At 66.6% G+C, this 111,160-nt stretch carries 107 protein-coding genes and 1 tRNA gene (1 of these 108 cut by a window edge); 50 read left to right on the forward strand and 58 right to left on the reverse strand.

All coding sequences use genetic code 11. The features are described from left to right. Nucleotides 1-42 precede the first annotated feature (42 nt). Both SSKA14_RS10350 and SSKA14_RS10355 read left to right on the forward strand, forming a co-directional pair. Entirely contained in the window at nucleotides 43-816 is a 774-nt protein-coding gene (locus SSKA14_RS10350) for an NAD kinase (protein ID WP_008268011.1), read from the forward strand. 47 nt (nucleotides 817-863) lie between these two features. Further along, nucleotides 864-1,808 (forward strand): 5'-nucleotidase, encoded by a 945-nt coding sequence (locus SSKA14_RS10355; RefSeq protein ID WP_005410242.1) that lies wholly within the window; start codon nucleotides 864-866, stop codon nucleotides 1,806-1,808. Between the two features lie 92 nt (nucleotides 1,809-1,900). Here SSKA14_RS10355 and SSKA14_RS10360 read toward each other — a convergent pair whose 3' ends face one another. The 12 genes from SSKA14_RS10360 to asnS form a co-directional block, all read right to left on the reverse strand. Then, the gene (locus tag SSKA14_RS10360; RefSeq protein WP_008265269.1) at nucleotides 1,901-2,452 is read right to left on the reverse strand and encodes a DUF2939 domain-containing protein; all 552 of its coding nucleotides are present in this window, start codon (nucleotides 2,450-2,452) and stop codon (nucleotides 1,901-1,903) included. Nucleotides 2,453-2,494: 42 nt separating this feature from the next. Beyond that, nucleotides 2,495-3,487, reverse strand: a complete 993-nt coding sequence (locus tag SSKA14_RS10365; protein ID WP_008267128.1) for an aldo/keto reductase — start codon at nucleotides 3,485-3,487, stop codon at nucleotides 2,495-2,497. Continuing rightward, nucleotides 3,487-4,173 carry a DUF2461 domain-containing protein gene (locus SSKA14_RS10370; protein WP_008265662.1) on the reverse strand — a complete coding sequence of 229 codons (687 nt, stop codon included), beginning with the start codon at nucleotides 4,171-4,173 and terminating at the stop codon, nucleotides 3,487-3,489. Before SSKA14_RS10370 ends, SSKA14_RS10365 begins: the two co-directional genes overlap by 1 nt. Next, entirely contained in the window at nucleotides 4,170-5,609 is a 1,440-nt protein-coding gene (gene sbcB / locus SSKA14_RS10375) for an exodeoxyribonuclease I (RefSeq protein WP_008268144.1), read from the reverse strand. The genes SSKA14_RS10370 and sbcB overlap by 4 nt, the downstream gene beginning before the upstream one ends. Then, entirely contained in the window at nucleotides 5,609-6,976 is a 1,368-nt protein-coding gene (locus SSKA14_RS10380) for an NAD(P)/FAD-dependent oxidoreductase (RefSeq protein WP_040007419.1), read from the reverse strand. The genes sbcB and SSKA14_RS10380 overlap by 1 nt, the downstream gene beginning before the upstream one ends. Before the next feature lie 31 nt (nucleotides 6,977-7,007). Beyond that, on the reverse strand, nucleotides 7,008-8,282 hold the full coding sequence (gene kynU / locus SSKA14_RS10385; protein ID WP_008267092.1) for a kynureninase: 1,275 nt from the start codon (nucleotides 8,280-8,282) through the stop codon (nucleotides 7,008-7,010). 204 nt (nucleotides 8,283-8,486) lie between these two features. Continuing rightward, entirely contained in the window at nucleotides 8,487-9,008 is a 522-nt protein-coding gene (locus tag SSKA14_RS10390) for a 3-hydroxyanthranilate 3,4-dioxygenase (RefSeq protein ID WP_008265749.1), read from the reverse strand. 19 nt (nucleotides 9,009-9,027) lie between these two features. Further along, on the reverse strand, nucleotides 9,028-9,690 hold the full coding sequence (gene can / locus SSKA14_RS10395) for a carbonate dehydratase (protein WP_008265410.1): 663 nt from the start codon (nucleotides 9,688-9,690) through the stop codon (nucleotides 9,028-9,030). A gap of 72 nt (nucleotides 9,691-9,762) precedes the next feature. Then, the gene (locus SSKA14_RS10400; protein WP_008268484.1) at nucleotides 9,763-10,401 is read right to left on the reverse strand and encodes an FMN-binding negative transcriptional regulator; all 639 of its coding nucleotides are present in this window, start codon (nucleotides 10,399-10,401) and stop codon (nucleotides 9,763-9,765) included. 7 nt (nucleotides 10,402-10,408) lie between these two features. Continuing rightward, complete coding sequence (locus SSKA14_RS10405) at nucleotides 10,409-10,723, reverse strand: hypothetical protein (protein WP_006453002.1); 315 nt, start codon at nucleotides 10,721-10,723, stop codon at nucleotides 10,409-10,411. Between the two features lie 5 nt (nucleotides 10,724-10,728). Next, nucleotides 10,729-11,028, reverse strand: coding sequence for a hypothetical protein (locus tag SSKA14_RS10410; protein WP_005417403.1), 300 nt, complete (start codon nucleotides 11,026-11,028; stop codon nucleotides 10,729-10,731). 30 nt (nucleotides 11,029-11,058) lie between these two features. Next, nucleotides 11,059-12,453, reverse strand: a complete 1,395-nt coding sequence (asnS, locus tag SSKA14_RS10415) for an asparagine--tRNA ligase (protein ID WP_008268210.1) — start codon at nucleotides 12,451-12,453, stop codon at nucleotides 11,059-11,061. Between the two features lie 128 nt (nucleotides 12,454-12,581). Between asnS and SSKA14_RS10420 the strand changes: the two genes are divergently transcribed. From SSKA14_RS10420 to zipA, 6 genes are all read left to right on the forward strand, one after another. Further along, entirely contained in the window at nucleotides 12,582-12,920 is a 339-nt protein-coding gene (locus tag SSKA14_RS10420) for an iron-sulfur cluster assembly accessory protein (RefSeq protein ID WP_006452998.1), read from the forward strand. A gap of 221 nt (nucleotides 12,921-13,141) precedes the next feature. Beyond that, nucleotides 13,142-13,579, forward strand: a complete 438-nt coding sequence (rpsF, locus tag SSKA14_RS10425; protein WP_006452997.1) for a 30S ribosomal protein S6 — start codon at nucleotides 13,142-13,144, stop codon at nucleotides 13,577-13,579. Nucleotides 13,580-13,590: 11 nt separating this feature from the next. Continuing rightward, nucleotides 13,591-13,821: a 30S ribosomal protein S18 gene (rpsR, locus tag SSKA14_RS10430; RefSeq protein WP_002804494.1), complete on the forward strand. Its 231-nt coding sequence runs from the start codon at nucleotides 13,591-13,593 to the stop codon at nucleotides 13,819-13,821. Nucleotides 13,822-13,926: 105 nt separating this feature from the next. Next, nucleotides 13,927-14,376, forward strand: a complete 450-nt coding sequence (gene rplI, locus SSKA14_RS10435; protein ID WP_006452981.1) for a 50S ribosomal protein L9 — start codon at nucleotides 13,927-13,929, stop codon at nucleotides 14,374-14,376. A gap of 259 nt (nucleotides 14,377-14,635) precedes the next feature. Beyond that, complete coding sequence (smc, locus tag SSKA14_RS10440; protein WP_008266717.1) at nucleotides 14,636-18,139, forward strand: chromosome segregation protein SMC; 3,504 nt, start codon at nucleotides 14,636-14,638, stop codon at nucleotides 18,137-18,139. A gap of 46 nt (nucleotides 18,140-18,185) precedes the next feature. Beyond that, nucleotides 18,186-18,923 (forward strand): cell division protein ZipA, encoded by a 738-nt coding sequence (zipA, locus tag SSKA14_RS10445; RefSeq protein ID WP_008266521.1) that lies wholly within the window; start codon nucleotides 18,186-18,188, stop codon nucleotides 18,921-18,923. A gap of 52 nt (nucleotides 18,924-18,975) precedes the next feature. Here zipA and SSKA14_RS10450 read toward each other — a convergent pair whose 3' ends face one another. Then, complete coding sequence (locus SSKA14_RS10450) at nucleotides 18,976-20,100, reverse strand: pyridoxal phosphate-dependent aminotransferase (RefSeq protein ID WP_008268191.1); 1,125 nt, start codon at nucleotides 20,098-20,100, stop codon at nucleotides 18,976-18,978. 251 nt (nucleotides 20,101-20,351) lie between these two features. On the opposite strand from SSKA14_RS10450, the gene ligA reads away from it, so the two are divergent. The 7 genes from ligA (at nucleotide 20,352) to SSKA14_RS10485 (ending at nucleotide 31,909) form a co-directional block, all read left to right on the forward strand. Next, nucleotides 20,352-22,823, forward strand: a complete 2,472-nt coding sequence (gene ligA, locus SSKA14_RS10455) for an NAD-dependent DNA ligase LigA (RefSeq protein ID WP_198283625.1) — start codon at nucleotides 20,352-20,354, stop codon at nucleotides 22,821-22,823. 49 nt (nucleotides 22,824-22,872) lie between these two features. Further along, complete coding sequence (locus tag SSKA14_RS10460; protein ID WP_040007425.1) at nucleotides 22,873-23,358, forward strand: GNAT family N-acetyltransferase; 486 nt, start codon at nucleotides 22,873-22,875, stop codon at nucleotides 23,356-23,358. Then, on the forward strand, nucleotides 23,355-24,311 hold the full coding sequence (gene epmA / locus SSKA14_RS10465; RefSeq protein ID WP_008267417.1) for an EF-P lysine aminoacylase EpmA: 957 nt from the start codon (nucleotides 23,355-23,357) through the stop codon (nucleotides 24,309-24,311). Before SSKA14_RS10460 ends, epmA begins: the two co-directional genes overlap by 4 nt. A 139-nt stretch (nucleotides 24,312-24,450) precedes the next feature. After that, complete coding sequence (locus SSKA14_RS10470) at nucleotides 24,451-25,179, forward strand: DUF3011 domain-containing protein (protein WP_040007427.1); 729 nt, start codon at nucleotides 24,451-24,453, stop codon at nucleotides 25,177-25,179. A gap of 47 nt (nucleotides 25,180-25,226) precedes the next feature. Further along, nucleotides 25,227-26,291 (forward strand): S-methyl-5-thioribose-1-phosphate isomerase, encoded by a 1,065-nt coding sequence (gene mtnA, locus SSKA14_RS10475; RefSeq protein ID WP_008265587.1) that lies wholly within the window; start codon nucleotides 25,227-25,229, stop codon nucleotides 26,289-26,291. A gap of 220 nt (nucleotides 26,292-26,511) precedes the next feature. Next, entirely contained in the window at nucleotides 26,512-29,226 is a 2,715-nt protein-coding gene (gene gyrA, locus SSKA14_RS10480) for a DNA gyrase subunit A (protein WP_008265025.1), read from the forward strand. Nucleotides 29,227-29,356: 130 nt separating this feature from the next. Beyond that, a complete protein-coding gene (locus SSKA14_RS10485; RefSeq protein WP_040007429.1) occupies nucleotides 29,357-31,909 on the forward strand; it encodes a membrane-bound PQQ-dependent dehydrogenase, glucose/quinate/shikimate family in 2,553 nt (850 codons plus the stop codon). Between the two features lie 7 nt (nucleotides 31,910-31,916). Here SSKA14_RS10485 and SSKA14_RS10490 read toward each other — a convergent pair whose 3' ends face one another. Beyond that, nucleotides 31,917-32,906 (reverse strand): zinc-dependent alcohol dehydrogenase family protein, encoded by a 990-nt coding sequence (locus tag SSKA14_RS10490; RefSeq protein WP_008266708.1) that lies wholly within the window; start codon nucleotides 32,904-32,906, stop codon nucleotides 31,917-31,919. A 118-nt stretch (nucleotides 32,907-33,024) separates the two neighbouring features. On the opposite strand from SSKA14_RS10490, the gene SSKA14_RS10495 reads away from it, so the two are divergent. From SSKA14_RS10495 to SSKA14_RS10505, 3 genes are all read left to right on the forward strand, one after another. Beyond that, a complete protein-coding gene (locus tag SSKA14_RS10495; protein WP_008268098.1) occupies nucleotides 33,025-33,930 on the forward strand; it encodes a LysR family transcriptional regulator in 906 nt (301 codons plus the stop codon). Between the two features lie 48 nt (nucleotides 33,931-33,978). Next, the gene (locus tag SSKA14_RS10500) at nucleotides 33,979-34,464 is read left to right on the forward strand and encodes a DUF4952 domain-containing protein (RefSeq protein ID WP_008267536.1); all 486 of its coding nucleotides are present in this window, start codon (nucleotides 33,979-33,981) and stop codon (nucleotides 34,462-34,464) included. A 63-nt stretch (nucleotides 34,465-34,527) separates the two neighbouring features. Then, nucleotides 34,528-35,958, forward strand: a complete 1,431-nt coding sequence (locus tag SSKA14_RS10505) for a serine hydrolase domain-containing protein (protein ID WP_008265805.1) — start codon at nucleotides 34,528-34,530, stop codon at nucleotides 35,956-35,958. Between the two features lie 9 nt (nucleotides 35,959-35,967). Here SSKA14_RS10505 and SSKA14_RS10510 read toward each other — a convergent pair whose 3' ends face one another. Next, complete coding sequence (locus tag SSKA14_RS10510) at nucleotides 35,968-36,360, reverse strand: DUF3037 domain-containing protein (RefSeq protein WP_008266292.1); 393 nt, start codon at nucleotides 36,358-36,360, stop codon at nucleotides 35,968-35,970. Continuing rightward, nucleotides 36,338-37,114, reverse strand: coding sequence for a HipA family kinase (locus SSKA14_RS10515; RefSeq protein ID WP_008266310.1), 777 nt, complete (start codon nucleotides 37,112-37,114; stop codon nucleotides 36,338-36,340). The genes SSKA14_RS10510 and SSKA14_RS10515 overlap by 23 nt, the downstream gene beginning before the upstream one ends. A 459-nt stretch (nucleotides 37,115-37,573) precedes the next feature. On the opposite strand from SSKA14_RS10515, the gene SSKA14_RS10520 reads away from it, so the two are divergent. The 4 genes from SSKA14_RS10520 to SSKA14_RS10535 all read left to right on the forward strand — a co-directional run bounded on the left by SSKA14_RS10520 (nucleotide 37,574) and on the right by SSKA14_RS10535 (nucleotide 41,852). Next, the gene (locus tag SSKA14_RS10520; RefSeq protein ID WP_008264504.1) at nucleotides 37,574-37,903 is read left to right on the forward strand and encodes a hypothetical protein; all 330 of its coding nucleotides are present in this window, start codon (nucleotides 37,574-37,576) and stop codon (nucleotides 37,901-37,903) included. 169 nt (nucleotides 37,904-38,072) lie between these two features. Then, nucleotides 38,073-40,535: a prolyl oligopeptidase family serine peptidase gene (locus SSKA14_RS10525; RefSeq protein WP_008268578.1), complete on the forward strand. Its 2,463-nt coding sequence runs from the start codon at nucleotides 38,073-38,075 to the stop codon at nucleotides 40,533-40,535. 122 nt (nucleotides 40,536-40,657) lie between these two features. Next, the gene (locus tag SSKA14_RS10530; protein ID WP_232281376.1) at nucleotides 40,658-41,413 is read left to right on the forward strand and encodes a hypothetical protein; all 756 of its coding nucleotides are present in this window, start codon (nucleotides 40,658-40,660) and stop codon (nucleotides 41,411-41,413) included. Between the two features lie 118 nt (nucleotides 41,414-41,531). Beyond that, nucleotides 41,532-41,852: a hypothetical protein gene (locus SSKA14_RS10535; RefSeq protein ID WP_040007432.1), complete on the forward strand. Its 321-nt coding sequence runs from the start codon at nucleotides 41,532-41,534 to the stop codon at nucleotides 41,850-41,852. A 13-nt stretch (nucleotides 41,853-41,865) separates the two neighbouring features. Here SSKA14_RS10535 and SSKA14_RS10540 read toward each other — a convergent pair whose 3' ends face one another. Beyond that, nucleotides 41,866-42,849 carry a hypothetical protein gene (locus tag SSKA14_RS10540; protein WP_008267053.1) on the reverse strand — a complete coding sequence of 328 codons (984 nt, stop codon included), beginning with the start codon at nucleotides 42,847-42,849 and terminating at the stop codon, nucleotides 41,866-41,868. Nucleotides 42,850-42,986: 137 nt separating this feature from the next. Between SSKA14_RS10540 and SSKA14_RS10545 the strand changes: the two genes are divergently transcribed. Next, nucleotides 42,987-43,952 (forward strand): DUF2268 domain-containing putative Zn-dependent protease, encoded by a 966-nt coding sequence (locus tag SSKA14_RS10545; RefSeq protein ID WP_040007434.1) that lies wholly within the window; start codon nucleotides 42,987-42,989, stop codon nucleotides 43,950-43,952. Between the two features lie 49 nt (nucleotides 43,953-44,001). After that, entirely contained in the window at nucleotides 44,002-44,811 is an 810-nt protein-coding gene (locus SSKA14_RS10550) for an SGNH/GDSL hydrolase family protein (protein ID WP_040007436.1), read from the forward strand. Here SSKA14_RS10550 and SSKA14_RS10555 read toward each other — a convergent pair. After that, the gene (locus SSKA14_RS10555) at nucleotides 44,759-45,628 is read right to left on the reverse strand and encodes a LysR family transcriptional regulator (RefSeq protein WP_008266248.1); all 870 of its coding nucleotides are present in this window, start codon (nucleotides 45,626-45,628) and stop codon (nucleotides 44,759-44,761) included. The genes SSKA14_RS10550 and SSKA14_RS10555 overlap by 53 nt on opposite strands. A 105-nt stretch (nucleotides 45,629-45,733) precedes the next feature. Here SSKA14_RS10555 and SSKA14_RS10560 point away from each other — a divergent pair, with 105 nt between their 5' ends. After that, a complete protein-coding gene (locus tag SSKA14_RS10560) occupies nucleotides 45,734-46,867 on the forward strand; it encodes an agmatine deiminase family protein (RefSeq protein ID WP_008264527.1) in 1,134 nt (377 codons plus the stop codon). Nucleotides 46,868-46,873: 6 nt separating this feature from the next. Here SSKA14_RS10560 and SSKA14_RS10565 read toward each other — a convergent pair whose 3' ends face one another. Beyond that, nucleotides 46,874-47,419: a thioesterase family protein gene (locus SSKA14_RS10565; RefSeq protein WP_008265616.1), complete on the reverse strand. Its 546-nt coding sequence runs from the start codon at nucleotides 47,417-47,419 to the stop codon at nucleotides 46,874-46,876. Nucleotides 47,420-47,488: 69 nt separating this feature from the next. Here SSKA14_RS10565 and SSKA14_RS10570 point away from each other — a divergent pair, with 69 nt between their 5' ends. Both SSKA14_RS10570 and SSKA14_RS10575 read left to right on the forward strand, forming a co-directional pair. Continuing rightward, on the forward strand, nucleotides 47,489-48,064 hold the full coding sequence (locus SSKA14_RS10570; protein ID WP_040007438.1) for a TetR/AcrR family transcriptional regulator: 576 nt from the start codon (nucleotides 47,489-47,491) through the stop codon (nucleotides 48,062-48,064). 52 nt (nucleotides 48,065-48,116) lie between these two features. Further along, on the forward strand, nucleotides 48,117-48,500 hold the full coding sequence (locus SSKA14_RS10575) for a nuclear transport factor 2 family protein (RefSeq protein ID WP_040007440.1): 384 nt from the start codon (nucleotides 48,117-48,119) through the stop codon (nucleotides 48,498-48,500). A 181-nt stretch (nucleotides 48,501-48,681) separates the two neighbouring features. On the opposite strand, the gene SSKA14_RS10580 is transcribed toward SSKA14_RS10575, so the two are convergent. The 6 genes from SSKA14_RS10580 to hutI form a co-directional block, all read right to left on the reverse strand. Next, entirely contained in the window at nucleotides 48,682-50,790 is a 2,109-nt protein-coding gene (locus SSKA14_RS10580) for a TonB-dependent receptor (RefSeq protein WP_008264533.1), read from the reverse strand. A gap of 196 nt (nucleotides 50,791-50,986) precedes the next feature. Beyond that, entirely contained in the window at nucleotides 50,987-52,423 is a 1,437-nt protein-coding gene (locus SSKA14_RS10585; RefSeq protein WP_008267590.1) for a serine hydrolase domain-containing protein, read from the reverse strand. A gap of 164 nt (nucleotides 52,424-52,587) precedes the next feature. Beyond that, complete coding sequence (hutU, locus tag SSKA14_RS10590) at nucleotides 52,588-54,255, reverse strand: urocanate hydratase (RefSeq protein WP_008267143.1); 1,668 nt, start codon at nucleotides 54,253-54,255, stop codon at nucleotides 52,588-52,590. Next, nucleotides 54,252-55,106: an N-formylglutamate deformylase gene (gene hutG / locus SSKA14_RS10595; RefSeq protein ID WP_008266698.1), complete on the reverse strand. Its 855-nt coding sequence runs from the start codon at nucleotides 55,104-55,106 to the stop codon at nucleotides 54,252-54,254. The genes hutU and hutG overlap by 4 nt, the downstream gene beginning before the upstream one ends. Next, nucleotides 55,103-56,644 carry a histidine ammonia-lyase gene (hutH, locus tag SSKA14_RS10600; protein WP_008265523.1) on the reverse strand — a complete coding sequence of 514 codons (1,542 nt, stop codon included), beginning with the start codon at nucleotides 56,642-56,644 and terminating at the stop codon, nucleotides 55,103-55,105. Before hutH ends, hutG begins: the two co-directional genes overlap by 4 nt. Next, the gene (hutI, locus tag SSKA14_RS10605) at nucleotides 56,641-57,864 is read right to left on the reverse strand and encodes an imidazolonepropionase (RefSeq protein ID WP_008265144.1); all 1,224 of its coding nucleotides are present in this window, start codon (nucleotides 57,862-57,864) and stop codon (nucleotides 56,641-56,643) included. Before hutI ends, hutH begins: the two co-directional genes overlap by 4 nt. A gap of 67 nt (nucleotides 57,865-57,931) precedes the next feature. Here hutI and SSKA14_RS10610 point away from each other — a divergent pair, with 67 nt between their 5' ends. Beyond that, the gene (locus SSKA14_RS10610; RefSeq protein ID WP_008268712.1) at nucleotides 57,932-59,302 is read left to right on the forward strand and encodes a formimidoylglutamate deiminase; all 1,371 of its coding nucleotides are present in this window, start codon (nucleotides 57,932-57,934) and stop codon (nucleotides 59,300-59,302) included. A 27-nt stretch (nucleotides 59,303-59,329) separates the two neighbouring features. Then, the gene (gene hutC / locus SSKA14_RS10615) at nucleotides 59,330-60,058 is read left to right on the forward strand and encodes a histidine utilization repressor (RefSeq protein WP_008266425.1); all 729 of its coding nucleotides are present in this window, start codon (nucleotides 59,330-59,332) and stop codon (nucleotides 60,056-60,058) included. Between the two features lie 101 nt (nucleotides 60,059-60,159). Here hutC and SSKA14_RS10620 read toward each other — a convergent pair whose 3' ends face one another. The 3 genes from SSKA14_RS10620 to SSKA14_RS10630 form a co-directional block, all read right to left on the reverse strand. Next, nucleotides 60,160-61,149 (reverse strand): restriction endonuclease, encoded by a 990-nt coding sequence (locus tag SSKA14_RS10620; RefSeq protein WP_008264540.1) that lies wholly within the window; start codon nucleotides 61,147-61,149, stop codon nucleotides 60,160-60,162. Nucleotides 61,150-61,387: 238 nt separating this feature from the next. After that, nucleotides 61,388-61,879: a phasin family protein gene (locus SSKA14_RS10625; RefSeq protein ID WP_008265365.1), complete on the reverse strand. Its 492-nt coding sequence runs from the start codon at nucleotides 61,877-61,879 to the stop codon at nucleotides 61,388-61,390. Nucleotides 61,880-61,959: 80 nt separating this feature from the next. Then, a complete protein-coding gene (locus SSKA14_RS10630; protein ID WP_005417302.1) occupies nucleotides 61,960-62,235 on the reverse strand; it encodes a polyhydroxyalkanoic acid system family protein in 276 nt (91 codons plus the stop codon). 125 nt (nucleotides 62,236-62,360) lie between these two features. Here SSKA14_RS10630 and SSKA14_RS10635 point away from each other — a divergent pair, with 125 nt between their 5' ends. From SSKA14_RS10635 to aroA, 4 genes are all read left to right on the forward strand, one after another. Next, nucleotides 62,361-63,167 carry an FHA domain-containing protein gene (locus SSKA14_RS10635; RefSeq protein ID WP_008266877.1) on the forward strand — a complete coding sequence of 269 codons (807 nt, stop codon included), beginning with the start codon at nucleotides 62,361-62,363 and terminating at the stop codon, nucleotides 63,165-63,167. A 252-nt stretch (nucleotides 63,168-63,419) separates the two neighbouring features. Further along, nucleotides 63,420-64,505, forward strand: coding sequence for a 3-phosphoserine/phosphohydroxythreonine transaminase (serC, locus tag SSKA14_RS10640; RefSeq protein WP_008266461.1), 1,086 nt, complete (start codon nucleotides 63,420-63,422; stop codon nucleotides 64,503-64,505). Between the two features lie 51 nt (nucleotides 64,506-64,556). Next, nucleotides 64,557-65,756, forward strand: coding sequence for a prephenate dehydratase (gene pheA, locus SSKA14_RS10645; RefSeq protein ID WP_008265157.1), 1,200 nt, complete (start codon nucleotides 64,557-64,559; stop codon nucleotides 65,754-65,756). 76 nt (nucleotides 65,757-65,832) lie between these two features. Further along, nucleotides 65,833-67,140, forward strand: coding sequence for a 3-phosphoshikimate 1-carboxyvinyltransferase (gene aroA / locus SSKA14_RS10650; RefSeq protein ID WP_008264583.1), 1,308 nt, complete (start codon nucleotides 65,833-65,835; stop codon nucleotides 67,138-67,140). A 158-nt stretch (nucleotides 67,141-67,298) separates the two neighbouring features. Here aroA and SSKA14_RS10655 read toward each other — a convergent pair whose 3' ends face one another. Both SSKA14_RS10655 and SSKA14_RS10660 read right to left on the reverse strand, forming a co-directional pair. Further along, complete coding sequence (locus SSKA14_RS10655; RefSeq protein ID WP_008264705.1) at nucleotides 67,299-67,871, reverse strand: energy transducer TonB; 573 nt, start codon at nucleotides 67,869-67,871, stop codon at nucleotides 67,299-67,301. Nucleotides 67,872-67,990: 119 nt separating this feature from the next. Then, the gene (locus tag SSKA14_RS10660; RefSeq protein ID WP_040009559.1) at nucleotides 67,991-68,629 is read right to left on the reverse strand and encodes an energy transducer TonB; all 639 of its coding nucleotides are present in this window, start codon (nucleotides 68,627-68,629) and stop codon (nucleotides 67,991-67,993) included. A 113-nt stretch (nucleotides 68,630-68,742) separates the two neighbouring features. Here SSKA14_RS10660 and serS point away from each other — a divergent pair, with 113 nt between their 5' ends. Continuing rightward, the gene (gene serS, locus SSKA14_RS10665) at nucleotides 68,743-70,023 is read left to right on the forward strand and encodes a serine--tRNA ligase (protein WP_008267501.1); all 1,281 of its coding nucleotides are present in this window, start codon (nucleotides 68,743-68,745) and stop codon (nucleotides 70,021-70,023) included. A 180-nt stretch (nucleotides 70,024-70,203) separates the two neighbouring features. On the opposite strand, the gene SSKA14_RS10670 is transcribed toward serS, so the two are convergent. Together SSKA14_RS10670 and SSKA14_RS10675 are read right to left on the reverse strand one after the other, a co-directional pair. Further along, complete coding sequence (locus SSKA14_RS10670; RefSeq protein ID WP_008268071.1) at nucleotides 70,204-70,554, reverse strand: hypothetical protein; 351 nt, start codon at nucleotides 70,552-70,554, stop codon at nucleotides 70,204-70,206. A gap of 137 nt (nucleotides 70,555-70,691) precedes the next feature. After that, nucleotides 70,692-71,279 carry an NAD(P)H-dependent oxidoreductase gene (locus SSKA14_RS10675; protein ID WP_008265811.1) on the reverse strand — a complete coding sequence of 196 codons (588 nt, stop codon included), beginning with the start codon at nucleotides 71,277-71,279 and terminating at the stop codon, nucleotides 70,692-70,694. A 127-nt stretch (nucleotides 71,280-71,406) separates the two neighbouring features. Between SSKA14_RS10675 and SSKA14_RS10680 the strand changes: the two genes are divergently transcribed. Together SSKA14_RS10680 and SSKA14_RS10685 are read left to right on the forward strand one after the other, a co-directional pair. Then, complete coding sequence (locus SSKA14_RS10680; protein WP_005410175.1) at nucleotides 71,407-72,399, forward strand: LysR family transcriptional regulator; 993 nt, start codon at nucleotides 71,407-71,409, stop codon at nucleotides 72,397-72,399. 101 nt (nucleotides 72,400-72,500) lie between these two features. Next, nucleotides 72,501-72,590 (forward strand) — tRNA-Ser (locus SSKA14_RS10685). Between the two features lie 167 nt (nucleotides 72,591-72,757). Here SSKA14_RS10685 and SSKA14_RS23800 read toward each other — a convergent pair. From SSKA14_RS23800 to SSKA14_RS10700, 3 genes are all read right to left on the reverse strand, one after another. Continuing rightward, complete coding sequence (locus tag SSKA14_RS23800; RefSeq protein WP_157635935.1) at nucleotides 72,758-73,507, reverse strand: hypothetical protein; 750 nt, start codon at nucleotides 73,505-73,507, stop codon at nucleotides 72,758-72,760. Between the two features lie 487 nt (nucleotides 73,508-73,994). Next, nucleotides 73,995-76,745 (reverse strand): UvrD-helicase domain-containing protein, encoded by a 2,751-nt coding sequence (locus SSKA14_RS10695; protein WP_040007445.1) that lies wholly within the window; start codon nucleotides 76,743-76,745, stop codon nucleotides 73,995-73,997. A gap of 120 nt (nucleotides 76,746-76,865) precedes the next feature. Next, nucleotides 76,866-77,855 carry an MDR family oxidoreductase gene (locus tag SSKA14_RS10700; protein ID WP_008265890.1) on the reverse strand — a complete coding sequence of 330 codons (990 nt, stop codon included), beginning with the start codon at nucleotides 77,853-77,855 and terminating at the stop codon, nucleotides 76,866-76,868. Between the two features lie 102 nt (nucleotides 77,856-77,957). Here SSKA14_RS10700 and SSKA14_RS10705 point away from each other — a divergent pair, with 102 nt between their 5' ends. Continuing rightward, entirely contained in the window at nucleotides 77,958-78,305 is a 348-nt protein-coding gene (locus tag SSKA14_RS10705) for a helix-turn-helix domain-containing protein (RefSeq protein WP_040007447.1), read from the forward strand. A 590-nt stretch (nucleotides 78,306-78,895) separates the two neighbouring features. Here SSKA14_RS10705 and SSKA14_RS23035 read toward each other — a convergent pair. Continuing rightward, a complete protein-coding gene (locus SSKA14_RS23035) occupies nucleotides 78,896-80,092 on the reverse strand; it encodes a PAAR domain-containing protein (protein WP_050413365.1) in 1,197 nt (398 codons plus the stop codon). 630 nt (nucleotides 80,093-80,722) lie between these two features. Between SSKA14_RS23035 and SSKA14_RS10715 the strand changes: the two genes are divergently transcribed. Both SSKA14_RS10715 and SSKA14_RS10720 read left to right on the forward strand, forming a co-directional pair. Then, nucleotides 80,723-81,130: a hypothetical protein gene (locus tag SSKA14_RS10715; RefSeq protein WP_008264932.1), complete on the forward strand. Its 408-nt coding sequence runs from the start codon at nucleotides 80,723-80,725 to the stop codon at nucleotides 81,128-81,130. Nucleotides 81,131-81,232: 102 nt separating this feature from the next. Further along, complete coding sequence (locus SSKA14_RS10720) at nucleotides 81,233-81,688, forward strand: hypothetical protein (RefSeq protein ID WP_050413366.1); 456 nt, start codon at nucleotides 81,233-81,235, stop codon at nucleotides 81,686-81,688. Between the two features lie 157 nt (nucleotides 81,689-81,845). Here the strand turns inward: SSKA14_RS10720 and SSKA14_RS10725 are convergent, their stop codons facing one another. The 7 genes from SSKA14_RS10725 to SSKA14_RS10755 form a co-directional block, all read right to left on the reverse strand. Then, nucleotides 81,846-82,223, reverse strand: a complete 378-nt coding sequence (locus SSKA14_RS10725; RefSeq protein WP_008264805.1) for an EF-hand domain-containing protein — start codon at nucleotides 82,221-82,223, stop codon at nucleotides 81,846-81,848. Between the two features lie 30 nt (nucleotides 82,224-82,253). Next, a complete protein-coding gene (locus SSKA14_RS10730; protein WP_040007450.1) occupies nucleotides 82,254-82,640 on the reverse strand; it encodes a hypothetical protein in 387 nt (128 codons plus the stop codon). A 91-nt stretch (nucleotides 82,641-82,731) separates the two neighbouring features. Further along, a complete protein-coding gene (locus tag SSKA14_RS10735) occupies nucleotides 82,732-84,702 on the reverse strand; it encodes a MacB family efflux pump subunit (protein ID WP_008266417.1) in 1,971 nt (656 codons plus the stop codon). Further along, entirely contained in the window at nucleotides 84,699-85,889 is a 1,191-nt protein-coding gene (locus SSKA14_RS10740) for an efflux RND transporter periplasmic adaptor subunit (protein ID WP_008266257.1), read from the reverse strand. Before SSKA14_RS10740 ends, SSKA14_RS10735 begins: the two co-directional genes overlap by 4 nt. A 126-nt stretch (nucleotides 85,890-86,015) precedes the next feature. Continuing rightward, complete coding sequence (locus SSKA14_RS10745) at nucleotides 86,016-86,444, reverse strand: hypothetical protein (RefSeq protein ID WP_008265932.1); 429 nt, start codon at nucleotides 86,442-86,444, stop codon at nucleotides 86,016-86,018. A 313-nt stretch (nucleotides 86,445-86,757) separates the two neighbouring features. After that, complete coding sequence (locus SSKA14_RS10750) at nucleotides 86,758-88,107, reverse strand: HAMP domain-containing sensor histidine kinase (protein WP_008265868.1); 1,350 nt, start codon at nucleotides 88,105-88,107, stop codon at nucleotides 86,758-86,760. Then, nucleotides 88,107-88,781, reverse strand: a complete 675-nt coding sequence (locus tag SSKA14_RS10755) for a response regulator transcription factor (RefSeq protein WP_008265878.1) — start codon at nucleotides 88,779-88,781, stop codon at nucleotides 88,107-88,109. Before SSKA14_RS10755 ends, SSKA14_RS10750 begins: the two co-directional genes overlap by 1 nt. Nucleotides 88,782-88,975: 194 nt before the next feature. Between SSKA14_RS10755 and SSKA14_RS10760 the strand changes: the two genes are divergently transcribed. Further along, nucleotides 88,976-89,257 carry a hypothetical protein gene (locus tag SSKA14_RS10760; RefSeq protein ID WP_008266215.1) on the forward strand — a complete coding sequence of 94 codons (282 nt, stop codon included), beginning with the start codon at nucleotides 88,976-88,978 and terminating at the stop codon, nucleotides 89,255-89,257. Between the two features lie 77 nt (nucleotides 89,258-89,334). Here SSKA14_RS10760 and SSKA14_RS10765 read toward each other — a convergent pair whose 3' ends face one another. The 4 genes from SSKA14_RS10765 to SSKA14_RS10780 all read right to left on the reverse strand — a co-directional run bounded on the left by SSKA14_RS10765 (nucleotide 89,335) and on the right by SSKA14_RS10780 (nucleotide 93,421). After that, on the reverse strand, nucleotides 89,335-89,805 hold the full coding sequence (locus SSKA14_RS10765; protein WP_008267438.1) for a membrane protein: 471 nt from the start codon (nucleotides 89,803-89,805) through the stop codon (nucleotides 89,335-89,337). Beyond that, nucleotides 89,802-90,368: a hypothetical protein gene (locus tag SSKA14_RS10770; RefSeq protein ID WP_040007452.1), complete on the reverse strand. Its 567-nt coding sequence runs from the start codon at nucleotides 90,366-90,368 to the stop codon at nucleotides 89,802-89,804. The genes SSKA14_RS10765 and SSKA14_RS10770 overlap by 4 nt, the downstream gene beginning before the upstream one ends. Before the next feature lie 192 nt (nucleotides 90,369-90,560). After that, on the reverse strand, nucleotides 90,561-92,702 hold the full coding sequence (locus SSKA14_RS10775; protein WP_008268288.1) for a TonB-dependent receptor: 2,142 nt from the start codon (nucleotides 92,700-92,702) through the stop codon (nucleotides 90,561-90,563). A 74-nt stretch (nucleotides 92,703-92,776) separates the two neighbouring features. After that, nucleotides 92,777-93,421, reverse strand: a complete 645-nt coding sequence (locus SSKA14_RS10780; RefSeq protein ID WP_008267419.1) for a TetR/AcrR family transcriptional regulator — start codon at nucleotides 93,419-93,421, stop codon at nucleotides 92,777-92,779. A gap of 83 nt (nucleotides 93,422-93,504) precedes the next feature. On the opposite strand from SSKA14_RS10780, the gene SSKA14_RS10785 reads away from it, so the two are divergent. Then, entirely contained in the window at nucleotides 93,505-95,037 is a 1,533-nt protein-coding gene (locus tag SSKA14_RS10785; protein ID WP_008266030.1) for an FAD-dependent monooxygenase, read from the forward strand. Between the two features lie 43 nt (nucleotides 95,038-95,080). On the opposite strand, the gene SSKA14_RS10790 is transcribed toward SSKA14_RS10785, so the two are convergent. The 5 genes from SSKA14_RS10790 to SSKA14_RS10810 form a co-directional block, all read right to left on the reverse strand. Further along, a complete protein-coding gene (locus SSKA14_RS10790) occupies nucleotides 95,081-95,326 on the reverse strand; it encodes a hypothetical protein (protein ID WP_008265544.1) in 246 nt (81 codons plus the stop codon). Between the two features lie 126 nt (nucleotides 95,327-95,452). Continuing rightward, nucleotides 95,453-95,722 (reverse strand): hypothetical protein, encoded by a 270-nt coding sequence (locus SSKA14_RS10795; protein ID WP_008268235.1) that lies wholly within the window; start codon nucleotides 95,720-95,722, stop codon nucleotides 95,453-95,455. A 95-nt stretch (nucleotides 95,723-95,817) separates the two neighbouring features. After that, nucleotides 95,818-96,459: a hypothetical protein gene (locus tag SSKA14_RS10800; RefSeq protein WP_040007454.1), complete on the reverse strand. Its 642-nt coding sequence runs from the start codon at nucleotides 96,457-96,459 to the stop codon at nucleotides 95,818-95,820. Between the two features lie 123 nt (nucleotides 96,460-96,582). Next, complete coding sequence (locus SSKA14_RS10805) at nucleotides 96,583-97,059, reverse strand: membrane protein (RefSeq protein ID WP_008267031.1); 477 nt, start codon at nucleotides 97,057-97,059, stop codon at nucleotides 96,583-96,585. A 92-nt stretch (nucleotides 97,060-97,151) separates the two neighbouring features. Further along, the gene (locus SSKA14_RS10810) at nucleotides 97,152-98,390 is read right to left on the reverse strand and encodes an NADH:flavin oxidoreductase/NADH oxidase family protein (protein WP_008267256.1); all 1,239 of its coding nucleotides are present in this window, start codon (nucleotides 98,388-98,390) and stop codon (nucleotides 97,152-97,154) included. An 89-nt stretch (nucleotides 98,391-98,479) separates the two neighbouring features. Here SSKA14_RS10810 and SSKA14_RS10815 point away from each other — a divergent pair, with 89 nt between their 5' ends. After that, nucleotides 98,480-98,962, forward strand: a complete 483-nt coding sequence (locus SSKA14_RS10815; RefSeq protein WP_008264635.1) for a MerR family transcriptional regulator — start codon at nucleotides 98,480-98,482, stop codon at nucleotides 98,960-98,962. 16 nt (nucleotides 98,963-98,978) lie between these two features. Here SSKA14_RS10815 and SSKA14_RS10820 read toward each other — a convergent pair whose 3' ends face one another. Continuing rightward, the gene (locus tag SSKA14_RS10820; protein ID WP_008266719.1) at nucleotides 98,979-100,190 is read right to left on the reverse strand and encodes an MFS transporter; all 1,212 of its coding nucleotides are present in this window, start codon (nucleotides 100,188-100,190) and stop codon (nucleotides 98,979-98,981) included. A gap of 549 nt (nucleotides 100,191-100,739) precedes the next feature. Here SSKA14_RS10820 and SSKA14_RS10830 point away from each other — a divergent pair. Next, nucleotides 100,740-100,997: a YjhX family toxin gene (locus SSKA14_RS10830; protein ID WP_040007459.1), complete on the forward strand. Its 258-nt coding sequence runs from the start codon at nucleotides 100,740-100,742 to the stop codon at nucleotides 100,995-100,997. A gap of 73 nt (nucleotides 100,998-101,070) precedes the next feature. Further along, nucleotides 101,071-101,577, forward strand: a complete 507-nt coding sequence (locus tag SSKA14_RS10835) for an N-acetyltransferase (protein ID WP_008268708.1) — start codon at nucleotides 101,071-101,073, stop codon at nucleotides 101,575-101,577. Between the two features lie 22 nt (nucleotides 101,578-101,599). Here the strand turns inward: SSKA14_RS10835 and SSKA14_RS10840 are convergent, their stop codons facing one another. The 3 genes from SSKA14_RS10840 to SSKA14_RS10850 form a co-directional block, all read right to left on the reverse strand. Then, nucleotides 101,600-101,806 carry a hypothetical protein gene (locus tag SSKA14_RS10840; protein WP_006452125.1) on the reverse strand — a complete coding sequence of 69 codons (207 nt, stop codon included), beginning with the start codon at nucleotides 101,804-101,806 and terminating at the stop codon, nucleotides 101,600-101,602. Nucleotides 101,807-101,864: 58 nt separating this feature from the next. Then, a complete protein-coding gene (locus SSKA14_RS10845) occupies nucleotides 101,865-102,302 on the reverse strand; it encodes an acetyltransferase (protein ID WP_008266268.1) in 438 nt (145 codons plus the stop codon). Between the two features lie 67 nt (nucleotides 102,303-102,369). Continuing rightward, complete coding sequence (locus SSKA14_RS10850) at nucleotides 102,370-103,137, reverse strand: NAD(P)H-dependent oxidoreductase (RefSeq protein ID WP_008266154.1); 768 nt, start codon at nucleotides 103,135-103,137, stop codon at nucleotides 102,370-102,372. A 78-nt stretch (nucleotides 103,138-103,215) separates the two neighbouring features. On the opposite strand from SSKA14_RS10850, the gene SSKA14_RS10855 reads away from it, so the two are divergent. The 5 genes from SSKA14_RS10855 (at nucleotide 103,216) to SSKA14_RS10875 (ending at nucleotide 107,113) form a co-directional block, all read left to right on the forward strand. Further along, a complete protein-coding gene (locus tag SSKA14_RS10855; RefSeq protein ID WP_008265377.1) occupies nucleotides 103,216-103,575 on the forward strand; it encodes a helix-turn-helix domain-containing protein in 360 nt (119 codons plus the stop codon). A gap of 75 nt (nucleotides 103,576-103,650) precedes the next feature. Beyond that, a complete protein-coding gene (gene tadA, locus SSKA14_RS10860) occupies nucleotides 103,651-104,175 on the forward strand; it encodes a tRNA adenosine(34) deaminase TadA (RefSeq protein ID WP_008264975.1) in 525 nt (174 codons plus the stop codon). Between the two features lie 75 nt (nucleotides 104,176-104,250). Next, nucleotides 104,251-104,823 carry an oligoribonuclease gene (orn, locus tag SSKA14_RS10865; RefSeq protein WP_008268480.1) on the forward strand — a complete coding sequence of 191 codons (573 nt, stop codon included), beginning with the start codon at nucleotides 104,251-104,253 and terminating at the stop codon, nucleotides 104,821-104,823. A 159-nt stretch (nucleotides 104,824-104,982) separates the two neighbouring features. Continuing rightward, nucleotides 104,983-105,858 carry an EcsC family protein gene (locus tag SSKA14_RS10870; RefSeq protein ID WP_008266681.1) on the forward strand — a complete coding sequence of 292 codons (876 nt, stop codon included), beginning with the start codon at nucleotides 104,983-104,985 and terminating at the stop codon, nucleotides 105,856-105,858. Between the two features lie 139 nt (nucleotides 105,859-105,997). Then, nucleotides 105,998-107,113 carry an alkene reductase gene (locus SSKA14_RS10875; RefSeq protein WP_008265723.1) on the forward strand — a complete coding sequence of 372 codons (1,116 nt, stop codon included), beginning with the start codon at nucleotides 105,998-106,000 and terminating at the stop codon, nucleotides 107,111-107,113. A 106-nt stretch (nucleotides 107,114-107,219) separates the two neighbouring features. Here SSKA14_RS10875 and SSKA14_RS10880 read toward each other — a convergent pair whose 3' ends face one another. Then, the gene (locus SSKA14_RS10880) at nucleotides 107,220-108,113 is read right to left on the reverse strand and encodes a mechanosensitive ion channel domain-containing protein (RefSeq protein ID WP_008267805.1); all 894 of its coding nucleotides are present in this window, start codon (nucleotides 108,111-108,113) and stop codon (nucleotides 107,220-107,222) included. Nucleotides 108,114-108,250: 137 nt separating this feature from the next. Then, nucleotides 108,251-110,629 carry a phosphoenolpyruvate synthase gene (gene ppsA, locus SSKA14_RS10885; RefSeq protein ID WP_008267432.1) on the reverse strand — a complete coding sequence of 793 codons (2,379 nt, stop codon included), beginning with the start codon at nucleotides 110,627-110,629 and terminating at the stop codon, nucleotides 108,251-108,253. A gap of 145 nt (nucleotides 110,630-110,774) precedes the next feature. On the opposite strand from ppsA, the gene SSKA14_RS10890 reads away from it, so the two are divergent. Continuing rightward, a protein-coding gene (locus tag SSKA14_RS10890) for a pyruvate, water dikinase regulatory protein (RefSeq protein WP_008267950.1) crosses the window boundary here: on the forward strand, nucleotides 110,775-111,160 show its 5' end (the start). 436 nt of this gene lie beyond the right edge of the window; the window shows 386 of its 822 coding nt (coding positions 1-386); it begins with the start codon at nucleotides 110,775-110,777; its stop codon lies beyond the right edge, outside the window.

Below are 111,160 nucleotides of genomic sequence, written 5' to 3' on the forward strand. Positions count from 1 at the left end.
GACCGGGTATGCTCTTGTTGGCACACCCACCCGGATCCACCGATGAGCGACTCCCCCCGCATCGCTTTCCTGGCCAGCACCACCGAACCGGCGCAGATGGCCCGCGCGGCGATGGTCTCGCGCTATGGCGACTACGCGCCCGAGCAGGCCGACGTGCTGTGCCCGCTGGGCGGTGATGGCTTCATGCTGCAGACCCTGCACCGGCACGGGCACCTGGGCAAGCCGGTGTTCGGCATGAAGCTCGGCACCGTTGGCTTCCTGATGAACCAGTATCGCGGCGACGATGACGTGCATGCCCGCATTGCCCGCGCCGAGCCGGCCCACCTGCGCCCGCTGGAAATGGTGGCGTTGACCGAGTCGGGCACCAGTACCGGTTCGCTGGCCTACAACGACGTGTCGCTGCTGCGCCAGACCCGCCAGGCTGCGCACATCGGCATCGACCTGAACGGGCAGGAACGCGTGGGGGAGTTGATCGGCGACGGCGTGCTGGTGGCCACCCCGGCCGGCAGCACCGCCTACAACTATTCCGCGCACGGCCCGGTGCTGCCGCTGGGCTCGCACACCATCGCCCTGACGCCGCTGGCCCCGTACCGGCCGCGACGCTGGCGCGGGGCGATCCTCAAGGCCGATACCGAAGTGCGCTTCCGTGTGCTCGATCCCTACAAGCGCCCGGTCAGCGTGACTGCTGATTCGCACGAGACCCGCGACGTGGTCGAAGTGACCATCCGCGAGTCGAAGGATCGCCGCGTGACCCTGCTGTTCGACCCGGAGCACAACCTGGAAGACCGGATCCTGAGCGAACAGTTCGTTTTTTGAGGACAATGGGCGGCCGGCCGTGCCGATCGCTTGAAGGACCCCCACCGATGGGCGACAACTCCCCCCGTTTGCTGACCGTCGCGGTGACCTCGCGCGCGCTGTTCGACCTCGAGGAAAGCCATGCGCTGTTCGAAAGCGATGGTGTGGCGGCCTACGCCGAATTCCAGCGCCAGCATGAGGACGACATCCTCGGGCCCGGCGTGGCCTTCCCCGTGGTGCGCAAGCTGCTGGCGCTGAACCAGGGCGCCAGCCCGGAGAATCCGCGGGTCGAGGTGATCCTGCTGTCGCGCAATTCGGCCGATACCGGCCTGCGCATCTTCAATTCGATCCAGCATTACGGTCTGGGCATCATCCGCGCGACGTTCACCGCCGGTGAGCCGACCTGGCCTTACGTGAAGCCGTTCGGGACCGACCTGTTCCTGTCGGCCAACCCGGAATCGGTGCGCAGCGCGCTGCGCCACGGCATCGCCGCAGCGACCATCCTGCCCAAGCCGCCCGGCGAGACTGCCGCTGCGGCAGCCGACCAGATCGATACCGGTCGACCGGCCGGGCAGCTGCGCATCGCCTTCGACGGCGACGCGGTGATCTTCGGCGACGAGAGTGAGCGCATCTCGCGCGAACAGGGCGTGGAAGCGTTTGGCCGGCACGAACGCGAACGCGCCCGCGAACCGCTCAGTGGCGGTCCGTTCCGCGGCTTCCTGTCGGCCCTGCATACGCTGCAGGAAGTATTCCCGGCCGGCGAAAGCGCACCAATCCGCACCGCACTGGTCACCGCGCGATCGGCACCGGCGCATGAGCGGGTGATCCGCACCCTGCGGGAGTGGGGCGTGCGCCTGGATGAGGCGCTGTTCCTCGGTGGCCGCCACAAGGGCCCGTTCCTGCAGGCGTTCGGTGCCGACATCTTCTTCGATGATTCGCAGCACAACATCGACAGTGCGCGCGAACATGTGGCTGCCGGCCACGTGCCCCACGGTGTCGCCAACGAGGGGTAGGGCCTGGTGGTTGCCGACCCTGGTTGGCGTGCATCCGTGCCCACCAAGGTGGGCACCTACCGAAAGCAGCGCTATCGAAGGGGCATGACCCGTCACGGACTGCCCGACATCCCCAGCTGCAGGTCCACCACCTTCCAGCGCAGGCCCTGCGGCTCCAGCACCACTTTCAGCGGCGGCTGGCCGGGGCCACGATCGACGTCGACCACGAAGCGGTCCAGTGCTTCGAAGCGATGCGCGGCATTTTTCAGCGGCCGCGCCGGCTCGGTCGGGCCGAAGGCATCGCCGCCCTGCAGCTCATTGCGGCCGCGTTTCCACAGCACGTGGCCCTGCAGCATCGCGCCAATCCCGGACGGGGTCACCATGGTGTCCACCGCGGCGCCGCCGAGCTGGTCGCCCAGACCGTAGAGCAGGGCGCCGAACGGGCTGGCCGCCACGTCAGGGCCGGCCTGGCGCACCAGGTAGTCGTTGAGCTGCGCGCGCAGGCTGCTGCGCACGCGCGGGAAATCGACGTAGCGTTGCAGTCGCGCGGTGTCGCGCTGCTCGATCGCCTTGGACAGCCCGTGCACGGTCAGGTAAGGGCCACTGAACCACCAGGCGGCGACGGCCAGGACGAGGGCAACCAGGGTGCCGATGAGTTTCCTCATGCCTCCCAGACTGCCGCAAAGGCGGCAAACGCGGGTTAAGCGTCAGTGACTGGGTGAGCCACGGCCATCGCCGAAGGCGGCCACCAGCCGCTGCCGCTCGGCCGGGGTCAGTGCTTCCAGCCGCGTCCCCAGCACGTCGTCCAGGCTGCGGGTACGGGTGGTGCCGAGGATGCCGCTGGCCACGCCGGGATGGCCCAGCGCATAGGCGAAGGCGGTCCGGGCCGGGGGCTGGCTGTGGATCGCCGCCACGGCGCGCCGCATCTGGCGGGCACTGCGCATCAGCTGGCGGCTGCTGGGTTTCAGCCAGGCGCGCGCCAGATACCAGGCATCGGCCAGCCGTGGCAGGCGCGGACGCGCGGGCAGCAGGTGGCCCTGCGCGAGCACGGTACCGGCCAGCACGCCAATGCCCGCTGCCTGCAGCTGGTCGATCAGCGGTTCGCGGTCCTGCTGCAGGGCGTTGTAGTCCAGCAGCACCACATCGAACGCGTCGGGATGGGCGATCATCCAGCGCAGCGTCGAAGCCGAGTGGGTGTTGATGCCGGTGTGGCGGATCAAACCGCGTTCCCGCAGGCGTTGCAGGGCCAGCAGCAGGTCATCGTTGATGTCGTGTTCGCTGGCGCCGTGCAGCTGGTAGATGTCCAGATGGTCCAAGCCAAGGTTGCGCAGCGAGGCCTCACAGCTGGCGGTGATGGCCGCGGGCGAGAAGTTGCGTTGCTCCGCGCCGCTGATGCCGGCCTGGCCGGTCAACGTGCCGCCTTTGCTGGAGATCACCAGCGCGTCGCGCGGGTACTGCTGCAGCAACGGGCGCAGGATACGGCCCAGGCGCGGCTCGGCATGGAAACCGGAATAGTTGTGGCCGGTATCGAGCAGGTTCACTCCCTGGGCGAGCGCATGTTCGACCACGGCAGCCGCCTCATGCTCCGGGAAGCGACGATGACCCCAGAAGCCGGAGCAGCCCAGGCCGATCGGTGAAACGGCCAGGCCGGTGCGGCCGAGCACGCGCCGCTGACGGGGCAGCGGAAGATCCTGCGACATCAGAACTCCAGGTCCAGCGCGGCGCACAGGTAGTCGACGAACGGGCCGAGTGCAGCCAGATCCTTGCCCAGCGTGGACAGCAGACGCGGGCCAGTCATGGTGGCGTCGTCCAGCGAGCGCCACATCACCCAGTTGCGGTGCTTGAGGTCGTCGATGAACTCGAAATCAGCCGGGAAACCGCGCGGCGGCCGCACCAGCTTCTCGCTTTCCTCGAAGTCGAAGCGCTTGCGCAGCGCGGGCGCATGTGCGGCGGCCTTCCAGCTGCCCGGGTTGTCGAGGATGAAGTGGCGCACGCGACGCTGGGTTTCAGGCTCCGGATGCCACAGGCCGGCGCCGACGAAGCTTTCGCCCGGCTGCAGGTGCACGTAGAACGAGGGCGCGGCGACTTCGCGGCGACGCTCATGGAACAGGCGCGCACCCTGCCAGGTCTTGTAGGGCGATTTGTCGTTGGAAAAACGCGCGTCGCGATGGATGCGGAACAGCGAGCCACCGACGCCGCGGGTATCGGCGCGGAAATGGTCGCTGACCTCAGCCAACGCCGGCTGCAGGTCGCCGAGCAGGCGCAGGAACGGTTGCCGCACATGGTCTTCGTACTGCTGGCGGTGGTCGTTGAACCACGCCTTTTCGTTATGCCGCGCCAGGCTGCGCAGGAACTTGAAGCTGGCGTCCGAGAAATAGGTACTCACAACGTCTCCTGCAGGTGCTGGCCCCAGTCGCGCAGCGACTGCAGCAGGGCCTGGCGCCGCGCATCGTCGGGTGCATCGGCGGCCAGTGCATCAAGCTGCTGCTGGTACTGGGGCAGGTTGAGTTCACCCAGGCCGCCGTCTCCGAGCAGGCGCTGGCGGCGGTAATCCTGCCAGCGCTGGCGTTCAGCCGGTGCGAGGCTGCCGGGATGGTTGCGCGCACGGTAGCGGAACAGCAGCTCGGGCAGGCGCGGGTCGCGGAAGCGGCCTTCCAGCGCGGCCAACTGCTCCGGCGCGGTGGTGCGGGCCAGGGCAAGCAGGGGCTTGTCGCCGTTGCCGAGGAAGCCGTCGTACAGCGAGGCGTCGACGTCGGCCGCGGTGGCGGTGCGGGGCTGGTTGTAGACCTGGCGCGCCTTCTCGGCCAGCTGCGCAGCGAACGGGCGCAGCCGCTCGACCTTGGCCTCGATGGCTGCCACGTCAAGGCCCAGGCGCTCATGGTCGTCGGCACGCAGGTGGTTCCAGGCGATCAGTGCCGGCACCTTGTTCATATGCACCTCTTTCAGCGGCACCCGTGCCACGCCTTCGGGAAGCTCGCTGGCGCGCATGTACAGGCGCTGTGCGATCACCTCGGCCGGCAGTTCCAGCAGGTCGTCGATGTCGCCATCGAGGTCGAACACGATCACCCGGTTGTTGATGGTCGGATGCACCGCCAGCGGCAGCACCGGTGCCGCACACAGGCGGCTGGCCGGGTAGCGCATCGAGACGTGCAGCACCGGCTTCAACGCGGCGATGTCCAGCAGGCCACCGACGAAACGCTTGTCGCGAAGCTTCAGCGCGTACTCCCACAGGCGCGGCTGCGACTGCTTGAACAGGCGTGCCATGCCGATGGTGGCACGCACGTCGGACAGTGCTTCGTGCGCATCGCCTTCGCGCACGTTGTTGGCTTCGGCCAGGTGTTCAAGCTTGAACGAGGTGGCGCCGTCTTCGCGCAGCGGCCACTGGATGCCATCCGGGCGCATCGCGCGCATCAGCCGCAGCATGTCCAGCAGGTCCCAGCGCGAATTGCCGTTGCGCCACTCGCGTTCGTACGGGTCATGGAAATTGCGGAACAGGCCATAGCGGATGAATTCGTCGTCGAAGCGCAGCGTGTTGTAGCCCAGTGCGCAGGTGCCGGGGCGTGACAGCTGTTCGTTGATGCGGTCGAAGGCCTCGGCTTCGCTGATGCCTTCGGCCATGGCCTGCTGCGGCGTGATGCCGGTGACCAGGGTCGCCATCGGTGACGGCAACAGGTCGTCGGCCGGGCGCACGAAGAAGCTGACCGGCGTTTCAATCTCGTTGAGGTCAGCGTCGGTGCGGATCGCCGCGTACTGCGAGATGCGCGTGCGTCGCGGATCCTGGCCGAAGGTTTCCAGGTCGTAGAACAGGAAGCTGTCGGCCATCAGTGCGCGCCCTCCAGGACCGGCAACTGCGCGTGGATCTGTGTTTCCAGCGCGGTCCAGTCGATGTTGTCCAATGAATTGTGGCCGGCGGTGGCGGCCACCAGCATGTCGCGCTGCAGCTCGGTGCGGCGCAGCGCTTCGGCGTAGGGCGTGTGCAGGAAGGTGACCATCGTGTAATGCGGCACGAAGCGGGTCGGCCAGCGCCGCTGCAGTTCCTGTTCCAGCTCACGCTGCAGCAGGAACGCGGGATCGGCCACGCGGTCACGCATTTCCAGGTAGTTTTCCAGCGCCATCTGCTGGATCGCGCATGCATTCGGCTTGCGCTCGGCTTCGAACGCGGCGAACGCGCCTTCCAGATCATCCGCTTCCATCAGGTGGCGGGCCAGCGCCACGCAGTCTTCGAACGCACAGTTCATGCCCTGGCCGTGGAACGGCACCATCGCATGCGCGGCATCGCCGATCAGCACGGCGCGGCCGGCCTGGTGCCAGCGCTCCAGGGTGAGCGTGCCCAGCAGGCCTGGCGGATGCTGTTCCCAGTCTGCGCGCAGGTTCGGAATGAGTGGCAGGGTATCGGCAAACTCACGCGCGAACAGCGCTTCGGCCTGCGCGCCGGTGTTGACGGTGGCGAAACTCGGATCGCCCTGGTTCGGCAGGAACAGGGTGACGGTGAAGGTGCCTTCGTGGTTGGGAAGGGCGATGCACATGTAGTGGCCGCGCGGCCAGATGTGCAGCGCGTTGCGCTCGATGCGGAAGCTGCCGTCGGCGGCCGGCGGGATCTCCAGCTCCTTGTAGGAATGGTCGAGGAAGGCGATGTCCTCGCCCAGCGGCGCTCGCCGGTTCATCGCCGCGCGCAGTGCCGAACCGGCGCCGTCGGCACCGATCAGGGTGTCGAAGCGGATGTCGTGCGGGCTGTCGTCGCGGTCATCGATGAAGCGCGCGTAGCCCGCATCGAAGTCGACGGTGTGCAGGCGGCGATGGAAGTGCACGATGGCGCCGGCCTGTTCGGCCAGTTCCAGCAGCGTGGTGTTCAGGTCGCTGCGATGGATCGACCAGATCACTTCGCTGTCGTCGCGGCCATAGCGCTGCAGCTGCGGTTCGCCGTCGCGCGGATGCACCATGCGCCCGCGCATCATCACCGCGCGCGCCATCACTTCGTCCTCCACGCCGGCCTGGCGCAGCGCATTGCGCCCGCGCTCGGCCAGCGCCAGGTTGATCGAGCGGCCGCTCTCGTAGTCGGCCACGCGCGGATCGCCGCGGCGCTCGTACAGGGTAATGCGCCAGCCCTGCCGTGACAGCAGGATGGCCAGCAGGGACCCGGCGAGGCCGGCACCGATAATGCTCAACGAGCGGGAGGCGTGTGCGATCAACGAACTGTCCAGCAGTAGGGAAGGGGCAGGCTCAGAGGCCGGCCCAGGCTTCCACTTCCTCGACGAAGTGGTGCACGTCCAGGTAGCGGTTGTAGAGCGGGGTGGGCGAAATCCGGATCACATCCGGCTCGCGCCAGTCGCCGAGCACGCCGATGCCGCGCAGGTGCTCGAACAGCGCACGACCGCGCTCGCGGCCACCGATCACGCGCAGCGACAACTGGCAGCCACGGCGCTGCGGATCGGCCGGGGTGATGATGTCCAGCGCCTGCGGCAGGCGCGCGCGCACCAGTGCTTCGAGCATGCCGGTCAGTGCCAGCGATTTGCTGCGCAGCGCCTCCATGCCAGCACGCTCGAACAGGTCCAGCGAGGCGCGCAGCGGTGCCAGGCCGAGGATCGGCGGATTGCTCAACTGCCAACCTTCGGCGCCGATGGCGGGTGTGAACTGCGGCGCCATCTGGAAACGAGTGGCTTCCTCATGGCCCCACCAGCCGGCGAAGCGCGGCAGGGTGGTGTCGCGATGGTGCCGCTCATGCACGAACGCGCCGGCCACTGCACCCGGGCCGCTGTTGAGATACTTGTAGTGGCACCACACGGCGAAATCGGGCGCTACATCGTGCAGGCGCAGCGGCAGGTTGCCGATCGAATGTGCAAGATCGAAGCCGATCCGCGCACCGTGCAGGCGTGCGGCGCGGGTGATCGCATCGAGGTCGAAGGCCTGGCCGGTGCGGTACTGCACGCCGGGCCACAGCACCAGCGCCAGGCGCGGGCCATGCTCGGCGATGGCGCGCTCGATCGCCGTGAGCGAGATCGTGCCATTGGCTTCGTCCGGCTGTACTTCCACCAGGCACTCGGCCGGATCAAAGCCATGGAAGCGGATCTGCGCTTCCACGGCGTGCCGATCGGTGGGGAACGCGCCGGCTTCCATCAGGATCACCGGGCGTTGCGCGGTCGGCCGGTAGAAACTGACCATCATCAGGTGCAGGTTCACGCTCAGGGTGTTCATCGCCACCACTTCGCTGGGCAGCGCACCGACCACACGGGCCAGCTGCGCGCTCACCAGGCGGTGGTAGGACAGCCACTGCGTCGGACCGGTGAAGTGGCCTTCCACCGCCAGTTCGCCCCACTGCTTCATCACTTCCTGCACGGCCGCCTGTGCGCCGCGCGGCTGCAGGCCCAGCGAGTTGCCGACGAAGTAGGTCTGCTCGCCACCACCATGGCGCGGAATCAGGAATTCGTTGCGCAGCGGACGCAGCGGATCGGCGGCGTCCAGGGCAATGGCGTGGGTGCGGCTGAGCAGGTCGGACATGGTCGGGCAACAGGCTGCAACGGGGCTGCCAGTGTAGCGCCTGGGGGAAGGCCCGGTAGCGGTCAACCTGCCATCCGCGCGGCATCATCCGGTAGTCGCCAGCCTGGGTTGGCGCACGCGTGACGAAGCGCCCACCAAGGTGGGCAACTACCGGTGCGGGAGCGAGCAAGCGCCCACCAAAGTGGGCAACTGCCGATCGATGGTTCAGCCCGCTGCCGGCGCCGGCAGCGGATCCACATGCCCGCACTGGCTGCAGGTGCGCAGCTCCAGGCTGGCGTGGTAGCGCGCGAAGACCTTGGGCAGGTCGGTCTCGATGTTCTGCAGCGGGAAATACTCTTCGTGCAGCTTGTGGTTGCAGCGCTCGCAGTGCCAGATCACGCCGTCCATCTCATGCGGCAGGCGCTTGCGCTCGACCACCAGGCCGATCCCGCCGGGCGGTCGCCGCGGCGAATGCGGTACTTTCCCCGGCAACAGGAAGATCTCGCCGGCGCGGATCGGGATGTCACGCACCGCGCCATCCTCCTGCACCTTCAGCACCATCTCGCCTTCAAGCTGGTAGAACCACTCCGGGCCTTCGTCGTAGTGGTAATCGGTGCGCGAGTTCGGCCCGCCGACCACCATCACGATGAAATCGCCGTTGTCGATCATCTTGTTGCCCACCGGCGGCTTCAGCAGGTGGCGGTGTTCTTCAATCCAGGCGTGCAGGTTGATCGGCGATGCGAGCATGATCGGTTTCCCCGGGAAGTCAGTCGCGCTTGCCCTTGCGCGGCACGTAGGACAGCGCCTTTTCGTAGGCTGGCTGCAGTTCTTCCGGCGCGCCGACGTCGATGCCCATCTCGCGCACGCGGCCGTCCTTGAGGCTGTAGACCCAGCCGTGCACCATCAGCTTCTGGCCGCGCGCCCAGGCATCCTGCACGATGGTCGAGCGGCACAGGTTGGCGACCTGCTCGATCACGTTCAGTTCGCACAGGCGGGCGTGCTTGAGCTCGTCGGTCTCGATGGCGTCGATGATCCCGATGTGCTTCTGCATTACGTCGCCGACATGGCGCAGCCAGTTGTCGGCCAGGCCGACGCGGGTGTTGTGCAGGCAGGCATGCACGCCGCCGCAGCCGTAGTGGCCGACGACCAGGATGTGCTTCACCTTCAGCTGGTCCACCGCGTACTGCACCACGCTCAGGCAGTTCAGGTCGGTGTGCGCGACCACGTTGGCAACATTGCGGTGCACGAATACTTCACCCGGTGCCATGCCGATGATCTGGTTGGCCGGCACGCGTGAATCGGAACAGCCGATCCACAGGTACTCGGGGTGCTGCTGCTTGGCCAGCTGGTGAAAGAATTCCGGATCTTCCTTCTCGATGCGGTCGGCCCAGTCGCGGTTGTTCTGCAGCAGTTTATGGATGTCTATCATGTACGGGTCCCTGGCGTCGGGTGAGGGCTCGCCGCAACCCTCTGGCTGCGTCGTCGCGGGAAGCGGTTGCGTTCAGTCGCTGCGGGCGGCCTGTTCGCGGTGCCAGCGCATCCACTGCGCCAGTTCCTGGGAAGGTGGGGTGGCCAGCGCGTCCAGCGCAGCGATCACCGCCTGCTGGTTGGCCTCCGGATGGTTCTGGCTGAGTTTCAGCTTCAGCTGCACGTGTTCAACCTGGAAGCGGAAACCGATGATGGCGCGCAGCTCCGGGCCATGTTCGGTGCGCGCGGCATCGAACTGCCAGGCCTGGCCGACGCTGGCTTCGAAGCGGTCGCTGATCGCGCCGACCAGCTCGGCCAGTGCATCGGTATCGTCGAAGGCATGCAGCTGGCCGCGCAGTTCTGCCGCAGCGTAGTTCCAGGTTGGCACCCGCGCGGCGGGCTCCTTGTCCGGGTACCAGCTGGCCGAAACGTAGCCATGTGGGCCATCGACCAGCACCTTGGCCGCCCCGCTGCGGCGCGACTGCGGGTTGGCACGGGCCCAGTGCCCGCGCAGCTCGATACGCTCGCCATCACGCCGGTACAGCACCGGCATCCGGGTCAGCTCCGGCAGGCCATCGCTGCCCGCGGTGAGCACGGTGACGAATGGATCGCGCGCCAGCAGGCGGTCCAGCCAGAGCAGGTCGGTCTCGGCGAAGGCGCGCGGGGTGAACATGCGAGGGTCAGGCGCGTCCGCCCAGCGACTGGATCATGCGACCCCGCAGGCCTTCATCGCTGTCGGCCTGCGGCGGCTGCACTTCGTGCAGGCTGAAGCCACGCACCAGCGCGTCTTCCTCGTCCAGGCCGTCGTACTCGACGAATTCGGCGTCGAACAGCTGCGAACGGGCGGTGTCTTCGCTGTCATAGCTCAGCGTGTTGCCATCGCTGTCGAGCACTTCGGCGGTGCCGGCCGGGCGCACGCGCAGGCGTGCCCAGATCAGGGTGTTGCCGAGGCTGGCCAGCCACCAGCTGTCGCGCGAGGCGGTAATGTCATTCATGGATGTCACCAAAGCGAGGCCAGCCAGAGCAGGGCAGCCATGCCCAGTCCGGCCAGCAGGGTCAGCAGCGACACCCAGGCCGGTGTCGCCAGCCCGGACAGCGAGCGGTCCGGCTGTTGGCGATAGTCGCGGCGCAGCAGCCAGGCCAGGGCATCGGGCTTGAGGAAGGCGCCACTGCCGAAGCGCTCGGCGAGCGCCGGATGGCGATCGCGCACGTGCACCAGGGTCAGGGGCCAGAAGATCACGAAGGCACTGAACCCGGCCACTGCAACGCCGACGAAACAGAGGGCGAAGAACAGGGTCATGGGGTCAGTACCTCCGTGGTTGTGTGGGGCTTAGAAGTCCGCGCTGCCCGGGGCGCGCGGGTAGGGGATCGCATCGCGGATGTTGGACAGGCCGCAGACGTACACCACCAGGCGCTCGAAGCCCAGGCCGAAGCCGGCGTGCGGCACCGAGCCATAGCGACGGAAATCGCGGTACCAGCTGTAGTGTTCGCGGTCCAGGCCGAACTGGGCCATGCGCGCGTCCAGCACGTCCAGGCGCTCTTCGCGCTGGCTGCCACCGATGATCTCGCCGATGCCCGGGGCCAGCACGTCCATCGCGGCGACGGTCTTGCCGTCGTCGTTCAGGCGCATGTAGAAGGCCTTGATGTGCTCCGGATAGTTGGTCACCACCACCGGGCGGCCGACATGTTCCTCGGTCAGCCAGCGCTCGTGCTCGGTCTGCAGGTCCAGGCCCCATTCGACCGGGAAGTCGAACTTCTTGCCGGACTTCTGCAGCAGGCTGACCGCATCGGTGTAGTCGATGCGTTCAAACGGTGCGTTGATGAAGTCTTCCAGCTTGGTGATCGCGTTCTTGTCCACGCGCTCGGCGATGAAGGCCAGGTCGTCGCTGCGCTCGTTCAGCACCGCGCGGAACAGGTACTTCAGGAACTCTTCGGCCAGGCGCGCATCTTCGGCCAGGTCGGCGAAGGCGATTTCCGGCTCGATCATCCAGAACTCCGCTAGGTGGCGGGTGGTGTGGCTGTTCTCGGCGCGGAAGGTCGGGCCGAAGGTGTAGACCTTGCTCAGCGCCAGGCAGTAAGCCTCGACGTTCAGCTGGCCGGACACGGTCAGGAAGGTTTCCTTGCCGAAGAAGTCGCGGCTGAAATCGATCGCACCCTTCTCGTCGCGCGGCAGGTTCACCATGTCCAGGGTGGACACGCGGAACATCTGGCCGGCGCCTTCGGCGTCGGAGGTGGTGATGATCGGGGTACTGATCCAGTTGAAGCCGTTCTCGTGGAAGAAGCGGTGCACGGCCTGGGCCAGGCAGTTGCGGATACGGGTGACCGCGCCGAACAGGTTGGTGCGCGGGCGCAGGTGCGCGACTTCGCGCAGGAACTCCGGCGACATCGGCTTGGGCTGGATCGGGTAGGTGAGCGGGTCTTCGACCCAGCCGACCACTTCCAGCGCGCTGGCCTGGATCTCGAACGACTGGCCCTTGCCCTGCGACTTCACCAGGGTGCCGGTGGCGATGACCGAGCAGCCGCTGGTCAGGCGCTTGATCTCGTCGAAGTTGGCCAGGCTGTCGTTGGCCACGACCTGGATCGGGGCGAAGCAGGAGCCGTCGCTCACATTCACGAAGGCCAGATTCGCTGAACCGCGCACCGTGCGCACCCATCCGCGTACCGTGACTTCGCCGCCTTCCGGGATCTTCCCGGCAAGCGCATGTTCAACGCTGACCACCGTCATGACTTGAATCCTCTGCTGATCGACTCGATCTGTGAACACGGGAGTTTACCGGTTGCAGTGTTCCGCTTGCGAGGCATTTTTCGCGGCAACGGCTCCTTATAATGTCCCCGTACCTCTGGAGTAGCCCCATGGCTGTCAGCCTGACCCCCATTGCCTTCGAGCGCGTGCAGCGCTTCGTCGCCCAGACCCCCGGTGCGCTGGGCCTGCGTTTTGGCGTGACCAAGACCGGTTGCTCCGGCTGGGGCCACGTCACCGATCTGGCCCGCGACGAGCGCGAGGGCGATACCGTGTTCGACCAGGACGGCGTGAAGATCTACGTCGACGCCAAGAGCCTGGCGCTGGTGGACGGCACCGTGATCGACTTCGGCAAGCACGGCCTGAGCGAGACCTTCACGTTCAGCAACCCGAACGCCACCGCCGAGTGCGGCTGCGGCGAGAGCTTCACCACCGACGCTGACAAGGCCTGAGGGCCGGCGGGAGCCTGATCGCTCTGGTAGCGGCCAACCTGGGTTGGCATGGGGCTGTGCCCCTGTTCAGGTTGGCCTGTGGCCCGCCGGTTGCCCGGCACCCCCATCTGCGCCATAATGCGCGGCTTCCTGCCTTCCTGGCGGGAGTCCTTGCCCCACCGCGGTATCAACGGCGGGGGGCTGTCCGGCCGCAAGGCCACATCCGAAAGGTAGAAAAAAACATGAGTCGTCATTACGAAATCGTGTTCATGGTCCACCCGGACCAGAGCGAGCAGGTCCCGGCCATGATCGAGCGCTACAAGTCGCTGGTCGAGAACGGCAACGGCACCATCCACCGTCTGGAAGACTGGGGCCGCCGCCAGCTGGCGTACCCGATCCAGAACCTGGTGAAGGCCCACTACGTGCTGATGAACATCGAAGCCGACCAGGCTGTTCTGAACGAACTGACCGAAAGCTTCCGCTTCAACGACGCCGTGCTGCGCAACCTGGTCATCAAGCGTGACGAGGCTGACACCGAGCAGTCGCTGATCATGAAGAGCAAGGACGAGAAGGGTGACAAGCCTGAGCGCGGTGAGCGCCGTCGTCGTGACGACGAAGAAGGCGAGTCCACCACCACCGCTGACAACGAAGCCGGCGACGACGCCGCTTCCGCCGCCTAAGGAGCCTTCCTATGTCCAAGTTCTTCCGTCGCCGCAAGTTCTGCAAGTTCACGGCTGAAGGTGTGAAGGAGATCGATTACAAGGATCTCAACACCCTGCGCCAGTACCTGACCGAGAACGGCAAGATCGTGCCGAGCCGCGTCACCGGTACCAAGTCGAAGTACCAGCGCCAGCTGGCGACCGCCGTCAAGCGCGCTCGCTTCCTGGCCCTGATTCCGTACACCGACAACCACGACGTCTGATGCCCGGCGGGGCGGCCCGGTGCCGCCCCCGCTGTGCCAGCTATTCGGACAGCCTTTGTTGCGGGGCATCGCCTCGCTAACGAATAACTCATCTGGAGCAATACCATGCAGCTGATCCTCCTGCAGAAAGTGACCAACCTCGGCAACCTGGGCGACCTGGTCGACGTGAAGCCGGGCTACGGCCGTAACTTCCTCGTGCCGCAGGGCAAGGCCGTGCCGGCCACCGAGAGCAACAAGGCCGAGTTCGAAGCCAAGCGCGCCGAGTACGAAGCCAAGGCCCAGGCCATCCATGCCGACGCTGACGCCCGCAAGGCCAAGCTGGAAGGCGCGAGCGTGACCATCGCCGCCAACGCTTCGACCGAAGGCAAGCTGTACGGCTCGGTCGGCGCCCGTGAAATCGCCGATGCCTTCACCGCTGCCGGCCTGCCGGTCAGCAAGAGCGAAGTCATCCTGGGCGAAGGCGCCTTCCGCAACATCGGCGAATACGACGTGCTGGTCCACCTGCACGCCGACGTCGAGACCACCGTCAAGGTCGTCGTCGTCGCCGAAGCCTGATCCCACGCCGCAAGGCCTGGAATCACCGCAGAACGGGCGCCCGCAAGGGTGCCCGTTTTGTTTTATGGCCCGCTTTCGCAGCGTTGCGCCATGCCTGGCCGGCGGGGCGGGGCCGGACAATGTTCCACGCCCATTCGTAGAACACGGCCACATCGGTATACTCAGGGCGTCACACCCGTTCCACGGGCATCGATCCCAGCAGGATCAATGACTTGGAGGGTAAACGCAGGCCGCTCGCCGGCCCCAGTCCGGAACCCCTATGCGTCTTTCCACGATCAAGCTGTCCGGCTTCAAGTCGTTCGTCGATCCGACCACCCTGCACCTGCCGACCAACATGACCGGCGTGGTGGGGCCCAATGGCTGCGGCAAGTCGAACATCATCGACGCCGTGCGCTGGGTCATGGGCGAGAGTTCGGCCAGCCGCCTGCGCGGCGACTCGCTGACCGACGTGATCTTTTCCGGCTCCAACGCCCGCAAGCCGGTCTCGCAGGCCACCGTCGAGCTGATCTTCGACAACTCCGACCACACGATCTCGGGCGAGTACGCCTCGTTCAACGAAATCTCGGTCAAGCGCACGGTCAGTCGCGACGGCACCAGCAACTACTACCTCAACGGCACCAAGTGCCGTCGCCGCGACATCACCGACCTGTTCCTCGGTACCGGCCTGGGTCCGCGCAGCTACTCGATCATCGAGCAGGGCATGATCAGCCAGATCATCGAGGCGCGCCCGGAAGACCTGCGCGTGTACCTGGAAGAGGCCGCCGGCATCTCGAAGTACAAGGAGCGCCGCAAGGAGACCGAGACCCGCATCCGCCACACCCGCGAGAACCTGGACCGGCTGGGCGACCTGCGCGACGAGATCAGCAAGCAGCTCGAGCACCTCAAGCGCCAGGCCAGGCAGGCCGAGCAGTACCAGGCGCTGCAGGAAGAGCGCCGGGTCAAGGATGCCGAGTGGAAGACGCTGGAATTCCGTGGACTCGACGGGCGCCTGTCGAAGCTGCGCGAAGGCCTGTCACAGGAAGAGACCAAGCTGCAGCAGCTGATCGCCGATCAGCGTGATGCCGAGGCCCGCATCGAGACCTCGCGCGTGCGTCGCGAAGAGGCCGCCGATGCGCTCAATACCGCGCAGGCCGCGGTCTACCAGGTCGGCAGCACGCTGGCCCGCCTGGAGCAGCAGATCCAGCACCAGCGCGAGCTGTCGCAGCGCCTGCACAAGGCGCGCGACGAGACCCGTCAGGCGCTGGCCGAACTGGGCCAGCACATCAGCGGCGACGAGGCCAAGCTGATGGTGCTGCGCGAGGCGGTGGAGGCCGCCACCCCGCAGCTGGAGGAGCTGCAGGAAGAGAACGAGATCAAGCAGGAAAGCCTGCGCGAGGCCGAGGACCGGCTGGCCAGCTGGCAGCAGCGTTGGGAGCAGCACACCTCGCAGAGTTCGGAAGCCTCGCGTGCCGGCGATGTCGAGCGCACCCGCGTGGACTACCTGGACAAGCAGATCCTCGACGCCGACCGCCGCCGCGAAGCACTGGCCGCCGAGCGCGCCGGGCTGGACGTGGATGCGCTGGAAGAAGCTTTCGAGCAGCTGCACCTGCAGCACGACACGCAGAAGACCGCGCTGGATGAACTGGGCGAAGAGGTTGAACACCGCAAGCAGGGCGTGGCAGCCGTGCAGGAGCAGCAGCGCAACGGCCAGAACGAACTGGCCGAACTGCGCAAGCAGGCCAATGGACTGCGCGGCCGCCTGGCATCGCTGGAAGCCCTGCAGCAGGCCGCGCTTGGCCAGGAGCAGGGCGCTGCCGTGGCCTGGCTGAAGGCGCGTGGACTGGATTCGGCGGCGCGTGTCGGCGAACGCCTGGATGTCGATGCCGGTTGGGAAAATGCGGTCGAAAGCGCGCTCGGCCAGTTGATCGAAGGCGTGCTGGTCGATGACCCGGCCGGGCTGGTCGATGCGCTGGCTGAGCTGGGCGAAGGTCACATCGCGCTGGTCGCCAACGATGATGCGGACCTGAAGGTTGCACCGACCTCGCTGGCGGCACGTGTGCGTGGCCCGGCCGCGATCCGTCGCCTGCTGGCGCACCTGCACGGTGCACGTGATCTGTCCGAGGCGAAGACGCTGCAGGCCAGCCTGCCCGAAGGTGATTCGATCATCACCCAGGGCGGCGAGCGCCTGGGCCAGGGCTGGCTGCGCGTTTCGCGCTCGGGTGCGGCCCAGCAGGGCGCATTGCTGCGCGAACGTGAGATCAACGAACTGCGCGAGCAGATTGAGCAGCTGCAGAATCGCGAGGCCGAGCTGGAAGAGCAGCTGGCCGGCTTCCGCGAACAGTTGCAGGCTGCCGAACAGCAACGCGAAGACGCGCAGCGCACGCTGTACCAGGCCCATCGTGCAGTCTCCGAACTTGCCGGCCAGCTGCAGGGCCAGCAGGGCAAGGTGGAAGCCGCACGTACCCGCATCGACCGCATCGAAGGTGAACTGAAGCAGCTGCAGGAAACGCTGGAAGCCAACAACGCGCAGGCGCGTGAAGCGCGCTCGCGGTTGGAGAATGCGGTCAGCAGCATGGGTGATCTGGAATCAACCCGGCAGCGGCTGGAGGGCGAACGCCGCCAGCTGACCGAGGCGCGCGACCTCGCCCGTGATGCTGCGCGTGCGGTGCGCGAACGCTCGCATTCGCTGGCGCTCACCCTGGAGTCGCAGCGTGCGCAGCTGGCGTCACTGAGCCAGGCACTGGAGCGTATGGGTACCCAGCGCGGGCAGCTGGATTCGCGCCTGGGTGAATTGCACTCGCAACTGGATGAGGGTGATTCGCCGGTTGAATCGCTGCAGGCCGAGCACCAGAACGCACTGGAAGAACGTGTGCGTGCCGACCGGGTGCTGACCGAGGCGCGCACGCTGCTCGATGGCATCGACGCCGAGCTGCGCAACTACGAGCAGACCCGTCATCAGCGCGACGAGCAGGCGCTGGCCCAGCGCGAGCGTATATCGCAGCGCAAGCTGGACCAGCAGGCGCTGGTGCTCAGCGCGGACACCCTGCAGGGCGCGGTGGAGAAGGCCGGCTTCGTGCTGCAGGACGTGCTCAACGCACTGCCCGAGGACGCCCGCCTGGGCGACTGGGAGCAGGCCGTTCACCAGATCGACGGCCGCATGCGCCGGCTGGAGCCGGTCAACCTGGCGGCCATCCACGAGTACGGCGAGGCATCGCAGCGTTCGGAGTACCTGGATTCGCAGCACATCGACCTGACCACCGCACTGGAAACCCTGGAAGACGCCATCCGCAAGATCGACCGTGAAACCCGCGGCCGCTTCAAGGACACCTTCGACCGCGTCAACGCGGGCGTGCAGGCGCTGTATCCGCGCCTGTTCGGTGGTGGCCATGCCTATCTGGAACTGACCGGTGAAGATCTGCTCGACACCGGTGTGACCATCATGGCGCGTCCGCCGGGCAAGCGTGTCTCCAGCATCTCGCTGCTGTCCGGTGGCGAGAAGGCGATGACCGCGGTGGCGCTGGTGTTTGCCATCTTCCAGCTGAACCCCGCGCCGTTCTGCCTGCTGGACGAGGTGGACGCGCCGCTGGACGAAGCCAACGTCGGCCGCCTGGCCAACATGGTGAAGGAAATGAGCGAGAAGGTGCAGTTCCTGTTCGTCAGCCACAACAAGGCCACGATGGAGGCCGCGCATCAGCTGTCGGGCGTGACCATGCGCGAGCCGGGCGTCAGCCGCCTGGTCAGCGTGGACCTGGAAGAAGCCGCGCGATTGGCGGGCGCGGCCTGACGTGCCATCCTAGTTACCTGAATGAACTAGCCGGAGAACCTATCGAATGTCCGACACGGCACTGTTGCGCATCGGCATCCTGGCCGCCGGCCTGCTGTTGATCGCCGCGATCTTCCTGTTTGGCCGTCCGAAGAAGAAGCCCCAGGGGCGCCGCGTGGAAAGCGCGGAACCGACCAGCGGCGAGCGTCGCGAGCCGGTGCTGGGCGAGGATGGTGTTGCGCTGGCTGATGGCCGGGTCGAACCGGGCATGGGCGGCGAAGGCGAGCAGGCCGAACTCGGCCTGGCCGACACCGATGCCGGAGCCAGCGATCTCGGCAAGCGCGCCACCCAGGATTTCGACAAGATCGTCTCGTTGTTCGTGGCCGCCCGCGCCGGCGAGCAGCTGCGCGGCGAGGACATCGTGGTGGCGGCCGAAAAGACCGGCCTGGTGTTTGGCCACATGAATGTCTTCCACCGCCTGGTGGAGGCCCATCCCGAACGCGGCCCGATCTTCTCGATGGCCAGCATCATGAAACCGGGCAGCTTCGACATGGCCAACATCCGTGCCATGGAAACCCCGGCGATCGCCTTCTTCCTGACCCTGCCCGCGCCGCTGACCGCGCTGGACGCCTGGGAGAAGATGCTGCCGACCGTGCAGCGGATGGCCGAGCTGCTGGATGGCGTGGTGCTGGATGACAGCCGCAATGCCCTGGGCCGCCAGCGCATCGCGCACATCCGCGACGAACTGCGTGCCTACGACCGCCAGCATCAGGCACCGCCGCTGACCAAGACGCCGCGCTGGTAAGCGGCTTTATGGGTGATGTGCCGATCAACGGTCGGCACATCACCCGGCGGGGTTATGCCGGCACGCCGGCCACCTTCGCGAACGCTTGGCGGAACGCTGCCATCTCCGCTTCGGTACCCACGGTCACGCGCACGCGCTGCGGCCAGATCGGCCAGCTTCGGCCGATGACCACGCCGTTCTCTGCCATCGACTTGGCGAATGCAGCACCGTCGCGTTGGACATCGACCACGAAACAGTTCGCCTCCGAGGGCAGGCAGCTGAAGCCACGCTTTCCCAGCCATGCGATGGTGGCCTGGCGCACCTTGGCGTTCTGCAGGCGACGCTGCGGAATCAACTGCGGGTCGCGAAGGCTGGCCAGTGCCGCCGCCAGCGCGGGCACCGGCAGCGGGTTGTCACCCAGGCTGGCCAGTTCACGCAGGCGGTCGGGATGTGCCGCCGCTACGCCCATGCGCAGGCCGGCCATGCCGTACAGCTTGGAGAACGTGCGCAGCACGATGAGGTCATCGCGCTGTGCAACCTGTGTGATCAGGCTCAGTTGCTCGCTGTACTGCAGGTAGGCCTCGTCGACCAGCACGCGGGTGGACACGGGCTTGTGGGCCAACAGCCAGGCAAGCTCATCCGGCGGGCTGATCGAGCCGGTCGGATTGTTCGGGTTGCACACATACAGCAGCCCGGTGGGGTGCGCATGCGCGGCAGCGACCATCGCGCGCAGGTCGTGTGCACCGTCATCGCGCAGCGGCACCTTCTGCACGTACGCACCGTGCGCGGCGGCGACCTCGCCCAGCGTCTCGAAAGTGGGGTCGGCCACCACCAGTCCCGCCTGCGGACTGGTCCACAGCGTGGCAACGCGGTTCAGTGGTTCACTGGAGCCGGGGTACAGGCGCACGTGGTCGGCGGGGATGCGCGCCTGCTCGATGAAGGCATCGCGGACCTGAGCAGCCAGTTCGAAGCGATAGCGGCCACATTGAACGATGCTGTCGCGCGCCGCCTGCTGTGCTGCAGGCGAGGGGCCGTAGGGGCATTCGTTGAAATTCAGCAGCACGGCGCCCTCGCCAGGGGCAGGTGCCGCGGCTGCGGCGGGCTGTGCCTGGCCGAGGCGGGGCAGGCCACCGCTCGCCAGAGCGAGGCCGGCACCGGCCAGTTGCAGGAAGTGGCGGCGGGAGGCGGGCAGGGTCACGGGCGGGATTCCAGAGGGTAACCGACGCACGCTAGCGCTGGTGGCGGTGGGCGGCAAGCCCGCTTTTTGTAGAGTAGAGCCATGCTCGACTGCATTTATCGTCACTCCACTGGAGATGTGCCAACCAAGGTTGGCACTTACCAGAGCGGGGGAGCGCCGGTTGAGCATGGCTCGACGCTACAAGAGGCGCCGGCGTTACAGGGCCTGACGGCCGGGCGCGGTAGAATCCCCGGCCATCCCAGAACCACCGGATCCCGATGAGCCCCCGCCCCGCCGAACGCGCCGAAGACCTTCGCCGGCAGATCGCCCAGGCCAACCGCGCCTACCACGAGCTGGACGCGCCGGAGATCCCCGACGTCGACTACGACCGGATGGTGCGCGAGCTGGAAGCGCTGGAGCGCGAGCATCCGGAGCTGGCCCGTGCCGACAGCCCGACCCAGCAGGTCGGCGCGCGTCCCTCCGGCCGTTTCCCGGAAGTACGCCACGCGGTGCCGATGCTGTCGCTGTCCAATGCCTTCAGCGATGAGGAAGTGGCCGATTTCGTGCGCCGCATCGATGAGCGCCTGGGCCGTCGCAGCCTGCAGTTCTCGGCCGAGCCGAAGATGGATGGGCTGGCGATCAGCCTGCGCTACGAAGAAGGTCATTTCGTGTTGGGCGCCACCCGCGGCGATGGCAGTACCGGCGAGGACGTGACCGCCAACCTGCGTGAGATCGGCGACATTCCCAAGCGCCTGCATGGCAAGGACTGGCCCGACGTGCTGGAGGTGCGCGGCGAGGTCTACATGGCCCGCGCCGACTTCGAGGCTTATAACGAACGTGCGCGCCAGCAGGGTGGCAAGGTACTGGCCAACCCGCGCAATGCTGCCGCCGGTTCGTTGCGCCAGCTGGACCCGAAGATCAGCGCGCAGCGCAGACTGAGCTTCTTCGCCTACGGCACCGGCGAAGTGCAGGGCGGCGAACTGCCCGACACCCATTCGGGCACGCTGGCCCAGCTCGGTGCCTGGGGCTTCCCGGTCAGCGGGTTGTGCAAGGTGGTGGAAGGCACCGACGGCCTGCTCGGCTATTACCGCGATATCGGCGAGCGCCGCGATGGCCTGCCGTTCGACATCGATGGCGTGGTCTACAAGCTGGATGACCGCGCCGGCCAGCAGGCGATGGGCTTCGTCTCGCGTGCGCCGCGCTGGGCCATCGCGCACAAGTTCCCGGCGCAGGAACAGAGCACCACCGTGGAGGCGATCGAGATCCAGATCGGCCGCACCGGTGCCGCCACGCCGGTCGCGCGTCTGGCGCCGGTGGCGGTGGCCGGTGTGATCGTGTCCAACGCCACGCTGCACAACGCCGACCAGATCGCACGGCTGGATGTGCGCGTGGGCGACAGCGTGATCGTGCGCCGCGCCGGTGACGTGATCCCGGAAGTGGTCAGCGTCATCCTCGACCGCCGCCCCCCGGGCACCACGCCATGGCAGATGCCGACGCGCTGCCCGGTGTGCGGTTCGGAGATCGTGCGCGAGGAAGGCGCGGCAGCGTGGCGTTGCTCGGGCGAACTGTCCTGCCCGGCGCAGCGCAAGGAGGCGATTGCCCATTTTGCTTCGCGTCGTGCGATGGATATCGACGGCCTCGGTGACAAGTACATTGAAACCCTGGTCGACGCGGGGATCGTCAAGAGCGTGGCCGATCTGTACCGGCTCAACCGCGACCAGCTGCTGCACCTGAAGCTGGTGCTGGATGCCGAAGACCCTTCCGCTCTGGCCGCCGCGCTGAAGCTGCACCTGCCGGCCGAAGGCAGCGGCGCGGTGCTCAATGCGGTGCTCAAACTGGATGGAAATGATCCGGGCTGGCGCACACAGGCGCTGGTACAGCCGGCCAGCTTCGAATGGAACACGAAGAAGATCGCCACCAAGTGGGCCGACAACCTGATCGCGGCCATCGATGCAAGCCGCGCCGCCACGCTGGAGCGACTGCTGTTCGCGCTGGGCATCGAGCACGTCGGCGAGAGCACGGCCAAGGCGCTGGCGCAGTGGTTCGGTGATCTGGAGCTGATCCGCCACCTGCCGTGGCCGTTGTTCAAGCGCGTGCCCGACATCGGTGGCGAAGTGGCGCGTTCGCTCGGCCATTTCTTCGAGCAGCAGGGCAACCAGCAGGCCATCGATGACCTGCTGAAGGTCGGCCAGGTACGCATCAGTGATGTGCATGCGCCCAGCGCAAAGCTGCGCGAGGGCCTGGATCTGGCACAGCTGCTGGTTGAATCGGAAATCCCCGGCATCACCCGCCTGCGTGCGGAGAAGCTGGTGGCGGCGCTGCCGGGCGCGCAGGCGGTGCTGGATGCCGAACATGGCCAGTTCGTCAACGCGGGCCTGCCGGACGACACCGCGCGCGGTCTGGCCGAGTGGCTGGACGCCGAAGGTCATGGTGCGATGCTGTTGGCCGCCGAGAAGGCGATGCAGCTGATCCTGGCCAAGGCGCCGGCGCTGGCGGAGATCGTGGCCGGCCCGCTGGATGGGCAGACCGTGGTGCTGACCGGCACCCTGGCCCAGCTCACCCGCGATGCCGCCAAGGAGCGCCTGGAAGCACTCGGTGCGAAGGTCTCCGGCAGCGTCTCGAAGAAGACCAGCTTCGTGGTGGCCGGTGCCGAGGCGGGCTCCAAACTGGACAAGGCGCAGTCGCTGGGCGTGCCGGTGTGGGACGAGGACCGCCTGCTGGCCTACCTTGCCGAACACGAATGATGACCCCGCCGGGTGCCTCGCGCCCGGCATGAAACACAAAGGAACACCGATGCAGACCGCCCCGCTGGATTTCCGCCTGGCCACCCGCGCCGACGAGGAACGGTTGATCGCGTTGATGCGCGAGTTCTATGCCGAAGACAGGATCGACTTCGATGACGCGCGCGTGCGTCGCGGCGTGGATGCACTGCTGGCCGACCCGCGCAACGGCGAAGTGCTGCTGTGGTTGGACGAGGCGGCTGAAGTGGTGGGCTACGCGGTGATCGCGATGGGCTTCAGCCTGGAACAGGGCGGCCACTTCATGCTGCTGGACGAGCTGTACCTGAGCCATCGCGCGCGCGGTCGCGGCCGTGGCAAGCAGGCGCTGGCCATCTGCGAGCAGCGCGCCCGCGGGCGGGGCGTCAGCCGCCTGCGTCTGGAAGTGAACCACCACAACGAACTGGCCCGCCGACTGTACCTGGCCAGCGGCTACATCGATGACACCCGCGACCTGCTGACCCTGCCGCTGGACCATCCGCGCCCGGAGGGCATCCTGTGAGCGCGGCCCTGCTGCGCACGCTGCAGCAGCGTGCCGCACTCAATGCGCTGGTACGTCGCTTCTTCGCCGAGCGCGATGTGCTGGAGGTGGAAACGCCGATCCTGTCGGTGGCGGGCAACACCGAGCCGAACATCGACAGCTTCCATACCGATTTCAGCGGCCATGTCGATGCCGGTGGCCGTCGCCGCTGGCTGCGCACCTCGCCGGAGTACCCGCTCAAGCGGTTGCTGGCGGCGGGCGTGGGCGACTGTTATGAGCTGGGCCGGGTGTTCCGCAACGGCGAGGCCGGTGGTCGCCACAACCCGGAGTTCACCATGCTGGAGTGGTACCGGGTGGGGTGGGACCACCACCGTCTGGTACAGGAAACCACCGAGCTGGTCGGCCAGGCGCTGGCCCTGGTCGGGCGCAGTGCGTCGCTGCGCGTGCTGAGCTACCGCGAGCTGTTCCAGCAACATGTGGGCGTGGACCCGTTCGACGCCGATGAGGCCGCACTGCGTGCCGCACTGGGCGACGTGCATATCGATCCGGTCGGCCTGACCCGCGACGACTGGCTGGATCTGTTGATGACCCACCATATCCAGCCGCATTTCGATGACGCGGTGATGACCGTGGTGCATGATTGGCCCGCCAGCCAGGCCGCGCTGGCGCGCATCCGTCCCGGCACGCCGCCGCTGGCTGAACGCTTCGAGTTGTACCTGGGGCCGGTCGAACTGGCCAACGGCTATCACGAACTGAACGATGCCCATGAACAGCGTGCGCGCTTCCAGCGTGACCTGCAGCGCCGGCATGAGCGCGGCCAGGTGCAGCCGGCGCTGGACGAAGCGTTGCTGGCTGCATTGCCGTCGATGCCGGCCTGTGCCGGCGTCGCCGTCGGTGTCGATCGCCTGCTGATGGCGATGAACCGCACGCCACGCATTGCCGATGTGCTGGCCTACGACTTCGCCCATGCGTGAGTGCTGCGTTTTCCTGAACATCGAAGACTGAACGGATTGCCGCGTCTGCGCGCTTGCTTCGGCAAGCAGGATGATGCTCTTATCACGGCAGATGCGAGACACTGGCATCGGAATTCGTCCACTCCTGTTGGGGAAGGCATTGGTCAAGTGGTTTGCGGTCGTTGCTGCACCGGTGTACTCCATCGCGCTCTGGGGTGCCTGGCTGCCGTCATCGGCGTCTGCGCAGCAGGTGGGCTACGACGATGCAGTGGTGACCTGCGAATCGCGTGACATGGCGTGGGTGCATTGCGATATCGATGTCAGCAACGGCGTCGACCTGGTCCGCCAGCTGTCCAGCAACAGCTGCATCCGCGGCAGCGAATGGGGAACCGACCGCAGTGGCGTGTGGGTCACCCTGGGCTGCCGTGCCGAGTTCCGCGCCCGTCGCGCTGCCGGCGCCACGGCTGCGGCCACTGAAGGCAAGCGCCTGGTCCGTCGCGTGGTGCGGTGTGAATCCAACGGCCGCCCACAGAGCTGCCCGGTGCGTCTGGACGGCGCCCCGGTACGCCTGCTGCGGCAGCTGTCGGCGCTGCCGTGCCGGGAAGGGCAGGGCTGGGGCTACAAGCGCAATGAAGTGTGGACCAGCCGCGGTTGCCAGGGCGATTTCGAAGTGGCCGATGATGAGGGTCGCTTCGTCGACGTGCCGCGCAGGTTGACCTGCGAATCCAAGTCGAAGAAGCGCCGCTTCTGCGGTGCCAGCATCTCGGTGGGGGCCGCCGTTTCCGAGCAACTGTCCAACACGCCGTGCGAGGAGGGCAGCACCTGGGGCTGGAACCGCAACGGGATCTGGGTGGATGGCGGCTGTCGTGCCGAATTCTCGGTGAATTGAGCCCGGGCAGGCTCCAACCCTGCAGGGCGTGGCCCTACAATGGGCCCATGAACACTGCCTCCGACATCGATTACGCCCGCTACGACCACATCCGCCCGATCCTGTGGACCGGCGACGCCCTGCAACTGCTGGACCAGCGCAAGCTGCCGTTCGTGGTCGAGCATGTGGTCTGCCATGACAGTGACGACGTGGCCACTGCCATCCACGCGCTGACCGTGCGCGGCGCACCGGCGATCGGTATCGCGGCTGCCTGGGGCGTGGTGCTGGCGGCGCGAGACGTGCAGGCGGCCGATGGCGTGCAGGCACTGCAGCAGCTGGAACCGGCGCTGCAACGGTTGAACGCTTCGCGTCCGACGGCGGTCAACCTGGCCTGGGCGCTGGCACGCATGCGCCGCTGCCTGAGCGCTGCCGGCCCGGACTGGAAGGTACTGCTGGCCGCGGAAGCGCAGGCCATCGCCGAGGAAGACCTGGCCGCCAACCGCCACATGGGGGCACTGGGCGCGGGCCTGATCGACGCTGGCAGCGGCGTGCTGACCCATTGCAACACCGGTTCGCTGGCCACCGCCGGTTTCGGTACCGCACTGGGTGTGATCCGTGCCGGCATGGCCCAGCACCGTATCGCCCGCGTCTTCGCCGGCGAGACCCGACCGTGGCTGCAGGGTGCGCGCCTGACCGTGTGGGAGCTGCAGCAGGATGGCATCGACGCCACCCTGATCGCCGACTCGGCGGCCTCGCATCTGATGAAGACCGGCGCCGTGCAGTGGGTGATCGTCGGCGCGGACCGCATCTGCGCCAATGGCGATACCGCCAACAAGATCGGCACCTACCAGCTGGCCATTGCGGCCCGCCACCACGGCGTCAGGTTCATGGTCGTGGCACCGTCTTCCACCGTGGACATGGAGACCGTGGACGGCAGCCAGATCGAGATCGAGCAGCGCGACCCGGGCGAGTTGTACGGCGTGGGCGGCACCCGCACCGTGGCCGAGGGCATTGCCGCGTGGAATCCGGTGTTCGACGTGACCCCGGGCGAACTGATCGACGCCATCGTGACCGAGCGCGGGGTGATCCTGAACCCGACCGTCGAGAACATGCGCGCCGCCTTCGGCGGCTGAAGGGCGGGGGGCGCCCCAGGGTGACCTGCGCCCCCGGGAGCACCGGCCGCTGGCCGGAAGCGCCCCCTAAGTTCCTGATTTGTGCCGGTAAAATCCCCGTAAAGGGAGGCGGAAAACGGCCTGTTGTGGTAGTATCCACAGGTTGAATCGAGGTTCCGGCACGACCCCCTCCCGCAGAGGGCTGCGCCGGACTGGACCGCTACCAGACAACGGAACCCGAATGGCAGAAACCGCCAAGGAAATCATCCAGGTCAACCTGGAAGACGAGATGCGCAAGAGCTACCTCGATTACGCCATGAGCGTGATCGTGGGCCGCGCGCTCCCGGATGCGCGCGACGGCCTCAAGCCGGTGCATCGTCGCGTGCTGTTCGCGATGAACGAGTTGAACGCGCACAGCAACAAGCCCTACTTCAAGTCGGCGCGTATCGTCGGTGACGTCATCGGTAAGTACCACCCGCATGGCGATCAGTCGGTGTACGACACGCTGGTGCGCCTGGCACAGCCGTTCTCGCTGCGTTACATGCTGGTCGACGGCCAGGGTAACTTCGGTTCGATCGACGGCGACTCCGCCGCGGCGATGCGATACACCGAGGCGCGCATGTCGCGCCTGGCGCATGAGCTGATGGCGGACATCGACAAGGAAACCGTCGATTTTCAGCCCAACTACGACGAAAAGGAACTGGAGCCGACGGTCATGCCGACCCGGTTCCCGAACCTGCTGGTCAATGGTTCGGCCGGTATCGCGGTGGGCATGGCGACCAACATCCCGCCGCACAACCTGAGCGAATCGATCAACGCCTGCATCGCGCTGATCGACAACCCGGACATCGATGTCGACGGCCTGATGGAGTACATCCCGGGCCCGGACTTCCCGACTGCCGGCATCATCAACGGCACCGCCGGCATCGTTGCCGGCTACCGCACCGGCCGTGGCCGCGTGCGCATCCGTGCCAAGGCCGATATCGAAGTGGCCGACAACGGCCGCGAATCGATCATCGTCACTGAAATTCCTTACCAGGTGAACAAGGCGCGTCTGATCGAGAAGATCGCCGAGCTGGTCAAGGAAAAGAAGATCGAAGGCATCAGCGAGCTGCGCGATGAGTCCGACAAGGACGGCATGCGCATCTACATCGAGATCAAGCGCGGTGAATCTGCCGAGGTTGTGCTGAACAACCTGTACCAGCAGACGCAGATGGAGTCGGTGTTCGGCATCAACATGGTGGCGCTGGTCGATGGCCGCCCGCAGTTGATGAACCTCAAGCAGATGCTGGAGGCGTTCGTCCGCCACCGTCGCGAAGTGGTCACCCGCCGCACCGTGTTCGAGCTGCGCAAGGCGCGCGCCCGTGCCCACGTGCTGGAAGGCCTGACCGTCGCGCTGGCCAACATCGACGAGATGATCGAACTGATCAAGACCTCGCCGAACCCGAACGAAGCCCGTGAGCGCATGCTGGCACGCGTGTGGGAGCCGGGCCTGGTCGGTGCGATGCTGGGCGCCGCCGGTGCCGAAGCCTCGCGTCCGGAAGACCTGCCCAAGGGCGTGGGCCTGATCGAGGGCGGCTACCAGCTGACCGAGATCCAGGCCACCCAGATCCTGGAAATGCGCCTGCACCGCCTGACCGGGCTGGAGCAGGACCGCCTGACCGACGAGTACAAGCAGCTGCTGGAAGTGATCGCGGGGCTGATCCACATCCTGGAAGATCCCGACCGCCTGCTGCAGGTGATCCGCGAGGAACTGGTCAACGTCAAGGCCGAGTTCGGCGACGAGCGTCGTACCGAGATCCGCCACAGCGAAGAAGACCTGGACATCCTCGACCTGATCGCGCCGGAAGACGTGGTGGTCACCGTGTCGCATGCCGGTTACGTGAAGCGCCAGCCGGTGAGCGTGTACCGCGCGCAGCGCCGTGGTGGCCGTGGCCGCAGTGCGGCGGCGACCAAGGAAGAGGATTTCATCGAACAGCTGTGGCTGGTCAACACGCACGACACGCTGCTGACCTTCACCAGTTCGGGCAAGGTGTTCTGGTTGCCGGTGTACCAGCTGCCGGAAGCCGGTTCCAACGCCCGCGGCCGTCCGATCATCAACTGGATCCCGCTGGAGCCGGGCGAGCGCGTGCAGGCCGTGTTGCCGGTGCGCGAATACGCCGATGGCCAGTTCGTGTTCTTCGCCACGAAGAACGGTACGGTCAAGAAGACCCCGCTGGGCGAGTTCGCCTTCCGTCTGGCCCGCGGCAAGATCGCGATCAACCTGGACGAGGGCGATGCCCTGGTCGGCGTCGGCCGGACCGACGGTGAGCGTGACATCCTGCTGTTCGCCTCCAACGGCAAGACCGTGCGCTTCGGCGAGGACAAGGTCCGCTCGATGGGCCGTACCGCGACCGGCGTGCGTGGCATCAAGATGCCGGCCGGCGAGGAAGTGGTCAGCCTGATCGTGGCCGAAAGTGCCGGTGGCATCGAGGACGAGAACGAGGACGACAACGGTGTCGAGGAAATCGCAGCCAATGGCGATGCGGTGATCGACGGCGCCGACGACGCCAGCGTGCAGTACATCCTCACCGCCACCGAGAACGGCTACGGTAAGCGCACCCCGCTGCCGGACTACCCGCGCAAGGGCCGTGGCACGCAGGGCGTGATCGGCATCCAGACCACAGAGCGCAACGGCAAGCTGGTCGCCGCGGTGCTGATGGGCTCCGGCGATGAAGTCCTGCTGATCTCCGATGGCGGCACCCTGGTGCGTACCCGTGGCTCGGAAATCAGCCGCGTCGGCCGCAACACCCAGGGTGTGACCCTGATCCGCCTGTCCAAGGACGAGAAGCTGCAGGCGGTGGAGCGCATGGATGCCTCGATCGACGAGGACGAGGACGAGGTGGCCGCCGCCGCCCCGGCCGCGACCGACGGCATCCCGGCTGCTGCCAGCAGCGAGGACGCCGCGCAGGAGTGATCCTGCCGTCAGCTTGAGGTACCCGACGACGCCGGCCCTGTGCCGGCGTCGTCGTATCCGGATGCCACATATACGCGCGCGCTTCACGTCGGCGGTGGGATAAGGGCGCATGCTGCCCCGGAGATCGACGATGTCCGCCACGCCGCAGTCTGCCTCTGCTCCTTCCTCTCGCCACCCCCTCGTTACCGTGCTGTCACTGCTGCTGGTCGTGCTTGGCCTTGTCATCGGCGGGCTTGGCGCATGGCTGCTCAGCCTCGGTGGCTCGGCCTACTATGCAATCGCAGGGTTCGGCCTGCTGGCCAGCGGCATCCTGTTGTTCGGCAACCGCCGCAGCGGTGCGCTGCTGTACGCGTTGGTGTTCCTTGGCACGCTGCTGTGGACCTGGTGGGAATCGGGCAGTGATTACTGGCGCTGGGTGCCGCGTCTGGGCTTGGTAACCGCGCTGGGCATCGTGCTGGCGCTGCTGTCGCCGACCCTGCGTGCACCGGTCTCCAGGCGCCTGTCGCGCAGCGTCGCCGGCGCGCTGATGCTGGTGTTCGTGGCGGCCTTCGGCCTGGCGTTTGCGCCTCATGGCGAAGTGGATGGGCATCAGCCTTTCCCGGAAGGCGCAGCCAGTGCCGGCCTGGAGCCGACCCGCGACACCACCGGCCTGCAGCCGGCCGACCAGCCTGCCGACGGTGATTGGCCGGCGTGGGGCCGCAGCAACGCCGCCACCCGTTACTCGCCGCTGCAGCAGATCACGCCGGCCAACGTCGGCACGCTGCAGCTGGCCTGGCAGTTCCGGACCGGTGACCTGCCGAAGAAACGCTGGGGCGCGGAAACCACGCCGCTGAAGATCGGCGACCGCCTGTACCTGTGCACCGCCCGCAACCGGCTGATTGCGCTTGATGCCGCCAGCGGCAAGGAGCTGTGGCGGTTCGATCCCAAAGTGAAGGATGCCTCGATCCCGTACACGGCCGCCTGTCGCGGTGTGAGTTACTACGAGCAACCGAGCGCACCGACCCTGGCCGATGCGGCACTGGCGGATGTCGCTGCTGATCTGGCACTGCCGGAGCCACCGCCCAGCGTGACCCGGAGTGCTGCGCCGGGCAGCCATCCGGCCTGCTGGGCGCGCATCATCGAAGGCACGCTGGACGGCCGCCTCATCGCGGTGGATGCCGACAGCGGCCGGCCCTGCGCCAACTTCGGCAACAACGGCCAGGTCGACATCACCCTGGGCATGGGCGAGGTACCGCCGGGGTACGTGTCGATCACTTCGCCGCCAGCGATCGTGCGCGGGGTGATCGTCACCGGCCACCAGGTGCTGGACGGGCAGCGTCGCGATGCACCGTCGGGGGTGATCCAGGCCTATGACGCGGTCACCGGCAAGCTGCGCTGGGCGTGGGATATGGACCAGCCCGAGCGTAGCGGCTTGCCACCGCACGAACAGACCTATACGCGCGGCACGCCGAACATGTGGACCACCGCGACCGGCGATGAAGCGCTGGGACTGGTCTACCTGCCGCTGGGCAATTCGGCCGGCGACTACTGGAGTGGTTCACGCACGGAAAACCAGAACCGCTACGCGACCTCGCTGGTGGCCATCGATGTGGCCACCGGCAAGCCGGCGTGGCATTTCCAGGCGGTACGCAAGGATGTGTGGGACTACGACCTGGGATCGCAGGCCAGCCTGATCGACTATCCGACGGCGGCCGGCAAGGTGCCGGCGATCCTGCTGCCGACCAAGCAGGGCGACATCTACATCCTCGACCGCCGCAACGGCCAGCTGCTGAGCGCCGCCGAAGAGCGAAAGGTGCCCATCGGCGGAGTCGAGCCCGAACAGCGCTCACCCACCCAGCTGTTCTCGCTGTACCACACGCTGCGCCGCGAGCATGACCTGACCGAGCGCGACATGTGGGGGCTGACCCCGATCGACCAGCTGGTCTGCCGCATCCAGTTCCGCAAGGCGTACTACGAAGGCTTCTACACGCCGCCGAGCAGTGATCGTCATTCCATCGAGTACCCCGGCTACAACGGAGGATCGGACTGGGGCAGCGTAGCGATCGATACGCGGCGTGGCGTGGTCGTGGCCAACTACAACGACATGCCCAACTACAACCGGCTGGTGCCGCGTGCCGAGGCCGACCGGCTGGGCTGGCTGCCGCGCGAGAAGATCCGGTTCGACAAGGGCGGCGCTGAGGGCGCGGGCGACCCACAGGTGGGCACGCCCTACGCCATCCAGGTCAATGCCGGCTGGCGGCTGCCGTTCACCGGCCTGCTGTGCAAGCAGCCGCCGTATGGTGGCATCCGTGCCATCGACCTGCGCACCGGCAAACTGCTGTGGGACCGCCCGTTCGGCAGCGCACGCGGTAATGGACCGTTCGGCATCCGTTCGGGCCTGCCGATCGAAATCGGTACGCCGAACAACGGCGGTTCGGTAGTCACCGCCAGCGGCCTGATCTTCATTGCGGCGGCCACCGATGATCTGCTGCGCGCGATTGATCTGAAAACCGGCAAGGAGCTGTGGCACACCAAACTGCCGGCGGGCGGCCAGGCCAACCCGATGGTGTTCGAGCAGGGTGGGCGCCAGTATGTGGTGATCATGGCCGGCGGCCACCATTTCATGGAGACCCCGAAGGGCGATTACGTGATGGCGTACGCGTTGCCGGAACCGGGGCGGCCGGTCGCCACCCGCGCTCCCTGATGATCGATCAAACCGTCACTACAACCTTGCCGATCTGCTCGTTCGATTCCAGGTAACGATGTGCGTCCTGGATCTGCGCGAACGGGAACACCCTGGCAATCTTCGGCGCCAGCGTGCCCTTGTCCAGGCCATCGACGATGAACGCCTTGGCACGGGTCAGCGCCGCATCATCAGAGACGATTTCCGAATACAGGTAACCCTTCAGCGTCAGCGACTTGCCCAATACGTTGAACAAGGGGAACGGCGTGGGTTCGCTGCTCAGCGCACCGTACTCCAGCAGGATGCCGCCACGCGCCATCGCTTCGGTCAGCGGCACGAACTGCGGGCCACCGATCGGATCGAACACCACGCGGGCACCGGCGCCCTCGGTGATGCGCGCTACTTCGGCCACCAGATCCTGTTCCTCGGTGGCGATGACATGGGCGGCACCGGCATCGAGCAGGGCCCGGCGCTTGCCCGGGCCACGGGTCACCGCGATCGGGGTGGCACCCACGGCATTGGCGATCTGAATCGCGGCCAGGCCGACGCTGCTGCTGGCGGCGGTGATGATGACGAAATCCCCGGTGGCCAGGTGCCCCTGCTCCAGCAGCGCACCCCAGGCGGTGACGTACTGCATCCACACTGCGGCGGCCGTTTCAAAGTCCAGTGTCTGCGGATGCTTGACCACCAGTCGCGCTGGCACGTTGGCCAGCTCGCCATAGGTGCCCCAGCGTGCGATATCCAGGGGCGGCACTACGCTGACCGCATCGCCGGCGGTGAATCCGTCGACCGCGCTGCCTACCGACTCGACCACGCCGGCCGCTTCGTAGCCCAGGCGGCTGGGGAACTGCGCTTGCTGCAGGTAGGCACCGTTGCGGAACATCACCTCGGCGCGATTCAGGCCGATGGCCTTGACGCGGATCTGGACTTCGTCGGCGGCGGGGGCGGGAACGCCGATGTCGTCGATGCGCAGTACATCGGCGTTGCCATATTCGTGAATGCGGACAACCTGACTCATGGGGGCTCCAGGGAGGGGCCGGCGGTCGGGCCGGCGGGGAAGTGGTGGCCACTATGCACGTGGTCTGCGTCCAGAATAAGAGGTAATCTGGCATTTCATTGGAAATAATCTGTTTGCAATGGACCTGATCGTTCCCCTCCGGACCTTCGCCAAGGTGGCCGAAGTCGGCTCCTTCGCCGCCGCCGCCGCCGTGTTGGACCTGTCGCCGCAACTGGTCGGCAAGCACATCCAGGCGCTGGAGCAGCACCTGGGCGTTCGCCTGCTCAACCGCACCACGCGCAAGCAGAGCCTGACCGACTTTGGCCAGGCCTTCCTGGCGCGGGCGCGGGTGATCCTGGAAGAGGTGGAGGGCGCCGAACAGCTGGCCGAAGTGGCGCGCGGGCGGCCGATGGGGCGTCTGCGCATCAGTGCACCGGTCACCTTTGGCGTGCATGCGCTGGGCCCGGCGGTGGTGGCCTACATGCAGGACTACCCGGACGTGCAGGTCGATCTGAACCTGTCCAACAGTCTGGTCAACATCGTCGAAGACGGGTACGACCTGGTGTTCCGCACCGGTGACCTCGCCGACAGTGGATTGGTGGCGCGGCGGTTGGGGCCGTATCCGCTGGTGCTGTGCGCCTCGCCGGCATACGTGGCCTCGCGCCCGGCCATTGTCCATCCAACCGATCTGAGCCGTCACGAGTGCCTCGGCTTCGCGCATTCGATCATCCGCACGCGCTGGAGTTTCCGCGATGCCGATGGCAGCGTGCTGACCGTGCCGGTGTCCAGCCGCTTCATGGTCAATCAGGCCGAGCCACTGCTGACTGCCGCCGTCGGTGGATTGGGGCTGATCCTGCAGCCCTTCGAAATGCTCTCGGCGGCGCTCGCGCGGGGTGATCTGGTGGAAGTGCTGCCGACGTTCGAGCCGGTGTCGACCTGGATCCATCTGCTGTATCCGCGCGACCGCCAGGTGACGCCCAAGCTGCGCAGCTTCGTGGATTTCTGCGTGGCGCGGTTCAGCGAGCAGAGCATGGCGCGGCGGTAGCGCGGGCATCGGTCAGCACTTCTGCAACCACCTGCGAGGGATCGTCCTGTGATCTGTTTTCCTCTGTTCCATCATGCCCCCGGCATCCTGCTGCTGGCGTCGTTGTCCGGTGGCGCGCCTGCGCAGGCGCTGGCCGAGTGGGAGCAGCAGGGACGTGCCGATGGACTGGCGCGACCGGATACCCCCTGCCAGGATTTCCTGCAGGCGATGGGGCGGAAGCCCGCAGGGCTGGAATACGTGGGCTGCAGCCAGGACGACGCGTCCTACATCAAGCCCATGCAAGCCCACTACCGCGTTGCCGGCGCACGCGCCGGGCAGGTCGAAGCGTATCTGCATGCGACGTTTGGAATGCCTGTCTTGCGCTACGTCTGCTGCGGCTGGAGCAACGGTGCACCCTATTACTGGCGCGAAGGTCCGGACACGGTGAGGTACCAGATCGGGATGGGCGTGGAATCGCTGCCGCACGAGCGCAGCCAGTGGTGGCGCATCGAGGCATTCAACGTCACGGTGGAGGTGCTGCGGCAGAGCCCGTAGCGCAGATGCGGCAGGCGGATGCCTGGACTAGGATGGGGCAGGGATCCCTGCAAAGGAATTACGATGAAGGCGGTTGGACGTCTGCTGCTGTGCGCTGCGCTGGCTTGTCCGTTTCTGACGGCTGTACTGGCTTTTCCCGCGGTTGGCGCAACCGTTTCCGAGCCTGCACATCCGCATGCGCAGGACGCCATCGATGACTGGCTTGCGGCCTTCAATGCAGGCAGCCTCGATGCGTTGCAGGCTTTCGCCGACAAGTATGCGAAGAAGAAAGGCAGTGCTCCCAATGACTATCTCGAGTTCCGCGAAAGTACCGGCCCGCTGCGCGTGCTGGAAACGCGCGAGGGCACGCCTGGTCACGCGAAGCTGCTGGTGATGGGTCAGCTGAACGAGCGTGCGATGTGGGTGACGGCGGAGATGGACCCGGACCATCCAGCACACCTGAAGCTGTTCCAGATCGAAGGCACCGAAGTACCGGAAAAATACAAGCCGGAGCGTATTGCGTTGCCGGCCCTGATGGCTGACGCCAGGACGAAGCTGGACGCGCTGCGCGCACAGGATGCGCTGTCGGGAGCGTTGCTGGTGGCGCGCAACGGCGAGGTGCTGCTGGATTGGCGGGGTGGCCAGGCGGATCGCGAAAGCGGTATTCCGGTGCGGGCGGATACGCGCTTCCGGCTGGCGTCGTCCAACAAGATGTTCACCTCGGTGGCCATCCTGCAGCTGGTGCAGGCCGGCAAGCTAGGGCTGGACGATACGATCGGCAAGCACCTGCCCGACTACCCGAACAAGGCCGTCGCCACTGAGGTGACCGTCCGCCAGTTGTTGACCCACACCAGCGGCCTCGGCGATTTTTTTGGCGATGATTTTGACCAGTATTCCGCCTCGCTGAAGACGCTGGATGACTACGTGCAGCGCTTCGCCAAGGATGCACCGCAGTTCACGCCCGGTAGCCAGGACAGCTACTCCAACTACGGCTTCATCGTGCTTGGACGCCTCATCGAGGCCGTGTCCGGGCAGTCGTACTACGCCTATGTGGAAGACCACATCCTGCGTCCGTCTGGCATGACCGGCACCGGCTTCGAACCGGAAACGGTGAAGGTGCAGCAGCGTGCCGTCGCCTATACGAAGAAGGATGGGCAATGGGTACGTGAAACGAAGTCGCTGCCCTGGCGCGGCATGTCCGCTGGCGGTGGCTACAGCACAGCCACCGACATGCTGAAATTCGCCGAGGCGCTGCGCGGCGGGAGACTGGTCTCGCCCGCACTGCTGCAGCAGGCCACCACGGCGCAGAACCACAAGCGCTGGTATGGCTTTGGCTTCGTGGTGCAGGGCGAGGGCAGGGAGCACCAGTACGGCCACGAAGGCGGTGCGCCTGGGTCGAACAGTGCCATCGTGGTGATGCCTGCTCAGGGTTATGTGATCGTCGGCCTGGCCAATGTCGATCCGGATGCGATCGGCAATGTGGTCAACTACATCGCGCGGCGCGTGCCACTTTGATCGCGCCGGTCATTCCGGTACCCGCACCATTTTCGTCATCAGGTGCTCCACCACGGCTGCCGGATCGGCGGTGCGGCCCACATGTGTGCTCGACATCTGCACGATCGAGCTGCGCTTGGCGGTGAGGAAGTGGAACCGTGCGCGTGCGGGAAGCTGTGCGATCGGCCCGGCCGTGGCATCACCGCGGCAGATCGCCACGATCGCATCCAGCCACGGCTGCAGCGCATCCTGGTCCAGTGCCGGCGCGAACGCGTGCAGGCGTGCCGGATCGATCTCGATGGCTGCTTCCAGATGGCGCGCGCCGGGGCAGGACACGATCACCCCGACGTTGATGAACTCTTCGCGTTCCACCCGCGGTACCACGCGGATGACCGCATAGTCATACGTGTGCAGCGTGGGCACGGATGGCCTCCTGCACGAACACTGCACGCACCTTCAGGCGGTGCTTGAGATAGTCGATGTAGCCCTGGCGATAGGCCTGCGGGCTGTCGAATGCCGGCTCGTTGACCAGCCAGCTGTCGGGCACCAGGCCGACGATGCGCTCGATCTCGGCATCGGTCAGGCGGGCGGCCAGCTCGGCATCCACCTCGGCGATGCGGCTGGCGAACGACAGCAGCACGTGGTCGCGGATCAGCACGAAGGGTTTCTCGCAGGCCTCGCCGGCGTTGGCCCAATCGTGATGGAAGTACATCGCGGCGCCGTGGTCGATCAGGTACAGCTTGCGATGCCACACCATCAGGTTGGGATTGCGCGTGGTGCGATCGACATTGCTGGTGAACGCATCGAACCAGACAATGCGCGAGGCCAGGTCTGCATCCACCGGCATTGCCGCCGGATCGTAGTTGATCGCGCCGGGCAGGTAGTCCAGGCCCAGGTTCAGGCCCTCGCTGGCCCGGATCAGTTCCTGGATTTCCGGGTCCGGTTCAGTACGGGCGAACTCGCGGTCCAGTTCGACGAACAGGATCTCCGGAATCGGCAGCCCCAGCGTGCGCGCCATCTCGCCAGCGATCAGCTCGGCGATCAGCGCCTTCGGTCCCTGGCCGGCACCTCGGAATTTCAGCACGGCCATGCCGTCGTCGTCGGTCTCGACCACGGCGGGCAGGGAGCCACCTTCCCGCAGCGGGGTGATGTAGCGGAGGGCATGGACGGTGCGCATGCGTGCATTCTAGCGTGGCGCCGCGGGAGACGCCCCGCAGCGGAGCGGGACGCCAGCTTGATGAACGGGCACCGCGCGCATCGCCTCGTGCGGGCCGGCGGCAATCTTCACTTCTTCCTTCCGCGCGCAGTGGCAGCATTCGTTGCAACGGAGCAACACGCCCGCGTGTGACCTTCAACAGGAGGCCGTCATGCCGCTACAGTGCAGCTGTCACGCTTCACCCTGCATGCAACGCAACGCGTGGTGTTGACCTTGGCCTGACACGGTCACGCCACCGGCACGGATGGCCATCCCCCGCAGTTACAGACACCGTTTACATATCGCGCCCCCGGCGTTGCCCGGTGGGTCCTGCGATCCAGTGAGTTGCGCCCCACGATGAATCCCTGCGTTGCCGTCGGCAGTGGCAACGTGGGCGGCCGCCGAGTCCACGATGTCCCCACAGGCTTTGGAGGTGCACCGATGAGCGACGAATTCAATCCCATGTTGCCGCCCCTGGACGATGCCAAGGCCGAGGAAATGATCGGCAAGGTCGTGCTGGTCGGTGTCACCCGCTATGGCGGCGACGGCCAGGTGCAGGGGCTGGAACAGTACGCGGGTACCGTGCTGCGCATCAGTGCCGACGAAGGCGTGGTGCTGGCCGATGAAGATGATGGTCATGAGCGCTACCTGCCACCGATGCTCGACCAGTACCAGCGAGCCGAGCCCGGTGAGTACCGGATGCGGAACAGCGGCATGATCGTGGTCGACCCCGATTACCTGACCGCCTGGGACCTGCACGCCCAGCAGTGATGACAGCCCACGCCTGGTAGATGCCGGCGCGCTGCCGGCATCTCCGGGCGCGTCCCACTTTGCCCCATCCGGCCACTAGTCCTTCCGGCCCATTCCCCCTGCCTCCTGCGGTGCTAGATTCGGGCTCTTGCCCGTCCTCGGGCTCACATTCACACCCCAGGGGATTAGGATGCTCATCCGTCGAACCTCTCTGGCGGCGGCTGTTGCCGTTGCCACCGTCGGCCTGCTGGCCGCTGGCCCGGCCTTCGCTGATTACGCGAAGCCGCCGGAACACCTGCTCAAGGTGCTGAAGGCACCGCCGCCGCCGGCACCGAACGTGGCCCCGGGCGGGCAACGCCTGCTGCTGACCACCGCGCAGACCTACCCGTCGATCAGCCGCGTGGCCCAGCCCTATCTGAAGCTGGCCGGCGTGCGCCTGGAGCCGAAGAACCGCAGCCGCCATGACACCCCCGGCGGCTACGGCATTCCGGCCTGCGTGGCCGACTTCACCCTGGTCGAGATCGGCAGCGGCAAGGAAACCAAGGTGAACCTGCCGCAGGGCTGCGCCACCGGCGCGCTGTGGTCGGCCGATGGCAGCCACTTCGCCTTCCAGAATGCGGTCGACACCAGCGTGCAGCTGTGGGTCGGTGATGCCGCCACCGGCCAGGTGAAGCAGGTGTCGAACGTGCAGCTGAACCCGATCTTCGGCAACACCGTGCAGTGGCTGGGTGGCAGCCAGAACCTGCTGGTGAAGCTGGTGCCGGCCAACCAGGGCCCGGCGCCGTCCAATGGCGGCGTGCCGACCGGACCGGACGCGCAGGAATCGCTGGGCAGCAGTGGCGAGAGCAGCACCTATGAAGCGCGCGATACGCTGACCAGCGTGCATGACGAGAAGCTGTTTGCCTACTACGGCGCTTCGCAGCTGGCGGTGGTCGATACCGCCGCTGGCAGCGTGCGTCCGGTCGGGCAGCCGGCGCTGTTCAACGAGGTCAGCGCCGCACCCGATGGCGTGCATGTGCTGACCGAGTCGATCAAGGCCCCGTATTCGCACGCGGTGACCTACCAGCGATTTGCCAACGACGTGGCGGTGCTGGACATCACCAGCGGCAAGACCACCCCGATCGCCAGCCTGCCGCTGGCCGACCGTGTGCCGGTTCACGGCGTGCCGGAAGGCCCACGCGGGTTCGACTGGCGCGCCACCGATCCGGCCACCCTTGTCTATGCCGAAGCGCTGGACAAGGGCGACTGGAAGGTCAACGTGCCGCATCGTGATCGCGTGCTGATGCTGAAGGCCCCGTTCAACGGCAAGCCGACCGAAATCACCCGCACCGCGCAGCGCTTCGAAGGCTTCGCGTGGACCACCGATCCGGCCGTGGCCTTCCAGTACGAGAACGACGAGAACCGCCACTGGATGCAGACCCGCATCGTCGATGTGGACCAGCCGAAGAAGGAAGGGCGCCTGCTGTGGGACATGTCCAGCGATGAGCTGTACGGCAACCCCGGCAACCTGGTCTTCACCCGCCTGCCGAACGGCGCGCCGGTCGTGCGTCGTGAGGGCAACCATGTATTCCTCAGCGGTCGTGGCGCTTCGCCGCAGGGCGATCGTCCATTCCTCGACCGCCTGGACCTGGGCACGCTGAAGAGCGAGCGCCTGTTCCGCAGCAGTGCCGATGCCTACGAGCAGTTCCTCGGTTTCAGCGCCACGCCGGGCCGCTACCTGACCTGGCACCAGTCGGTGATCGATCCGCCGAACGCCTTCATCCGCCAGCAGGGCGAGGCGGTAGCCGATGCGAAGGCCGGCGAGGCGCAGTTCGCCTCCAGCGCCACTGCGCTGACCAGACTGGTCGACCCGACCCCGGAAGTGCGCCAGATCAAGAAGCAGCTGGTGACCTACAAGCGTGCCGATGGCGTGGACCTGTCGTTCACCCTGTACACGCCGCCGGGTTACAAGGAAGGGCAGCGCGTGCCGGCGATCCTGTACGCCTACCCGGCCGACTTCGCTAACGCCGCGCAGGCTGGCCAGGTGTCCGGTTCGCAGCAGACCTTCACCCGCCTGCAGCCGTATCGCCTGATGCTGCTGGCCGGCTACGCGATCATCGACAACGCCTCGTTCCCGATCGTGGGCGACCCGAAGAACGCCTACGACACCTATCTGGAGCAGCTGGAAGCCGACGCCAAGGCGGCGGTGGACAAGGCGGTGGACATGGGCGTGGTTGACCGTAACCGCATCGGCGTGACCGGTCACAGCCATGGTGGCCTGATGACCGCCAACCTGATTGCCCACACCAACCTGTTCAAGGCCGGCGTGGCCACCAGCGGTTCGTACAACAAGACCTTCACCCCGTTCGGCTTCCAGAACGAGCGTCGCTCGGTGTGGCAGGCGCAGGACGTGTACCTGAAGGCCTCGCCGTTCTTCTATGCCGACAAGATCAAGCTGCCGCTGCTGCTGGTCCACGGCGAGGACGATGCCAACCCGGGTACCGAACCGTTCCAGTCGCGCAAGCTGTACCAGGCCATCCGTGGCAACGGCGGTACCACCCGCCTTGTGATGCTGCCGAACGAGCCGCACTGGTACACCGCGCTGGAATCGAATGAGCAGTTGGTGTCGGAAATGCTGAACTGGTTCGACACCTACGTGAAGAACGCCAAGTAGCGTCGAGCGTGCTCGACGGCGTTGCAGAAGGCCGCCTCCGGGCGGCCTGTCTGCATCCGGTGGAACCGGGCCTACGCTGCGCTGCTGCTTGAAAGGGATAGGGAGGCCTCATGAAGACGGTATTGCTGGCACTGGCGGCGCTGTTGGCATCTCCTGTTGCCATGGCGGTCCCGCCACGTATGAGCGTGCACGTGACGTACGACTGGTCTGGCTGGGGTTCGGTGTCGGAGCACTGGCTCATCCAGCGCGATGCCTATGGCTTGACCACCCGTGTGCAGGTGGTGGATGCGCCTGACGTGAAGGCGCGATTGCCTGAGCTGCTGCCGGTCGACGCCATGGCGGCGTTCGAGGCCGCGCTGCAGGCAGCACCACTGACCCGGGAAGCCACAGTGAATCTGATCAGTTCGCGGCTCGACCGGGCCGCGATACTGGAGCTGGACCCGGGGCTGCGCAGCCTGCAGCCGGGCGCATGCTCGTTCGTCCAGCAGCGTGCATTCGCCCGCCAGGCGCTGGCCACCTTGAGCCTGCAGGCACGTGTCGCACGTCATTTTGAAGGTCTCTGGACCGACGACTACCCGATGATGACCGTGGTGGTGACCCGGCCGGGACGCGCGGACGTCGTACTGGTATCGACATCGCAGGCAACGATGATGCTGCCCTGGAAGCGCCTGCCGTCGGCGGAGTTCGATCAGCAGGCACTGGCCGTTGCCCGGGAAGAGTGGCGCCCGGCATTGAGCGAAGCGGTGAATGCGCTGTTGCCGGGCGGCGAAGTCTCGCGCAACCGATTCCAGATGGGGTGGCTGCAGGACCGGTTGCGCAGGGACCTCGCACTGGAGTCGCTGGACTGTGGTGCCTGGCGCAGACGGCGCGCAGAGTGATCCATCAGGCGTGCTCTGCGATCAACTGTGGAGGCTCGGTAACGACGTGTTACCGGCACATTCCCGCGTCATGCAAATGGGCTAGGCTGACCCTGTGAGTTCGTCCCGGGTCGGTGCAATGAAAGCCATCCTTGTTGCTGCAACGTTGTCCCTGGTCCTGGTCTCGACTGCAGGTGCGCAGCCACTGCCCACCGAGCTGGCGCAGCTGGGGATCATCGCCGGTATGCCCTACGCCAAGGCCAAGCGCCTGCTGGATGCTGCGGGATGGCAGGTGAAGCCGCTACAGGGCGCGCCGGAATCGCTGGAGGGCTTTCCGGAAGTTGGATGCCAGAAGGGCGGAAAGCAGTGCGCAACGACCTTTGAGAAGGGCGATCAGCAGGTCGCGGTGCGGCTGGGCACTACCCTGGCAGGGCAGCCGTTCGTGCAGGGCGCTGACTGAGCGTCTGCCGCGCTCAGGCCAGCGGCAGTCGGTCCAGCGCGTGCGACAGGCGATCGTGCAGGTCGCGCACATGCTCGGCCTTGGCGTGGGTCCGCGTGGTGTCACCAAAGCTGCGCAGATAGGCGCAGGCCGCGAAGCCAGCGCTCTTCTTCTCGTATTCGGCAATCCAGGCCAGGCGATCCGGGTTGTTGGCCTGCTCGGCTGACCACGCGGCCACCGGCGGGCGGATGCGGTACTTCAGGCCGACGCGCCACGGTTTGGGTGTCAGCCGAGCCCGGAAGCAATGCTGCAACCGGCACATGCGCGCGTACAGGGTGTCGGCGCCCAGTGCCTTGAAGAACGGCTGCAGCTGTTCGTCCTCGGGTGGGAACGTGGCGTGCATGGCCAGCACGCGCAGTCCGGCCGGTGTCCGGTAGGCACGCAGGTGCCAATCCGGATGCTGCTCGCTGAAGGCCGCGACCCGCTGCAGGGCCACACCCTCGGAGCCACCGGCCGCGGCCAGTCGGCGCCTGCGTTGCATCAGCAGCGCGGTATTCACCAGCACCACCGCCGCCACGCCCAGCACCAGTCCCACCAGCCAGTGCCAGAGCAGGGTGCCGATGATGGCGCCGGCAAACAGCAGCACCGCCGCGATGAGGGCGGGCATCACGCACCCTGCCGGGGGCGGCGCGTGGTCGATGTCGGCGAACAGCACGTCCGGGGTGTTCAGGCACAGCGCACCGTAGCTGTTGCGGGTGATGATGACATCGCCGTCGCGCCGAACGATCTGCTCGCGGATCGGAACGCCTTCGATGCCGTAGTTGCTGCGCGCCTCGCGGCGCGGCAGCGCCTGCCCGGCAATGATGGCGTTGAGTGCCGCGTTGGCGCGTGCATCCGCATGCGCCTGCGCTTCGATGGGGCCTTCATCGGACCAGCCGAAGCGCCGCACGACCAGCGAACGGCCACGGAATCGCGCCTGCACGCGGGCTTCGGCCCAGTAGGCGGGAACGATCATCATCTGCGTGCTCCATCATCCGCGGCTGGCTGCCGGCGTGAGTCTGGCATAGCACCGGGGTTGCCGCATCCGCCTGCTGCGGCAGGCCGGGCAGAGTGGTAAATTGCGCGCCTTGCATGCACACCACCAAGGACGGAGCGATGTACATGATCCTGCGCGGCCTGCTGGCCCTGGCCTGTGCCGGGGCGTTGGGCGCGGCCATGGCGGCTGCACCGTCGGCGCCGCAGATCCTCACCGAGGATGTCAGTCGTTTCTACGCACTCTACGACAGCGCGGGCGGCAAGCCCAGTGTTGCCCAGCTGCGTGGCTACCTGGCCGAAGGTTCGACCGGCCTGGCGGAGTTGGCCAAGGCGCGGCGGGTCACTCCCGAACGGATTGCCGAAGCCATGGCCGCCCAGCCCGAGCTGTACGCACAGGGACGAAACTGCCTGGCCGAGCTTCCGGTGGTGAAGCAGCGCCTGGCGCACGTGTTCGCCAACCTGCAGGCGATCTACCCGCAGACCCGGTTCCCGCCGGTGACCATCGCGGTGGGCCGTGGCCGGCCGGTCGGGCTGACCTCGAAAAGTGGCGTGATCATCGGCCTGGAAGCACTGTGCGCGGCCGACTTCATGAATCCCAACGTGCAGGATCGTTTCGTGCACGTGATCGCGCACGAGTACGTGCACGTCCAGCAGACCGGGCTGACCGACTTCGAGCCGGGCGATCCGCATGCGACGGTACTGCGCGTGTCGCTGGGTGAGGGCATCGCCGAGTTCATCACCGAACTGATTTCCGGCAACGTGGGCAATGCCCGCCACGCCGCATGGACACGCGGCCGCGAAGTGCATATCGAGAGCGCGTTCGCACTCGACCTCGACAGCACCGACCTGTCGCCGTGGCTGTACAACTACACGCCCGGTTCGCAGGAGCCCTATGACCTGGGCTACTGGGTGGGTTACCGCATCGCCAAGGCCTACTACCTGCAGGCCAGGGACAAGCGTGACGCGGTGCGTGCGCTGATCCAGCAGGACAACCCGAAGACCATCCTGGCCGCCAGTGGCTGGACGCCGGGCATGTGGATGCCGGCGAAGGTGACCGGCGTGGCGGCGCGTCCCGCTGCGCGCTGAGCCTTGTGCACAGCGCTAGACTGCGGGTCTGGTCATCTGGAGAACCCGCATGCGTGGATCCATGCTGCTTGCCGGTGCTATCACCGTTGTCATGGCGCTGAGCACGCCACTGGAGGCGGCCGAACAGGCGGCGGTCAATCCCTTGCTGGTCAAGCCTGTTGAACAGCTGCGCCCGGACGAAGTGCGTTTCATGCAGCAGCAACTGGCCGACTGGCCGCAGCTGCAGCGCTATCGCGACGCCAACGCACAGGTGTCTGCGGCAGTACCTGGCCAACCACGCGTGGTGTTCTACGGCGACTCCATCACCGAAGGCTGGGGCAGGGAAGGCAGCGCCTCGTTCTTTCCCGGCAGGGGCTGGCTCAACCGTGGCATCAGTGGCCAGACCACGGCACAGATGCTGCTGCGTTTCCCGCAGGATGTGCTGGCGCTGAAGCCGCAGGCGGTGGTGATCCTGGCTGGCACCAATGACATTGCCGGCAACACCGGGCCCTCCACGCTGGCGATGATCGAGGACAACCTGCACGCGATGGTGGATCTGGCGCGCGCGCATGGCGTCCGCGTGGTGTTGGCCTCGGTGCTGCCGGTCAGCGAGTACCCGTGGATGCCGGGCATCACGCCTGCGCCCAAGGTACGTGCATTGAATACGGCGTTGAAGCGCTATGCAGAGGCGAAGCAGCTCATCTATCTGGACTACTACGCGCCGATGGTCAACGCGGCTGGCGGCCTCGACCCGCAGTTGGCCGACGACGGCGTGCATCCCACCACGAAGGGGTATGCGGTGATGGCGCCGTTGGCCGAAGCGGCGATCAAGCGCGCGCTGGATCAGGCAGACTCGCCAGCAACCACTCACAGAAACTGATCACCAGCGGATCGGCCGCGCTGTCTTCGTGCACCAGCCAACTCCAGCGCGGGCCGCGCACGCGTGCATCATCCAGCGGTTGCAGCAGCCCCTGCTCGCAGGCGCGCGCGGCCAGCAGTTCGCTGACCAGCGCGATGCCCAGCCCCTGGCACGCAGCATCCAGCAGCTGCCCGGGCTCGGAGAAATTCATGCCCTCGCGGCGCTGGCCCACGTCCACGCCGCCCTGTACCTGCCACTGGCTCCAGTCCATCTCGCGCTCGCCATGCAGGGTCAGGCGCTGCTGCACGGGCGTGGCGAGCAGGGCCGGATGGCAGGCCGGATAGAGACGGTCCTGCAGCAGCACCCGATGCTGGCACTGCGCCTGTGAGTCGAGGTCATCACGCACCGCCACGTCCAACGTCTGCGTCGTCATATCGGGCGCTTCCTCGCTGGTCAGCAGCCACAGATCGGCGTCGGGATGCAGGCGGTGGAAGTCGGCCAGGCGCGGCACCAGCCAATGGCGGGCAAAGGCCGGGCTGGTGTTGACGATCAATTGATTGGGTTTGCGGTACTGATCGAGCCGGCGGATGCCGCTGGCCAGCTGGCGCAGCAGGGACTGGGTGGTTTCCAGCAGATCGAGGCCGGCGTCGGTGAGGGTGACGCTGCGACCCTGGCGGAAGAACAACGGCTGCTGCAGGGCGTCTTCCAGGCCACGGATCTGCTGGCTGATGGCCGATTGGCTCAGGTGCAGTTCCTCGGCCGCGCGATGGAAGCTGCCGAGCCGGGCGGCGGCTTCGAACCCCCGCAGGGCGTTCAGGGGTGGCCAGTGCTTGAGCATTTCAGATAAGCAGAACTGTTCAGATGATGGCTGAATCTATCGTTTGTTCTTATGGGTCGGCAAGCGCAGCATAGCGTCCATCCCACACCGGCCCTGGAGCCTGTCATGAGCAACCGTCGTCACTTCCTCACCCAGCTGGCGGGCGCCGCCGGTCTTGGCGGCCTGGCGGCCCTGGGTCTGGCCGGCCTGCCGGGTCGCGTGGCAGCGGCGGGCCCGGGCGCAGGCATCTGGCGCATGCCGGACGAGCACGGCCCGCAGGAACGCGTGTTCCTGGCCTTCGCCGCGCAGCCGCGGGTATGGGGCGCGCAGGCCGATGCGGTGAACACCGCCGTGGCGCGGCTGGCGCGCACCATCGCCCGCCACCAGCCGGTCAGCGTGCTGTGCCGCCCGGCGCAGTTGAAGCAGGCGCAGGATCGCTGCGGCCGCGGCAACATCGAGTTCCTCGAGGTGCCGCTGGATGACATCTGGGTGCGCGACTACGGCGGCTGCTTCGTCACCAATGGCCGGGGCGGGCTGGGCCTGGTCGACTTCAACTTCAACGGCTGGGGTGGCAAGCAGAGCGCGCGCAACGATGGTGCGGTGGCACCCTGGCTGGCGCAGGTGACCGGCGCAACGCTGCTGGAAAGTGACCTGGTGGGGGAGGGTGGCGGCATCGAAGTCGATGGCCATGGCACCGCCATCCTCACCGAGAGCTGCTGGGTGAACCGCAACCGCAACCCAGGCTGGTCGCGCGCGGATATCGAAGCCGAACTGAAGCACCACCTCGGCCTGCGCAAGATCATCTGGCTGCCCGGCATCGCCGGAGAAGACATCACCGATGCGCATGTGGATTTCTACGCGCGCTTCGTGCGTCCGGGTGTGGTGATCGCCAACCTCGACAACGATCCGGACTCCTATGATTACGACCTGACCCGCGAGCACCTGCAGATCCTGCGCGGGGCCAGCGATGCCGATGGCCGCCGCCTGCAGGTGCATACGCTGCCGCCGCCGCTGGACGGGCGCGACAACGTGCATACCCGCGACAACGACGATCTGGCGATGGGCTACATCAACTACCTGCCGATCAATGGCGCGGTGGTCGCGCCGCAGTTCGGTGATGACGCCGCCGACGGCTACTGCCGGGAGCTGCTGGAAGACCTGTATCCGGGCCGCGTGATCGAACAGGTGGATATCGATGCGATTGCCGGCGGCGGCGGCGGCATCCATTGCGTGACCAAGAACATGCCGAAGGTGGAGTGACGTGCCTCAGGCATCGTCCTGCTTCAAGGCGGCATCGGCGGCCAGCAGCGCCTGGGCGGCCGCACTCAGTGGCGGCGACGGCGGGGCCACCACACCGATCGCTTCCATCATCTTCGGCATGCTGAGGAATTGGCGCGCGCGGCGGTCGTAGATACCGGTGACCAGCAGCGCGCGGGTGGCGATCTTCTGTTCGGCGCCGATCAGCACACGCTGCTCCATGATGCCGCGCGAGCCCACCCAGCCGACCAGCCGGGTTTCCAGGGTGAAGCGCTGGAACGGCTTCAGCTCGCGGCGGAACTGGATGGTGCCGGCGCCGACGATCGGCGCCCATTTCTCGCGCAGTGCCACCCGGCCCAGGCCCATGCGCAGGATCAGGTCCAGCCGGCCCAGGTCGAAGATGTTCCAGTAGCGGCCATTGGTCATGTGCAGGTTGCTGTCCAGGTCGTTGGGCAGCACCCGGAACTGCAGCCGCGAGACCCCGAACGGGGCGTCCAGCTTCGGCCGGAACAGGCTGCACAGCAGCAGGTGGAGCAGGCGGAACCAGAGATTCATGGCTATGACGACTGTTATAGAACGGCCGGTACGCTAATCTATGACGACTGTCTTAGCAAGGAGCCTGCCGTGAGCCCGCGACCCTCTGATGCGCCTCAACGCGTGATTGATGCCGCGGCACAGATGCTGGCGCGCGTGGGCCTCAATGCCACCAGCATCCGCGAGGTGACCAAGTTGGCCGAGGCGCCGCTGGGTTCCACCTATCACCATTTTCCCGGCGGCAAGCAGGAGCTGCTGGCGCGTGCCACCCATATGGCCGGCGACAAGGTCGAAGCGCTGCTGGTGGAGCTGCTGAAGGGCGGCGCCGTGCAGGGCCTACAGCAGTTCCTGGGGATGTGGCGCGAGCGCCTGCTGCGCACCGATTTCCGCGCGGGCTGCCCGGTGCTGGCCGCTGCGGTGGAGGAGCCAGTGGAGGCGATGCACAGCCAGCCCCGCGCGGCCGCCGCGGAGGTGTTCGCGCGCTGGCAGGGCCATCTGGCCTCGGCCTTCGTCGCTGAAGGTCACGATCCAGCCGCTGCGGCCGGTCTGGCCAGCCTGGTGATCGCCAGCGTGGAAGGCGCGGTGGCGATGTGCCGTGCCCTGCAGGACATCGCCCCGTTCGATCAGGTGGCCGCGCAGTTGCTGAAAGCCGCGGTGACGCCTTGATCCGGCCACGCGGTCGCGGGAGACTCGGTGCTGGCCCTGAGTGGACGCCGCCATGGACGAATCGCACTGCCGCCACCTGATCGAGCACTACCTGCAGGCCTACAACCGCTTCGACATCGACGCCATGCTGGCCGTGCTGGCGCAGAACGTGCGCTTCGAAAACCATAGCGGCGGCCAGCTGACCATGGTCACCGAAGGCATCGATGCCTTTGCTGAGCTGGCACGGCAATCGGCGCAGATGTTCCGCGAGCGGGAGCAGCAGTTGCTTGAGCTGGCGTTCGAGGATGACGTGGCGCTGGCCAGCATTGGCTGGCGTGGCGTGTTCGCGCAGGACATTCCCGGCGGCCCCCGCGCAGGCGCGGAACTGGCACTGAAGGGGCGCAGCGAGTTCGCTTTCGAGGGCGGTCGCATCGTGCGGATCGTCGACCGCAGCTGAGGAGCGGCTGCGGTGGAATCCGCGCAACACCGCCTACGCGTGCCCGGCAAGGATGCCAGCATGCTGCATCAGGTTCTCAAGCGTCCATGCTGCACGATCCGCGGCACCCGGTGGCGCCGGCCCGGCGGACCCGGGCTGCTGCTGTTCTTTGCTATGGAGAGTGACCCGGCCGGAATGTGGCTCAATCAAAGCGCCAGCGCACACCCGCATAGATGCCGCGGCCTTCGCCCGGCGTAGAGCGTGCTACATCCTTGCCGGCATCGTCATAGCCCGGCGTGACCGTGGCGGCGTAGTGGCGGTTGCCGATGTTGCGCATCTCCGCCCACGCCTGCCAGCGGCCATTGGGTGCGTCGTAACCGATGCGGCTGCCGAAGATCACATGGCTGTCGGCCCAGTAGCTGTTGGCGTAGTCCACCGCGATACGCGAGGCGTACTCGGTATTGAGCGCGGCGTACAGGCCGGAGGCGTGGTCGAAGCGCAGCTCGGCCTGGTAGCTGTGGCGCGGCAGGCCCGGCAGGCGGTTGCTGCCGAAGCGCGCATCGTGTCGGTACCGGAAATCGCTGAAGGTATACGCCTGGCGCAATGACAGGCGCCCCGGCGCGGCCTGCCACAGCGTGCTGTCCAAGCCGGCCTCGATGCCACGGTGCACGGTCGGGCTGGCGTTGTTCTCGGCGATGAACAGGTTTGGCACCGGCTGCAGCTCCACGCTCAGCAGTTCGTGGTTCACGTGTGCGTAGTAGCCGGTCAGTTCCCAGCGGCCCAGCACAGCGTCGCCACGTGCGCCCAGTTCCAGCGTGGTGGCGGTCTGGTTCTGCATCGGCACCGGCGCGCGCTGGCGGCCGGTGGACGGTCCATTGCCTGGCCCGAAGTACTGGTTCGAGCCCCAGATCATCGACCACGGGTGCGGTGCTTCCACCGAACGGCTGAGGTTGCCGAACCACTGCGTCTGCGCGCTGTGCTGCCAGGTGAAGCCCAGTCGAGGCGCATAGTCCAAGTCGTGGTCGCGCAGGCGGCCGCCACTGCTCGGCCAGGTCACCTGCACATCACGGCGGGTGTTGATCAGCGCCAGTCCGGTCTGCAGGCGCAGGCGGTCGTTCAACGTGAGGGTGTTGCTGACGTGCAGGGTGCTGTCGGTGCCGTGGTGGCTAAAGTCACGCGTGCGCGTGCCAGCGGCATAGCCATTGTTGGCAAAGCGCAGCGACTCGCGCACGTCGGCGTCCAGGTCGTGGGTGACGCGCAGGCCAACGTTGGTTTCGCTGTCCAGGCCGAACAGCCGGTGGCGATGGCGATAGTCCAGCGTGGCATTGAGGTTGGCGTAGTCCAGCTGCTGGCGGTACAGGCTCTCGTTCAAGTCCATCGGGTACCTGTGATAGACCAGCCCGGCCTGCAGCGAGGAATCCTCATCGATCTGCAGGGTGGTGACGTTGCCTACCCACGTGCTGCCCGGCTGCGGGCGGCGCGCATCAATGGCCAGGTTGGCCGGATTCGCCGCACGCGGGTCGTTGCGGATCTGATCGCGGGTCAGGCGTCCGGGCGTTTCGTGGTTGGTTTCGCGGTAGCGAACGAAGAAGCGGGTCTGCAGGTTGGGGGTGATCTGCCAGCCGATGTTGGCCATCGCGCCCTTGCCGTCGCCACGGGCATGGTACTGGTAACCGTCGAATTCGGTATCGGTGTAGGCCAGGAAGTAGTCGACATTGCCACTGACACCACCCCAGCTGATGCCACGCTTCTGGTAGCCACGGCTGCCGGCTTCGTAATGCAGTTGCACGCCCGCCGAATCACGGCCGCTGCGGCTGACGTAGTCGATGGCACCGCCGAGTGCCAGCGCGCCACGCTCGAAACCGTTGGCCCCGCGCAGCACCTCCACGCGCGACAGCCACAGCGGTTCCAGCAGCTCGTAGGGCGTGCCGCCGGGTCCGGTCAACGGCAGGCCATCGATCGACACGGCAATACCCGAGGCGTGCGCGCCTGGGCCGCGGTTGATGCCGGAGCCGCGGATGGAGACCTTGGTGCCCTCGTTGCCCGGCGATTGCACGCTGATACCCGGCTGGTAGGCCAGCACATCGGCGCTGCTGGACAGTCGGCTGTCGGCCTTGGCCACATCGATGACGTTGCTGGCGCCGGGCACGCGCTTCAACGCCTCGCGTGCCTGGGCGCTGGCATCGGCGGCGGTGACCTGCACCGCATCCAGCGTGGTGGCCTGCGGGGCGGCGTGGGCGGTAGCGGCGAGGCCGAGAGAAACGGCCAGGAACAGTGGCGACGGAGTGGGGCGGTACGACGAGAGCGACATGCGGGACTACTGTAAACCACGAAAGTGGCGCGCAAGTTAACAGGTCGCGCGCGCCGCGTCACCCATCGGCGGCGTATGGCCGCCCGCGCACTTGTAGAGTCGAGCTTGCTCGACTGCTCTTTCGCACTTGTAGCGTCGAGCCGTGCTCGACTCCGACGCAGAGAAACAGTCGAGCAAGCTCGACTCTACAATCGGTTTACGGTGAAGGCTTCGCCAGCGCCTTGGCCTTCGCATACAGCCGATCAGACGTTTCCTTCTCGCCCAGCGCCGCATGGCACTCGGCCAGGCTGTCCCAGGTATTGGCCGAATCCGGATACAGCTCGGTATTGAGGGTGAACACCTTCAGCGCCTTGCGCGCGCCCAGACTCTCGCGGATGGCATAGCCGCTCGCATTGATCGCACGCTCCCGTTCGTTGCCCGTAATCCGGGTGTCGTCGCGCAACCAGGCCCGCAGCGCCTGCGCGGCGCCGGCGTCATCATCCAGCGCATAGGCGATCAGTCGCTCCGACAGCACCGCATGCGGAAACTCGGCGGGCGCGACGACCGCCATCGTGCTCTCCACCAACGTGCTCGACCACACATTGCGCGCGCTGCCATTGGTCAGGTACACGAACACCCAGTAGCCACTGGCCAGCGTGTCCTTGTAGGCCAGCCGCACCCGTACGCGGGTGCCACCATCGTGACCGACCTGGGTGTAGTCGTCGCTGTGCGTGGTGTCCCAACCAGTGGAGAAAAAGTTGCTGCCGCCACCGCTCAGCTTCTGCGGCTGCCATAGTTTTTCCAGCGTCGCCGTGCGTACCAGCTTTCCGGTCGCCAGCGCCTGCAGGAAGCGGTTCATGTCGCCCACGGTAGTCTGCAGATCGGCATGGCCCCAGCCGTAGTCCGGCCACGGATCTTCGTTGGCGGGCTGCAATGTGCCGTCCTTGCCGATGTACGGCACCGCTGCGTGCTGCGCCGGGACGCTGGCCACGCCCCAGGAGGTGTGGGTCATCTTCAGCGGCAGCAGGATGCGTTCGCGCGCGATGGCGGGGTAGGGCTTGCGGTAGTGCGCTTCCAGCAGCGCCGTCAGCACCAGGTAGTTGGCCTGGGTGTATTGCACGCGGCTGCCGGTTGCGAATGCGAGTGGTGCTGCACCGGCCACCTTCAGCGCCGAGGCGAGATCGGGTGCCATGCCGTCATAGCCCTTGCTGATCCAGTGGCCGTCGCGGCGGTCGGCGTACTCGCCAATGCCGGAACTGTGGTTGAGAAAATCGCGCACGGAGATCGCCTGCCATGCCGACGGCAAGTCCGGCACATAGCGGCTGGCGGGTGCATCCAGGTCCACCTTGCCCTGTTCCACCAGCTGCATCACCAGCGTGCTGGTCAGCAGTTTGGCCACCGACTGCGAGGCGAAGATGGTATCGACGGTGGCGGGCGCATGCGTGGCCGGGTCGCGTTCACCGCTGGCGCCCTGGTAGAGCACGTTCCCGTTGTGCGCGACCAGTACCGCCTGGCCGGCAATACCGTAGCGTTCGCGGTTGGCCTGCAGTTGGGCGTCGAGCCGGGCAGGGAGCTCGCCGGGGACGTCACGCGCGGAAGCGATGGGAGCGGCAAAGAGAGCGCAGAGCAATGCAGCAGCAAGGGTGCGGTACATCGCGGTGATCCGTCAGCGGCGATGGCGCATCTTGGTCACGGCGGGAGATCGGGTCAAGAGCACCGATTCCCGCACCAGGGAGAGCCGGCCAGCGGCCGGCACTACCACACGTGCCAGGGCAGAACGTCCCCGGTAGTGCCGGCCGATGGCCGGCACCCCTGCGATCAGCCCAGGATGCCGGGCAGATCCAGCCCCTTTTCCTTCGCGCAGTCAATCGCGATCTCATAGCCGGCATCGGCATGGCGCATCACGCCGGTGGCCGGGTCGTTCCACAGCACGCGGCCGATGCGCTTGGCGGCGGCTTCGGTGCCGTCGCAGACGATCACCATGCCGGCGTGCTGCGAGAAGCCCATGCCGACGCCGCCGCCGTGATGCAGCGATACCCACGTCGCGCCGCTGGCGGTGTTGAGCAGGGCGTTCAGCAGCGGCCAGTCGGATACTGCATCGGAGCCGTCGGCCATCGCCTCGGTTTCGCGGTTCGGCGACGCCACGCTGCCGCTGTCCAGGTGGTCGCGGCCGATCACCACCGGCGCCTTCAGCTCGCCGTTGGCGACCATCTCGTTGAAGGCCAGGCCGAGGCGATCACGATCGCCCAGGCCGACCCAGCAGATGCGCGCCGGCAGGCCCTGGAACTTGATCTTCTCGGCAGCCATGTCCAGCCAGCGATGCAGGTGCGGGTTGTCCGGAATCAGTTCCTTCACCTTGGCATCGGTCTTGGCGATGTCTTCCGGGTCACCGCTCAGCGCGGCCCAGCGGAACGGGCCGATGCCGCGGCAGAACAGCGGACGGATGTAGGCCGGCACGAAGCCGGGGAAGTCGAAGGCATTGGCCACGCCTTCTTCCAGCGCCATCTGCCGCAGGTTGTTGCCGTAGTCCACGGTCGGCACGCCCAGCGCGTGGAAACCGAGCATGGCGCGGATGTGGTTGGCCATCGACGCGCGTGCGGCCTTCTCCACTTCCTTGGGAGCGGATACGCGCTTGTCGTCCCACTGCTCGACGGTCCAGCCCTGCGGCAGGTAGCCGTTCACCGGGTCATGTGCGGAGGTCTGGTCGGTCAGCAGGTCCGGCTTGATGCCGCGCGCCAGCAGTTCGGCCAGCACATCGGCCACATTGCCCAGCAGGCCCACCGACTTCGGCGTTCCGGCCTTGCACGACTCATCGATCAGGCGCAGCGCTTCGTCGAGGTTGTCGGTCCAGGTATCCAAGTAACCGGTGCGCAGGCGCATGTCGATGCTGCTCTTGCGGCACTCGACGGCCAGGCATGAGGCGCCGGCCATCACCGCGGCCAGCGGCTGCGCGCCACCCATGCCGCCCAGGCCGCCGGTGAACAGCCACTTGCCGGTCAGGTCGCCACCGAAGTGCTGGCGGCCCATCTCCACGAAGGTCTCGTAGGTGCCCTGCACGATGCCCTGCGCGCCGATGTAGATCCAGCTGCCGGCGGTCATCTGGCCATACATGGCCAGGCCCTTCTTATCCAGCTCGTTGAAGTGGTCCCAGTTGGCCCAGCGCGGCACCAGGTTGGAATTGGCGATCAGCACGCGCGGTGCGTCGGCGTGGGTGCGGAACACGCCCACCGGCTTGCCCGACTGCACCAGCAGGGTCTGGTCGTCCTCCAGGCGCTTGAGCGTTTCGACAATCGCATCGAAGCTTTCCCAGTCGCGCGCGGCGCGGCCGATGCCGCCGTATACCACCAGTTCCTGCGGGCGCTCGGCCACGTCCGGGTGCAGGTTGTTCATCAGCATGCGCAGCGGCGCTTCGGTCAGCCAGCTCTTGGCGTTGAGCGTGGTGCCGGTCGGTGCGGCAATCGTGCGGGACGGGTCGTTGCGGGTCATGCGGCGCTCCGGTTCGTAGCGAATTCAAGGCAGGCGTTGAGCACCTGCGCCAGGGTGTGGCGCAGCAGTGCGGCGTGATCGGGGTCGAGCGGGGTGGGCCAGCTGTGTTCGTCCACCTGATCGGGCAGCGGCTCGTGCATGTAGCCGCGGCAGGCCAGTTCCATCTGCAGGGTGTGCACGCCGCCGGCGATGTTGCTGTAGTGGCGGGTGATCCAACCGCCCTTGAAGCGGCCGTTGCGCACCTGGCTCATGCCACTGATTTTCAGCAGGTTCTCCACCACATCGCTCAACGCGTTGTCGCAGGAGGTGTCCGGTGCGCCGGAGGGGCCGGCAGTGCCCAGGTTGAACTGCGGCAGTTCGCCGTCGAACAGGTGTGGAATGTGCGAGCGGATCGAGTGCGCGTCGTACACCACCACGGTGCCGTGGCGTGCGCGCAGGCGGGTGATCTGCGCGGCCAGCGCATCGTGGTAAGGCAGGAAATAGGTATCGCGGCGGCGCGCGATTTCCGCCTCATCCGGCTCGCGTCCGGCGTGGTAAAGCGGCTGGTTGTCGAAGGTGGTCAGCGGGCACAGGCCGGTGGTGTTCTGGCCCGGGTACAGCGAGACACCGCTGGGATCACGGTTGAGATCGATCACCGAACGCGAGATCGCCGAGCGCACCGTGGTCGCGCCCATGCCGCGCACGAAGTCGTACAGCTCGTGTACCCACCAGTCGGCATCGCGACGCGCCAGCCACGGCGAGTGGTAGTCGTCGATCAGGTCATGCGGCAGCTCGCTGCCGGTATGCGGGAAGCTGACGATGAGGGGGGCGTCGCCCTCGTGCACGGTCAGCCATTCGGGATGGGCGTTCATGCCTGCGGTTCCACGGTCGGCAACAGATCGCTCAGGCCCTGGGCCAGCGCGCCGCTGCGCACCAGGTTCGTGGCGGTCACCATGTCCGGGTGGAAGTAGCGATCCTCTTCCAGCGTCGGCACCTGCGCACGCAGGGTGGCACGCACGTTTTCCAGCGCGGCGCTGGAACGCAGCGGCGCGTGGAAGTCGCAGCCCTGCGCGGCGGCCAGCAGTTCGATGCCGATCACATTGGCCGCATTCTCGGCCATTTGCATCAGGCGGCGCGCGCCGTGCGCGGCCATCGACACATGGTCTTCCTGGTTGGCCGACGTCGGAATCGAGTCAACGCTGGCCGGGTAGGCGCGCTGCTTGTTTTCCGAGACCAGTGCGGCGGCGGTGACCTGCGGAATCATGAAGCCCGAGTTGAGGCCCGGGCGCGGGGTCAGGAACGCCGGCAGGCCGGACAGCGCCGGGTCCACCAGCATGGCCAGGCGGCGCTCGCTGATCGAGCCGATCTCGCACACCGCCATCGCCAGCATGTCTGCGGCGAAGGCTACCGGTTCGGCGTGGAAGTTGCCGCCGGACAGCGCTTCGCCGGTATCGGTGAACACCAGCGGGTTGTCGGACACGCCATTGGCTTCGATTTCCAGCGTGGTCGCGGCCTGGCGCAGGATGTCCAGCGCTGCGCCCATCACCTGCGGCTGGCAGCGCAGGCAGTACGGGTCCTGCACGCGCACGTCGTTGTCACGGTGCGATTCGCGGATGTCCGAGCCCTGCATCAGCGTGCGCAGCGTGGCAGCGGTGGCGATCTGCCCGCGCTGGCCACGGATGGCGTGGATGCGCGGGTCGAACGGCGTGTCGGAGCCCTTGGCCGCTTCCACCGACAGTGCGCCGGTCACCAATGCGGCCTGGAACACGGTCTCGATCTCGAACAGGCCGGCCAACGCATAAGCGGTGGAGAACTGGGTGCCGTTGAGCAGCGCCAGGCCTTCCTTCGCGCCCAGTTCGATCGGCTGCAGACCGGCGCGTGCCAGAGCATCGACCGCCGGCAGGCGTTCGTCGCCGATGAAGGCTTCGCCCACGCCCAGCATCACGCCGGCCAGGTGCGAGAGCGGTGCCAGGTCACCCGAAGCACCCACCGAGCCCTGCGCGGGTACCACCGGCAGCACGCCCTTGACCAGCATCGCTTCCAGCAGCAGCAGGGTGTCCTCGCGGATGCCCGAAGCACCCTGCGCAAGGCTGACCAGCTTCAGCGCCATCATCAGGCGCACCACGCTGGCCGGCATTGGTTCGCCGACGCCTGCCGCATGCGAGAGCACGATGTTCCGCTGCAGGGTGGCGAGGTCCTCGCGCTCGATGCGCACGCTGGCCAGCTTGCCGAAGCCGGTGTTGATGCCATATACCGGCGCGCCCTTGGCGACGATGGCGGCCACGGCTGCGGCACTGGCACGCACCACCGGCAGCGCGGCCGGGTCCAGTGCCAGCGGCGCGCCGCGATAGACCTGCCGCCACTGGGCGAGAGTGACGTGGCCGGGGCGAAGAACCAGGGTGTTGCTCATGTGTTGCTCCAGGAGGCAGGCAGGTCGGGCTGTCCGCGCACCACGCGCGCGTGCAGCGGGTTGAATCCAATGCGGTAGACCAGGTCGGCGGGGGCGTCGATGTCCCAGATCGCCAGGTCGCAGTCCATGCCTACGGCCAGTCGGCCAATACGGTCGCCATGGCCCAGCGCACGCGCCGCTTCACGGGTGAAACCGGCGACGCACTCGTCCACGGTCAGGCGGAACAGGGTGGCGCCCATGTTCATCGCCAGCAGCGGGCTGGTCAGGGGCGAGGTGCCCGGGTTGCTGTCGGTGGCCAGCGCCAGCGGCACGCCGGCCGCACGCAGCGCCGCGATCGGCGGCAGGGTGGTATCGCGGGTGAAATAGAAGGCGCCGGGCAGCAGCACGGCGACGGTGCCGGCCGCCGCCATCGCGGCGATGCCGGCATCGTCCAGGTGTTCGATGTGGTCGGCCGACAGTGCACCGAAGCTGGCGGCCAGTTCGGCGCCATGCTGGTTGCTCAGCTGCTCGGCATGGATCTTCACCGCCAGCCCGTGGGCACGTGCCGCCTCGAACACCTGCCGCGCCTGCGCGGGCGAGAAGGCGATGTTCTCGCAGAACACATCCACCGCTTCGGCCAGGCCTTCGGCGGCGATGGCCGGAATCATCACGTTGCACACCTCGTCGGTGTATTCCTGTGCTTCGCGGCCCGGCGGAATCGCGTGTGCGCCGAGGAAGGTGGTCACCACGTTGACCCGGCATTCCTCGCCCAGTGCACGCGCCACCTGCAACTGCTTGCGTTCGTCGGGCAGGGTCAGGCCGTAGCCGGATTTGATCTCGAGCGTGGTCACGCCTTCGGCGCGCATCGCCAGCAGGCGGGGGCGGCTTTCGCGGGCCAGCTGTTCTGGCGTCGCGGCGCGGGTGGCACGCACGGTGGAGACGATGCCACCGCCTGCACGGGCGATCTCGGCATAGCTGACGCCCTGCAGGCGCTGCTCGAACTCGTTGGCGCGGTTGCCGGCGTAGACCAGATGGGTGTGGCAGTCGATCAGGCCCGGCGAGATCCAGCGGCCCTCGCCATCGATGCGGGTGGTCGGTTGCAGGTGGGCATCGCTGCCGGCGGCGCCCACATGGACGATGCGCCCATCGGCGCAGGCCAGCACGCCATCGCGGATGACGCCCAGGCCGTCGCCGTCGAGGGTGATCAGGTGGACGTTGGACCAGAGGGTATCGACGTGCATGGCATCCACAACGCGGTTGTGCTTATATGTCTATACAATATAGGCGTCCATTTCGGGTTGTCCAGCCATGTCCGATTCGCGTTCCCCGTACTGTTTCCATGCCACCCACGCCCTGCTGGCCGGGGGCTGGGCCCGCGACGTGCGCCTGCAGGTGCAGGACGGCCGCATCACGGCCATCCGCACGGGGCAGGGTGCGCAGCCGGGCGATACCCGGGTCGGCATCCTGGTGCCGGGCCTGCCCAACCTGCACAGCCATGCGTTCCAGCGCGGCATGGCCGGCCTGACCGAGATCGGCGGCGGTGACGGCGACAGTTTCTGGAGCTGGCGCGAGCTGATGTACCGCTTCCTGGCCCACCTGCGCCCGGATGCGGTGCAGGCCATCGCCGCTCAGGCCTATATGGAAATGCTGGAAAGCGGCTTTACCCGCGTTGGCGAATTCCACTATCTGCACCACGACGCTGACGGCCGGCCGTATGCCAACCGTGCCGAGATGAGCGCGCGGATTGCGGCGGCGGCCGATCAGACCGGCATCGGCCTGACCCTGCTGCCGGTGTTCTATGCCCATGCCGACTTTGGCGGTGCGGCGCCGAATCCCGCGCAGCGTCGCTTGATCCACGATGTGGGCGGCTTCGCGCAGCTGTTGGAGGCCGCCAAGCCGGCATTGGCCGCGCTGCCCGATGCGGTGCTCGGCATTGCACCGCACAGCCTGCGTGCAGTCACCGGTGAGGAACTGAGTGCGTTGCTGCCGCTGACCGACGGCCCGGTGCACATCCATATCGCCGAGCAGGTGCGCGAAGTCGAGGCCTGCCTGGCCTGGAGCGGCCAGCGCCCGGTGCAGTGGCTGTTCAACCATGCGCCGGTGGATGCGCGCTGGTGCTTGGTGCATGCCACCCACATCACCGACGACGAGCGCGCAGCCATTGTGGCCAGCCAGACCGTGGCCGGCCTGTGCCCGATCACCGAGGCCAACCTGGGCGATGGCCTGTTCCCGATGCAGGCGTTCGCACGCGAAGGCGGGCGCTTCGGTGTCGGTTCCGATTCCAACGTGCTGATCGATGCTGCCGAAGAACTGCGCCTGCTCGAGTACGGCCAGCGCCTGACCCTGCGCGGGCGCAATGTGCTGGCCCCGGATGCCACCCGCAGCACCGGTCGCTTCCTGTTCGAGGGCGCACTGCACGGCGGTGCGCAGGCGCTGGGCGTGGCCGCCGGACTGCAGGTCGGTGCCAGTGCCGACCTGGTTGAACTGGACGCTGCGCATCCCGCGCTGCAGGCGCGACAGGACGACGCATGGCTTGACAGCTGGGTGTTCGCCGCACGTAATGGCGCGCTGCGATCGGTCTGGCGCCATGGCCGCCAGTACGTGGCCGACGGCCGCCACTTGCAGCGCGAGGCGATCACCACTGCCTTTGCCGCCGCCCTGAAGGGCGTGCTGGGCTGATCGCCCCCGCCACCGAGACCCCATTACGTGAAGGCCAGCAAGTCCGCCACGCTCAACCAGCGTATTCGCAGCGATCTGGAAAGCCGCATCCTCAGCGGAGAGTGGGCGCCGGGCTTCCGCATCCCGTACGAGCACGAGCTGATGGAACAGTACGGTTGTTCGCGGATGACGGTGAACAAGGTGCTGACCGCACTGGCCGAGAGCGGCATGATCGAGCGCCGCCGTCGCGCCGGTTCGTTCGTGGCGCGGCAGCCTCCGCACCTGGAGCAGGTGGCGCTGGAGATCCCCGATATCGCGATGGAGGTTGGTTCGCGCGGTCATCAGTACGGCTACCAGCTGCTGCAACGCGAGCTGCGCCTGGCCGACGCCGGCAATGCCGGTGAAGTGGAGCTGGCCGGCCAGCAGCAGCTGTTGGCGATGCGCTGCCTGCACCTGGCCGATGGTCGCCCGCTGGCGCTGGAACACCGCTTGATCAGTCCGGTGGGCGTGCCCGAGGTGCTGGAGGTCGATTTCAGCACCACCGCGCCGGGCAGCTGGCTGCTGCAGAACGTGTCGTGGACCCGGGCCCAGCACCGCATCAGCGCTTGGGGCGCGGACACCGCCACGGCCAAGCTGCTGGACGTGAAGCCCGGCACCGCCTGCCTGGTGATCGAGCGGCTGACGTGGCGCGGTGAACAACCGATCACCCGCGTGCGGCAGGTGTTTCTTGGCGACGCCTGGGATCTGGTGGCGCGCTTTGCGCCTGGGGCGCGCTAGGGTCGCATCCACGCATGGCCTGGATCTACTGAATCCCGGTTGGGATCAGGCAATGCGTGCGAACCACGGGTAGATCCACGCCATGCGTGGATGCTGCCTCATCAATACGTAGCGCACTGCCGCCAGCGCACCGGCTCATCCACGCCGGGGCGGGCATTGAGCTGGATGCGCACGTTGCGCAGCGCGGGGTAGTGCAGCACTTCCTCGCAGACCCGTGGCCACACCGCGTCCAGTTCACCGGTGCGGTTGATCGCCAGGGTCTGCCGGGTCAGCCACACGCCGCTGGCAATACCGGGCTTGCCAGCGAGGGCACGGGCGAGCTCGGCCTGGTAGCGATCCAGGGTGGCCGCATCCGGGTTTGGATTGCTGCGCGCGTCTGCGTCCGAGGGGGCCGGTGTAGTGGCCGGTGCCGCCGCGGCCGGGTCGGGCTCGGTTGCAGGCGCGACCGCAGGAGCGGCCGCCATGGGTGCGGGGGCAACGGGCCTGGCCTCTTCCCTGTGCAGCCCCTGCAGGCCCAGGCCCACCAGCAACCCGAGCGTGACCGAACCCAGTGCGGCAATGGCGATCCGACGCAGCGCCTCATGTCGGGCGCTGGCACGCACGCGCGCTTCGATGTCGCCCGGCAGGTAGGGCTGCAGCAACGGCCACAGGCGTGGGCCGTCCAGCACTTCAACCGCCTGCTTCTCAGCGGCGCTGCGGCCATCGCGTTCGATCCGGCCCTCGGTCAGCAGTATGCCGCCCCTGGCGCCGGCCAGGCGGGCAGCCGCGCCCAGCTCATTCACCGCGGCGGTGCCGATACGGTAGGCCAGGCCATGCTTGCATGACACCTGCCACGTGTTGGGGCCGTCGCTGAGCAGGAAGTCGCTGCTCGGCTCGCGCGATTCTTCCGTCGTATCGCTGAGTTCACGCAGGCCGCGCTGCTCGCGCAGCATGCGCTTGACCAGTACCGAGAATTCGCGCCAGTGCATGCCGGCCAGGGCCTGCAGGCCGAGTTGCATCTCCTTCTGCCGCCGCTTGATCCACCACAGATACACAACGGCAAGGGAACAGCTAAACAGGGCCGACAGCAGGGCCAGGATCCAGGGGAGCATGCAGGAGGTGCGCGGAAGGGGCGAGTGCGGAAGACGACAGTGTAAAGGTCGTATCGCGCCGCTGGGTCAGGAGGTTCCTGACAGGAAACGTGACGGCGCACGCAGATTCGGCATACGGCGGACACGAAAAACCCGCCAATCCTGAAGCCGTGAGGGGAGGGAACAAACGGCAGCCGAAGCGATTGGCGGGTTGCTCGCGATTGTCAATCAAAATTTATTGCATTGCAACATTGGCAGCTCAGGGCACGCTGCCCGGCGATTGATGACTGCCCGGGGCGGGGGCGTCGGCACCGGAGGCGGCGCGGTTCTCCAGCTTGGCCAGGCGCGCATGCAGGGCATCGATGCGGGCTTCCAGCGCCGTCACTTCGTCGGCGGTGGGCACATGCAGGCGCTTGAGGACGCCCTGCACCTGGTCGTCGAAGGCCTTTTCGACCTTGTTCCAGGTGCCGGAGGCTTTCTCGCGGGCCTCATCCAGCGACGATTCCACGTTGTCGCGCCAACCCGGGCCCTGCTCGCCGTTGCGTTCACGGCGGCGTGCCTCCCAGGCTTCGCCTTCCTTCACCAGGCCATCGAAGAAGCGGCTGCCTTCGGCCTGGGCACGGCCCAGCGCGCCGAGGCCGGCCAGCCAGACCTGTTGCGCGGAGTCGCTGAGCTTGCGCGAGAAGCGCTCGGCCTGGTCACCGAAAGAAGCGTCGTCGTTGCGGCGGTCGTCGTTCTCGTACTGGTTCATCGCACTTCCCGTGGGAGTTGGGCCTGCCCCGAGAGTAGCGCGCGTTGGCGTTGCACGGCCGTGACGGCCGCCGTCGGGATTCAGCCCAGCTTTTCCTTCAGCACGCGCTGGATCTCGCCTTCGACCATGCCCTTCATCGCCGACAGCAGGAAGCCCAGCTTGGCGGTCACGCGCACGGCGCCCGGCTGCAGTTCGATCGCACCGTCCACGCCGCTGCCGGAGAAGTTCAGCACATCGGCGGTCCACGAGGACTTCAGGCCGAAGCGCTCGGACAGCTTGGCGGCAACCTGTTCGATTGCCGCGCGCGCCTGTGCGTCGGGCAGGGCGTGGGCGTGGCGGACATCGATGGTGGACATGCAGGCTCCTGGCGCAGGGCGGGGATGATCAATGAGGGCGAGCATTGTGCGCATCGAGGGCCTTCGCGCCAAGCACTCATCGCGGGTTCTTCTTCGTTGGCGGCCAACCTGCTAGGCTGCGCCGCGTGCAGAACCTGCTTGTTCACTTCAGTCAGCAACAACAGCCCGACCAGCCCCTGCGGCCCGGGGTGCAGCGCATCGTGCGCCAGGCCAACGGCAGCGTGCGGCTTGGCGACGCCGGCAACGGCGCCCTGCTGCTTGCGCAGTTCTGCATGGACGAACGCGGCCTCTGGCTGCAGGTCGGCAATGGCATCCGCGGCATCCACGTGAACGGCCGCCCGGTGCGCCGGATGGCCCTGCTGCGTGCAGGCGACGCAGTGTATGTGGATGGCGTGGAGATGGTGCTGCAGGGCGAAATCGAAAGCCTGTTGCAGGCACCGGCACCGAAAAACGAAGAGGTTACCGACGAACAGCAGCGCCTGCTGCGCGGTGTCGGCGGCCTGCACCATGGGCGCAGCTTCACCCTGTCGCGGGCCCGCGTGATCGGCCGTAGCAGCGAGGCGGACATCGCCATCGATGATCCGGCCTTCGCCGAACAGCATGCGCGGGTGGAAGTGCATGGTGACCGCGTGCTGCTGCGCGACCTCGGCAGTGCCGAAGGCGCGCGGGTCAACGGCGTGGCCGTGCGGCACTGCTGGCTGAAGGCCGGCGACCAGGTGGTGTTCGATGGCCAGCACCGTTTCGTGCTGGAAGTACCGCATGATCCGCGTCGGCGGCCGCTGCCGGTCGAGGACGAGACGAGCCAGGATGCCGAGCAGGCGTCGGTGCTGCCGGCTGCACCGCGCAAGGTGCGGCGCTGGCCGTGGCTGCTGGTGAGCGCACTGCTGCTGGCCGCGCTGCTCAGCCTGCTGCTCTGGTTCGGCGCGCGCTGACCTGAATTGGCCGGGCATGGCCCGGCGCTGCCGGGACCGCGCTCATTTCCCCGCTCCTGGTGGGTGCCGACCTTGGTCGGCACGCTTCTCCGGTGGACTTGACGCCTGACGGCGTACGCCGACCAAGGTCGGCGACCACCGGCACCATTCTGGCGGCCAATGGATTCCAATGAAACCAAATTTCCCTTGCCGCACTAGGCCGCAACGCTGGTGCACTGCGGCATACTAGGGGTCTTGCCTCACAGGTGTGACATGACGCGCGCGTTCAACTTCAGTGCCGGCCCTGCAACCTTGCCGGAATCGGTCCTGCGCCAGGCGCAGGCGGAAATGCTGGACTGGCACGGGTCCGGCGCCTCGATCGTGGAAATGAGCCATCGCGGCGCGGAGTTCATGTCCGTGGCGGCCGAGGCCGAGGCCGACCTGCGTCGCCTGCTCGACATCCCCGACGACTATGCGGTGCTGTTCCTGTCCGGTGGCGCCACCACCCAGCAGGCCCTGATCCCGCTCAACTTCGCCGCCCCCGGCCAGCGCGCCGATTACGTGGTCAGTGGCCACTGGGGCAAGACCGCGGTCAAACAGGCCGGCGTCTATGTGGACGTCAACATTGCCGCCAGCAGCGAGGCCGATGGCTACCGCACACTGCCGCCGCGTGCCGACTGGCAGCTCTCGCCCGATGCCGCCTATGTGCACATCACCGCCAACGAGACCATCCACGGCGTCGAGTTCCGTGATGTGCCCGACACCGGCAACGTCCCGTTGATCGCCGATTTCAGTTCGTCCATCGCCAGCGAGCCGCTGGACGTGCGCCGCTACGGCGTGATCTATGCCGGTGCGCAGAAGAACCTGGGGCCGGTCGGTATCGCGGTGATGATCATCCGCCGTGACCTGCTTGAACGCAGCGGCCAGCCGCGCGCGGACATCTTCGATTACCGCTCGCACGTCGCCCGCGATTCGATGCTCAATACCCCGCCGACCTGGAACTGGTACCTGGCCGGCCTGGTGTTCAAGTGGATGCTGGCCGAAGGCGGGGTGACCGAGTTCGCCAAGCGCAACGCCGCCAAGGCCGCCCTGGTGTACGGCGCCATCGACGGCTCCGGTGGCTTCTATCGCAACGAAGTCGCGCATGCGGCGCGTTCGCGGATGAACATCCCGTTCTTCCTGCCCAATGCCGACCTCGATGCCCGCTTCGTTGCCGAGGCCAAGGCCGCCGGCCTGCTGGCGCTGAAGGGGCACAAGGTGGTCGGGGGCATCCGCGCCTCGCTGTACAACGCCATGCCGCTGGCCGGGGCCGAGGCGCTGGTCGCCTTCATGGCCGATTTCCAGCAGCGTCACGGTTGAGCAATGAACGGCGCGCACCGTCGGGTGCGTGCCCCGCAACAAGGAACTCCGATGGCAAGCAGCAGATCCAGCAAGAAGGCGCCGAAGAAGGCAGAACCGGCCAAGGACAGCGCGCCCACCAGGGCGAAGGGCAAGGCCAAGGCCGCGTCGAACCCGGCACCGACCCTGGCGCCGCTGGCGTTGGCCGATGTGCGCTCGAAGATCGACCAGATCGACCGTGACATCCAGAACCTGATTGCCGAGCGCGCGCGCTTCGCCCATCAGGTGGGCAAGGCCAAGGGCAAGCTCGCCGCCGCCGTCGACTACTACCGCCCCGAGCGCGAAGCGCAGGTGCTGCGCATGGTGGTGGACCGCAACGAAGGCCCGCTCAGCGACGAGCTGCTGGTGCATGTCTACCGCGAGATCATGTCGGCCTGCCTGGCCCAGCAGGAGCCGCTGAAGATCGGTTACCTCGGCCCGGAAGGCACCTTCAGCCAGCAGGCCGTGCTCAAGCACTTCGGCCGCTCGGCGCTGGGCCTGCCGATGGCCAGCATCGAAGAAGTGTTCCAGGAAGTGGAAGCGGGCAACGCCGATTTCGGCGTGGTGCCGGTGGAAAACTCGGGCCAGGGCACCATCCAGATCACCTTGGACATGTTCCTGACCTCGAACCTGAAGATCTGCGGCGAAGTGGAGCTGCGCGTGCAGCAGTACCTGATGTCGCGCAGCGGCCGCATCGAGGACATCGAACGCATCTACGCACACCCGCAGTCGTTCATGCAGACCTCGGCCTGGCTGCGCGCCAACCTTCCGAAGGCCGAGAAGATTCCGGTGTCGAGCAACGCCGAAGGCGCGCGCCGTGCGCGCAATGCCGACGACGCAGCCGCCATTGGTGGCGAGAGCGCCGGCCATGTGTACGGCCTGAAGAAGGTGGTCACCAAGCCGATCCAGAACGACGCCGACAACACCACCCGCTTCCTGGTGGTGGGCCGCAACATCTTCCCGACCTCGGGCCATGACCGCACCTCGGTGCTGGTGTTCATCCATGACAAGCCCGGTGCGCTGTTCGACGTGCTCAGCCCGTTCGCCCGCCATGGCATCAGCATGAACCGCATCGAGTCGCGCCCGTCGCACCACGGCAAGTGGGAATACGGCTTCTTCATCGACCTGGCCGGTCATATCGACGACGCGCCGATGCAGGCCGCGCTGGCCGAACTGGAAGCGCACTCGGCGCAGATCAAGGTGCTGGGTTCCTATCCGGTGGCCGTGCCCTGAGTGCTGCTGTGGCGGCTGCGGCCGCTGCCCCCTGATGCATCGCCGGCGCTGCTGGCGTTTACGGAATGATCGAACGATGAGCAACGCGCAACACTGGATTGCCCGCAAGGGCCAGCCGCTGCAGGGCAGCCTGACCATTCCCGGCGACAAGTCGGTCTCGCACCGCTCGGTGATGTTCGCCGCGCTGGCCGATGGCACCTCGCATATCGACGGCTTCCTGGAAGGCGAAGACACCCGCGCGACCGCGCGCATCTTCAGCCAGCTGGGCGTACGCATCGAAACGCCGAGCCCGTCGCAGCGCATCGTGCACGGCGTCGGCATCGATGGCCTGAAAGCACCGGACGCGCCGTTGGACTGCGGCAACGCCGGCACCGGCATGCGCCTGCTGGCGGGCCTGTTGGCTGGCCAGGCATTTGACTGCACGCTGATCGGCGACGAATCCTTGTCCGGCCGTCCGATGCGCCGCGTCACTGGCCCGCTGTCGCAGATGGGTGCGAAGATCGATACCGAGAGCGATGGCACACCGCCGCTGCACGTGCATGGCGGCCAGACACTGCACGGCATCGACTTCGCCTCGCCGGTGGCCAGCGCACAGATCAAGTCGGCCGTACTGCTGGCCGGCCTGTATGCGCAGGGCGAAACCCAGGTGACCGAACCGCACCCGACCCGCGACTACACCGAGCGCATGCTGTCCGCGTTTGGCGTGGACATCGAATTCTCGCCGGGCAAGGCGCGCCTGCGTGGCGGCCAGCGCCTGCGTGCCACCGACATCGTGGTGCCGGCCGACTTCTCCTCGGCCGCGTTCTACCTGGTGGCGGCCAGCATCATTCCCGGCTCCGAGCTGCGCCTGAAGCAGGTTGGCCTGAATCCGCGCCGCACCGGCCTGCTGCATGCACTGCGCCTGATGGGCGCGGACATCACCGAAGAGAATCCGGCCGAGCAGGGCGGTGAACCGGTGGCCGATCTGGTGGTGCGCTATGCACCGCTGAAGGGCGCGCGCATTCCGGAATCGCTGGTGCCGGACATGATCGATGAGTTCCCGGCACTGTTCGTGGCCGCTGCCGCAGCGGAAGGGCAGACCGTGGTCAGCGGCGCCGCCGAACTGCGGGTCAAGGAATCCGATCGCCTCGCCGCGATGGCCACCGGCCTGCGCGCGCTGGGCATGCAGGTGGATGAAACCGAAGATGGCGCCACCCTGCATGGTGGTGTGCGCCTGGGCAGCGGCACCATCGAAAGCCACGGCGACCACCGCATTGCCATGGCGTTCGCCATCGCCGGCCAGATCAGCGATGGCGAAGTGCGCATCAACGACATCGCCAACGTCGCCACATCCTTCCCGGACTTCGACGGCCTGGCGCGCAGCGCCGGGTTCAACCTGGCCTGAGCGGCCACGTCCGGCGGACGACACAACCCGGTAGCTGCCAACCTTGGTTGGCACGCTTTCATCGACCGGTAGGTGCCAACCTTGGTTGGCACTCTTCTCCAGATAAAAAGACGGAGGCCGAAGCCTCCGTCGAAACATCACGAACCCCTCGTCCGCGATCAACGCTGCTCGGTACGGAAATCCACCGGGACCCGCACCACGCTTGCTACTGCGCGGCCGTCATGCACCGCAGGCTGGAACTTCCAGTTCTGCACGGTGTTGAGCACCGCACGATCCAGGTCGCGGCTGCGCTCGCCACTGCGCGAAACAATCGCAGCATTGGCGACATTGCCGTGGGTATCGACATTCAGGCTGGCGATCACGCTGCCCTGCACGCCACTACGAAGTGCGGCGGCGGGGTAGGTCGGCATGCGGTTGCTGGCCAGCGGGCGCGCTTCACGATTGCGCACCACCGGCGCGGCCTTGCGCTGGCTGGAAGCCGGTGCGGCCTGGCGCGCGGCAGGTGCCGCAGCATCGGGCACCGCGGCCTGCTCAGGGGCCGGCAGCATGCGCTCGCCAACCGGTGCCGGCGCCACATCTTCCTGGTTCGAGTGACGCAGCCAGAGCAGGGCGGCCGCGAACATCGCCACGATCAGCGCGATCCACATCCACGGTGATGTGGGCCTGTGCTGCACGCTGGAATCCTGCTGCAGCTGCGGCGAATGGAGGTCTTCGTGGGTGGTGGCAGTCATCGCAAACTCCTTCCGTCAATGGACGACGTGGGCAGTGTTGCCCGAGCCATGGACGAGGAGTGTCAGCATTGCGTCAACGCAACCGGCAGGGTTCAGTTTGCCTGCCGGCAAGCGTTCAGTTACTGCGTCTTGAAGTCGAACGGCACTTCAATGCTGCCGGGCACGGCCTGGCCGTTGCTCTGCGCCGGGGTAAAGCGCCAGCGGCGCACTGCATCGGTGGCGGCACGGTCGAGCTCGCGTGAGCCGCTGCGCTGGATCACCGTGGCGTTGTTCGGGTAGCCGGTGGCATCCACATCCACGCGCACCACCACGCTGCCCGTCTCACCGGCGCGCAGGGCGGCGGCAGGATAGGCAGGCGGCGGCGACTGGCCGGCAATCGGCATCGGCTGGCTGTTGCCGGTGGCCGCCGGCGCAGGGCCCGGTGCAGCCGGGGCCGCTTCTGCCACCGGAGCCGGCGGCGGCGGGGCGGTTTCGACCAGCTTCGGGGCTTCTTCCTCCACCGGGGCCGGTTTGGCATCGGGCATGTCGCTGGAGCCTGCGGCCGCGGCCAGCGGCTCCGGCAACGGCTCCACCTGGGCCGTTTCCTGCGGGGTCTGTGCGGCCGGGTCGGCGCGGAAGAATTCCTTGTCGCGGCCGGTCAGCCAGACCAGCACGAACAGCAGGATGCCCACGCCGAACGCGATGCCGGCGATCTTCAGGGCGTTGCGCGGGATATGCACGGTGAACGACTTGGCGGACGACGAGCGGGGTGCAGACATGGACCGGACCAGTACGGAATAGCCCGATTCTGCCATGGCGGGAATGAACCGGGCGGCAGAAATCCGTATAACAAGCGATAATCCCATCCCTGATACCCACCACGACACCTGCCATGCTTGATCCAGCCCTGCTCCGCCACCAGCCCGCCGACCTCGCCGAACGCCTGCGCACCAGCCGCGGCTTCGAGCTCGACGTGTCTGCCCTGGAGTCCCTGGAGGCCGATCGCAAGCGTATCCAGGTGCGGACCCAGGAGCTGCAGAGCCTGCGCAACAGCCGTTCCAAGGCCATCGGCCAGGCCAAGGCCAAGGGCGAGGACGTCTCGGCCATCATGGCCGAGGTCGCCGCGTTCGCCGACGAACTGAAGGCTTCGGAAGTGGCGCTGGACGAGCTGCGCGAGAAGATCGATGCGATCTCGATGGGCATCCCGAATATTCCGGCCGATGACGTGCCGGCCGGGGCCGACGAGAACGACAACGTCGAGCAGGCGCGCTGGGGCACCCCGCGCCAGTTCGATTTCAAGGTGCTGGATCACGTCGAGCTCGGCGCCCGCAATGGTTGGCTGGACGGCGAGACCGCCGCCAAGCTGTCCGGCTCGCGCTTCACCGTGCTGCGTGGCCCGATCGCGCGCCTGCACCGCGCGCTGGCCCAGTTCATGGTCGACCTGCACACCGGTGAGCACGGCTACGAAGAAACCAACGTACCGCTGCTGGTCAACGCCGATTCGCTGCGTGGCACCAGCCAGCTGCCGAAGTTCGAGGACGACCTGTTCAAGACCGCCGTGGGTGATTCCACGCGTTACCTGATCCCGACCTCGGAAGTGCCGCTGACCAACATCGTGCGCGACGAGATCGTCGATGCCGAGCGCCTGCCGCTGCGCATGACCGCCCACTCGATGTGCTTCCGCGCCGAGGCCGGCAGCGGTGGCCGCGACGTGCGCGGCATGATCCGCCAGCACCAGTTCGAGAAGGTCGAGCTGGTCTCGATCAGCCGCCCGGAAGACAGCGACGCCGAGCACCAGCGCATGACCCGCTGCGCCGAAGTGGTGCTGGAAAAGCTGGGCCTGCCGTACCGCAAGGTGCTGCTGTGCACCGGCGACATGGGCTTCTCGGCGATCAAGACCTACGACCTGGAAGTCTGGCTGCCGTCGCAGGAGACCTACCGCGAGATTTCCTCGTGCTCGAACTGCGGTGACTTCCAGGCCCGCCGCATGCAGGCCCGTTGGCGCAACCCGGCCACCGGCAAGCCGGAGCTGGCGCACACGCTGAATGGCTCGGGCGTGGCCGTTGGCCGCGCGATGATCGCGGTGATGGAGAACTACCAGAACGCCGACGGCAGCATCACCGTGCCGGAAGCGCTGCGCCCGTACATGGGCGGCCTGGAAACCATCGGCTGATTGCCTGATCGGGTGGGTGCCATGCGTGCATGGCACCGCCCTGGCTCCGGTGGGTGCCATGCTTGCATGGCATTGCTGTGGCTCTGGTGGGTGCCATGCTTGCATGGCACCGAATCCACGCATGGCGTGGATCTACTGAACCGGGTCGCATCCACACATGGCGTGAATGAACCACCGCGATCACGCCATAACGCGCACCTTCTCCAACGGCACCCATCCGGGGTCGCCCGTTTCCGGTACGCACCACGCCCAGCCATTGAGCGTGCGTTCCCCGCGCAGGACCTGCCCGGGATCCACATCCAGTTCCCGCGCGCAATAAGCCTCCGTGGCAAAAGCGCCACCCTGCGCATCGCGGCCGATCACCGGCGCCGGCACGAAACCGGGCTGCTGTCCCTCGGCTTCGCACAGGAACCAGTCGTCCCAGCCCTCCGGGCCTTCATAACGCTCGCCCATCACCAGCGCCTGGCCACGGCGCAGGGTGATCGGGTGCGGAAATTCGCTGCGGTGCGCAGCCGTCACGATGTAGTTCATGCCCCCAGCCTAGCGCGTCGCCCAAAAAAACGGCCCCGCAGTGCGGGGCCGCCGGGGTGGGCCGGGATGGGGGAGGGGATCCCGGCCCGCGTTCAGCGCCCTGACGAGGAGAGAGGGGCGCCGAACGCTGGAACGCGTTATGCCGCGACGGCTTCGGCCACTTCGTGCGAGGGCAGGGTGGCCAGCGCGCCGGCAATGGCGTCTTCACGGTGCTGCGGCGAGTAGGCGATGCCCTCGGCACGCACGAACTCGACCTCGTTGATGCCCATGAAGGCGAACACCTGGCGCAGGAACGGCTCCTGGAAGTCGGCCGGCGAATCGGTGTAGATGCCGCCACGGCTGCTGGCGATGATCACCCGCTTGCCACCGGCCAGGCCGACCGGGCCGTTCTCGGTGTACTTGAAGGTGCGGCCGGCCACGGCCACGCGGTCGATCCAGGCCTTCAGGGTGGACGGAATGCTGAAGTTGTACATCGGCGCGCCGATCACCACGATGTCGGCGTCCAGGAACTGCTGCATCACCTGTTCAGCATCGGTCGCCTCGGCGGCATCGGTCTTGGCCAGCGAACTGCTGCGCAGATGCGGTACCAGATTGGCGTCAAGATCGCGATAATCGACCTGCAGGCCATCGATCTGGCCGGTGAAGCGGGCGACCACGGCGGCCGACAGCTGGCGGGACACGGAGTTGTCGCCAAGCACGCTGGCGTCGAGATGCAGAAGCTTCATGGCAGTCACCTATGTTCTGGGAGGAAGGGGCGGGGTGGCCCCGCCGACGGAGAGAACGATAGGTTGTTGCAAAGGCGGGATAAAGGTGGTTGAATGCCACGTATTGTTCTAGATATGGAACTCGGGCATGCATGACCTGAATGATCTGTACTACTTCGCGATGGTGGTCGACCACGGCGGATTTGCCGCCGCCGAGCGCGCACTGGGTATCCCCAAGTCGCGCCTGAGCCGCCGCATCAGCCAGCTGGAAACCGACCTGGGCGTGCGCCTGCTGCAGCGCTCGACGCGCCGTTTCGCGGTGACCGACGTCGGTACCAGCGTGCACCGCCACGCGCAGACCATGCTGGCCGAGGCGCAGGCCGCGCGCGAAGTCGTGGACCGCCTCAGCGCGGAACCGCGCGGCGTGGTGCGCGCCAGCGTGCCGGTGTCGCTGGCGCAGATGCAGCTGCCCAAGCTGCTGCCCAAGTTCCTGGAGCAGTACCCGAAGGTGCGCCTGCAGCTGAACATCAGCAATCGCCGCGTGGACATCATCAATGAAGGCTACGACGTCGCCCTGCGCGTGCGCTCGCGCCTGGATGACGACGGCAGCCTGGTGATGCGCAGCTTCGGCCAGGTGCAGGAACTGCTGGTGGCCAGCCCGAAGTACCTGGACCGTGCCGGCCGCCCGAAGGACCCGGAAGAGCTGACCCAGCACGTCACCCTCAGCATCAGCGAAGACGAAGCGCGCCAGCGCTGGGAGCTGCATGGCCCGGAAGGCGAAGTGCGCCGGGTCGACCTGCAGCCGCGCGTAGCCGGCTTCGACTTCCCGCTGCTGCAGAGCATGGTGAAGGACGGCTTCGGCATCACCATGCTGCCGGAAACCGTGTGCGCCGATGCGGTGCGCAATGGCGAGCTGGAAGTGGTGCTGCCGGACTGGTCGCTGCCACAGGGCGTGTGCCACGCCGTGTTCGCCTCGCGTCGCGGCCTGCTGCCGGCGGTGCGGGTATTCATCGACTTCCTGGCCGAGCATCTGCCGCCGCAGCTGGAGGCTTCGCGCCTGGATTGCGGTGGTGCCTGTGAAAAGGCCAAGGAGCGGATCAAGGCCAGTGCACTGGGTGCGTTGGCGGTGGACGCGGGCTGAGGCTGCCGATAGCGCCGGGCCACGCCCGGTGTTACGCCGGTCTTGGGCAAATCGCCCAGCCGTGCGAGAATGCGTGCCCGGCCAGCAGGCTGGGCCGATACGGAGAGATGGCCGAGCGGTTTAAGGCACCGGTCTTGAAAACCGGCGAAGGGTTAAACCTTCCGTGGGTTCGAATCCCACTCTCTCCGCCAGAACTGAAGAAGCCCCTGTTTTTTTCAGGGGCTTTTTTGTTGTAGGAGACATTGCTGGCATGGGATAGGTCATTCCACGCCCCGATGGTGCTTCTGCACTAGGTCATGCAATCCAACCGGTGAAGTAAGGGCGCCCTCAGGAGAGCGCCCTACGGGTTGTAGTGCGCCTACCCTTGAGGGCGTGGATCAGGTACTTGGTCGCCTGCGAATCCCTTGTAAAGCAGGGACGCCCTGCTATCGGCAGCCGCCAGCTCGGCTGAGCTGAGGCGCATCTTTGCAATCTCTATCGCTGCTTTGTGGTCGCCCATGATGTAGGCCAAACGGAGGTAAGCTGCACCATCTACCGGGTTTGGCACCTTCGATTCGCGGTACGACTCCGAGATCGCGTATAGCGCATAGACGTTGCCTGATAGCACCTGATTTCGGAGCATCACCTGGCCGTCCATGAAGTTCTTCTCCATGGCAATCCGTTTTCCCAGCACCGCGGCCGCAGTGGGGTCACCCGCTGAGACTTTTTGTTGCAGTATGTCCAGCGAATCTGAACGCAGTCGCTCGAGTTCAGCTTGCGATGGGTACTTGTGGCGGATCAGCCACTCGGCTTCTTCTTGCGATTTCGCCTCCAACGGACCGGCGTCTCTGCAGTCTCCAGTGCACAGGCGCTGCGTAATTGCATTGGAGTCATTGGGGCCGCCAACGTTTGAGTGCTGTGACGCGATGGCGCGTGGTGCCTGATCCGGGTTGGCAGGCCGCGAAACGGCTCGATCTGTCGTCGTTGATACGCTGCTCTGGTCAGAGGTCGTGTGTTCTGAGCAGGCAGTCGCGGTGACCGCAAGAATGGCTGTAAACAGGATCGATCTGGCGTGCATTATTTTACCCCGCGCATATTGTTCTGGACCTGGGTCCACCACTTGGAACATGACGCATCTTCGGTCACTGAGCGCGATTTCTCGCCGATCGAATTTCGCGTGTCAATGAGATCGATGATCCCGTAGGGAGCGTAGTTTCCGAGGGGCATGCCCACTACACGTTGATGCTCAACTGGTATCCATTAACGTAGGACAGGCCTGATCTCCCCCATTGGTTGGGGGAGATTTTTCCCTCAAGTCACAGAGCGCCTATCGTGATGGCGAGTGAGCTGGGAGGAACTCCGATCCGGCGGTGGTGCGACTGGCCGGCTGGCTGGCCGGTGCTGGATTCTCAATGAGGCGTTGGTTCCTGGCTTGGCGTGCGACGTCACCCTCGCCGTCATTGATACGCGGCAAAATAGGCGCGAATCTGGTACGTCCTCGCCATTGGCTCTCAGACCTTCTTGCTGCCTCCGCAGCCGTCACATGGCCATCGGACAATCAGGTCAGCTTGCGCCGCCTGACATGGGCGAGCGCCTGTGCACGAAGTCAGACGCGCTCACCCCAGACGCCCACCCCTCGGCCTGTTGTGGCACAACGGGTAACTGGAGCACGACCGGAACGGTCCATGCGGTCCATTCCGCTCCACAAATACGCCCACCTTGCACACCGGGCATCGTTCCTCGTTGATGACCGCGCCTGAAATCCCGGTCACTTCCACCGCACCGTCTTTCACCAGCTGATCCAGGAACAGCGAGTGCTTGCCCTGCAGGGTGAACATCGCCACCGAGCGCCGCGCACGCGTCAGCGCTACATAGAACAACCGTCGCTCTTCGCTGAGCGGATAGGTATCGCCATCGGGCATGGCCAGCGACAGCACCGGGTCATCCGAGCGCAGGCTCGGGAAGCCGCGGTTCACCATGCCCGGCAGGATCACGTAGTCCGCCTCGCGCCCCTTCGAGCGATGCGCGGTCAGGAACTCGACGTCCATCGTGCTGCCAAACGACGTTCTCCACTCCGCAGGCACCGCACTGCGATCGGCCTGGTAGCGCCCGAGGATGAACACCGTCACGCGTCCGTTGCGCCCCTGCGGCACCGCCCCGGACAACAACTGCTGGTGCAGCTTGGCAAGATACTGGCGAACGCCATCCTGCACTTCCTCACGCCGGGTCATCTGGAAGGCCTGCAGCACCGGCCCCATCGACGGCGCAGCAGAACGCACGGCCTTCGCAATCTGCGCGGGGTTGCGGCTGATGAAGCGGCTGGAGATATCGCACAGCGCCTGCGGGCAGCGGAAGGTCTGCTCGAGTTTCAGCACCTGGCCATGCCCCATCCATTCGCGGAATCCGGTCATCACCGAAACGTCAGCGCCGGCAAAACGATTGATCGACTGCCAGTCATCGCCCACCGCAAACAGGTGGCGGCCGGGCTGGCTCACCAGTGCGCGGCAGAGACGGGCGCGGGCACGCGAGGCGTCCTGGAATTCGTCGGCCAGTACCAGGTCGTAGGGCGACGCATAGTGTCCCTGCTCCAGCAGCCCGGCCGCCATGTTGAGCATGTCTTCGAAATCGATGCCGCGCTCGTCGGCCAACGCGTCGTCCCAGGCCTGGAATACGGGGCCGGCGATTTCCAGGAAGCGGCGGTACCGTTCCTTGAAGTGGTCTTCGGGCATCTGCCGCAGACGCCCGGCCATGTCGTCCAGGGTCAGGCAGTTGCTCTTGGCATGGGCAATGAAGGTGCGCATCAAGCCGATCAGGTCCGCATCCGGCATCGGCTTGGCACCCGCATCGGGCAGCTCGCGGTCCGGGTTCGGATCGAGCTCGATATCAGATGCGCCAAGCGTCTTCGCCAGGTCATGCAGGGCGTGCCCGCTGCGCAGGCCAAACGAGGTGGTCTCGACCAGCGCGGTGCCGCGCGCCAGGTGCTGCTGGCGTTTCCACTGCATGCCTTCGGCGTAATTGTCGAAGTGCTTCGGCGGCTGGCCATTGGCATCCAGCGCAAAGTGCTCGTGATACAGCGCGGCGTCCGGGTAATAGAAGTCCGGTCGATACTGGCGGTGGGTATCGGTGGCGGTATCAAATTCGTAACGGCGCTCGTAGTCGTACGCAACGCCGTTGTAGAACAGCCAATCGGCAATGACGCACTCTTCCAGGCTCTTCACCCGCTCGCCCTGCAGGGTGCGGATGTAGGGCGTGCCATCGCGGTCGTAGCCATCGGCCATCATCTCGGCGCCGAACGGCGGAAGGTCGCGGCCGAACACAAGCCGGAACATGTCCCACTGGGTGCGGAAGTGGATCGAGCGATCCTTCAGGTCATCCACCAGCTCGGCCAGCTTGTTGAAGCCCTGCGTTGCGTCGATGGCCCACTCGGGAATGTCGGGCTTGCGGCCGGTGGCCTTGCCGATGATGGCCAGGCCCAACGCATGGAAGGTCCGCGCTTCAACCACGGTATCGCCCATGCCGAGCCGATCGAAGCAGCGTTGTGCGCGTTCCTCCAGTTCCCTGGCGGCGTCCTTGTTGAAGGCGAGCATCACGATCCGTTCGGGTTCGACAAAGCCGCGATCGATGGCATAAGCCGCCTTGGCGACCATCGTGGAGGTCTTGCCGGAGCCCGCTGAGGCCACGACCTGGACGCGGTTGTCGAAGCAGATGACCGCGCGGGCCTGTTCCTCGGTCAGCGGTCTGCTCTCGACCCGGTCCAGGAAGTCCTTGGCCAGGACCAGCTCACGCGTGGCCATGGCGTCGTTCGCTTCGGCCCATACGGCGGGCCAATCCAGATGCCAGTCGTTCAGTGCTTCCAGCGCGGCCAGATGGTGGCTGGAGCGCAGGTCGTCATGCACGCTGGCATCGAGGAACAGGCGCTCCAGCTCATCCGGGGAGAGTGGCAGGGCGGGGCGGTCGGCCAGCAGCGCTTGTTGTTGTTCGTGGGTGATCCAACGTCGGCAGGCGTGACCGCGATCGGTCAGTGCGTCCGCCGCGCTCAACCAGGCCTGGATCTGCGCCAGCACGTCCTCGAACAGGCCCCTGCGCCCGCGCGTGCTGCGCGCGGACAACACGTCCTGCACAGCCGCTGCAAGTTGGGCTGCTTGCCGATTGGGCAGCCCGCCCACGGACACAGGACCACGTTCAGTCTGCAGAGCAACCCGGGCCCAGAACAGCCCCGGGACAACCTGCACGCGATGATCGCCATCCACGTGCTGGCGGTATTGCTCGCCCCGAAGAGTCAGCTCGAGGTGTTCGCCATCAAGCCGCAGCCGCCACAGTGGCGAGCGGGTCACACGCTGGCCCCAGCCCGAGGGGCACCATTCCATAGACATCCAGATACTGCCTTGCATGCTTCACCGGGCGTATAGCGCCCTTACAGCCCCATGATAAGGGGCCTTGGTGTCGCATGTGGCGCTCGCGCATCCGTCTTGCTGGCTGATGGCGTGTCACGCGTTCACATCAACGACAATCCGCCCGCGCACCTTGCCCGGAATGATCTGCTCGTAGACCTCCAGCACTTCGGCAAGTCCGATCTGCTGCACGGTGCTTTCCAGCTTCTGCGGGTCCAGGTCGGTGGCCAGGCGATCCCATGCACGCTGGCGCACGTCCTGCGGGGCATTCACCGAATCCACGCCGGCAAGGGTGACGTTGCGCAGGATGAAGGGCAGCACCGAGCCATGCAGTTCATCGCTCTGCGCCAGCCCACAGGCGGCCACGGCCCCGCGGTATTTCGTTTCGGCGATGGCGTTGACCAGCGTCGGGCCACCGGCCACATCCACCACGCCCGCCCAGCGCTCGGCACTGATCGGCCGGTCGCGCGGTTCTGACAGCTGCGCGCGATCGATGATCTCGGCCGCGCCCAGGCTGTGCAGATACTCGGCGTGTTCCGGGCGCCCGGTGGCGGCCACCACGCGATAGCCCAGCCTGGAAAGGATCGCTACCGCAATCGAGCCCACGCCGCCGTTGGCACCGGTCACCAGCACGTCGCCCTTTTCCGGGGCTACGCCCGCGTCTTCCAGCGCCAGTACGCACAGCATGGCGGTGTAGCCGGCAGTGCCGATGGCCATGGCATCGCGGGTGGTCAGGTTGCCGGGAATCCTGTTCAGCCATTCGCTGCGCACGCGGGCGCGCTGGGCCAGGCCACCGTGGTGGCCCATGCTCAGGTCCCAGCCATTCACTACGACGCGGTCGCCAGGCTGGAAACCGGCATTGCTCGACTCCAGCACCACGCCCGCCAGGTCGATGCCCGGAATCAACGGGAAGGTGCGGATGACCGGGCGCGAATGGGTGAGCGCCAGCGCGTCCTTGTAGTTCAGCGTCGAGTATTCAACCTGCACCAGCACGTCGCCGTCCATCAGGTCGGCTTCGTCGAAATCGACCAGCTCGGTGGAAACGCCGTTGTCGGTTTTGCGGGTCAGCAGTGCCTTGAAACTCATGGAAGCGCCTCACGTTCAGTGGATGGCCCCATGCTAGGCTCGCACCGTTATCGCAACAAGAACGATGTTTTTCCGTAGGTACTATGGTTTTCCGGAGTATGCATGCGTAGCAGGCGTTGGGACGGCAAGAGCGGGTGCGCCGTGGAAGTCACGCTGTCGGTGATGGGTGGCGTGTGGAAGCCGATCATTCTTTTCCACTTGATGAACGGCAAGCGGCGTTTCATGGAATTGACGCGGCGCGTACCGAACGCCACGCAATCGATGCTGACCAGCCAATTGCGCGAGCTGGAGGCCGATGGGGTGGTGATCCGTCATGTTTATGCCGAGGTTCCGCCCAAGGTGGAATACGAACTTTCCGAATTCGGGCGCACGCTGGTGCCGGTGCTGCTGGCGATGCGGGAATGGGGTGAAACCTATCGCGGGTACCAGAGTATGCGCGGGGACAGTTGAAGGCTGGGAGCCGGTGATGCCGGAAGTGCGGTGAGCCCCCTGCCGCAGCGGTTCATGCGATTGCGCTCTGCGCCACGCGAACCATTAGCCCTCCGCTCATGAGGGGGGCAGCGAAGATTGGGGCACATCCCCGCAGGTCACCACGACAGGCTTCAACTCGCGGCCATCGGCGGATTCACCTAGATGAAAGCAGGCTCTGAATACACGCAACTTTCCCGAAGTTCCATCGTCCAGGCTATCCGGCGTATACCCAGAGAGCACCACCTGGTAGTACGCGCCCACCTGCAGCGGCGGGGCAGGGGTGGGACCGGATCCATAGGGTATGCACTGGTCAGGTGGGAGCGAAGGTTCGGGAATGTGCTCGTCCATGAAGACCCGTTCCCACGTTGGGTAGAGTCCTTGCCCAGCAGCGCTCACTGCGATGGAGTCGATATCAGGCGGCTCGGATCGATTCTCGCGCGTGTCAGGAACACCAAAGCAAAGCCTGCCGTCAGACGTGCTGATCGTGGCCTTCTGGTAGCGCCCTGGCGGCGCTGAGCAGCTGGCCACGAGAGGTATCAGGATTGCCAAAAGGAACCATGCTTGTCTGATCATCGTGTGGTCCTCGGGAGGTTGCGCTTGTCGGAAGTTGACGCGAGGAATAGTGAGAGGTCGCCTTTCAACTGGGCATGGATGCCGAATGTGGTTCGATACCTTGTGTTGCTCATCTTGCTTTGTGAATCACGGAAGGCAACGAGAAAGTAGTCAGCGAGGATGTCGCCTTGCGCCTCCATGTTGTAGTCGTGGAGCAGGCGCACGTCATCGAGGACATAGTCGTAGCTCATGTTCGGTCGCGGTCCACGCACCAGCTTCACGTTGTAGCCGAGCTGATGCTGCCAGACATGGGTCATTTCGTGGATGAAAAGCTGCTGGTTACGAAGATCGCCAGAAGAGTAATCATGAATGTACAGGTCTTTCGGGAAGTAGATCTCGCCATTGGGGGCAACCACCGTGTCCTCAGGTTGCATCCCAAACAGCATCCAGTAACCATGGTTGTGAATCCTCACCAGGCTGTAGTCAATCGCATCGCCGAACACCAGCTGTGCCATCTCGATCTCGCCTTGTGTCAAGCCGCGTTCATGGCCTGGTACCTGCACCGGTACGATCGACGTTCCCATGGTGTCAGAGGTAGTAATCACACCATCGACATCAAAAACCGCTGCATCATCGATCCCGGCCAACAAGGTGCGTTCGCAACAACCGCTCATGGCGCTGGGTGGACGCAACTCCGCGCGCACCACCGCCACGCTCTCGCGGGTTGAAACACGTGACGTCTCGCCCAGTGCGTTGGTTATTCCGGAGAAGGTCTGGCCGTTCGCCAGATGGAGCGTGTAGGGAAGTTCCCGCAACGGCATGCCCTGTGAGCCGGTGAAACGGATAGCCTGGTCGAACTGAAGGCGGTGGCTGCTGGCCAGCGGCGTTTCAGCACGCTGCGTACCGGCCATGTTGGGGCTGGCAGTCCCGCCTGTGGTGGCAGTATTGGATACGTACACCCTGAGCTGTTTGCTTGACATCACCCTGCAGCCACACGCGAGCGCGCATCCGTCCAGCGCAACAGGCTGGCCATCGATGATGATCGTGCTGTCACCTTCGACAATCGCAAACACCCCTTTGTGCATGTGCGGGCACGTCGCCTTGTCGCCCACGCGTGCAACGCCCATGCCCTCGATGTCGGTTTGGTTCGACGCAGTGATTACACGCCCACCGCTGGAGGTCGGGTCTCCCATCACAATCCAGTTCCGTGCCATGAATCGCTTCCATTGCTGATCGGTCGGCAGAATCCGATGCAGTTCGGCGTTGCTTCGAGTGGCTTTTGCGACAAGCACGCCGGAGCCCAACTGCAATAGGCGATTGCGGGTTTATTGGAAGTGCGGGTTCGATCTCTGATGTCGGAACAGCAGAGTCTTCAAGGGTCGAACGCGACACCTGCTCTGTTCCGATATGAGCTGCCTATAGGGGAGGGTGAATCAGCTGTGTCGCGTTCGCCTTGCCTGCATCCACAGCGCCAAGCCATCTGCAGGCGAACATTGCCGCTCCATCTGGTGCGTTTGATGGACAACTCGCCACGACATGACGCAAGTACCGCGACTGCACGTCGGCGCGGCATTTCCCTACTTTTCATCTACGAACGAGTGCGCCAATCATCGCCGCGCCAAGGCACCCGCCCTGGCCGGGATTGGCGTCCCGAACTTACGTAGTACACGGCGTCGTGTTTGCAGCCTTCGCTGCAGCCATGACAATGCACCCCCTGCCAGTTCATGGCGGACGGTGCGTGGGGGTTCTAGGACCCGCCGGCTTTCGTACTACGTATCCGGCACGCCAACCCGCACCGTCCGCCACCTCGCATCTGCAGGTGGCCACACCGTGAGGTTGCCGTCATGCCTGACCGTACTCCCGATGTTCCCCGCCTGCGCCAGCTGCTCGGCGCCGCCGCGCGTGATCTTCCCGCCGCCCTGGCCGAAACGCTTGAAGCGGCACTCTGCGAATCCGCGGAGTCCGTCGCGCCGTCGGCGTTCTTCGCGCACTTGAAAGGCCACGGTGAGAATCTGCGAGCCGATGGCCAGCCCTGGACCGAAACCCGGCTCAGCCCCGGTCGCGCCTTCGATCTGGCCCTGGCCACCCGCAGTGCCTCGGGCATCACCGCGCTGACCGCCATGCTGCACGCCGCGCATGTGGCCCGCGAGAGCGATGATCCCGCCTGCTGCCCGTCCGCAGCGCTGGTCGAAGGCCTGTTCAACGCCTGCCACGTGCTGTCGCTGCAGGTGGAGCGCTGCCTGGTTCCGTGATGGCGCAGGTTGCGCGGGGTTGTGCTGCAGCCTCACGCGGTCTTTGCAACTCGGAGGGCAGGCATTGCTAAGTTCGCTTGGCATCCATTACAGGAACCTGCAATGACCCGGACGTCCACGCGTGTATTGCTCGGCCTCTGCCTGATCCCGGCCGTGGCCTTTGCCCAATCCGACCGCCAGGTAGCCGAGGACATGGTCACCCGCGCGGCCAATGTCTGTCCTGGCCACAGCACCGAGCGCACGGCACCTACCGTGAAGAAGGTGCCGGTCGGTGCACTGCGCGTCATGCTCGATCGTGGGCTGGTGATGTGCCCGGACCGCCGGCTGGATGCCGCCGCGCCCGCCGTGTTCTATGGCCGTGTGGGTGTGTTCGGCTGGAATCCGGAAGTGCCGGCCGCTGCGACGGTGGTCGTGGCCAAGATCGACCAGATGACCCGCAAGGATGAGCACCCGGTGGAGACGCTGGTGTGGGATGCCAAGGGCACCGCGCTCACCCAGCAGACGGTGCCGGCGTTCGAGCCGCGGCCGGGTGCGGCGGTGCTGTACAAGGTGCGCTGATTGCCGCGCGCTACCGGCTGGAGGCCCATTCTGCGGGGCGCTCTGGCGCTCGCGCGTGGTGACGGAGCCGTGCCCACCAAGGTGGGCACCTACCATAGCGATGCAACCTGGCATCCGCCAATGCCGCACGATCAGGCGCTGACCCCGTACCAAGGCGTTACTTCGCCGGGGCGTCTGCCGTCTGCGCGGCCACCATGGCCTGCTGCATTTCCTTCAGCGACAGATAGCCATCGCCATCAGTATCCAGCCCCGCGAAATACTTCTCGATTTCCGGCACCACGGCGGCTTCCTTCCTGCTGATCTTTCCGTCTTTGTCGGCATCCATTTCCTTGAACGCGGCGTCGATGGAGTCGGCCTGCTTGTTGAAGCGTGCCTGCTGGTACTTCGCGTACTCGGCCTTGTCGATGCGGCCATCGCCGTTGCTGTCCATGACGGCGAAGCTGGAGTCGATATAGGCCTGCTTCGGGTCGCCGCTGGCGGCGTGGCCAATGAGCGGTGCGGCACATAGGGTAATGATGAGTAGCGTCTTGTTCATGCGGTCGGTTCCTTCGGAATGCAGGGCAGGTCAGCGGCAGGGATAGGTGTAGCCATCCGAACCACGGTAGGTGTCGTTGCGGCGGTCGTAGTTGCCGTAGCGGTTCATGCAGTAGTCGGCACGTTCGCGGGCTTCGCGCTCGCGCTTGGCCGCGGCGGCGATCACGCCGGCCACCACTGCCGCGCCGACCACGCCCACCACCACGCGCTTGGCCTTGTCGTCATCACGCCGCTCGCGTTCACGTTCGCGTTCGCGGCGCTCCCATTCGTCGCGCTGGCGGTCCTGATAGCCCCGGTCCCAGCCGGAGCGGTAGCTATCGCGGTCCTGTGCATGGGCGTCGCCCGCGTAGGGCAGCAGCACCAGCAGCTGCAGTGCGGCGCCCAGCAGCAACGCTGTACGTCCTGTCTTCTGAAACATCGTTCCGCTCCTGTGCGGCTGTGTCGGTCGTATCAGTACAGCGCGCGGACATTGCGCGAACCTGTAGTCGCTCTTGTGGAATGCGCGTCGTTCAGCGCACCAGCGCCTCCACCGGGTCCAGTTGCGCCGCGCGGCGTGCCGGCAGGAAGCCGAAGCCAATGCCGATCAGGCTGCTGCAGGCAAACGCGGCCAGGATCGAGGTGCTCGAGAACACCAGCGAGAAGCCGATATCAGCCAGTGCCAGCGCGGCCCCCAGCGCCAGCGCCACGCTGATACCCAGCACGCCACCGAGCAGGCAGACCAGTACTGATTCGATCAGGAACTGCTGCAGGATGTCGCTGCGGCGCGCGCCCACCGCCATGCGCACGCCGATCTCGCGGGTGCGTTCGGTCACCGACACCAGCATGATGTTCATCACCCCGATGCCGCCCACCACCAGCGCGATGGCGGCAATGGAGCTGATCATCAGCGTGAGGATGCGGGTGGTCTGCTCGATCGACGTGCGGATCTGCGCGTTGTTGCTCATGTAGAAGTCACGCCGCCCATGCCGGCGCTCCAGCAGCCGGCCGATGGCGGCCTCCGCCGCCTGCATGCCGACGGTGTCGGACACGCGCACGGTAATGCTGGACACATGGCTCTGCCCCAGCATGCGCGCCATGGCGGTGGTGTAGGGCACCCAGACCTGCAGCAGCGAGGCATCGCCGACGGCCCCGGCCTCCTTCTTCACCACGCCCACCACCCGCACCGGCACGTTGCCGAGCAGCAGGGTCTGGTCGATCGGGTCTTCCTGTGCGGCGAAGAACCGTGCACGCGTGTTGGCATCGATTACCACCACCTGCTGGTAGCCGGCGACGGCGGGCTGGCCAAAGAAGCGGCCTTGCCCGAGCTTCAGGCCGTGCACGCGGAAGTACTGTTCACTCACGCCCTGCATCTGCACGTTGGCCGAGCGGTTGCCGCGCTGGGCGGTGCCACTGCTGGCGACGCCGGGCGTGGCGCTGTCCACGAACGGCTGCCCGGCCAGTGCCGTGCTGTCGCCGGGCGTCAGGGTTTCCACCTGTGCGGCGTGCACATCGCCGAAGCCGGAGCCCGGGTAGACCTCGATGGTGGTGGTGCCCAGCGAGGCGATGTTGGACAGGATGGCCTGGCGTGCGCCGGTGCCCAGGGCGACCACCGATACCACCGAGGCGATGCCGATGATGATGCCGAGCATGGTCAGGAAGGTGCGCATGCGGTGCGCGTTCATCGCGCGCAGGGCCATGCGGAAGGCTTCACCGAAGCGGTCGCGCAGCGCCTGCCAGCCGCTGCCTTCGCTGCGCACCTGCAGGGTGGCTGGGTTGCTGGACGCCGCCGCTGTCGCGGCAGCGGTAGGGCGATCATCGACGATGCGCCCGTCGCGGATCTCGATGATGCGTTGCGCATGCTCGGCCACGGCCATGTCATGGGTGACCAGCACCACGGTGTGGCCTTCGGCGTGCAGTTCACCCAGGATCTTCATCACCTCCTTGCCGGACTGGGTGTCCAGAGCGCCGGTAGGCTCATCGGCGAAGATCACCGCGCCGCCGTTCATCAACGCGCGCGCGATGGACACGCGTTGCTGCTGCCCGCCGGACAGCTCGCCGGGCAGGTGCTGCATGCGTTCGCCCAGGTCCAGCCGCTGCAACAGCGCCTGCGCGCGGGCATGGCGGTCGGCGCTGGGTTGGCCGGCATAGATGGCCGGCACTTCCACATTGCCCAGCGCGGTCAGGTCGGTCAGCAGGTGGTAACGCTGGAAGATGAAGCCGAAGTGCTCGCGACGCAGTTCGGCCAGTTCGTCCGGCGACATCTGCGCGGTCTCGCGACCGGCAATCTGATACGCGCCGGCCGAGGGCCGGTCCAGGCAGCCCAGGATGTTCATCAGGGTGGACTTGCCCGAGCCGGACTGGCCGACGATGGCCACCAGCTCACCGGCACGGATATCCAGATCAATGCCATCGAGCACGACCAGGGTCTGTTCGCCAGCGGCGAATTCACGGCGGATGCCGCGCACGCGCAGCAGCGGTGCGTCGTTCTCTGCGTCCGTCATGGTTGTGCGGCGGCTGTGGCGGCGGCATCGCCGGCCTGGGCCAGGACCACCTGCTCGCCTTCCTGCAGGCCACTGCGCACTTCCACGTTGATCTGGTCGTCCAGCCCGGAGGTGATGCGCCGCGGGGCAGGGTGGCCATCCGCGTCGCGTACCTGCACGTTGTAACTGCCATCGGTGGCGCGCGCCCCCAGCGCGGCCGAGGGAATGGTCAGCACGCCCTTGGCACGCCCCAGTACGATGCGCACCTGCGCGGTCATGTAGCTGCGCAGGCGGCCGTCGGCGTTGTCCACGTCGAACTGGCCGTTGTAGTACATGGCGGTGCGGCTGGCGCCCGCCGAAGCCCCTGCCGGACTGAAGCCGGAGGTGTCTTCGTTGGTGATCGACTCCGGTGCCGGCGCGATGTCGCGCAGCGTGCTGCTGTAGCGTCGGCCGTTGTCGCCCAGGATGGTGAAGAATGCCTCCTGTCCCAGCGCGGTGTGCACCACGTCTGCTTCGGAGATCTCGGCGTAGACGGTCATCACGTCCTGGTTGCCGAGCATCACGATGGTCGGTGCGCTCTGTACCGCATTGACGGTCTGGCCCTGGCGCGCGACCACGGCCAGCACGGTGCCATCGGTGGGCGCGGTGATGCGGGTGTAGCCCAGGTTGGTCTGTGCCACATCCACATCGGTCTGCCGCTGCACCACCTCGCCATCGAGTGCGGCGATCTGCTCCCGCGTGGCATCGACCTTGGCCTTGGCCGCATCGTAGTCGGCGCGTGCGACCAGTTGCCTTGACACCAGTGCCTGCTGGCGTTGAAGCGTCAGCTGGTATTGGCGCAGATCGGTGGCGAGGGCATCGCGGTTCGCGCGGGCGCTGCGCTGGGCGGCCTGCGCGCTCTGCAGCGCATTGCGCTGGGTGCGCGAGTCGATCTCGGCGATGAGGTCACCGGCCTTTACCTTGTCGCCCAGCTTCACATGCAGGGTTTCGATGCGTCCGGAGACCTGCGCGCCCACGCTCACCAGCCGCGAGGGCTTCAGCGTGCCGGTGGCTTCCACCACCTGTTCGATGTTGCCACGGATGACCGGCGCTACCTCCAGGTGCGGCGGCGGTGCGGGCCGCAGCCAGGCGAACAGGAGCAGCGCGGTGCAGAGCAGTACGGCGGCAATGATGAGCACGCGGCGACGCTTGCGCGGTACGGCGCTCATCGGCTCAGCATCCAGAAAAGACAGGGCATCGTGGGTCCTCGCGACAGATGGGATGCACGCCGGCGGGCGTGGATGGTCGTCGAGTCTCGATGCGCTGGATTGCGTGAACCTTGCGGTGGTGCGGGCCTATCCGTGCACCGTGCCGAGTGCGAGCAGGGTCACCGCGATGAACTGCAGCACGCTGCCGAGCGCCAGCAGGACGTGGCGCAGGCGTTGCGACACGCGGCGCAGGCTGCAGAGCTGGCATATCGCGCCGGCCAGCAGCCAGGCTGACGTGCTGAGCGGCCTCGGGCCTGTGGCACCGAGGACGATGACCGGCAACGTGACGGCCAGCATCATGCCGGCTGCATGCGCGTGCAGCGCGCGCAGCATCGAAGGAATGGGTCGCCATACTGCCTCGCGCCACACCGCCAGCATATGCAGCCCCGCATGCAGGGTGACGAACAGTACGATGGCGGCGGCTGTTCCCAGCGCTTGGCGGAATGTTGCAGCCACCAGGGCCATGCCCGGCAACAGCAGGAACAGTGCGCCGGCCAGGCGTATCAGGGCGTCCACCCGCTCCGGTTCGGCGGGCGTCCGCAGCCAGTGCGTCCAGTGCTTCCCTCCATGCTTGCGCCACGTTCGCGCGCGATGATTCCACGCTGCCGCGGTCAGACTGGACGTACAGCCGGGGGGTGGAGTACGCGTGGAAGACGAAGGGGGATGCGCTCCCTGTGTCACATGCAGGCTTCCTGTCAGACCCGGACGCGGCATCATGAGCAATGCCGCGCCTGCAGATGCTGTGCGGCGAACATTGCCGCAACCTTGCGCATCGCCCCCGGTCGCCACGCGTGGACAGCGGGCAGTCAGACCCACAGGCGGGGTGCGCTCAGCGCTCCGATGGGGGCGCGCTGCTGACGCCAGGATGCAGCGGGAACTCGACCCGGATCAAAGCGCCGCCGCCGGGTGCATCCAGAATCGTGACGCGGCCGCCATGCCGGTCGATCACCTGCCGCACCAGATTCAACCCCAGCCCGGCGCCGGTCTGCCGTGGGCGCAGGCGCTGGAAGGGCTCGAACACCCGTTCGCGCTGGTCGACCGGAATGCCGGGGCCGTCGTCCTCCACTTCCAGGCAGCTGCCCTGCACGCGCACGATGATGTGGCGCCCGCCATGCTCTGCTGCATTCAACACCAGGTTGGAGAGCACGCGCTCCACCGCGCCGGCCTCGCCCAGCACCGGGAAATTCGGTTCCACCGCGACGGCGACCGTCTTGTCGGACTGGATCAACAGCGGCGCCAGATCGGCCACGACCCGCTTGGCCACGCGGGCCAGGTTGAGCGAGTCCTTCGGTCCAGCTTCTTCCATGCGGTGCAGGTCCAGCAGTTGCTCGGCCAGCGTCGCCAGCCGCGCGACTTCCACGGCCAGGCTGCGGGACGTGGCGTCGTCGGTGGCATCGATCTTGACCCGCAGGATCGCGATCGGCGTACGCAGCTCATGGGCGGCGGCGGCGATGAAGCGACGCTGCCGCTCGTGTCCCTCGTCCAGCCGGTCCAGCGCTTCGTTCACCGCTGTCACCAGCGGAGCGATCTCCACCGGTACGGCGGTCTCGGTCAGGCGGATGCCGCGACGGCTGGCGGAGATGTTGCGGGCCTCCTGCGCGATGCGTTCCACACCGGCCAGGGCGCGACGGACGATGATCGGGGTCAGGATGAGGGTGGCCAGGCCCAGCAGCAGGAAGATCGGCAGGGTGATGATGTGTGCGGCCAGCGCCATCTGCCAGGTCAGCGAATCGGTTTCGCCATGGGCCATGATGGTCAGCTTGCCGGCCGGGCCACTGTGCTGGCGTATCGCCACCGCGAGGCCATCGCTGCGGTCGCGTCCGCGGAGGTCGCCATAGGGAATGCCGTCGAGGGCGCCCACCAGCGATGCGTAGGCAGGTGGAACATGGCCGAAGGTCACATGGTGGCCATGTTCATCCTCGGCGATGAACCACGCACCGGGGACGATCTTCAGCAGCTCGGACAGCTCAGGCGTGTGCTCCACATACAGTTCGCCTGTGCTGTCGCGGTGAACGGCCTCTGCGGCCACCGGGGCAAAGGTCTGGATGGTGTAGTAGCCGCCGCTGTCGGCACGCACCAGCACCATCAGCAGCGCAAAGAACGCAACCAGCAACGCAAGCAGCTGGTAGATCAGCGTTTTGACGATCAGCGGGCGCTTCAGGGAGGGGCGTCGCGCCATTACTTCGTTTCCCGCATCAGATAGCCGACACCGCGGATGGCATGGATTTCCACCCCGGCATCGGCGTCGGCCAGTTTGCGCCGCAGGCGTGAGACATGCGAGTCGAGCGTGTTGGAATGGATGCCGTCGTCGAAGCCATACACCGCCATTTCAATGGACTCGCGCAGCACGGTGCGGCCCAGCCGGCGGGCGAGGGCGGCCAGCACCCGGATCTCGCGGCGTGGAAGCTCCAGCCGCTGTCCACCCACCGTGGCCTCGCCCGAGGCGGGGTCGAACAGCAGCCGGCCGATGCTCACCGGCTCTACCTGCATGCCGCCCGGCCGGCGCCCGGCTGCACGAATCCGCGCGAACAGTTCCTCCAGCGCGAAGGGCTTGGCCAGGTAGTCGTCGGCTCCCTCGTCCAGGCCGGCGATGCGGTCCGGCAACTGTCCCAACGCGCTGAGCACGATGATCGGTACCCCGGGGTTGTGCCCGCGCAGCACCGGAATCAGGCCCAGCCCGTCGCCATCGGGCAAGGTGCGGTCCAGCAGCACCAGATCGTGTGACCCGTAAAGCGCCGCTTCGCGGGCCAGTGCCAGCGTGTTGGCCAGGTCCACCACGTAGCGTTCGCGCTGCAGGGCGGACTTCAGGGTGGCAGCCAGTTCGGCTTCGTCTTCGATCAGCAGGATGTGCATCGGCGGGAATTGGGCGGGAAGGGGCGCGGGGGACTTCGGCAGGCGCCGGCACCGTATTACAGGAACATTGCGTGAACATGGCGTGCCAACGCAGGGGGAACCCTGCAGCGGTGCGGCCATCTGGCGCAAGGTTCGCGCAATCCGGGCACTCCAGCCTTGGCGCCCGTCTGCTGATCCCCAACCCTGGAGTGCCCATGAAGTTGTTCGTTCCGCTGTTGTTCGTTGCCGCGCTGGGCGGCTGTACCACCGCCAGGATGACCGTCACTCCCGATGGCCGCCGTGGCGTGTCCATCGACTGCAGCGGCTCCAGTTCCTGGAGTGGCTGCTACGAGAAGGCCGGGCAGATGTGCCCGGGGGGCTATGTGGTCTTCAGCAAGGATGGCGATGAAGGAAACGCCATCGCGGTGGGCAACAAGAACGGCTTCACCTCTACCCAGATGGCCACCCGCTCGATGCTGGTGTCCTGCTCGCACTGAGGTTGGCGGGGGAAGTGGGTAGGCACCCCCTCGATGTCCACTACAACGATGCCCCTCGGAAGGGGCATCGTTGGGGTTCACGGCGCTGTCTTCGCTAGACGCGGATCGGCAATGATGCGCGAGGGCGATCCATACAGCACCAGGACCCGCATGCCGGTGCTGAACACCGGGTCGGGGCCCTGCACAACCGTCATCAGGTTGCCGTTCTCCGTCTGTACCACGTACTCCAGGCCTTGCGTCTTGGAAAGTGCGCGTTCGGACGCGGCACCGGCAATCGCGCCCACCACCAGGCCGCCGATGGCACCGATGGCGGCCGCCTGATCGCTACCGCCGATGGTCGAACCGGCAACGCCGCCAGCGGCTGCGCCGGCGACCGCGCCGCCCCCCTGGCTGCCGTCGATGCTCACCGAGCGAACACTGATGACCGTGCCGCCTACGGTTCGATTGACCTGTCCCACCGAACCGATGGAGTAACTGTCGGTTCGCACGTTGGGCGCGCAGGCCGTCAGCATTGCGGCAACGGATGCACCCAGCAGCAGGCGTTTCACGGCGCTTCCTGCTTGTTCGGGAACATCGGCTTGGTAATGTCCACGGTCTCCAGCGCCTGCAGGAACTGGGCGATGTTGTTCTGCGCCGAGCGGCTGATCGATTCGCGAGCGCGAATGACACCGGCAAAGGCATAGTTGAACGGTACTTCGCCAGAGGCGCTGACATCCTGGGTGTAGACGATGCTGCCGGTGGCGCGGTCAATCAGCTCATACCGGGCGATCGTCTTGGTGGTCATCGATGCACCGAAATTCGGAATGTCGATGGCCAGGATCTTCACCGACAGGCTCAGTTTCACCGGCGCATCGTCGCGGAAGACCGCCATCTTGTTCAGTGCTTCGGTCAGCGCGTTCTGCCACATCTGCGGCACTTCGTGCTGGGCCTGCGCCGGGATCTTGCCCTTGGCCTCGTCCGGGCGCGCCAGGGTGACTGTCAGCGACTTCAGTTCACCGTCGATCTTCTTGCTGCTGACCCCAACGTTGGGAACCGAAAAATTGAGCGGAGGATTGGTGGTGCAACCGGCCAGTGACGCAGCGAGGATCGCTGCGAGCAGGAACTTCTTCATCCATTTTCCCCTGTGATTACGTTTAAACATCCATGGTGAATCGTGGGCCGATCCGCCGCGTCCGTGCTGCACCGCATGATGTGCAGGTGGTCGCCCGCAAGCGTGGTCCGGACGCGCGGAAGCATACCTGAATTGGCGCCGCATGCAGCGCCGTCAGACCACGGGGCCCTGTTGGGGAAGAGGGCAGGCGCCTCAGAAACTGTAGGCCGCCTGCACGTACACCCGCCGCGGTTCACCCGGGAAGTGCCCGTTGCGCTCGATGAAGCCGCTGGCGGCGTACACCTTGTCGAATAGGTTCTTGACGTTGGCCTGGAACTGCCACTGCTTCCACGTGGTCTTCCAGCTCACATCGAACACGGTGTAGGCCTTCACCGTCTGCCCGTCGAGGCTGACACGTTCTCCTACATGATCCACGCCGAAGCCAATCGCTGAGTTGATCGAGGGCAGGTCGTAGCGCGTCCACAGCCCCACCTTGTTGCGTGGTGCATTGGCGAAACGGTCGCCGGAGGCATTGGTGATGCCGTTCGGACCGGCGTCCTTCACCCGCGCGTCGTTGTAGGCGTAGGTCAAATTCAGTACCCAGCGCTCAGTGATGTCGGCCAGCAGGTCCAGTTCCATGCCGGTGCTGCGCACCAGGCCCAGGGCGGCCAGTTGGTTCACCCCGCCGATCACCGCGCCGGTGGACTGCACGATGTTGCTGCGGTCGATGCGGTAGGCCGCCACGTTCAAGGTCACGCGGTCGGCGAGCAGGGATTTCAGGCCAACCTCCCACTGCCTGCTGCGCTCGGCATCGAACGGGCCGCCCGCGGCCGGGTTCTGGTTGGCCGCGCTCTGCGGCACGAAGCCACTGGCCACGTTGGCGTATACGTTCAGCCCCTCGCGCACGCTGAAGGTGCTGCCCAGCCGCCAGCTGAGATCGTTGCCTTCCACGCTGCCGCCACCCAGGCGGTCCTCATCATTGAAGCCATCCCAGCGCAGCCCGGCCAGCACGTGCCAGCGCGTGCCCAGCGCCAACTCATCCTGCAGGTAGCCGCCGTAGCGCTTGCTGCGTGTGGAGGTGCTGCGCCAGGGCAGGGCGGCCAGGTTGTAGTCATGCCAGGTGCTGGCGCCATAGACCGGGTTGAACAGATCGATGCCGCGCACCGGGCCGGCGCCGCGTGCCAGGTCGGCGCTGTTGGCGGTCTGCGCGGTGAAGTCGGCGTCGAGCTGGTACACATCGGCGCCGAACAACACCTTGTGTTCGATGCGCCCGGTGTTGATCCGCCAGACCGCATTCGCGCTGGCGGTGAACGCCTCGTTGTCGCGGATCTGGTTGCGCAGCTGGCGCGTCATCCACTCGGCCACGCCATCGCGGTCACGGTCGATCAGCCCCATCGGCTCGTGGTACATCTGGTGCTCGTTGTTGCTGAACCAGCGTGCGGCAACGTCCACATCAAGGGTGTCGCGCGGCGCGAAACGGTACTGCACCAATGCCACCTTGGCGCGCATGTCGAGGAAGTCGCTGGCCTCGTTGTGGTTCCAGCGGCGGTCGGTCAGGAAGCTCCCGGCATCGTTCACCGGCACACCGCGCAGGCGGTTGCCGCCCAGGTTCTGGGTGATGTCGGTGAACTGCAGCACCAGTTCGCCGGTCTGGCCGACATCGAAGGCCAGCGACGCATCGCCGATCACGCTTTCGCTGTCGGCGTTCCAGCGCACGCCCTGTTCGCTGTCGGCATACAGGCCTGCGCGATAGCGAACGCTGCCGGTGGCATTCAACGGCCCGGTGCCTTCGATCGAGCCCGCACGGAAATCCTTGTCGCCCACCTGCAGCTCGATGCGGCGCTCGGCACGAGCCTTCGGCTTGCGCGTCACATAGTTGATGACGCCGCCGGCATCGCCGCCGCCGTACAGCGCTCCGGCAGGGCCCTTCAATACCTCCACGCGCTCGATGTTGAACAGCTGCGGCACCGAGAAACCTGCATAGGGATCGCCGCGCAGGCCGTCGTACAGCACGTTCTCCTGGCGGAAGCCACGCAGGGTGACGCCGGCATAGCTGAAGAAGCTGATGCCGCTGATGCTGCGGTACAGGTCGGTCACCTGGCGCGCGGCCTGGTCGTCGATCAGCTCGCGCGGGATCACCTGGATCGACTGCGGGACCCGCTCCAGCGGGGTGTCGGTACGAGTACCAACGGCCGCATCGGTGGCGCGGTAGAGGGTCTGCGCACGGCCGCGGACTTCGACCTTGTCCAGGTCCCTGGGGGCGTCTGCCGGGGTCTCGGCGGCCAGTGCGAGAGAGGTCAGGGAAAGGCCCAGCGCAAGGCACAGGGCGCGCGGCAGAGAAGCGGAAAGGGGCATGGGGGCGAAGTGGGGTGGCTGCAAATGAGAAAGATTAGCATTTGCAACACTTCGTGACCTATCCCCCGAATGCGCTATGGACGCAGCGCCGGGTCTGTATACGGCGTGCCTGCCAGGGCCACCAGCACCCCGGTGGCGCCACGCACGATCAGCTGCAGCATGGCCTCGCGCGGGTCTTCACCCTGCCGGTGGCTGGCCAGGCCCTTCTCGTACGCCGCCACCATCGACGCCATCAGCATGGCGGCGCCCAGCCTCGCCTCGGCATCGCTGGGGGGCCGGCCGGCAGCATCGGCCATCAGTTGCGCGAGGTCGTCGCTCAGTTGCGCATGCAGCCTGCGCGCGTGCGCGACAAGCACGGGACTGTCGGCCACGGTCGCCCAGAACGCCGCGGCGCCGGCGTTGATCCGCAGCAGCGGATGGCCGCTGTCCAGCAGTTGCCGTACCAGCGACTGGAAGGCGCCCAGCGGGGCCATGTCGTTGCGGGCCAGCATGCCCTCGCGCAGCAAAGCGCGCGCCTCCTCGTCGCGGTCGAAGACCAGGTCTTCCTTGCTGGCGAAGTAGTTGAAGACCGTCTTGCGCGAAACCCCGGCGGCCTCGGCGATCTCGGACATCGACACCGCCTCGAAGCCGCGCCGGATGATCAGCTCGGTGGCGACGTCTGAAATCGCTTGTCGGGTCTCGGCCTTGCGCTGCTCGCGGCGGCCCGGGAGTGGGGTCATCGGAGGTTCACTTGTGGAAACGTACACCGAGTGTAACATTCTGATCGCCAGAGCGCCGGTCCGGTGCTCACGAGGAAGTCCCAATGCTGTACGACATCGTCATCGCCGGTGCGGGCCCGGTTGGCCTGTTCCTGTCCTGCGAACTGGCCCAGGCGGGCTGTTCGGTGCGGGTGCTGGAACAGGCCGAGTCCCCCGGATCACCCCTGAAACGCTTGCCGCTGGGCCTGCGCGGCTTGAACGCCCCCACCCTGGAGGCACTGGATCGGCGCGGCCTGCTGGACGCGGTCGCCGCGGCCCAGGTGCTGAAGCCGGACAAGGGCGCACCCCCGCCCGGCACGGCGCACTGGCTGGCGCAACCGCGACCGTTGGGCGGCCACTTCGCCGGCATTCCGTTCGCGTTGGACAGCGTGGACAGCGGGCGCTGGAACTGGCGCGTGCCGACGCCGGTCGGCACGCAGATGGCGATCGAGCTGCAGGCGCTGGAAGCCGTATTGACCGAGCGCGCAGTCGGGCTGGGTGTGCACATCGATCGCGGCTGCGCGGTACAGGCGGTGCAGGTGGAGGAGGATCAGGTCGCTGTGCAGACGACTGCACACGGCACCGTCAACGGCCGCTGGCTGGTCGGCTGCGATGGCGCCCGCAGCACGGTGCGCAAGCAATCGGGTTTCAGCTTCGAAGGAACCGAACCGGAGTTCACCGGCCATTCCCTGCTCGTCGAACTGGAAGATCCATCGGTGCTCACGCCGGGTCGCCAGTACACCGTGCACGGCATGTGCAATTTCAACCCGCCGGGCGTGCTGGCACTCGCCGATTTCGACGGCGGCGCTGGCCATCGCACGGCGCTGGACCTGCCGTCGGCCCAAGCGCTGCTGCGGCGCGTGTCCGGTCACAATGCAACGATCACCGCGCTGCATCTGGCCACCACCTGGACCGATGCCGCGCGCCAGGCCAGCGCCTACCGCAACGGTCGCGTGCTGCTGGCCGGTGATGCCGCACACATGCATTCACCGTTGGGCGGCCAGGGGCTGAACCTGGGTATTGGCGATGCAATGAACCTGGGCTGGAAGCTGGCGGCGGTGGTGCGTGGGGTCGCCGGCGAGGCCCTGCTGGACAGCTATCAGGCCGAGCGGCATCCGATCGGCGCGAAGGTACTGGACTGGTCGCGTGCGCAGGTTGCGCTGATGCGACCGGGCGCCGGTTCGCGCGCGCTGGCGGCCGTCATTGCCGATCTGGCCGACACCCGCGATGGCGCGACCTATCTGGCCGAACGGGTGTGGGGCGTAACGCAGCAGCTGGCGCTGAGCGAGGGACACCCGCTGGTCGGTCGCAGCGTGCCGGACTTCGCGCTGGCCGATGGCCGGCGCACGGGTGAGCTGCTGAGGGCCGGGCAGGGGGCGCTGCTCGTGTTCGATGTTGAATCGCTCTCGTGCGACATCACCGGCGATGCACCGCCGCTCCCTGTCTGCATGGGATCGGTGCTGGGTGAGGCGACGGGCCTGGGCGCGGTTCTGGTGCGCCCCGATGGCATCGTCGCCTGGGCCTGCGATGCGGGCGGTGACACGGCCGGATTGGCTCACGCGTTGCAGTGCTGGTTCGGGACGGTGTCCGTCGTTTGACCCGCGTGGCGGCGCAGCCGGTCCAAGGCTGCGCCGGCTGCGCTTACAGATCCTTTTTCTTGCCGCTCAGGTCCAGTGGTTTGTCGCTGCCCTTGCGCTCGCTCGACCACACTTCCATGCCTTTGTTGCAGCGGCTCTCGCGGGCGGCCACGTCGCGCGGCAGATCCTTCAGGTGCGGCGATTCCTGGCAGGCCGGATGCATGGCGCTGTCGTCATAGGTGGCGCAGCCACCCAGCGAGACCAACGCAAACAAGGTGAGTGAGGTGCGCAGCAGGGGCGGCAGGTTCATGGGGCGGTCTCGGGGTGGTGCCGGAGTGGCCCTGCCATTGCAATCCGTGACCCCGGGCACAGGCAATCGGACCGATTGCACTTGTTATTCTGTAACAATCGCGCGATAGTCCGACATCCGATGCGGTCAGGCGATGCAGGCCATCAGCACCACGCACAGGGCCAGCATCAGCACGAACACACGGCGGCTCAGCGCCAGACACGCCAGGTAGGCGGCCAGGGCCCAGGCGCCCAGCAGGGCGCAGGCCAGCATCCACACCCCGATCACCATCAGTGATCCACTGGCCAGCGCCGACAGCGCAACAGCCTTGAACGCCGCAATGCCCAGCACACTGCCGAGAATGCCTGCCTGCAGGGCAATGGCATCGTGACGGGCGGGGGCAGAAGGATGAAGCATGGCGGCCGGGGTGATCCAAGGCATGAGCGGCACGCGTACTGTGCCCGACTGCATATCCACGCTGTGTGTTCTTCGCCGACGACGTGATCGGTGAATCAGTGACGGCGGCGCGACAACAATAGCCCAATGCCCACCACGGGCACGATTCCGAGCATCGGCGCCTTGTACAACGGCCAGCCAGGCAGCAGGCCTGTGATCACCAGTGCCGCCGTTGCCAGCAACAGGACCGCACCCCACACGCGTGCAGGCCAGGCACCGAAGAAGTAGCGGCGTTGCGGAGCAGTGGCAGGGGTGGCGGGCCGATTCGTGAGAGCCTCTGCCAGCGCGTCCCGGAAGGTTGAGAATTCATGCGTCGATGCCCTTGTGCGCTGGAGCAGCACGCTCGGTCCATCGATCAGGATCAGATCGACATGATCGTCAAGGTTGTAGGACCGGATCTGCTCGAACAGGAGGGGAGCGCGGTGCTGGAATACCAGGCGATCATGCTCCAGTGCCACCCGGTCCCGTCGTGGGGGATAGGCAACGAAGGCCAGGATCAGCGCCGACAGCGTGAATACCGCTGCTGCACCCAGTGCAGGGAGAAGTCCAAGTTCGGGCGCGACGGCGAACAGGAGTATTGCCAGTGGTACGGCTCCGATGGCAAACATGGCGTACTGGTGATGGCGCCTGAAGATGCGAACTTCACTGTCGATTTTCCGGGGCCGGACGGGCCGACGGGAAGGGGCGGGCAACTTCATGGACTGCGCTCGATCACGGCTTTCTGACAGTAAAGCGTGGCGTCGCGTTGCAATGACGTCCATACAACTATTTCGAATCCTTCCCTGCTGGACCTCCAGGTGCGTCTTCGCCCGCGCATCTGCTCAGTCGAATTCACCCTCGACCGATTCCAGTCGTTTCCGGTACGCCGCGCGATGCTGGTACAGGCGCTGGCATTCGCTCGACCGGTAGATGCGGCTTGCCGGTTCGTTGGCCACCGAATCGCACATCCGCGCGATGTGGTTGTTGGCGGCCAGTTCGGTGACGAAGAACACCGCCGTGATGCCGGTGCCCAGCAGCACGATATACAGCAGGCGGCTGAGCCAGCGCGTGCGCTTGCGCTCGAAGTGCTGCTGGAGGGTCAGGTCGAAGCGGATGATGCTGAGCACGATCCAGATCATGGCGACCAGGAAGCACAGCGTGGGCAGCAGCCCGCGCCAGAGGCCGGCCTCGTACACCGATTCGCTGTAATGGACCGCAGCCCCGGCACCGGCGATGGCAATCGCCAGTGCCCAGTTGCGGCCGAGCGAGAGCAGGTCATCGAGCAGTTTTTCGCGGTTGCCGGTCGGTCCTGCTGCCACGTGGGTTCCTTGTGCCTGCTGCGATAGGGAGCGGACTGCCGCCGGTCATGCAGATGGTGGAGCATCGCTGCCACGATGAGAAGCCCGCCTGTTCAGCGGCTGCCTGCACGCGCGGCGATCCAGCGCCTGTAGCGACGGGTCCGGCACCTGCCCGCCGCCTGCGCCAGCAGCAGCGCCCACATCGGTGAGACACCGGGCGCGGTGGGGCGGCGCCGGCTCAGCCGGCCCAGCTGGTACTTCACCGCCGCCATGTGTGCGCTGGCCGCCAGCGGCTTGCTGCGCCACCCAATGATGCGAAGCATTGGCACCGCGTCGCGCCCCTGCCGCCAGTGCTTTGGCAGGTCCGGTTCGATCGCCAGCGCGGTGGCGATGCCCGCCATCGCAATGCCGCTGTCCAGCACCTGCTCGGCCACCGCGTGGCGACGGATTCCACCGGTGACCATCAGCGGCATCGTCGCCACCGTGGCGATCTCGCGTGCGAACTCAAGGAAATAGGCTTCGCGTGCGAGGCTGCGTTCATCGCGCGCGGCGCCGGTCATGGCCGGTGCTTCGTAGCTACCGCCGGACAGTTCGACCAGATCCACGCCCAGCGGGGCCAGCATCTCCACCACGGCGCGCGCGTCCTCCGGCGAGAAGCCGCCACGCTGGAAGTCGGCGGAATTGAGCTTCACCGCCACCGCGAACGTGGGCGACACCGCAGTGCGCACCCCTTGCACGATCTCAAGCAGCAGGCGTGCTCGGTTCTGCAGGCTGCCACCCCAGCCATCATCGCGGTGGTTGGAGAGCGGCGACAGGAACTGGCTGAGCAGATAGCCGTGTGCGGCGTGGATCTCCACCCCGCTGAAGCCAGCACGCTCGGCCAGCTCGGCACTGCGGATGAAGCGGGCGATCACCTCTTCGATGTCGGCCCCGGTCATTGCCCGCGGCGGTGCGAACTGGCTGGACAACGCCCCCATCTGCAGCGGCACCGCTGAAGGCGCCAGCGCCGGTTGGCCGAGCGCGGCCGGCATCTGCCGTCCGGGATGGTTGATCTGCATCCACATCTGCACGCCGCGCGCGCGGGCCGTGTCCGCCCAGGCGATGAAGCGATCAAGGTGGCGGTCGTCTTCCAGCACCACACCGCCTGGTCCAGTCATGGCACGGCCATCGACCATCACATTGCCGGTGATGATCAGCCCGGCACCGCCGTCGGCCCAGCGCTGGTACAACTCCAGCAGCGCGTCCGAGGGCGCGTGGTCGGCGTCGGCCATGTTTTCCTCCATCGCGGCCTTGGCGATGCGGTTGTGGATGACCGCGCCCGAGGGCAGGGCCAGCGGTGAGAACAGGGACATCGGACAGCTCCGGGACAGGGGAATGGCGCTACGCTAACCTTCAAGTTTTATTGAAGGTCAAGCGGTGTCGATGTCGAGGATTCAGGCCCATGAAGATCGGTGAACTGGCGCGGCGCACCGGCCTGGCCGCGTCGCGCATCCGCTTCTACGAGGACGCCGGGCTGCTGGTGGTGCAGCGCCAGGCCAACGGCTACCGCGACTACCCGGAGCAGGCGGTGCTGCTGCTGGAGCTGATCATCGGCGCGCAGCGCGCAGGCTTCAGCCTGGAAGAGATCCGCGCGCTGCTGCCGCCGGACATGAGCCAGTGGCAGCACGATGCGCTGATCACGATGCTGCGGCGGAAGGTGGCCGATATCGAGGCGCTGCAACTGCGCCTTGCGCAGAGCCGGGCGCACCTGCTGGCCTTGATCGAGGATATCCAGGCGCGGCCGGACGGCATTGATTGCGCGGCCAATTCACGGCGGGTACTGGACCGCGTACAGCGTGGTGACCTGGCACGGCCCACGCTGGCAGCCGGCGATGGTGCGTTGCTGCGACCGGGCCGCCGCCGCCGCCGCGCCGGCAGCGACTGACGACCCGGCGCGATGCTCAGTGGCTGCCGGCGACGGCGTGCCTGCGCTTCCTGTCCAGCATCACCGCCACGCCCCAGAGCAGCAGGCCGCCGAGGGCGGTGGCGGCGCCGACGTAGCCGGTGCTGGCCGGGCTGAAGCCGGCGCTGATCGCCATGCCGCCCAGCCAGGGGCCCAGCGCATTGGCGGTGTTGAACGCGGCATGGTTGGAAGCGGCGGCAAGCGTCTGCGCTTCGCCGGCCACGTCCATCAGGCGGGTCTGCAGCACCGCCGCCAGCGCGCCCATGGTGCCGACAGTGATGATCATCGGGCCGATCGTCCACACCGACTGCGCGGCCAGCGGATACAGCAACAGCATCACGATCGACCACAGCAGCACCACGGCGGCGGCCTTGAAGTGGAATTTGTCCACCAGCCAGCCACCGGCAATGTTGCCGATGATCGCGCCAATGCCGAACACGCCCACCGCCAGCGGCATCCACGATTCGGCCACGCCGGTGACCTGCACCAGGGTTGGTGCCAGGTAGGTGAACACACAGAACATGCCGGCGAAACCGACCGCACCGATCGCCAGCGCCAGCCACACCTGGGTGGTGTTGAAGGCGCGCAGCTCGCGCATCGGCGAGGTACGCACCTCGTCCGGATCGGGCAGCAGGAAGCGCGCGATCATCACCACGGTGGCGATGGCCAGCAGGCTGACCAGGGCGAAGGCGGTGCGCCAGCTCAGCTGCTGGCCCAGCCAGGTGGTCAGCGGATTGCCGACCAGGATCGCGATCGACAGGCCGAGCAGCACGCGCGACATCGCCTGGCCGCGCTGGCCGGCGGGGCTGATCGCCGCAGCCACCAGCATCGCCACGCCGAAGTAGGCGCCGTGCGGCAGGCCGGCGACGAAGCGCGCCAGCAGCATGGTGGCGTAGTTCGGCGCCAGCGCGCTGGCCAGGTTGCCGACGGCATAGAAGCCCATCAGCGCCAGCAGCAGCTTGCGGCGCGGGAAACTGGCGCCGACGAACGCCAGGATCGGCGCACCGACCACCACGCCGATGGCGTAGGCGCTGATCAGGTGGCCGACCTGGGTTTCAGAGATCGACAGGCCCCGGCTGATCTCCAGCATCAGGCCCATGCTGGCGAACTCGCTGGTGCCGATGGCGAAGCCGCCCAGTGACAAGGCGAGAATGATCAGGGTGCGCTGACGGGGCGTCAGCCGCGCAGCCAGGGAAGAGTTGGGGCTCATGCGGGGGCGCGATGGGGACGAGGGGAGCCGCCCATTGTACTGCTGCACCGCAGCAGTGATCAGTGCCCATGGCCAAGAATCAGCGTTTGACCGGTGGTGCCGGGGTTGCATCGGTGCCATCTGTGCCTCCCCTTCGGCAAGCACCCCTCGCGTACGCTGAGCAGCGCCATCGACGTGTGTGCCGCGTCCACCGGCACAGTCGGCGCGGATGGCGATGTCGGCGAGCTTTACGTTGAGGGCCAGTGGGTGCTGGCGGATGCGCGCGCCGATGCTGCCCAGACCATCGTCGGCTCCTGCGGATGAAAGATAAATTATCGCCCAATCGCGTTGGTGCCGAGGTTGACCCGCCGCAGGCGGCTGGGTAACGTGCGCGTGCCTGCAGCACGCAGGCGCCTGCCGAGTGTGGTTTTTCATGTTGGAGATTGCCGTCATCGGATAACCCTTCCCGTGTGTCTGCCGGGAGTGGTTATCGAATGCGTGTTCCCCTGGCCGGGTGCCGTTGGCAGCCCGTGTCGTCCGCATTTCCGATTACGCAGGATCTCTCTTCCCATGAATATCTCCCGAGCGGAGCAGAGGACGTTGCACGTTCTCGCCCAGGGCGGCTGCATTGCCTTCAGCCGCGACGGCTCTGGCCGTGTCCGCAGCGTTGAATGCTTCAATCGTGAAGGCCTGTTGCTGAGCGATTGCACGCTGGCCGTCTTCAAGAAGCTGAAGAACAAGCGCTTGATCAGTTCGCATGACGGTCGTCCCTACCGCATCAACCGCGCTGGACTGGTTGCGGTGCGCCCGCAGCTGGACAATCGCTGATGCGCGCCATGGCGATCCTTTTCCCTCACCGCGTACCCGCTGCCCGGGTGCGCCGCATCGATCGAGGTGCCCCTTGAACTACACCCTCCGCAATGAAGCCGCGGCCGACATCGCCGCCATCCATGCGCTGACAGCCGCAGCCTTCGCTACCGCCGAGCACAGCAGCCACACCGAACACTTCATCGTCGATGCACTGCGCTCGCGTGGTGAGCTGGCGGTTTCGCTGGTGGCCGAGGTCGATGGCGAGCGGGTTGGCCATGTCGCGGTTTCGCCGGTGGCGATCAGCGATGGCAGTAGCGGCTGGTTCGGCCTCGGTCCGATCTCGGTATTGCCCGGATGGCAAGGGCAGGGCATCGGTGCGGGGCTGATGCGTGCCGCGCTTGAAACCCTGCGCCAGCAGGGAGCACGGGGCTGCGTGCTGCTGGGCGAACCGGGCTATTACGGACGCTTCGGTTTCCGCGCCGAACCAGGCCTGATACTGCCGGGCGTGCCCGCGGAGTACTTCCAGGCCCTCTGCCTGCGCCCACCGATGGCGCAGGGCGAGGTGCAGTACTCACCGGCATTCGAGGCCACCTCCTGAGCCGGGCCTGGCGCGCTCCTGTTCAGGGCGCGCGCCAGGCGGTTGGTTCGGGTTGCGGCCTGGGAATGCGGTAGCCGCCGATATGCTCAAGCAGTTCGTTGGTGCGGCGCTGCTCGACCAGCACCTCGCGCAACAGATTGCGCACGGCGAAGATGGCGAACGGCACCAGGATCCAGACCAGGCTGATGCCCAGCGCGAACAGGGTCAACAGGGCTTTTGCACCATCCATGCACGGCATTCCTCGATTCGAAGCGGCCACGCTAGCACGCGGCGGCTGCCGGAGAATGTCAGCCGTTGTGCCGCAGATGGATCAACGGATACGGGCGCCCCTGTGAATCCACAGGTGAGCGTCCGGTTTCGACAAAGCCCATGCGCCGGTAGAAACCCACGGCCTGCGCGTTCTGCGCGTTGACGTCGGTGCTCAGCTGCGGATGCAGGGCCAGTGCATGCTGCAGCAGCTGCCGGCCGATGCCGGTGCCACGCACGTCCGGGTCGATGAACAGTGCTTCCATGTGGGTGCCGTCGATCAGCATGAAACCCAGTGGGCGATCCTGAGCATCAGCGGCGACGGTCATCGGCGCCTTCGGCAGGAAACCGGCCACTTCTGCATCGATGGCCTGGCGGTCTTCGGCGCTGAGGAAGTCGTGGGTGGCGTCGACGGCGCGACGCCACAGGTCGACGAGGGCGGCGCCGTCGTCGGCGCGCGAGGGGCGCAGGGTGGTCATGGGTCACCAAGGTGCTTCGGAAGAATGTGCAGTATGCAGATTCCGGGCGATGGCTGCAGGCGTGGATTCATTCCCCGTTGCGATGGCGGATGAAGGGGCTGAACGCGGTTGCGTCCGCATGAAGCACGACGCCCTCCTCGAAGTCCTCGCTGTTGTTGAACGGCACGCTCGGCCATTGTTGCCAGTGCGCCAGCCGTTTACGGTAGTTGCCGGTGGCGGCCTCCAGCGCGGCATCGTGTGCCTGCACACGTTCGGGCGGAAGCCTGGAACGCACACCATGCACCACGTGCGGCTGCATCACCTCGAAGCCGACGTAGCGCAGGCTGTACATCAACGGCCACAGCAGCAGCCGGGTGTCGCCCTCGCGGCCGTCCACCGCGCACGCCCGCGCCGATGAGCCGGTGGTGACACTCAGCAACGCGCGCTTGCCGCGCATCACGCCGTGCTCGTGGCGCTGCCGGCTGTTGTAGACCGGTCCGTAGACCAGTACGCGGTCCAGCCAGCCCTTCAGCATGGCCGGAGCCGCGAACCACCACAGCGGGAACTGCAGGATCAGCAGGTCGGTGGCCTGCAGCAGGCGCAGGTGGCGCTGCACCTCGGCCGGTAGCTGTCCCTGTTCGGCGCTGTGCCGCTGCTCGCGCTGCGCATCGAAGGGGCCGGGCTGCAGGCGCTGCGGATGGTGATGGGCCGCTTCCAGCGGATCGAAGGCGTCCGCGTACAGGTCGATCATGTCCACCTGCAGGCCTTCATGCTGCAGCTGCTCGGTTGCCTGGGCAGCCAGATGGGCATTGAACGAGCGCGGTTCGGGATGGGCCAGCAGGATCAGGGCGTGCATGCGGAAAGGGCGTGTTGGAGTGTGCGACCATCCTCGCGAGGCCGGCGCACCCCGGCAATTAGGCACCTTGAGGTAACCATGGCCTTTCCCGGCGATGTCTATGCGGCGGACTGCTCGGCGCGTGATGCGTTGGCGCTGATTTCCGGCAAGTGGGTGATGCTGCTGTTGCCTGCCTTGGCACAGGGCCCGATGCGCAATGGCGCGCTGCTGCGGAAGATCGAAGGCCTCTCGCAGAAGGTACTGACCCAGACCCTGCGGCAACTGGAGCGCAACGGCCTGGTCGAGCGCTGCGACCGGGGCAGCAAGCCGCTGCACGTGGAGTACCGGCTGACCGAGGTCGCGCGCAGCCTGGTCGACACGCTGGCTGCGCTGGACCGTTGGGCCGAGCACAACTTTCCCGCACTGGATGCGGCCCGCGATCGCTTCGACGCGCGTTAGCGACGCCTGCACGAGCCGGGGCGTACACTACCGACCCGGCGGCCATCCTGGCCCAGCAACGACGCGAGAACCGCCATGACCGACACCCTGGGTGTACCGGTGCACGACGCCGATGAGCACTGGATGCGCCATGCGCTGGCGCTGGCCGAACGCGCGCAGCGCGAGTTCGACGAGATCCCGGTGGGGGCGGTGCTGGTCGGCGCCGATGGCCAGCTGCTGGGCGAGGGCTGGAATCTCAACATCGCTTCGCATGATCCCAGCGCGCACGCCGAGATCGTGGCCATGCGGGTGGGGGGCAAGGTGCTGTCCAATCATCGGCTGCTTGGCAGCACCCTGTACGTAACCTTGGAACCGTGTGCGATGTGCGCGATGGCGATCGTGCATGCGCGTGTCTCGCGCCTGGTCTACGGGGCCAGCGATCCCAAGACCGGGGCGTGTGGCAGCGTGTTCGATCTGCTCGGCGACGCCCGCCACAATCACCGCGTCGAGATCCACGGCGGCGTCCTGGCCAAGGAAGCCAGCACGCGCCTGACCAATTATTTCCGTGCCAAGCGGGGCAAGCCGCCGCTGCTGCTGGAAGACCACGCCGACGAGGGCTGAACGGCGAACGGGTATGATGGGCGCCTCTTTCCCTATCCGGTAGGCCGCGCGCCTGCCCAGCAACGAGGCGACACAATGGCGGACAACGGCGCGGCCAACGAACGACTGATCTGGATCGACCTGGAAATGACCGGGCTGGATACCGACAACGATTCGATCATCGAGATTGCCACCGTGGTCACCGACGCCCAGCTCAACGTGCTGGCCGAAGGGCCGGAGTTCGCCATTCATCACCCGGTGGAAACGCTGGAGGCGATGGATGAGTGGAACCGCAACCAGCACCGCCGTTCGGGCCTGTGGCAGCGTGTGGTGGACAGTACCACCACGCTTGGCCAGGCCGAGGCGCAGACGGTGAACTTCCTGGCACAGTGGATTCCGGCCGGCCTGTCGCCGATGTGCGGCAACTCCATCTGCCAGGACCGCCGCTTCCTGCATCGCCAGATGCCGCGCCTGGAGAAGTACTTCCATTACCGCAACCTGGACGTGTCCACGGTGAAGGAACTGGCCAAGCGCTGGGCGCCGACCGTGGCGGCCGGGGTCGGCAAGAACAGCAACCATACCGCGCTGAGCGATGTGCATGATTCGATCGCCGAGCTGCGCCACTACCGCCAGTTCATGGGCGCGCTGTCGGGCCTGCCGACTGCTTGAACGACGCCAACGGGCATGGCCCGGCGCTACCGGGTGATACGCGAACTGGTAGTGCCGGCCGCTGGCCGGCAATTCAGCGGCCTTTGTGACGTGTATCAGGTTGCCGGCCAGCGGCCGGCACTATCCTCCGTTCAACTCCCTGGCGCTAAGATCGGCGCCATGAACGAGCCCATCCTGCTTCCCCGCGACATCGCCCACGATGCCCGCGACTGGTCCGACCTGCAGCGGGCGGTAACCCTGCTGGAAGCGCCGACCCTGACCGCGCGCATGGCCAACCTGGTCGGCACGCCGCTGGAATTTGCGGTGAAGGCGCTGCCCAAGGCGGTCTCCGGCCGTATCCATGGCGCGGTGCAGGCGGCGCTGTCCAAGTCGGCGCAGGCGGCGCTGTGGAGCATGGACAACAGCCCCGGCAAGGGCGCCTCCACGCGCTGGCACAAGCTGGCAGCGGCGACCTCGGGTGCGGTTGGCGGGGCCTTTGGCTTCGCCGCCCTGTTCATCGAGTTGCCGGTGTCGACCACCATCATGATGCGCGCGGTGGCCGACGTGGCCCGGAGCGAGGGATTCGACCTGTCCGAGTTCAGTACCCGCCAGGCCTGCCTGGAGGTGTTCGCGCTGGGCGGCAACTCGCCGCGCGATGACGCCAGCGAGACCGGTTACTACCTGGCCCGCGGCTTCACCACCGACGTGATGCGGCACCTGTCGGCCGAACTGGCCGGGCGCGTGGTGACCGGTCGCGACCTGACCCTGGGCGTGGCGCCGAAGGAAGCCGGCAAGCTGCTGGCGAAGATGGTGGAGAAGGTGGCCGCGCGTTTCGGCGTGGTGGTGACCGAAAAGTTCGCCGCACAGGCGGTGCCGATCGTGGGTGCGGCAGCCGGTGCAACGCTCAACACCATGTTCACCGATTACTACCAGGACATGGCGCGCGGCCACTTCATAGTGCGCCGGCTGGAACGCAAGTACGGCGAAGACGTGGTGCGCGCCTGCTATGACCGGGTGGCGCACGGTGCGATCAGGATCGAGCCCAGCCTGGAGTAGAGCCACGCCATGCGTGGATGAGTACTGATGGCGGGTGATCCTTGCCTGCCGGGCACAACTGTTTTGCCACGATGCGCCTGTTGTGCTGTGGCCTGCATCCCCATCCTTGCCGGTACTCCCCCCGCAAGAGATTGCCGCCATGCTGTTCACCCCCCACCGCCTGGGCGCCCTGACCCTGCCCAACCGCATCGTGATGCCGCCGATGACACGCTCGCGTGCAGCGGACGGCAACGTCGCCACCTCGGATATGGCTGCCTACTACGCGCAGCGTGCCAGCGCCGGCCTGATCGTCAGCGAAGGTACCCAGATCAGCCCGCAGGGCCAGGGTTATGCCTGGACGCCCGGCATCCACAGCGATGAGCAGGTGCGGGGTTGGCGCCAGGTCACTGACGCAGTGCATGCCGCCGGTGGCCGCATCTACGCGCAGCTGTGGCACGTCGGTCGTGTTTCGCACGTGGCCCTGCAGCCCGGTGGCGTGGCGCCGGTGTCGTCCTCGGCGTTGCTGGCCGAAGGCGTGAAGGTATTCGTCGACCCGACCGGCGCAGGTCCGGAAGCCGGCGTGGGCGAAATGATCCAGCACTCGATGCCGCGTGCACTGGCAGAGGATGAGATTCCGGGCATCATCGCCGACTACGCGCAGGCCACCCGCAATGCACTGGCCGCCGGCTTCGATGGCGTCGAACTGCATGGCGCCAATGGCTACCTGATCAACCAGTTCATCGACTCGCAGGCCAACCAGCGCACCGATAGCTATGGTGGTGCGTTGCAGAACCGGCTGCGCTTCCTGCGCGAGGTGGTGCAGGCGGTGGTGGCGGTGGCCGGTGGTGAGCGCGTCGGCGTGCGCCTGGCGCCGCTGACCACCCTGCAGGGCGCGGTGGACGATACGCCGCAGGCGACTTACCTGGCGGCCGCGCACCTGCTGGGCGAACTGGGTGTGGGTTACCTGCATGTCGCCGAGGCCGACTGGGACGATGCGCCGCTGATGCCGGTCGCGTTCAAGCAGGCACTGCGCATGGTCTACCCGGGCACGCTGATCTATGCCGGCAAGTACACCGCTGAGCGCGCCGAGCAGGCGCTGTCTGAAGGCTGGGCCGACCTGATCGGCTTCGGCCGGCCGTTCATCGCCAATCCGGATCTGCCCAAGCGTCTGCGCGCGGGTGCCGGATTGAACCAACCGGATCGGGCGACGTTCTTCGGTGGTGGTGCCGCCGGGTTCATTGATTATCCGGCGTTGGAAGCGGCCGTCGAGGCCTGACGGCCGATGGCCGGTCTGCGCGGTTCCTGGTAGTGCCGGCCGCTGGCCGGCATTCCCGGTGCTGCCTGTGGTGATGCCGGCCAGCGGCCGGCACTACCGTTGTGCGTCAGGGCTTGTCGCGCACCAATGCATCGGCCTCGACCACGCCGCCATCCTTGCCATGCAGGTACAGGTGCATGTCCTGCTGCGGATACGGAATGTTGATGCCGGCCTTGTCGAAGCCCAGCTTGAGCTGTTCCAGCAGCGTGACTTTGGTGCCGAACCAGTCGGCCGACTTCACGTAGCAGCGGATGCCCAGGTTGATGGCATGCGCGCCCAGCTCGTACACCACCACGTCCGGTACCGGCGTCTGCAGCACGCGCGGATCGGCCTTCATCAGTGCCAGCGCGGTATCGCGCGCCAGCTGGATGTTGTCCTCGTAGCCGATGCCGATCACCAGCTCGACGCGGCGCGTCGGTTCGGCAGTCAGGTTGATGATAGGTGCGGCGGTAATCAGCGTGTTCGGAATGGTGGTGTGCTGGTTGTCGGCGCCCGTGATGACGGTCTGGAAGATGCGCACTTCGCGCACGGTGCCGGTCTGCCCGGCCACCGTGACCACATCGCCGACCCGGAACGGGCGCAGCGTCACCAGCATCACACCCGATGCGATGTTGGACAGCGAGTCCTTCAGCGCCAGGCCCACGGCCAGGCCGGCGGTGCCGAGCACGGCCAGCAGCGGGGTGATCTGCACGCCCAGCGTGCCGATCGCCAGCACCACCACGATCACCAGCGATGCGGCGTACACCACGTTGCGCAGGAAGCTGCCCAGCATCGGGTCCACGCCCATCCGCGCGGTGGCGCGCGGCATTGCATTGGACAGGCGTCGCGCCACCCACATGCCGACCAGCAGCACGACAATGGCGGCCAGCAACGGCACACCGTAGGTTTCCAGCAGGCGCTCCCAGTCGAGCGAATGGAACCAGGGCGTTGCGGCGGGGGCGGGCGCTGTGGCGGTGATCATGCGAAAGTCCTGTGCTGCGAAGGGCAGAGCGTCCAGGGACGCCAGAAACACGAAGCCCCGCAGAGGCGGGGCTTGCGTGCAGCAGCAGTATGGGCCGACGCCGATGAACACGACGTCAGCCTGCGGCCTTCAGGGCATCAGCCGTTGGCCTTCAGCTTGGCCAGGCGCAGCCAGGTATCGACCACGGTGTCCGGGTTCAGCGACACCGACTCGATGCCTTCCTGCATCAGCCATTCGGCCAGATCCGGATGATCGGACGGGCCCTGGCCGCAGATGCCGACGTACTTGCCCTTGGCACGTGCCGACTTGATCGCCATCGACAGCAGCTTCTTCACCGCGGGGTTACGTTCGTCGAACAGGTGCGCGACGATCGACGAATCGCGGTCCAGGCCCAGGCTGAGCTGGGTCAGGTCGTTGGAGCCGATCGAGAAGCCGTCGAAGATCTCCAGGAACTCATCGGCGAGCAGTGCGTTGGACGGCACTTCGCACATCATGATGATCTTCAGGCCGTTCTCGCCCTGCTTCAGGCCGTTCTGTTCCAGCACCTCGATGACCTTGCGGCCTTCTTCCAGGGTGCGCACGAACGGAATCATGACCCACAGGTTGTCCAGGCCCATTTCGTTGCGCACGCGCAGCACGGCCTTGCACTCCAGCGCGAAGGCGGCCGAGAAGCTCGGGTCGACGTAACGGCTGGCGCCGCGGAAGCCGATCATCGGGTTCTCTTCGTGCGGCTCGTAGTTGCTGCCGCCGATCAGGTTGGCGTACTCGTTGGACTTGAAGTCCGACAGGCGCACGATCACGGCGTTCGGCGCGACCGAGGCGGTGAGGGTGGCGATGCCTTCAGCCAGGCGGTCCACGTAGAAGCTGACCGGATCACCGTAGCCGGCGATCTTCTCGTCGATCTTCTTCTTGGTCGCCGCGTCCTGGCGATCGTACTCCAGCAGCGCGTTCGGGTGGATGCCGATGTGGCTGGCGATGATCATTTCCAGGCGGGCCAGGCCGATGCCGGCGTTCGGCAGCTGGCCGAAGTCGAAGGCACGTTCCGGGTTGGCCACGTTCATCATGATCTTCAGCGGTGCCGGCGGCATGTTGCCCAGATCGGTGGTGGTGCGCTCGAAGCCGAGCTTGCCTTCGTAGATGAAGCCGGTATCGCCTTCAGCGCAGCTGACGGTAACCAGCTGGCCATCTTCGATGACCTTGGTCGCGTTGCCTGAACCGACCACGGCCGGCACGCCCAGCTCGCGCGCGATGATCGCGGCGTGGCAGGTGCGACCACCGCGGTTGGTGACGATGGCCGAGGCGCGCTTCATCACCGGCTCCCAATCAGGGTCGGTCATGTCGGCGATCAGCACGTCGCCCGGCTGCACGCGGTTCATGTCGTCCAGCGTCTTGACCACGCGGGCCACGCCCGAACCGATCTTGGCGCCGACGGCGCGGCCCTCGGCCAGCACGTTGCCGCCCTTCTCGGTCAGCGCGAAGCGCTCGATCTGGGTCGCGTGGCTGCGCGACTTCACCGTTTCCGGGCGCGCCTGCACGATGAACAGCTTGCCGCTGACACCGTCCTTGGCCCACTCGATGTCCATCGGGCGGCCGTAGTGCTTTTCGATGACCAGGGCCTGTTTGGACAGTTCCTGCACGTCCTCGTCGCTGATCGAGAAGGTGTTGCGCAGTTCGGCCGGGGTGTCCTCGATCCTGACGCGCTCGCCGGGGACATCCGAATACACCATGCGGATCGCCTTGCTGCCGAGCGAGCGGCGCAGGATCGCCGGCTTGCCGGCCTGCAGGGTGGGCTTGTAGACGTAGTACTCGTCCGGGTTGACCGCGCCCTGCACGACCATTTCGCCCAGGCCGAACGAAGAGGTGACGAACACCACGTCGCGGAAGCCGGACTCGGTGTCCAGGGTGAACAGCACGCCGGAGGAACCGACGCCCGAACGCACCATCAGCTGCACGCCGGCGGACAGGAACACGTCTTCGTGCTTGAAACCGTGATGCACGCGATAGGCGATGGCACGGTCGTTGTACAGCGAGGCGAACACTTCCTTGACCTTGTGCACGACATCGTCGGCGCCGGTGACGTTGAGGAAGGTTTCCTGCTGGCCGGCGAAGGACGCATCCGGCAGATCCTCGGCGGTGGCCGACGAACGCACGGCCACGGCCACATCGCCGCCGCCGTTGTCGGCGCTCAGCTGGGCGTAGGCGGTGCGGATGTCCTGGTCCAGCTGCGGCTGCAGCGGGGCATCGATCACCCAGGTGCGGATTTCCTTGCCGGCTGCGGTCAGCGCGTTGACGTCCTCGACGTCAAGCGTCGCCAGCTTGTCGAAGATGCGCTTGGACAGATCGTTGTGCGCGATGAAGTCCTTGAAGGCTTCAGCGGTGGTGGCATAACCGCCCGGCACCGACACGCCCAGACCGGCAAGGTTGCCGATCATCTCGCCCAGCGACGAATTCTTGCCGCCTACGCGGGCCAGATCGGCCAGACGCAGTTCGTGCAACCACAGGATGTTCTCGTTCAAGCGCGATGCTCCGTTTGGCCATCGCCCGAGGCGGGCTGGAATGGCCGCGTCCGTAGGAAGAAGCCGATATGATGCCGGGCAGACCACCGTCGGCACAAGCTTGTGCTGGCGGCCTTTTTAGGCTTCGTAGGGGGTAAAAGCGCGCATGTCGACCATCCGTCCGGTGTTCTACGTTTCCGATGGAACCGGTATCACCGCTGAAACCATTGGGCATAGCCTGCTGACCCAGTTCTCCGGGTTCAGCTTCATTACCGACCGCATGTCGTTTGTCGACGACCCCGAAAAGGCGCGTGAAGCCTGTGCCCGGATCCAGGCGGCAGGGGAGCGGTACCAGGTCCGGCCGATCGTGGTGAACTCCTGCGTAGACCAGAGCCTGAGCCTGATCCTGGCCGACAGCGGGGCGCTGATGCTGGATGTGTTCGCACCGTTCATCGAGCCGCTGGAGCGCGAGCTGGCCAGCTCGCGGCTGAACCGGGTGGGCCAGGCCCACGGCATGGTCGATTTCGACACCTACCACCGCCGCATCAACGC

It is taken from the genome of Stenotrophomonas sp. SKA14, assembly GCF_000158575.1.
GTDB classification, from domain to species: Bacteria; Pseudomonadota; Gammaproteobacteria; order Xanthomonadales; family Xanthomonadaceae; genus Stenotrophomonas; species Stenotrophomonas forensis.

Excerpts from the sequence above, each read along its gene's own strand:
- SSKA14_RS10350 (WP_008268011.1), top strand. The coding sequence starts at position 43 with ATGAGCGACTCCCCCCGCATCGCTTTCCTGGCCAGCACCACCGAACCG.
- SSKA14_RS10355 (WP_005410242.1), top strand. The coding sequence starts at position 864 with ATGGGCGACAACTCCCCCCGTTTGCTGACCGTCGCGGTGACCTCGCGC.
- SSKA14_RS10360 (WP_008265269.1), bottom strand. The coding sequence starts at position 2,452 with ATGAGGAAACTCATCGGCACCCTGGTTGCCCTCGTCCTGGCCGTCGCC.
- SSKA14_RS10365 (WP_008267128.1), bottom strand. The coding sequence starts at position 3,487 with ATGTCGCAGGATCTTCCGCTGCCCCGTCAGCGGCGCGTGCTCGGCCGC.
- sbcB (WP_008268144.1), bottom strand. The coding sequence starts at position 5,609 with ATGGCCGACAGCTTCCTGTTCTACGACCTGGAAACCTTCGGCCAGGAT.
- kynU (WP_008267092.1), bottom strand. The coding sequence starts at position 8,282 with ATGTCCGACCTGCTCAGCCGCACCCACGCCATTGCCCTGGACGCCGCC.
- SSKA14_RS10390 (WP_008265749.1), bottom strand. The coding sequence starts at position 9,008 with ATGCTCGCATCGCCGATCAACCTGCACGCCTGGATTGAAGAACACCGC.
- can (WP_008265410.1), bottom strand. The coding sequence starts at position 9,690 with ATGATAGACATCCATAAACTGCTGCAGAACAACCGCGACTGGGCCGAC.
- SSKA14_RS10400 (WP_008268484.1), bottom strand. The coding sequence starts at position 10,401 with ATGTTCACCCCGCGCGCCTTCGCCGAGACCGACCTGCTCTGGCTGGAC.
- SSKA14_RS10405 (WP_006453002.1), bottom strand. The coding sequence starts at position 10,723 with ATGAATGACATTACCGCCTCGCGCGACAGCTGGTGGCTGGCCAGCCTC.
- SSKA14_RS10410 (WP_005417403.1), bottom strand. The coding sequence starts at position 11,028 with ATGACCCTGTTCTTCGCCCTCTGTTTCGTCGGCGTTGCAGTGGCCGGG.
- asnS (WP_008268210.1), bottom strand. The coding sequence starts at position 12,453 with ATGACGGTGGTCAGCGTTGAACATGCGCTTGCCGGGAAGATCCCGGAA.
- SSKA14_RS10420 (WP_006452998.1), top strand. The coding sequence starts at position 12,582 with ATGGCTGTCAGCCTGACCCCCATTGCCTTCGAGCGCGTGCAGCGCTTC.
- rpsF (WP_006452997.1), top strand. The coding sequence starts at position 13,142 with ATGAGTCGTCATTACGAAATCGTGTTCATGGTCCACCCGGACCAGAGC.
- rpsR (WP_002804494.1), top strand. The coding sequence starts at position 13,591 with ATGTCCAAGTTCTTCCGTCGCCGCAAGTTCTGCAAGTTCACGGCTGAA.
- rplI (WP_006452981.1), top strand. The coding sequence starts at position 13,927 with ATGCAGCTGATCCTCCTGCAGAAAGTGACCAACCTCGGCAACCTGGGC.
- smc (WP_008266717.1), top strand. The coding sequence starts at position 14,636 with ATGCGTCTTTCCACGATCAAGCTGTCCGGCTTCAAGTCGTTCGTCGAT.
- zipA (WP_008266521.1), top strand. The coding sequence starts at position 18,186 with ATGTCCGACACGGCACTGTTGCGCATCGGCATCCTGGCCGCCGGCCTG.
- SSKA14_RS10460 (WP_040007425.1), top strand. The coding sequence starts at position 22,873 with ATGCAGACCGCCCCGCTGGATTTCCGCCTGGCCACCCGCGCCGACGAG.
- mtnA (WP_008265587.1), top strand. The coding sequence starts at position 25,227 with ATGAACACTGCCTCCGACATCGATTACGCCCGCTACGACCACATCCGC.
- gyrA (WP_008265025.1), top strand. The coding sequence starts at position 26,512 with ATGGCAGAAACCGCCAAGGAAATCATCCAGGTCAACCTGGAAGACGAG.
- SSKA14_RS10485 (WP_040007429.1), top strand. The coding sequence starts at position 29,357 with ATGTCCGCCACGCCGCAGTCTGCCTCTGCTCCTTCCTCTCGCCACCCC.
- SSKA14_RS10490 (WP_008266708.1), bottom strand. The coding sequence starts at position 32,906 with ATGAGTCAGGTTGTCCGCATTCACGAATATGGCAACGCCGATGTACTG.
- SSKA14_RS10495 (WP_008268098.1), top strand. The coding sequence starts at position 33,025 with ATGGACCTGATCGTTCCCCTCCGGACCTTCGCCAAGGTGGCCGAAGTC.
- SSKA14_RS10505 (WP_008265805.1), top strand. The coding sequence starts at position 34,528 with ATGAAGGCGGTTGGACGTCTGCTGCTGTGCGCTGCGCTGGCTTGTCCG.
- SSKA14_RS10515 (WP_008266310.1), bottom strand. The coding sequence starts at position 37,114 with ATGCGCACCGTCCATGCCCTCCGCTACATCACCCCGCTGCGGGAAGGT.
- SSKA14_RS10520 (WP_008264504.1), top strand. The coding sequence starts at position 37,574 with ATGAGCGACGAATTCAATCCCATGTTGCCGCCCCTGGACGATGCCAAG.
- SSKA14_RS10525 (WP_008268578.1), top strand. The coding sequence starts at position 38,073 with ATGCTCATCCGTCGAACCTCTCTGGCGGCGGCTGTTGCCGTTGCCACC.
- SSKA14_RS10535 (WP_040007432.1), top strand. The coding sequence starts at position 41,532 with ATGAAAGCCATCCTTGTTGCTGCAACGTTGTCCCTGGTCCTGGTCTCG.
- SSKA14_RS10540 (WP_008267053.1), bottom strand. The coding sequence starts at position 42,849 with ATGATGATCGTTCCCGCCTACTGGGCCGAAGCCCGCGTGCAGGCGCGA.
- SSKA14_RS10545 (WP_040007434.1), top strand. The coding sequence starts at position 42,987 with ATGTACATGATCCTGCGCGGCCTGCTGGCCCTGGCCTGTGCCGGGGCG.
- SSKA14_RS10550 (WP_040007436.1), top strand. The coding sequence starts at position 44,002 with ATGCGTGGATCCATGCTGCTTGCCGGTGCTATCACCGTTGTCATGGCG.
- SSKA14_RS10555 (WP_008266248.1), bottom strand. The coding sequence starts at position 45,628 with ATGCTCAAGCACTGGCCACCCCTGAACGCCCTGCGGGGGTTCGAAGCC.
- SSKA14_RS10560 (WP_008264527.1), top strand. The coding sequence starts at position 45,734 with ATGAGCAACCGTCGTCACTTCCTCACCCAGCTGGCGGGCGCCGCCGGT.
- SSKA14_RS10565 (WP_008265616.1), bottom strand. The coding sequence starts at position 47,419 with ATGAATCTCTGGTTCCGCCTGCTCCACCTGCTGCTGTGCAGCCTGTTC.
- SSKA14_RS10575 (WP_040007440.1), top strand. The coding sequence starts at position 48,117 with ATGGACGAATCGCACTGCCGCCACCTGATCGAGCACTACCTGCAGGCC.
- SSKA14_RS10580 (WP_008264533.1), bottom strand. The coding sequence starts at position 50,790 with ATGTCGCTCTCGTCGTACCGCCCCACTCCGTCGCCACTGTTCCTGGCC.
- SSKA14_RS10585 (WP_008267590.1), bottom strand. The coding sequence starts at position 52,423 with ATGTACCGCACCCTTGCTGCTGCATTGCTCTGCGCTCTCTTTGCCGCT.
- hutU (WP_008267143.1), bottom strand. The coding sequence starts at position 54,255 with ATGACCCGCAACGACCCGTCCCGCACGATTGCCGCACCGACCGGCACC.
- hutG (WP_008266698.1), bottom strand. The coding sequence starts at position 55,106 with ATGAACGCCCATCCCGAATGGCTGACCGTGCACGAGGGCGACGCCCCC.
- hutH (WP_008265523.1), bottom strand. The coding sequence starts at position 56,644 with ATGAGCAACACCCTGGTTCTTCGCCCCGGCCACGTCACTCTCGCCCAG.
- hutI (WP_008265144.1), bottom strand. The coding sequence starts at position 57,864 with ATGCACGTCGATACCCTCTGGTCCAACGTCCACCTGATCACCCTCGAC.
- SSKA14_RS10610 (WP_008268712.1), top strand. The coding sequence starts at position 57,932 with ATGTCCGATTCGCGTTCCCCGTACTGTTTCCATGCCACCCACGCCCTG.
- SSKA14_RS10620 (WP_008264540.1), bottom strand. The coding sequence starts at position 61,149 with ATGCTCCCCTGGATCCTGGCCCTGCTGTCGGCCCTGTTTAGCTGTTCC.
- SSKA14_RS10625 (WP_008265365.1), bottom strand. The coding sequence starts at position 61,879 with ATGAACCAGTACGAGAACGACGACCGCCGCAACGACGACGCTTCTTTC.
- SSKA14_RS10630 (WP_005417302.1), bottom strand. The coding sequence starts at position 62,235 with ATGTCCACCATCGATGTCCGCCACGCCCACGCCCTGCCCGACGCACAG.
- serC (WP_008266461.1), top strand. The coding sequence starts at position 63,420 with ATGACGCGCGCGTTCAACTTCAGTGCCGGCCCTGCAACCTTGCCGGAA.
- pheA (WP_008265157.1), top strand. The coding sequence starts at position 64,557 with ATGGCAAGCAGCAGATCCAGCAAGAAGGCGCCGAAGAAGGCAGAACCG.
- aroA (WP_008264583.1), top strand. The coding sequence starts at position 65,833 with ATGAGCAACGCGCAACACTGGATTGCCCGCAAGGGCCAGCCGCTGCAG.
- SSKA14_RS10655 (WP_008264705.1), bottom strand. The coding sequence starts at position 67,871 with ATGACTGCCACCACCCACGAAGACCTCCATTCGCCGCAGCTGCAGCAG.
- SSKA14_RS10660 (WP_040009559.1), bottom strand. The coding sequence starts at position 68,629 with ATGTCTGCACCCCGCTCGTCGTCCGCCAAGTCGTTCACCGTGCATATC.
- serS (WP_008267501.1), top strand. The coding sequence starts at position 68,743 with ATGCTTGATCCAGCCCTGCTCCGCCACCAGCCCGCCGACCTCGCCGAA.
- SSKA14_RS10670 (WP_008268071.1), bottom strand. The coding sequence starts at position 70,554 with ATGAACTACATCGTGACGGCTGCGCACCGCAGCGAATTTCCGCACCCG.
- SSKA14_RS10675 (WP_008265811.1), bottom strand. The coding sequence starts at position 71,279 with ATGAAGCTTCTGCATCTCGACGCCAGCGTGCTTGGCGACAACTCCGTG.
- SSKA14_RS10680 (WP_005410175.1), top strand. The coding sequence starts at position 71,407 with ATGCATGACCTGAATGATCTGTACTACTTCGCGATGGTGGTCGACCAC.
- SSKA14_RS23800 (WP_157635935.1), bottom strand. The coding sequence starts at position 73,507 with ATGTTCCAAGTGGTGGACCCAGGTCCAGAACAATATGCGCGGGGTAAA.
- SSKA14_RS10695 (WP_040007445.1), bottom strand. The coding sequence starts at position 76,745 with ATGGAATGGTGCCCCTCGGGCTGGGGCCAGCGTGTGACCCGCTCGCCA.
- SSKA14_RS10700 (WP_008265890.1), bottom strand. The coding sequence starts at position 77,855 with ATGAGTTTCAAGGCACTGCTGACCCGCAAAACCGACAACGGCGTTTCC.
- SSKA14_RS10705 (WP_040007447.1), top strand. The coding sequence starts at position 77,958 with ATGCGTAGCAGGCGTTGGGACGGCAAGAGCGGGTGCGCCGTGGAAGTC.
- SSKA14_RS23035 (WP_050413365.1), bottom strand. The coding sequence starts at position 80,092 with ATGGCACGGAACTGGATTGTGATGGGAGACCCGACCTCCAGCGGTGGG.
- SSKA14_RS10715 (WP_008264932.1), top strand. The coding sequence starts at position 80,723 with ATGCCTGACCGTACTCCCGATGTTCCCCGCCTGCGCCAGCTGCTCGGC.
- SSKA14_RS10720 (WP_050413366.1), top strand. The coding sequence starts at position 81,233 with ATGACCCGGACGTCCACGCGTGTATTGCTCGGCCTCTGCCTGATCCCG.
- SSKA14_RS10725 (WP_008264805.1), bottom strand. The coding sequence starts at position 82,223 with ATGAACAAGACGCTACTCATCATTACCCTATGTGCCGCACCGCTCATT.
- SSKA14_RS10730 (WP_040007450.1), bottom strand. The coding sequence starts at position 82,640 with ATGTTTCAGAAGACAGGACGTACAGCGTTGCTGCTGGGCGCCGCACTG.
- SSKA14_RS10735 (WP_008266417.1), bottom strand. The coding sequence starts at position 84,702 with ATGACGGACGCAGAGAACGACGCACCGCTGCTGCGCGTGCGCGGCATC.
- SSKA14_RS10740 (WP_008266257.1), bottom strand. The coding sequence starts at position 85,889 with ATGAGCGCCGTACCGCGCAAGCGTCGCCGCGTGCTCATCATTGCCGCC.
- SSKA14_RS10750 (WP_008265868.1), bottom strand. The coding sequence starts at position 88,107 with ATGGCGCGACGCCCCTCCCTGAAGCGCCCGCTGATCGTCAAAACGCTG.
- SSKA14_RS10755 (WP_008265878.1), bottom strand. The coding sequence starts at position 88,781 with ATGCACATCCTGCTGATCGAAGACGAAGCCGAACTGGCTGCCACCCTG.
- SSKA14_RS10760 (WP_008266215.1), top strand. The coding sequence starts at position 88,976 with ATGAAGTTGTTCGTTCCGCTGTTGTTCGTTGCCGCGCTGGGCGGCTGT.
- SSKA14_RS10770 (WP_040007452.1), bottom strand. The coding sequence starts at position 90,368 with ATGAAGAAGTTCCTGCTCGCAGCGATCCTCGCTGCGTCACTGGCCGGT.
- SSKA14_RS10775 (WP_008268288.1), bottom strand. The coding sequence starts at position 92,702 with ATGCCCCTTTCCGCTTCTCTGCCGCGCGCCCTGTGCCTTGCGCTGGGC.
- SSKA14_RS10780 (WP_008267419.1), bottom strand. The coding sequence starts at position 93,421 with ATGACCCCACTCCCGGGCCGCCGCGAGCAGCGCAAGGCCGAGACCCGA.
- SSKA14_RS10785 (WP_008266030.1), top strand. The coding sequence starts at position 93,505 with ATGCTGTACGACATCGTCATCGCCGGTGCGGGCCCGGTTGGCCTGTTC.
- SSKA14_RS10790 (WP_008265544.1), bottom strand. The coding sequence starts at position 95,326 with ATGAACCTGCCGCCCCTGCTGCGCACCTCACTCACCTTGTTTGCGTTG.
- SSKA14_RS10795 (WP_008268235.1), bottom strand. The coding sequence starts at position 95,722 with ATGCTTCATCCTTCTGCCCCCGCCCGTCACGATGCCATTGCCCTGCAG.
- SSKA14_RS10800 (WP_040007454.1), bottom strand. The coding sequence starts at position 96,459 with ATGAAGTTGCCCGCCCCTTCCCGTCGGCCCGTCCGGCCCCGGAAAATC.
- SSKA14_RS10810 (WP_008267256.1), bottom strand. The coding sequence starts at position 98,390 with ATGTCCCTGTTCTCACCGCTGGCCCTGCCCTCGGGCGCGGTCATCCAC.
- SSKA14_RS10815 (WP_008264635.1), top strand. The coding sequence starts at position 98,480 with ATGAAGATCGGTGAACTGGCGCGGCGCACCGGCCTGGCCGCGTCGCGC.
- SSKA14_RS10820 (WP_008266719.1), bottom strand. The coding sequence starts at position 100,190 with ATGAGCCCCAACTCTTCCCTGGCTGCGCGGCTGACGCCCCGTCAGCGC.
- SSKA14_RS10830 (WP_040007459.1), top strand. The coding sequence starts at position 100,740 with ATGAATATCTCCCGAGCGGAGCAGAGGACGTTGCACGTTCTCGCCCAG.
- SSKA14_RS10840 (WP_006452125.1), bottom strand. The coding sequence starts at position 101,806 with ATGGATGGTGCAAAAGCCCTGTTGACCCTGTTCGCGCTGGGCATCAGC.
- SSKA14_RS10845 (WP_008266268.1), bottom strand. The coding sequence starts at position 102,302 with ATGACCACCCTGCGCCCCTCGCGCGCCGACGACGGCGCCGCCCTCGTC.
- SSKA14_RS10850 (WP_008266154.1), bottom strand. The coding sequence starts at position 103,137 with ATGCACGCCCTGATCCTGCTGGCCCATCCCGAACCGCGCTCGTTCAAT.
- SSKA14_RS10855 (WP_008265377.1), top strand. The coding sequence starts at position 103,216 with ATGGCCTTTCCCGGCGATGTCTATGCGGCGGACTGCTCGGCGCGTGAT.
- tadA (WP_008264975.1), top strand. The coding sequence starts at position 103,651 with ATGACCGACACCCTGGGTGTACCGGTGCACGACGCCGATGAGCACTGG.
- orn (WP_008268480.1), top strand. The coding sequence starts at position 104,251 with ATGGCGGACAACGGCGCGGCCAACGAACGACTGATCTGGATCGACCTG.
- SSKA14_RS10870 (WP_008266681.1), top strand. The coding sequence starts at position 104,983 with ATGAACGAGCCCATCCTGCTTCCCCGCGACATCGCCCACGATGCCCGC.
- SSKA14_RS10875 (WP_008265723.1), top strand. The coding sequence starts at position 105,998 with ATGCTGTTCACCCCCCACCGCCTGGGCGCCCTGACCCTGCCCAACCGC.
- SSKA14_RS10880 (WP_008267805.1), bottom strand. The coding sequence starts at position 108,113 with ATGATCACCGCCACAGCGCCCGCCCCCGCCGCAACGCCCTGGTTCCAT.